A 111,668-nucleotide genomic window follows, 5' to 3' on the forward strand; every position below is an offset into this window, starting at 1 on the left:
TAGACGTGCTCGTACGCCTCCGTCGGGCTGTAGCGGTAGAAGATCCGCTTGCCGACGAGCTCGTCGGACCGGCGCAGCGGTTCGATGGCGCCGGTGCCGGCCACGCGGCCGGTGATCAGCTCGGTGTGCATGCGCACCGCGCCGTCGCGATCGACGAAGGTCGAGTCGGCCACGGTCACGCGTCCGTCGTTCCGGTCGATCACCATGGAGACGTCGCTCGCGTGCACGCCCTCGCCCTTGATGAAATCGACGAAGTAGAGGCCGGGGCGAGCCTCGACGGCGCGGTAGGGGTGGGTGCCGGTCATGCCGGTGCCGTCGCCCTCGGTGATGGTCCAGGTGACCGCGCCGTCGTCGAAGCGGTGCGCGATCGTCCATCCGTTGTCGAAGACGATGTCGAAGGCGGAACCCTCCAGGTGGTCGGTCGCGGGAAGGCTCGGCTCGCCGAAGCCGTCGACCATGGCGGTGACGTCGGGCCATTCCTCGACGGGCACGTAGCCCTGGTAGGTGCGGCTGGTCGTCTGGGTGTCGGTCATGATGAGTCCTTTCGAAGTGGATGACACGGGGCGTGTCGTGGTCAGGCGACGGCCGACGTGACCGTCTCGTAGTCGATGTCCTTCTTGACGGTGGGCAGGAGCGCGCCGAGCGCGAACCCGATCGGGATGAGCCAGAGCAGGAGCTTGGCGGTCGCACCCTCGCTGAAGAGCATCGCGTCGTAGTTCTGGAGCGCGATGACGAGGACGCCGGCGACGAGCACGAACGACACGGCGGGAGCGACCTTCGTCGTCCAGAAGCCGCGTTCGACCTTCTCGCGGAGGAAGAACACGACGATCGCCAGGGAGGCCAGCGCCATCATGACGATGAACCCGACGGTGCCGAGGGCGACGAACCACGCGTAGACGACCTCGATCGCATCGGCCCCGGCGAGCAGGAAGCCGGTCACGATCACCGCGACGACGATGCCGTTCGCGAGGGCGGCGGTGGCAGGAGCCTGCGAGCGCCGGCCCACCCGTGCGAGCGGCTTCGGCAGAACGCCCGCCCGGGCGAGGGCGAACCCGTATCGCGCGAACATGTTCTGCATGCCGATGAGCATCGCGATGAAGCTCGAGACGACGAGCACCTGCATGGTGACGTCGAGCCACGGACCGACGTACGTCGCCGCGAGGCCGAAGATGATGCCGGCCAGGTCGTCGGTGGCCGCCTGCTGGACCATGTCCGGCCCGACGGCGAAGCTGACCGCCCAGGTGGCGACCGTGTAGAAGATCGCGACGAAGAGCACCACCGCGTAGAGCGCCAACGGAATGGTGCGGCGCGGGTCGCGCGCCTCCTCGCTGAAGACCGTCGTGGCCTCGAACGTGGTGAAGCAGGCGAAGACGAAGAGGACCGCCACGCCGAAGCCCGGGTTCGCCAGCGCGGACGGGCTGAAGCTCTCGAGCGACGGCGGATTGCCGGCGGCGCCGACGACGATGCCGACCACGAGGATCGCGACGACCGCGATCTCGAGCACCAGGAGGATCCCGAGGACCTTGAGGTTGAGGTCGACCCCGCGCATGGCGAGCGCAGTCGTGAGCGCGATGAAGGCGAGGGCCCAGACCCAGACCGGAAGGTCGATGCCGAGCCATCCGGCAGCCAACTGCTGGGCGAACACGCCGAACTGCGCCCAGAACCCCACCTGCAGCGCGACGTAGGTCACGATGACGATGCCCGCGGCGCCGGTCGCGGCGTGCCGGCCCAGTCCGCGCGCGATGTAGGCGACGAAGCCGCCCGCGTGGACGATGTGTCGACTCATGCGGAGGTAGCCGACGGCGAAGAGCGCGATGACGACCGCGACCATGATGTAGACCAGCGGAACGCCGGGTCCCATGATCGAGAACAGGACGGGGCCCGCGCCGACGAACGCGGCCATGGGCGCTGCGGCAGCGATGACGAAGAACGCGATGCCGACGAAGCCGAGGCTGTTCGGCTTCAGGCTGGTGCCGTGCGAGACGTCCCTCGCGACCGGCTCGGGACGGGTGGTGGTGGTGCTCATGAGGTCCTCCTTTGGACTTCGAGCGGTACTGGGTGGTGGTGCAGTGGGGTGGGGTCGGCCGCTCAGGCGGTGGCGGCCAGAAGCGGCACGGCGGTCTGGGCTCCGGCGTTCTCGGTGAGGATGCGGCGGGCTTCGATGAGCCCGCCCTCGATCGCGCCGTCGATGAAGCCGCCCCAGCCGTGGGCGTAGTCGGCGCCGGCGAAGCGGAGGCGGCCGTCGCCCGCGTGGAACCCCGCCAGCGCCCCGGTGAGGTAGCCGGGCCGGTGCATCGGCCACGTCTCCCCGGCGAACTCGTCGGCGACCCAGTCGTGGGCCTCCACCGCGGTGACGCGGGCTCCCGGAATGAGCCGACCGATGACCTCCTCGATGGCCCTGACGTCGGTCGGGTCGATCGCGCGGGCGTCGGGTCCGAATCCGATGACGATGATGCCGTCGCCGTCGGGGTACTCGCCCTGGAAGAAGTTGAGCGGCCAGTCCTTCTCGCCGAACGCGACGAACGGCTCGGTCACTCCCTCCAGGCGGAACCACACCTTGGTGCCGAGGCCCGCCTGCCCCTCGTTCGCGGCGGCGTCCATGGCGAGCGGGAGTGGGGGGGTCACGCGGATCCGCGACAGCGCGGCGAGGGGGAAGGTGACGACCGCGTGTCGTGCCGTGTGGACCCGGCCGTCGGCCGTCGTCACCCGCACGGAATCGTCGTCGTGCTCGATCGCCTCGACGACGGCGCCGAAGCGGAGGTCGGCGTCCGAGTCATCCGCGATCGCCTGCGCGAGACGACCGGTGCCGCCCTCGACCTTGTACGAGGCGCACGCCTCGAAGTTGACGGCCCAGTCGCCGTTGGTCAACGCGACCCAGCGCAGGGCCTGGGTGTAGGCGGCCTCGTCGATCGACCCGTTCACGTTGAGGGTCCAGAACGTCTCGAGGAGCTCACGGTCGGCGGCCGGGAGGTCGAGGGTGGCGATCCGATCGGCGATCGTCTCGTGGTCGACGGACTCGACGAGTGCCCGCTCTTCGAGGGGCCGGAACGGCGTCGGGAAGACTCGCCGGGCGTCGGCGGTCAGCCGCCGGTTCGGTTCGTCGAGGCGCGCGAGCAGTTCCTCCGGGTCGCCCGACCTCGCGGCGCCGGCCTCCCACCAGTGGGCGACGGCCGGGGCCGGGCTGGGCACGGTCCCGATCCCGTAGCGGGCGAGCTCGGCCCACACGTACGGCTGGGTCCAGTGCACCCAGGTGCCGCCGAGCTCGAGACCACGGCCGAGGCCGTCGGCGTACCAGGTGCGGCCGCCGATGCGGTCGCGCGCCTCGAGGACGCGCACCGAGAGCCCTCGCTGGGAGAGCTCGCGAGCGGCGGTCAGGCCGGCGAAACCGGCGCCGAGGACGACGACGTCGACCTCGGTCGGGCGCGCCGAGGATGCGCGCGGAGTCGTGTTCAGAGACATCATCGTTTCCTTCACGGGAGCAGCTTCGCCAGTGCCCGGACGAGCAAACTAAGCAAGTGCTGAGGATTGGTGCGGTAAGCTAAGCACATGCTCAGTTTGATGTCAACAGGTCCCCGATCGGTCCGACGCTGATGCCTACACTGGTGCGCATGACGGACCCCCGGCGGCAGCTCAATCACGGCGATGGCAAGGAGGCCCTGCTCGCCGCGACGGTTCGCGTCGTCGCGGCGAAGGGCATGCGCGGCATGACGTTCCGTGCCGTCGCCGACGAAGCCGGGGTCAACAACACGCTGATCGCGCACCACTTCGGCACCCGTGACCGCCTTCTCGCCGCAGCGCTCGAGTGGTCGATGGAGCGGTCCATCGGCCTGGCGAACCTCGCCGAGTACGCGAGCGACGCCGAATCGTTCCGCTCGGCGTTGATCGACAACGTGCTCGCCGAGCCGGCGCTGCAGGTGTTCCAGTTCGAGATGGTCCTCGAGGCGAGTCGTCGTCCCGACCTCCGGCCCGCGGTTCGAAAGCTCTACCAGGGGTATGTCCGCGAACTCGCGCAGGGTAGGGCGCTCCTCGGCGCGCCGAGCAGCGAGGGCCTCGACCTCGCCATGTTCGCAGCGCTGGACGGCCTGGTCCTGCAGTACCTCGGCCAGGCGATCACCGTCGAGCAGCTCTCGGAAGCGGTCGACGCCCTCGGCGCGGCGATCGCCGGCGGTGCGCAGCGCTGAGGTCGGATGCTCGTCCGGCGGAGTGCGGGCGACGACCCGGCTGAGGGAACGGGCTCGATCGAGGGTGCTCCGCGGGCGGCATCCGCTCGCCTGATTCGCACTGGGTCGCGACCGCCGGCACCGTTAGCCTGAGCGGAGGAGCGCACGCCGCCCGGCGTGCCGAGCCGAGGAGGGGGACGACCGATGGGGATCACCGACAACGGGCCGCAGCCGAACGCGTTCGACATCGAGACCGCGACGACCGAGAACACGCATTACCGGGTCGCCGCGTGGAGCGGGAAGTACCTGCAGGTCACGCTCATGGCGATTCCCGTGGGCGAGTCGATCGGCCTCGAGGCCCACCCCGAGACCGACCAGTTCCTGCGACTGGATGCCGGTCGGGGGCGCGTGAAGATGGGCCCCTCGAAGGACGAGCTCACCTTCGAGCGGGACGTCTCCGACGGTTGGAGCATCCAGGTGCCGGCGGGCACCTGGCACGACGTCGAGAACACCGGAGACGTGCCGCTGCGGCTCTACACGATCTACGCGCCGGTGCATCACGCTCCCGGCGTCGTGCAGCCGACGCGCGACGATGCCGAGCGCGACGAGGAGTCGGGCGCCGACGAGCCGCCGTCGTGGAGCGTGCAGCCGCCGAAGACCGAACCCGACGAGCACGCCTGACCCGCACCCCGAGACTGCCGCGCCGCCGGCTGGATCGCTCACGGCGCAGCGCGAGTCAGGGGCGAGCGGATGACGCCTGCAGCTCCTGCGCGATGCTCGACGCCCACGCGTCGATCGCATCCCACTCGCGGAAGTCGCCCTCGGGCATGATGTCGCGGATCGCCGGCATCCACGCGATGATGCGATCGGCGCCGCGGATCTTGTCGTGGTCGTACGCGCCACGGAAGACCTGCGTGCCGCGCGGGTGCACGAGCTCCTCGTACTCCGCGAACTGCTTGGGCTCCGCGCCCTTCAGCACGTCGTTGCCCTCCTTGTCGACCTCCTCGGTGCCGAGCGGGCCGCTCGAGAACAGCCAGGTCGGCTTCGCCGCCAGCTCCTCGGCATTGCCCTCGACGAACTTCCTCGCGGCCTTGCGCCAGTTGAACGCGTACGCGGCCGAACCGACCACGTAGGCGTCGTAGCCGGATGCCGCATCCAGGTCCGTGCACTTGCTCACGTCGACCTCGAGCCCGCTCGCGCGCAATGTCTCGCCGAGACGCTGCGCGATGCCCTCGGTCGCGCCGTACTTGCTCGCGTAGGCCACCAATACCTTCATCGTGTTCCCCCTCGATCGGCCCGCCCCCGGAAGTCCGCACGCTACGCCGGTCCGGCTCGGGCGCCGGTGACCAAGGTCACTCGGGCTCGGCATCCGTCAGGAATCGAGAAGCCCGCCGCGAGTGCCGAGCGTAGCGTCGGGAACATGAACACCGAGACGAAGACCCTCACGACCATCGACTCGATCACGCTCGAGGCGCCCGACCCCGAGGCATCCGCCCGCTTCTACCGCGAGGCGTTCGACCTCGACGACCGGGTGCGCACCGCCGCCACGGATGCCGCGACCGACGGATTCCGTGGCTTCACCATGTCGCTCGTCGCGCCGCAGCCAGCGAACGTCACCGCACTGTTCGACGCGGCCGTCGCCGCAGGCGCCGACATCCTGAAGCCGCTCGCGAAATCGCTGTGGGGCTTCGGCGGCGTGGTGCAGGCACCGGATGGCGCGATCTGGAACCTCGCCACGTCGACGAAGAAGGACACCGCGCCGGCGAGCCGGGCGTTCGACCACATCGTGCTGCTGCTCGGGAGCGACGACGTGTCGGCGAGCAAGAAGTCCTACACCGACCGCGGCCTCGCGGTCGGGAAGAGCTTCGGCAGCTACGTCGACTTCGAGATTCCGGGCAGCCCGATCGGCCTCGGCCTCTACAAGCGACGCGCGCTCGCCAAGTCGGCCGGCATCTCGCCCGAGGGCTCCGGGTCGCACCGGATCCGGATCGCGGGCGACGGCGGCACGTTCGTCGACCCCGACGGGTTCGAGTGGGTTGACGCCGGGCGGTGAACCCGCCGGTCGATCAGCGCGACCTGCGCGCGAGCAGGGTGGAGTCGTGCACGTCGACCGTCTCTCCGTCGCGGGTCATCGTGCGCGGGCGCTGCTCGACCACGAGGGCCTCGAAGTCGTCGGGCAGGGCGGGCAGCAGCTCCTCCGCGAGGAACATCGCGTTCCGATGGCTCGCCGACAGGTGCGTGAACGCCTCCGACGGCGCGTGCCCGACCACGAGGAGGTGCCCGCCCGGCGCGACCGCCTCCGCCAGGCGGCGGGTCACGTCGACCATCCCGTGGTCGGGCGGATGCAGGAAGTGCGTGGTGACCAGGTCGTACGACCGGCCGTCGGCGCTGAACGTGCGGGCGTCGACCTGCCACCAGTCGGTGCGGTCGGCGACCCCGGCCTCCTCGGCGTGCCGGGCGGCGCGGGTGAGGCCGTTGGCAGAGAAGTCGGCGCCCGTCACGCGCCAGCCCTGCTGCGCCAGCCAGATCACGTCGCCGCCCTCGCCGCATCCGACGTCGAGCGCCGTGCCGGGGCTCAGGCGGGACGCCTCGGCGACGAGCTGCGCGTTGGGATTCCCGCTCCACATCTTCTGGTCGCCGGCGTAGCGCTCCTCCCACGCCTGCGGCTCGAAGTACTCCACCGTCGCGGCATCCGCTTCGCCATGGTCGTGCTCGTCTCGACTCATCAGGGCGTCCTTCCGCTGCACCGCCAGCCTACGAGGCGACGTCGGACACCAGTCCGTTGAGCAGCCAGCCGAGACCGCGCTCGAAGACCTCGTCGCCGCTCCAGCGGGAGATCGGCTCGCTGAGCTCCGCGGTCACGCCGCCGAACTCCGCCGCGCGCTCGCGGCCGCGGCGGGTCCGGGCGGCGGGCTCCGGGTCCTGCGCGCGTCCGGTCTCGAACGCCGCCGACCCGATGGTGTGCACGAGCAGCACCTGGAGTCCCGTCACGGCCGCCGGCCCGTCGAGGCCGGCCTCGCGGAGCGCGCCGAGCGTCACCTCTCCGAGTCGCAGCGCATTGGGGCCGACCGACTGGCGCACGAGCGCGAACGGCACGAGGTCGGGGTGCCGGAGCAGTTCGCGCCGGCTGTCGCGCATGACGCGCTCGATGCGTGCGCGCCATCCGTCGCCGGTCGGCGTCGGCACGCCGGCGAGCATCGCGTCGATCAGCTCGTCGACGAGTGCGGCCTTGTCGGCCACGTGCGCGTAGATGCTGTTCGGCGCGACGCCGAGCCGATCGGCGACGCGTCGCATCGACACGGCGTCGAGGCCCTCCTCGCGGAGCAGTGCCATCGCGGCATCCGTGATCTGCTGCCGGGTGAGGCCTGCGCGTTGTCCGGCGGTTCGTCCCATGCGCCTATTGTACGGCGATCAATTGAGTTGTACACTGTCCAATATGAACGAGATCCTCCTCTTCCACCACGGCCAGGGACTCACCGACGGGGTCCTCGCGTTCGCCGAGACGCTGCGCTCCGCGGGCAACATCGTGCACACGCCCGACTACTACGACGGCAGGGTGTTCGCGACGCTCGACGAGGGCGTGGCCTACCGCGACGAGATCGGCATCGCCGAGCTCGCGAATCGCGCGGTCGCGGCGGCCCAGTCGCTGCCGACCGACCTCGTCTACGCCGGCTTCTCGCTTGGCACGGGCCCGGCGCAGCTGCTCGCCCAGACTCGACCGGGCGCCCGCGGAGCCCTGCTCATGTCGGGGTGCCTCCCGACGGCGGCCTTCGAGACCGCGTGGCCGACGGAGGTCGCGCTCGCCGTGCACGCGACCGAGCACGATCCCTGGGTCGATCGCCACGTCGCCGAAGGGTTGGTCTCCGAGGCGGACGGCGCGCTCGAGCGCTACCCGGGCTCGGCGCACCTCTTCGCCGACCCGACGAGCGCCGACCACGACCCCGCGCTCGCCGCGCGGCTCGAGGCCTCGGTGCTCGAGTGGCTGCATGAGCTCGACCGGTCGGCGCGCGTGAGGGCGAGTTCCGCGGCGTAACGCGCCGGCGGAGGGGGCCGCGCCGGCGCCTAGGCCGGAGCGGCCACCGCGACGGGAAGTTCGCCGAAGGCCCGCTCGTCGACGCCCAACCCGCGATAGACCTCGTGCAGTGGCCGAACTCGCCGATCACGCCGTGCGCGCCGGAGGATCCGGCCGTCGATCGCGATCCCGGCGCCGAGGCAGGCGCCGATCGTGATGATCACCGCCGTCGGCGCGTCGCGCGCGGCGCCGAGATGCTGCTCGCCCAAAAGGGCGAGATTCGCGTCGTCGTCGGCGCGAACGGGACGCCCGGACTGCGCGCGCACCAGCTCGAGGAAGCCGGGCTCCTCGACCTGCGGCAGATTGGGCGCGTTCGAGATGGACGAGCCGTCGCGGCGGGCCGGCGGTGCTTCGGCACGCGACCTCGATCGACGCGGCGGCCGACGCGGCGGAGGAGCTCGTGCCCGTGCTCGAGATCCTTCCCCTGCAGGTCCTCGCCGCCGAACTGTCCGTGCGCCGCGGGAGGGACCCCGATCGGCCCGCCGGTCTCAGCAAGGTGACGATGACGCAGTAGCGCGCATCCCCACCACGGGGCGTGCGCCGTGCACGTGCGTCATCGCGTGGTGAGGTCGCGATCGGGCTGTCCGCGCGTACGGCGATCGGCCCCGCCTCATCGCGAGGAGTCGGGCTCGACGCTCACGACGTCGAAACCTCCGACGGTCTGGGGGTACAGCTCCGCATTGAACGCGCTGAGCTCCTCCAGGCACGCCGCGATGCGCGACGACGCGTAGTGCATCTCGTCCCAGACGCCGAAGAGCGTGATGATCAGGTCACCGTTCGGCGTTGAGATCGGGACTGCGGCGAGGTCGAAGTGCGGGTCGTCGGACAGGACGCAGATGCCGCGGCCGGCGGCAGCGAGCGCCTGGGCGAGCGACGGCGATGTCGTCTCGACGGATGCCGTGAACGACAGTCCGACGCGCGCGGCGGCCGAGTCGAACATCTGGCGGACGCCGTGCGCGCGGCTCATCACGATCAACGGCTCTCGCACGAGCTCCGCGATCGGGATGCTCTGCCGCGCGGCGAAGGGATGGCTCGCCGGCACCTGCGCCCAGAGGTACGCGTGCCCCAGCACCATCGAGCGCAACTCGGACGGCGGGATGCGCGTTCCGACGGCGAAATCGGCGTCGCCGCGATCGACGGCGGCGTAGACGTGCTCGGGCATCGCCTCGACGACGTTGCCGATGACGCCCTCGAGCCCGCTCCGAACCACGAACGGGGCGATGACGTCGGTGACCGTCGTCGGCGCGGCGACCACCGTGAGGTCAGAGACGGTGCCACGGGCGATCCCGCGCGCGGTCGAGGTCGCCTGCGTCGCACGGGCGAGCAGATCCTCCGCCACCGGCAGGAACGCGCGCCCGGCTGCGGTCGGCGTGAGTCCGCGTGCCGAGCGCTCGAACAGCTCGAACCCGAGATCGCGCTCGAGCCGCCGGATCTGGCGACTGAGCGACGGTTGCGCGACATGGACGACGGATGATGCGCCGTGCAGCGTCCCACTGGTCACGGCGGCCACGAAATAGCGCAAGAGGCGCAGATCCATCCGATACCTCCCAGGCATCACTCCGACGGAGAACAAGTATTGGCCTGTTATGGCTTCGCGTCCATAGACTGACCGGACTTCGCCGCCCCCTCGGCGAGGATCCATTCCTGGAGGCAGACATGGCACCCACTCGACCGCCCACCTCACGCGCGACCGGCTTCGTCGGTCTCGCCGCCGCCGCGGCCCTCGGCCTGGCCGGATGCACTGCAGCATCCGGTGCCGAGTCCGACTCGACGCCCGACGTCCTCACCGTCGCCGCTTCGGCGGCGATCACCACGTGGGACCCGGTGCGGTCCTTCTCGACCGAGGCGCTCTACCTCGGCAACGTCTACGAGCCGCTGCTCTGGAAGAACGCGGAAGGCGCCGCCGAGCCGTTCACGCCGGCCCTCGCCGAATCGTGGGAGGTCAGCGACGACGGCCTCACGTGGACGTTCGCCATCCGCGAGGGAGCGACCTTCCATGACGGCGAGATCGTCGATGCCGCGGCGGTCAAGGCCAGCATCGAAGCCGCACGGGACCGTGCCGGCGCCTCCTTCATCTGGGCCCCGCTCGAGTCGATCGACACGCCGGACGACTCGACCGTGGTGATGAACCTCTCCTATGCGGCGCCGATGGACCTGATCGCCGCCTCGACCTATGGCGCGTGGATCGTCTCGCCTGCGGCCCTGGCGGCGGCGGCCGACGACGAGCAGTACTTCGAAGCGGGCATCGACGCCGGTAGCGGACCGTACACCGTCGGCGACTACACCCCGGGCGAGCAGGTCGTGCTCGAAGCGTTCGACGACTACTGGAACGCCGACGCGGCCCCCCACTACGACATCGTCGACATCTCGATCACGCCCGACGCGGTCACGGCGCAGCAGATGCTCACCGCGGGCGAGGTCGACCTGGCCACGAACCTGCCGCTCGAGAACGTCGAGACCGTGGCATCCGACCTCGGCGCAGAGGTGCGAGCGACCAATTCTCCGTTCAACTTCCTCGCGTTCTTCAACACCACGCGTCCGCCGCTCGACGACCCGAAGGTGCGGCAGGCGCTGAGCTACGCCATCCCCTACGACGACATCATCGAAGTGGGCGGTCAGGGCTACGGCACGCAGGCTCGGGGCCCGGTGCCGAAGGGCATCTTCCCCTACTCCGACGACGTTCCGCAGTACACCCAGGACCTGGACGCGGCCGCGGCGCTGCTCGAAGAGGCTGGGCACGCCGACGGGTTGGAGCTCACCCTGACCTATGCATCCGAGAACTCCTCCGAAGCGCGGTTCGTCCCGCTCATCAAGGACGCGTTCGCCAAGATCGGCGTCACGGTCGACGTGCGGGCCGAGTTGTTCAACCAGCAGTGGGAGAACGCGAAGTCCGATCCGGCGACGGCGCAGGACATCTTCGTCGTCTACTACTGGCCGACGTACAGCGACGCCGGAGCCGACAACCTGTACTCGCTGTTCCACTCGAGCGAGAGCCCGTTCTTCAACCTCAGCTACTGGAACGACCCGGAGTACGACGCCCTCATCGACGAGGCGGGCACGCTCACCGGCGTGGACCGTGATGCCGCGCAGGCCAAGTACGTCGAGGCGATGACGTTGCTCGTCGATCAGGCGCCCGGCGTGTTCCTCTACGACGCCCAGGCCGTGACCGTGGTGCCGCCGGAGCTGTCGGTCGGGAAGTTCAACGAGAACTACCCGTTCACGACCTTCTTCGCCCCCATCCGCCCGGCCGAGTGATCGCCACGCGGGGGCGGGCGGCCACGTCCGCCCCCGCGCTCACCCCAGGAGTCACCATGTGGCGCTTCATCGCCAGTCGGCTCGGTACCGCTGCCCTCGTGCTGCTCGTCCTGACCGTGATCGTCTTCATCCTCGCGAGGGTGATCCCGTCCGACCCTGCGGTCGTCTACGCCGGACCGAAGGCGCCGCCCGAGGAGCTCGCCCGCATCCGCCAGGAGCTCGGCTTCGACCAACCACTCATCGTGCAGTACTTCGCCTACCTCGGCGGCCTCCTCACGGGTGACTGGGGCGACTCGCTCGCCACGAAGCGTCCGGTCCTCGACGAGCTCGCGATGCGCCTGCCGGCGACCCTGGAACTCCTGTTCGCGGCGATGGCGATCGCGATCCTCGCGGGCATCGCGCTCGGGGTGCTGGCCGCTCGGCGGCCGGGGAGGCTGCTCGACGGCAGCATCCGGTTCCTCTCGATCGGCGGGGTGTCGATGCCCGCGTTCTGGCTGGGGCTCCTGCTGCAGGTGGTCTTCGTCGGCCGGCTCGGCTGGCTGCCCGCGACCGGGCAGTTCAGCAAGGGCATCGAGTACACCGATCCCGTGACGCAGGTCACCGGCTTCGCGCTCCTCGACTGCCTCATCACCGGGAACTGGACCGCGCTCGCGGACGGGCTCGCCCACCTCGTCCTGCCCGCGCTCACGCTCGCCGCCTACCCGCTCGGGCTCGTCGCGCGGATGACCCGCGCCTCGATGCTCGAGGTCCTCGGGCAGGACTACGTCTTCACCGCGAACGCCTACGGACTGCGTGACGGTCTCATCCGGTGGAATCTCGCCCTGAAGAACGCCATGCCGCCGACGCTGACGGTCATCGGCCTCGCTGCAGCGTACGCGCTCACCGGCACCTTCTTCGTCGAAGTCGTGTTCAACTGGCCCGGAATCGGCCAGTTCGCGACCGGTGCGATGCTCGCCGTCGACTACCCCGTGATCATGGCGATCACGCTGCTCGGTGCCGCCGGGTACCTCATCGCCAACTTCGTCGTCGATCTCGTGCACGCTCGCCTCGATCCCCGAGTGCGCATCGACGGGAGGGGGAGCCTCGCATGACCGCCGCATCCACCGTCGACCTGCCGAGGTTCGTCCCGGTCGGCGACCACCCGTTCACGCGCGTCATCCGCGTACTGCGCACCGACCGGTTGGCCGTACTCGGGCTCGCACTGATCGTGCTCGTGCTCCTGCTGGCGGCGTTCGGTCCGTGGATCGCGCCGTACCCGGCCCAGGGGTACGGCGAGACCAGCGTCGGCGACCGCAACCTCGCCCCGAGTGCCGCCCACTGGTTCGGCACCGACCAGCTCGGCCGCGACATCCTCAGCCGGGTCATCATCGGCGCACGTCCGGCCCTGACCATCTCGCTGCTCGTCGTGGCGATCGCCGCCGTCGTCGGCGTGCCCCTGGGGGCGATCGCGGGCTACCGCGGTGGGCGGCTGGACGACGTCCTCATGCGGATCACCGAGGTGTTCCAGGCCTTCCCGCCCCTGCTGCTCGCCATGGTCACCGTCGCGCTCCTCGGGCCGAGCCTCACCAACGCGGCGCTCGCCCTGGCGATCTGCTGGTGGCCCTGGTACGCCCGCCTCGTCCGGGCGGAGGCGCGATCGCTGCGGGACCGGCCGTTCGTGGAGGCCGCGCGCTCGATCGGCGTGCCGATGTGGCGCATCCTGCCGCGGCACATCCTGCGCAACTGCATGACACCCGTGCTCGTGCAGGCCACGGTCGATGTCGGCAGTGTCGTGCTCGCCGCCGGATCCCTCGCCTTCATCGGGCTCGGCGCGCAGCCCCCGGCACCCGACTGGGGACTGATGGTCGCCGAGGGGCGAGGCGCGATCTTCACGGCGTGGTGGATCGCGACGTTCCCGGGCCTCGCGATCTTCGCCACGGTGCTCGGATTCAACCTCCTGGGTGACGCCCTCCGAGACCTCTTCGACCCGAGACAGGTGAAGCGATGAACGAACTGCTCCTGGTCGACGACCTCCGCGTCGACTTCGCCGAGCGCGGAGCGCTCACCAATCGTCCGATACGCGGCGTCTCCCTCGCGCTCGCTCCCGGGGAGGTCCTCGGCATCGTGGGGGAGACCGGCTGCGGCAAGAGCCTCACCGGGCTCGCGGTGCTCGGACTGCTGCCGGAGGGGGCGAAGCCGACCGGACGGATCGTGCTCGACGGCGTCGACCAGCCACTCGGCCACCCGTCGCCGGCGCGCGGCGACGTCGTGTCCATCGTGTTCCAGAACCCCGGCACCGCGTTCAATCCCGTGTTCACCCTCGGCCGCCAGATGCGCGACGTCGTGGCGCGGCACCGGAGCATCGGGCGTCGTGCGGCGATCGAGCACATCATGCACTACCTCGAACAGGTGGGACTGCCGGATCCCGCGCGCGTCTACCGCAGCTACCCGCACGAGCTCTCGGGCGGCATGCTGCAGCGCGCCATGATCGCGATGGCGCTGCTGTGCGAGCCGAAGCTGCTCATCCTCGACGAGCCCACCACCGCGCTCGACGTGACCATCGCCAAGCAGATCCTCGACCTCGTGCTCTCGCTGCGCGACCGGTTCGGCTTCGGGGTGCTGTTGATCACGCACAACCTCGGTGTCGTCCGAGAGGTGTGCGACCGCATCGCCGTGCTGTACGCCGGCCGGGTCGTCGAGAGCGGGCCGACCGAGGCGGTGCTGGCGGCGCCGACCCATCCGTACACGATCGGCCTGCTCGGTGCGCTCCCCGCTCGACGGTCGCCGGGGGAGCCGCTCGACGCGATCCCCGGCGCAGTGCCCGGCAACCTGCTCGGGATCAGCGGATGCGCCTTCGCCGAACGTTGCCCACGTGCGATCGACCGGTGTCGCACGGTCGACCCGTTGCTCGAACCCGTCGCGCCCCTGCACGAGGTCGCCTGCATCCTGGCGGGTGAGCGATGAGCGCCATCCTGAGCCTCGAGGACATCGTGAAGGTGTACCGGTCGCACGGCAGCGAGGTGCGCGCCGTCGACGGCGTGTCGTTCGACATCGAGGAGGGCACGACCTTCGGGCTCGTCGGCGAATCGGGCTCGGGCAAGAGCACGATCGCGCGGTGCGCGCTCCGGTTGATCGAGCCCACCTCTGGCACGAGCCGGATCGACGGCGAGGACATCGGCGGGATGCCCCGCACGGGACTCCGGCGACTGCGTGCCCGGACCGGCATGGTGTTCCAGAATCCCGTGGCGGCGCTCAACCCGCGGATGAGCATCCGCGACTCGATTGCGGAGCCGTTGCGCACGCACACCCGGCTCGGGCGGCGAGCGGTCGGCTCCCGGGTCGACGAGCTTCTCGACGAGGTCGGACTCGCGGCGTCGCATGCAGGACGCCTGCCCCACCAGCTCTCCGGAGGGCAATGCCAGCGGGTCGGCATCGCGCGAGCGCTCGCGACACGGCCCCGCCTGCTCGTACTCGACGAGCCGACGAGCGCCCTCGACGTCTCGGTGCAGGCCCAGGTGCTGAACCTGCTGCAGCAGCTGCGGCGCGAGCATCGCCTGAGCTACCTGCTCATCTCGCACGACCTGGACGTGGTGCGGTACATGAGCGACACCGCCGGAGTCATGCGCGGAGGCGTGCTCGTCGAGGCCGGGCCGGCCACCGAGGTGCTCGTCGAACCGCGTCACGAGTACACGCAGCGGTTGCTCGCGGCGATGCCGCAGGCGCCGGGGGCCGGCCCGCCGGATCCGCCCCGGACCCCCACCCGCGACCCGAACGAAAAGAGCCTCCTCCCGTGACCGATCTGCTCCCCGTGCCCACCGTTGCGCACCTGCCGCGATACGACGGCGCTCGTCTCGGCGAGCCGACTCTCGACACGTGGCAGCTGGCCCCGCACAACCGATGGACCTTCTCGCACGTCGACGAGTTCGTGCCGACGGTCGCGATCGCGCGGCGACCGGCGACGGAGATCGCGAGCGGCACCGTCGGGATCGAGTCGCTCCGCGCGGAGATTCCCGGTCTCGATCGTCGGCTCGCGACCTCGTTCACCGACGCGTTCGTCGTGGTGCAGGGCGATGTCGTGCTCGCCGACCACTACCGCGAGGGCTTCGGGCCGGATGAACGACATCTCCTCATGAGCGTGTCGAAGTCGATCTGCGGCCTCACCGTGGGCACGCTCGTCGACGCAGGGCTGATCGATCCCGCGAAGCGCGTCGACCACTACGTCGAACCGCTCACCGGCACGGCCTACGGCGACGCGACGGTGCAGCAGGTGCTCGACATGACCGTCGACGTCGACTACGACGAGGATTACCGGAACCCCGCGTCGCACGTGCAGGCCCAGGATCGCGTCGCGGGCTGGCGCACCCGCCACGCCGACGACCCCGCCGACACGTACGCCTTCCTCACATCGCTGCGCGGCGGGGGTGCGCACGGACGTATGTTCCGGTACTGCTCCGCCGGTACCGACGTCCTCGCCTGGGTGATCGAGAACGTGTCCGGCCGGCGCTACGCCGACGCCGTCTCGGAGCAGCTGTGGTCGCGACTCGGCTGCGACGACGACGCCACGATCACCGTGGACGCGGGCGGGTTCGGGTTCGCGAACGGCGGCATCTCGTGCACCGCGCGCGACCTCGCTCGGCTCGGACGCCTCATGCTCGGCGGCGGCGAACTCGACGGCAGGCGCGTCGTCTCGGCCGAGTGGGTGCGGCGCACGATGGCCGGCGGCGACCCCGCGGCCGCGGCGGGCTCCGTCTTCCAGCGGGTGCATCCGGGCGGGTCCTACAGGAACCAGTGGTGGGCGACCGGGAACGACCGCGGCAACGTCTACGCGATCGGCATCCACGGTCAGTACGTGTGGGTTGACCCGCCGACGGACACCGTCATCGTGAAGTTCTCGTCGTGGCCCGAACCGGTGACGGAGGAGTGGAACCGTCTGCACGCGGAACTCTTCCGCGACGTCTGCGAGGCCGTGGGCACGGCGGTCGGCTCGTGAGCGGATAGCCTCGGAGCGGCACGTCTCGCCGACGGCGGGGCGGTCGCGAGGGGCGGGGGCGGGGATGACGCAATCCGGGGGTCCCGCCGGTCGGCCCGCGCAGGGTCTCACGATCGGCCGGTTCGGAGAGCACCTGCACTTCGTCCGGACCGAGCACGTCAACTGGGTCGTGTACGTCGGGCCCGATGGGGTCACGCTCGTCGACTCCGGGTACGCCGGACAGCGCGAGCTGCTCGTCTCGTCGCTGGCGGCGGTCGGATGTCGCCCCGAGGACGTCGACGCGGTACTCATCACGCACGGGCACGCCGACCATCTCGGCGGCGCCGCCCGGCTCGCCGACGAGTTCGGCACGCCGGTGTTCGCGGATGCCGCGGAGGTGCCGAACGTGCGCCGCGAGGTCACCCAGCAGGCCGGCGTCGGCGACGTGCTCGGCAACGTGCTCCGCCCCGGCGTCCTTGGCTGGGCGATGGCCATCGCGCCCCTGCTGCGGCTCCGCCCCGACCTGGGCGTGCCCACCGCGGAGCCCTTCCCCGGGGAGGGCGGGCGCATCGCGGTACCGGGCCGGCCGCGCCGCCTGCTCGTCGAGGGGCACACGAGCGGTCACGCCGCGTTCGACTTCGTCGGCGAGGGCGTGCTCGTCGCCGGGGACGCCCTCGTGACCCGCCACCGCACGTCGCACCTCGTCGGGCCGCAGCTGCTGCCGTCGATGTTCCATCACGATCCGGGGCGCGCGCGGGCGTCGCTCGCGGAGCTCTCCGGGTCGTCGGCGCGGGTCCTCCTGCCGGGGCACGGCGAGGCGTGGATCGGCCCGGTCGACTCGGCGGTGGACGCGGCGCTCGCCGCGGGCGCCGCCTTCTGACCGTGGCGGGTCAGCCGAGCAGGCGGGCGACCGCGGTCGTCACGACCTCGCGCACGCGCGCGTCCGGCGCGTCGGAGAGGAGGAGCGGCAGGATCGAGGCGAGCACCGTCACCAGGGCGAGGGACTCGTCGGCGCCGAACCGGGTCGAGGCGGCGCCGGACGCCTGGGCGTCGGCGATGGCGGCGACCTTCGCGGCATCCGTCGCCAGCAGCTCGGGTGAGCGCATGCCGGCGCCGCCTCGCTCGAGACGGTCCCACAAGGCGAGGCGGACGAGCTCGGGGCTGGCGAGGTAGGAGTCGACCAGGGTGCCCGCGTACGCGTCGAGGTGCTCGGCGTCGATGGGGTTCTCGGCGACGATCCGCGCGACGAGCGCGGCGAAGACGGTGTCGAACAACTGCTCCTTGTTGCCGAAGTACGAGTAGAGCAGGGCCTTGTTGCACGAGGCCGCGTCGGCGATGCGATCGACGCGGGCGCCCGCGATGCCGCGCGCCGAGAACTCGGCGGTGGCCGCCTCGAGGATGCGGGCGCGGGTGCGGTCGGCGTTGCGTTGCATCCACTGAGTATATAACCGGTTAGTTGCATTTCGACGGTGATCGTGCTTCACTCGAGGCATCGCATGTAACCAAACGGTTAGGAACTACGTCATGGAACGACAGGTCGCCCTGGTGACCGGTGCCTCATCGGGCATCGGCGAGCAGACCGCGCTCGAACTGCTGCGTCGCGGCTTCGCCGTCTACGGTGCGGCGCGGCGGGCCGACCGCATGTCGGCGATCGTCGACGCCGGCGGGCATGCCATCGCGATGGACGTGACGGATGACGCCTCCGTGCGCGCCGCGATCGATCGGATCACCGCCGAGCAGGGCCGCATCGACGTCCTCGTCAACAACGCCGGCTACGGGTCGTACGGCGCGCTCGAAGACGTGCCGATCGACGAGGCGCGCCGCCAGTTCGAGGTCAACGTCTTCGGCCTCGCCCGCATCACCCAACTCGTGCTTCCCGGCATGCGCGCACGCCGATCCGGCACGATCGTCAACATCTCCTCGATCGGCGGGCGCATCTACGAACCGCTCGGCGGCTGGTACCACGCCACGAAGTTCGCGGTGGAGGGCCTGAGCGACTCGCTCCGCGTCGAACTCGAGCCGCACGGCATCCGAGTGGTCGTCGTCCAGCCGGGCGCCATCCGCACCGAATGGAACGGCATCTCACGTCGCAGCGCCGTCGAGCGCTCGGGAGCGACGGCCTACGCCGCCCAGGCGCGCGCGCTCGTGCGCGCCCTCGAAGCCGCCGACCGATCGTCGGCGGCATCCGAGCCCCACGTCGTCGCCGCGACGATCGCCCGGGCGGCCACCGCGCGACGCCCTCGCACCCGCTACGCGACCCCGTTCAGCGCGAAGTTCATCGTCGGCCTGCGCCGCGTGCTGCCCGACCGGGTCTTCGACCTCGTGATCCGCAGGGTCTTCGCGCCGACGAAGGCGGAGCTCGCCGCGGCCGAGTCGCGCCAGACGGAGGGTCGCTCCGGCGACGGGGAACGCGTCGCCGCATAGTCGACCGAGCGGGTGACGCGGGCGAATCCCCGCGTCACGCCGGCGACGAGATCGCGTCGGCGTGCCGATGCACGACCTTCCATCCGCCGTCCTCGCGGCGGTACACCTGCGTGGCGCGCAGCGTGAAGGTCCGGGGCTTGCCGTCCATCGTCGTCGTGACGCGCTCGTAGCCGACGGTGTACGCCGAGTCGCCGAGCACATCCCACGAGATCAGCTCGATCGCGTAGCCCGTGCAGTTCGCGAAGCTCGACGCGAGCACGTCGAACGCCTCGACCAGCTCGTGCCGGTTCGACGCGGTGCGCCACGCGCCGAGCACGCTCACCGGCTCCTCGCGCGACCAGATCTCGCGTCGTGGGCCGGCGTCGCCGTCGAACATCGCCCGTTCGGCCTGCGCGAGCGACGTGTACACCCAGTTGAGGAACTCCTCGCGGTCGTTCATGGGTACAGCATGCCCGTCTTCGCCGCCGTGCGCCCGCACAATTCAGGAAGAACGGCGCGACGCGCCGGGCAGCTGGCCGCGACGCGCCGCGTGCGGCCGCGTTCGTCCTGAATTGTGAAACCTGCGTCCTGGATCGTGAGACCCGCGTCCTGAATCGTGGAACCCGCGTCGATGAAGCGGATGCCGCGGGCCGGGCGGGCTGGCCGGCCGCATCAGGCGAGGCGCTCGAGCACCCGCAGGGCCTCGCCCGTGCCGTCCTCGTGCGACATCCGCTCGGCGACGGATGCCACGGCGGCCTCGTACTCGGACGCCTCGGCCAATGCCGCCACCAGCAGGTCGGCGGTGAGGCGCCGCTGCGGGATCGCGACCGGACCGAGCCCGCGCCGGTGCAGGTGCGCGCCCCAGAAGGGCTGGTCGGCGATGAACGGCACGATGATCGAGACGGTGCCGGCCGCCATCGCGGCGTGCACGGTGCCTGCGCCGCCGTGGTGCACGGCCGCGACGGCGTGGGGGAGCACGGTCGCGTGATCGACCGTGCGCGTCACGAGCACGTCGTCGCCGCGCACGTCGTCGGGCACGACGATGCCGCCGAGCCCCGTCGCGACGAGCAGGCGGATGCCGCGGGCGCGCGCCGCCTCGACGAGCGCGCGCCCGCGCGCGACCGGGTCGCCCGCCGCCATCGAGCCGAAGCCCGCGTACGCGAACGGGCCACCGGCGACGAACGCGTCGACGGCGGGGTCGGGGGAGGAGCCCGCGGCCGCGGCATCCGCCACCGCAGCCGGCGCACGCCACGGGCCGGTGAGCACGACCGAGTCGGGCCAGTCGGCCGGACGCCCGAGGATCGCGGGGCTGATCGGCATGAGCGTCGCCGCGGGCGCCGACGACCGCCGCGGACGCGACACGCCCAGCACGGATGCCGCCTCGTCGATCTCGCGCCGGAACATCGAACCCGCGGCCGCCCCCGCCCGGTAGCTCAGCCGGTTCAGGACCGGGCCCAGGTCGCGCGCCGTGGTCGTCGCGAACTCGCGCGTCGGGGTCATCGCAGGCACCGGCTCGACGAGCACGTGCGGCACGCCGAGCACGTCGGCTGCGATCGGCGCCGACAGGACCTTCGGGTGCTGCACGATCACGTCGGGCCGGAACTCCTGCGCCGCGCGCGCCGCCTCGACGATGACACCGCGCATGACCGGCCGCACGACCTCGCGGAGGTTGCGCATCGCCGCGAGGGGCGACACCCCCTGCGACTCGATCATCGCGGAGAAGTCCACGCCGAGGCTGCGCACGTCGATCCCGTCGAGGTCGACGCCCGATCGGTCGGGCACCGCGACGAGAACGTCGTGACCGGATGCCGCGGCCCGGCGTGCGAGCGCCGCGAACGGCTCGACGTCGCCGCGCGATCCGGCCGCGGTCAGCAGGATCCTCATCGCGCCTCCTCCTCGGCGGCCAGGCCGGCGGCGGCGAGGAGCCGGTCGTCGGTCGTGAGCCCGTGCGTGTAGAGCTCGGCGAGCGGTACCGCGATGCGCCGCAGCGCCGCCTCGGCGTCGCCGCCCGCCCACGCGGTCAGGCGGTCGAGCATGAAGAACGGCGCGACGCCGAGCAGTACCAGCGCGGCGGCCTGCGCGTCGGGGTCGCGGGAGGGGCGGAGCCATCCGCTCGCCGAACCGTCGGCGATCATCGCGCGCGCGACCTCGAGCAGTCGCTCGAAGAGTCCGTCGGATGCCGCGCCGCCGTCGCCGAGCATGCGCGCGAGGTACGGGCCGAACGTGCCGAGCACCTCGCCGAGCACGTCGGCGGGCGTGCCGGCGGCATCCTGCTTCTCGGCGATGAACCGCACGACCCTGGCGTCGCACTCCTCGCGGAGCGCCTGCTTCGTGCCGAAGTGGTGGGTGACGAGCGCGGTGCTGACACCGGCGTGGGCCGCGATGTCTCGCATGGTCGCGGCCTCGTAGCCGTGCGCGGCGAAGCGGTCGAGCGCGCTCGCGACGATGCGCGCGCGGGCGGTGAGGTCGCTTTCGTCGACGGTGGCTGTACGCATGTCCAGTATTCTGTCACGATGTACAGTTCGCTGGCAAGGACGCGGGCCTGAGCACCTGACATGGTCGGCGGTGCGTGCGATGCTGGCCCCATGCCCGAGTCACCGGAGGTCCAGGCCCTCGCCGAGGAACTCGACGCCGAGCTCACCGGCCGCGCGATCGCCGAGGTCGACGTGGTCGAGTTCCGCGTCGCCAAGACGCGCGCACGGCCCCTCGAGTCCCTCGTCGGCGAGCGTGTGGCCGGGGTCGCACGGCACGGCAAGCTCATCGACCTCGCGGTCGAGAGCGGGGCGCACCTCGTCGTGTCGCTGGGCCGCCACGGCTGGGCGCGATGGGCTGAGGCGGATGCCGATCGCGCCGCCGACCCCGCCGACGGCGCCGACAGCGATGCGGCACCGCCGCCCGCGCTCGCCGCCATCCGCTTCGACGACGACCGCACGCTCGAGCTCACCGACGCCGGCACCTTCGTCTCGCTCGGCGCCTGGGTCGTGGACGACCCGCGCGAGGTGCCCGCCATCGCGAAGCAGGGGCCGGATCCCGCCGACGCCGAATACACCCGGGCCGACTTCGACCGCGTCGTCGCCGGTCGCCGCAAGCAGGTGAAGGCCGTGCTGCAGGAGCAGGAGTCGCTCGCCGGCATCGGCAACGCCTACTCCGACGAGATCCTCTTCGCGGCCCGCGTCTCACCGGTCGTGCACGCGTCGACGCTCGACGCAGACCAGCTCGACCGGCTGTACGAGGCGACGGTGGGCGTCATCCGCTCGGCGATCGACGCACGTCGCGGCATCCCGATCGCCGACCAGAAGGCCGCGAAGGTCGCCGCGATGCGCGTGCACGGCCGCGCCGGCGAACCCTGCCCCGAGTGCGGCGGCGAGATCCGCGACTTCACCTTCGGGAGCACGACCGCGCAGTACTGCCCCGACTGCCAGACCGGCGGCGAGCTGCTGCCGCTGAAGGGCGGAGGGTAGCGCTCAACGCGCCCCAGCCCGCCCCCGCTCGTGCGCCCAGATCGCCAGCTCCACACGATTCCGGGCGCCGATCTTCGCCATGACGCTCGCGATGTGCGTCTTCACGGTACTCAGTGAGATGTGGAGCTCGCGCCCGATCTCGGAGTTGCCGAGCCCGCGCGCGACGGCCGCGAGCACGTCCTCCTCGCGGTCGGTGAGCGGCGTCGCCGGGTCGGCCGGCCGCACCGACGGGGGCACCGAACCGGCGAACGCCTCGATCAACCGCACGGTGACGTTCGGGTCGATGAGTGCGTCGCCCCGGGCCGCCGCGTGCACGGCCTCCGTGAGCAGGGTCGCGCCGGTGTTCTTCAACAGGAACCCGCGCGCGCCCGCACGCAGCGCCGCGTACACGTACTCGTCGAGGTCGAACGTCGTGATCACGACGACCGGGATCGGATCGGCGACCTCCGGCCCCGCCAGCAGCCGCGTCGCCTCGAGCCCGTCCATGACCGGCATCCGGATGTCGATCAGGCACACGTCGGGACGGAGGTCGCGCGCGAGCGCCACGGCCACCGCGCCGTCGCGCGCCTCGCCGACCACCTCGATGCCGGGTTGCGCGGCGAGGATCATCCGCAGGCCGGTGCGCACGAGATCCTGGTCGTCGGCGATGAGTACGCGCACGCTCACGTCGACCATCCCGCCCTCGGCAGCTCCACGGTGACCACCCAGCCGTCTGCGCCCGGCGCCGGGCCCGCCTCGCACCTGCCGCCGAGCAGTGCGGCGCGCTCGACCATGCCCGTGATGCCGTACCCGGGTGCAGCGGATGCCGCGGCCTCGCCGTCGTCGCGCACCTCGAGCCGCACGCCGTCGGCGCCGACCCGCACCAGCACGTCGATGCGAGCGGCGTTCCGCGCGTGCCGGCGCGCGTTCGTGACCGCCTCCTGCGCGATGCGGAACACCGCCGCAGCGACCACCGACGGGAGCTCGTCGACGTCGCCGTCGACGCGCAGCTCCACCGCGGGGCCGCCCGCCTCGGGCCGCGCGAGCCGCCGCAGGTCGGCGATGCCGGGCGTCGGCGCCCGCTCCGCGGCATCCGTTCGCCGGAGCACCCCCACCATCGACCGCATCTCGTCGAGCGTGCGCGACGCCTCACCCTCGATCACCCGGAGCACCTCGGCCGCGGCAGCCGGATCGGTCGGGGCCACGGCGGTGCCCGCCTGCGCCTGGATCGCGATCGCCGACACGTGGTGGGCGACCGTATCGTGCAGGTCGCGCGCCAGCTGCTCGCGCTCGAGGAGCCGGACGCCCTCGAGCTCGCGGGCTCGCGCCCGGGCGCGCCACCGGAACGCGACGCCGAGCGTGCCGGTCGTCACCACCACCGCGAGGCCGCCGATCACGTCGCCGAGCGCCGGGCGCTCGAACGCGACGGGCAGGAGGATCCCGGCGAGCAGGAGCGCCGTGCCGGCCAGCATCGCGCGGCCCGAGCCCCAGCGCATCACCGCGTACACGAGGATCAGGAAGTACGCCGTCGTGAACAGCTGCGGGTCGCCGCCCGTCGCGAGGCCGACCACCGTGCCGACCGCGAACGCCGCCGCGAGCATCGTCAGCGGCCGGATGCGGCGCCAGAGCAGCGTCGGCACCAGCACGACGAGCACGACCGCCCAGACCCACCGCCACGGCACGTCGGGACGGAGCGCCGCCTCGAGTACGACGAGCGGCGGGAGGAGTGCGACGAGCACCCAGTCCCGCCAGACCCGCCGCGGGGGCGGCGGGGTGGCCGCCGGCGCGTCCCACAGCGCGCGGACGGGGCTCGTCATGCCCTCATGATAGGTGCGCACTCGTCGCCGCGGATCGGTCGGAGGCACGGGATCGGCCGGGCATCCGACCCGGCCCACGCCGCGCTGCGCGGCCCGTCCTGCGGCGGATGACGACCTCGGCCACGGCGAGGTTGATCACCCAGCCGGCGCCCATGAGCACCGAGTGCACGACCTGGTCCGGCGCGCCGAACACGAGCGTCCACGGCAGGAACGTGAACACCTGCGTGCCGGCGCCCAGCCCGATCGCGTACGCGCGGGTCATCCATGCGGTGTGCGTCGGCACGTCGCCCCGGCGGATCGCCGCGAACGCGACGACGAGAGCCGCGGCCATCGCCGTGCCGAACCCGAGTCGCATCACGAAGAGCGCCGGCCCGTTGACCGCGGGCATGGCGTAGAACAGCGTCATCCAGACGGCCGACCCCGCGGAGAGCAGGCCCGCGGGTGCGACGATGCGGCCCGCCACCCGGTGCCAGCGTCGACGCCGCAGCGACGGCGCGAACTGCAGCGCGCCGAGCACGAGGAACACGATCGAGGCCACGATGTGCACCGCCACCGGGATCGGCGAGTCGAAGAAGCGGGCGTTCTCGGGCGTGACGGTCGTGCCGACCGCCAGGTCGGTGAGGCGGAACGCGCCCGCCGCGATGGGCACCAGGCTGAGGGCGATGAGGCCGGCGGGGGCGAGCCATTCGGGGCGCCGGCGCGTCGGCCTGCGGGGCACGACGTGCGCGTTCGGGGGTGCGGCCGTCGTCGCGCGCTGTGCGGAGGTCTCGGTCATGCCTCGATGCTCGTCCGGCTTGTCGCGCGCGACATCGGCCGGAAGGCTCGACCTCCTCGGCCGATCGGCCGATGCCCGGGCGGCTTCGCGACGAGCAGGGTTTCCACGGCGCGGAACACGCTGAACGGGTACGACCCGCATTCGCGCCGTTCGCGCGATGTTCGCGCGCTGTCCGTCGGCGGTCCGCGGGCGGCTCACGCCCGCTCGGCTCCACGTGCGATGATCGGCGGATGGCAGGCGAGGCGGCATCCGCTCGATCGGTGACGCTCGTGGTCGATGTCGCCAACGTGATGGGCTCGCGCCCCGATGGCTGGTGGCGCGACCGCGCCGGCGCCGCGACGAAGCTGCTCGAGCTCATGCCGCCACTCGTGGGAACCGCCGTCGGGCTCCCCGACGGCGGCGCCTCGGTCGCCGTCGCCCGCATCGTCGCGGTGGTCGAGGGCCGGGCGACGGATGCCGCGGCGCCCGCCGGTATCGACGTGGTCGCCGCACCCGCCGACGGCGACACCACCATCGCGGAGGTCGCCGCCGCGGCGGCGGATGCGGGGGAGCGGGTGGTCGTCGTCACGGCCGACCGCGGACTCCGCGCCCGCCTTCCGTCCGGTGTGGACGCCGTCGGCTCGGGCTGGTTCAACGAGCTCACCGGCCGCTGAGCCAGGCACCCCGTTCTCACAATTCAGGAAGCGCTGGGCTGACACGCCGGGCACGGCGTCCGACACGCCGGGCACGGCGGTCCGACACGCCGACCGAGTCGGCGATGTTCCTGAATCGTGCATGCCCCCGGGGGCATGATTGGCTCAGCCCGAGCCGACCTCGCCCTCCCAGAAGCCGGGGCCGTCGGTGTCGGGCGAGGTGATCTGCCACGGGATCGCGCCCGCTCCCGGCTCGACCCCCTCGAGCAGGGACGGGTCGGCGAGCCTGGCCGCGATCTCCTCGGCCTGGGCGGTCGTGACCCGCGCGACGTACAGCTTCGGCCACTGCGGCCCCTCGAGCAGCACCTCGGAGTTCGGGTAGTCCTCCGACAACGCCGCGAGCTCCTCGATGAGGGTCGTCGACGTCACCCCGTCGACGTAGGTGAACTTCAACCACGGCGCCTCCGCCCGCAGCGTGAACGTGCCGCCGGCCTCGAACAGGGGCGTCGCACGCAACTCGTCGAAGCGCTCGGCGACGCGATCCGGTTCGAGCAGCGCCGCGTACGGCCAGCCCTCGACGAACGACAGCCCCACGACGCCGTCGACCTCGGCCGCGGCGAGCAGACCCGCGAGCGCGCCGCGGGTCACCGCGACATCCGTCGTCGGGTGCACCGCGAGCGACCACCACGGGTCGGCCGCCGCCGGGGTGTCGGCTGCCGCGGCGGGCGGGTCGGCGCGCATCGTGATCGGATCCTCCCAGTCGAGGTCGTCGGCGAGCACGGCGATGGCGTCGGAAGCCGAGAGCACCGTCTTCGGCCCGGCATCCGCTTCAACGGTGACGGTCGTGTAGCGGGGATTCTCGTCGCGCGGCTCCATGCCGCCGATGTCGACGGATGCCACGCCGTCGAGCTCGGCGATCCGGTCGTGCAACGCCTCCTCGCGCTCGAGATCGGTGAGCGGCGTGGCCGGGCCGGCTCCACCACCGTCGGCGCACGCCGACAGCAGGCCGAGCACGGCGGCGGCGGTCACCGCGGCGCGAGCGGCACGGCCGCGAATGGCACGGCGCTGGGGGGAGGACGCGGTAGGGCGCATCATCCGAGCATGCGGGATCGCCTCGGCATCCTCAACTCGGACCGACGTGACGGATGCGGTGTGCCGCGCCGCGCCCCGCCTCAGCCACGGCCGGTGATCCCGTTGCAGCCGCTCGATCTCCGCCGAGGCCTGCGCCCTGGTGTCGGTGGCGTGCATTCCGAGGCGCTTGCGCGAGCCGCCCGGGCGTCTCAGGGTCGAGCGGAAGTGTGGAGCGACTCGGGGTTGCCCACACGAGTTGAAACGTGCAAAGCTGTCGATCGATCTACTTCGTAGATCGGTCTACACAATCGGCGACTCGGCGGGAGACGACGTCGCACCGCGATCCACCTTCGATGGAGAGGGAGAAACACGATGCACATGAGCCGGATGCACGACGGGGCACGACCCCGCTCACGCAGGCGCCTCGCCGCGCTGATCACCGGCGCCGTCATCCTGTCGAGCGGCGTGCTCGCCGCGACCGCCGTGCCGGCGGCGGCGGAGGACTGCTCGGCGTACCCCTGGATGGACACGTCCCTGAGCTCGGAGGAGCGGGCGAACGCCCTGCTCGACGCGAGCTCGCAGCACCAGAAGTACCGCTGGCTCGTCGAGCAGCCGGCGAACGACCCGCAGCGCACGAACTGGGCGGGCGACGTCGTCTACCCGGTGCAGGTGCCCTGCACCCCGGTCGTGATCTACGCCAACGGCCCCGACGGCGTCTACGGCAAGGCGGGCACCACCGCGTGGCCCGGACCGATCGCCGTGGCATCCACCTGGAACCTCGAACTCGGCGAGCAGAAGGCGACCGCGCACGGCAGCGAGTCGTTCGACAGCCGCAGCGCGGTCGTGCTCGGACCGGGCATCGCGAGCGGTCGGACTCCGCTCTCGGGCCGCGGCTCGGAGTACTTCGGCGAGGACCCGCTGCTGTCGGGTCTCATGGCCGCCGCGAACGTGACGGGCCTCGAGCAGGGCAACCCCGACAAGCCGGTCGTGGCCAACCTGAAGCACTACGTCGCGAACGAGCAGGAGCTCGACCGCGAGGAGAGCTCGTCGAACATGGACGAGCGCACGCTGCGCCAGGTGTACGACCTGCCGTACGAGATCGCCGTGAAGGAGTCCGACCCGGGCAGCGTCATGTGCTCGTACAACCAGGTCAACGGCGTCTACGCGTGCGAGAACCCGATCCTCACCACGAGCCTCGACGAGCAGATGGGCTTCGACGGCTACGTCATGAGCGACTTCGGTTCGGTCCACTCGACGGCCGCGTCGATGGACGCAGGCCTCGACCAGGAGCTCAACCGACCGGTCTGGTACACCCCGGCCCGTCTCGACGCCGCGCTCGCCGCGGGCGAGATCACGCAGGAGCAGATCGAGCAGTCCGCCTTCGACGTCGTGCACACCTACATCGAGAAGGGCCTCTTCGACCACCCGGTGCCCGCCACGGCGATCACCGGCGTGTCGAGCGACGAGCACAAGGCACTCGCCCGCGAGCTCGCCGAGCAGAGCACCGTGCTGCTGAAGAACGACGGCGCACTGCCGCTGGCGGATGACGCGCCGACCGTGGCCGTCATCGGCCAGACCGCCTCGACGACCCCGACGAACGGCGTCAGCGCCAAGACCGGTTGCGCCTGGTACCTCGTGTTCATCCGCGGCACCGCGCTGAACTGCGACGCGATCGTCGACCCGCTCACGAGCATCACCGAGCGAGTCGAGCAGGCCGGCGGCGAGGTCGTCTACGACAACGGTGCCGACCCCGCGCAGGCGGCGTCGGTCGCAGCGGCAGCGGATGCCGCGATCGTCTTCGGCCATTACACGATGGGCGAGACGACCGACCTGGCCGACCTGCGGCTCGACGCGAACGGCGACGCCCTGATCGAGGCGGTGGCCGCGGCATCCGAACGCACCGTCGCCGTGATCAACGCGGGCAGTGCCGTCGAGATGCCGTGGATCGACGACGTCGACGCGGTCCTGCACGCGTGGCACTCGGGCGAGCAGTTCGGCCCGGCGCTCGCGGGCCTGCTCTGGGGTGACGTGAACCCGTCGGCCAAGCTGCCCATGACGTTCCCGGTCTCGCTCGCCGACACCCCCACGGCGCAGTCGGCCGAGCAGTACCCGGGCGTGTTCTCCGACGGCTCGACCACCCGCCCCGCGGGCTCCGACGAGGTCCGCCAGGTGAACTACACCGAGGGCCTGCAGGTCGGCTACAAGTGGTACGACGAGCAGGGCATCGACCCGCTGTTCGCGTTCGGCCACGGCCTCTCGTACACCGAGTTCGACTACTCGGACCTCGAGGTGAAGGTCGACCGCCGCAACGACCGCGCGGCCGCCACGGTGTCGTTCACCGTGACGAACGCGGGCGAGCGCGACGGCGCCGAGATCCCGCAGGTGTACCTGACGCTGCCGGATGCCGCGGACGAGCCCGGCAAGCGCCTCGTCTCGTTCGACCGCGTCGAGCTCGCCGCAGGCGAGAGCACCAGGGTCGAGCTCGTGATCGACTCCGAAGCCAGCAACCGGCCGTTCTCGATCTGGGACGCGGACGCCGACTCGTGGGTCGCGCCGAAGGGTCGCTACGAGATCTCGGTGGGGTCGTCGTCGCGCGACATCCACCTCTCCGACACGCTGCAGCTCAACATCACGATGCCGGCTGCGGCGGCGAACGGCCGCGGCTGACGCGCTGACGCACGGACCACGGCGGGCGTCCGACCTTCTCCCGGGGGTCGGGCGCCCGTCGTCCGTGCGCGAGGGTGTCGGTACGAGCGCTGCGCGTGCTCGTCGACCAGGGGGTGCGACTACTCGGCCGCGGGGGTGCGCGAGGCCACCACGAAGTACGCGCCCGTCGGGTCGGTGAGGGCCGCGCGGCGTCCCGCGGGCAGGTCCCACGGCGGCACGACGAGCGTCCCGCCCGCGGCGACCGCACGCTCGACCGCGGCCTCGACGTCGGCGACGCCGAACGCGACGCTCCACGACGGCGGCAGGTCCTCGCCGAGCAGGTCCTTCGCGTCGAGGATGCCGGCGTGGGTGCGGCCGCCGTGCCGGTACGCCGCGTAGCGGGGCTCGCCGTCGCCGCGCTCGATCTCCCAGTGGAACGCGTGCGCGTAGAACCGCTCGGCCGCGTCGAAGTCGCTCGCCGACAGCTCGAACCAGACCGCGGTGTCGTCGTCGCCGAACGACTCGAACCCGCCCATCTCGCCCGGCTGCCAGTAGCCGACCGCGGCGCCGGTCGCGTCGATCGCGAGGCCCATCACTCCCATCTCGGGGATGTCCATCGGCTCGAACATCACCGTGCCGCCCGCCTCGGCGATCGTGCGGGAGGTCGCGGCGGCGTTGTACGTGAGCAGGTACACCGTCCAATGCGGCGGGGACGGGTCGTCCTCCTGCCGCCGGGCCGCGCCCGCGACGCGCTTGCCGTCGCGCCGGAACGTCACGTATCCGCCGTACCGCTCCTCGTCGCCGCGCTCGGCCTCCCAGCCGAACACCTCGCCGTAGAACGCGATCGTCGCCTCGAGGTCGGTGGTGCTGACGTCCACCCACGCCGGCGAGCCGGCGACGAGGTCTTCGGATCCGGGCATGGTGCCTCCCGTGTCGGTCGGAGCGTACGGCCGGAGGGCCGACTCACGCCCGCCGCGCGGGCGACGGGCGTGCTGCTGGCGAGGCTAGCACCGCGGCATCCGTTGGCCCAGACCCTCGAGCAGGCGTGCCCGCAACACGTTCGCCCGCTCGGCGAATCCGCGCTGCCGGCGCACGTACTCGGCCTTGCCCTCGGGCGTCTCGATGCGCACCGGCTCGCCGCCCCAGGGCGCCATGTCGTACGGCGAGGCCTGCATGTCGAGGTGACGGATGTCGCGTGCGAGCTCGAACGCGTCGAGCAGCACCTCGCCCGGCGCGAGCGGGCCGAGCTTCACGGCCCACTTGTACACGTCCATGTTGGCGTGCAGGCAACCGGGCTGCTCGAGATCGGGCTGGGTCTCGCGGGTCGGGGCGAAGCGGTTGCGGGGCGCGGCATCCGGCGTGAAGAAGCGGTACGCGTCGAAGTGGGTGCAGCGGATGTCATGCGCCTCGACGACCCCGTCGGTGGCCGCCTGCCCGAGCCGCAGCGGCACCGGATGCCGGTGCTCGCCCTGCCGGTACACCATCGCCCACTCGTGCAGGCCGAAGCAGCCGAACTGCGCCGGACGCGCGACGGTCTTCCGCAGGATCCGCTCGACGAGCCCGAGCATCGCGCCCTTCTCGCGGCGCATCGCCTCGACGTCGACGACCAGGCTCCCGGATGCCGCGCCCGGGGCATACCACCGCCACTCGGCGCGCGGCGTGCGCGCGGCATCCGCCAGCTCGATGCCGGCACCCGGATGCCACCGACGCAGCAGGCCGGGGGAGTACGAGTAGTACGTGAAGAGGAAGTCCTCGATCGGGTGCGCCTCGCCGCGGGCGCGTCGCTCGCGGTGCGCGGCCGTGAGCGCGTCGGCGCGCTCGGCATGCGCCTGCTCGCGGGCGCGCCAGTCGTGGGCGGGGAGCACGGCGGTTCGCTGCCCAGCCGCGGCGGGTGCGGCGGTCGTGGCGGTCGTGGCTGGCGCGGTCACCCGACGAGGATAGGCGCGTCGCCTGACGTCCGTTCACAGGAGACCGCGCGGTTCGCAGGACGAATCGGGCCGATCCGTCCTGCGGATCGGCGATCCTCCTGCGATCCGCGGCCCTGCGGCAGCCGGCGGCTCGTCGGCCGGGCGCGGGTCGGCCGGGCGCGGGCGAGCCGGGCCGGCTCAGCCGGCCAGGGCGACGGCGACGCGGATGTCCTCGTCGAGGAGCTCGCCGTTCATCGCGGCACCGGCCGCGTTGCCCGCGGACATCGCCATCGGCACGGTCGCCCTCGCCGAGACGACGTTGCCGGCCGCCCAGAGGCCCGGCACGCTCGTCCGACCGTCGTCGTCGACGAGCACCCAGTCGACGCCGTCGTTGCGCATGCGTCGCGCGCCGAGCTCGCGCAGCACCGCGTCGTTCGGCTGCGGACGCGGCGCGATGAAGATCGCGTCGACCTCGCGCTCGCTGCCGTCCTCGTAGCGGATGCCGCGGAGCGCGCCGTCGTCGTCCGACACGACCTCCGCGACGACCCGCTCGTCCAGCTCGATCCCGCGCGCCGACAGGCCGGTGCGCGCCGCCGGCGGCAGCACGAACCCCGCGGCATGGAACACGACGTGCGGCGAAAGCTGCCGCAGCAGCTGGGCCTGGTGGGCGTTCGCGGCGGACGTCGGGATCACGGCGATGCGGCGGTCGCGCACCTCCCATCCGTCGCAGTACGGGCACGAGACCACGCCCGATCCCCACTGCTCGGCGAGGCCGGGGACCTCCGGCAGCCGGTCGGTGAGGCCCGTGGCGACGAGGATCCTCCGCGTCGTGCGGCGCTCGCCCGATGCGAGCACGACCTCGAAGGCGGGGCCGTCGCCGTCCACGCGTGCCGCCGAGGCGACCTCGTCCGAGACGACGGTCACGTCGTCGTAGCGCGTCAGCTCGGCGCGGCCCGCGGCGAGCAGGTCGAGCGGCGAGGAGTGGTCGCGACCCAGCACGCCGTGCATGTGGCCGGCGACCCGGTTGCGCGGGGCACCCCCGTCGACGACGAGCACGCGACGGCGCGAGCGCCCGAGCATCAGCGCGGCACTGAGGCCCGCGCTTCCGCCGCCGACGATGACGACATCGAGATCCGTCGCGTGCATCCCACCACTCCGTTCGTGCCGTTGCTGCCGAGTGTGGCCACACTATCCGGCCCCGACGACGACGTCAGCGCGCGCGGCCCCCACCGCGGCCGGTCGACCAGCCGAGGATCGCCATCGCCAACGCGAGCACGAACCCGCCCGCGGTGAGCGGTGTCACCTTCGGATCGGGGTCGACGAACGACTCGCGCCAGATGCGCTCGACCGGATAGCCCATGCTCATGAGTGCGCCGAGCACGCCGAGCGTGCGGGCCGCCGCGACCGGCGGTCGCCGACGCACCAGCAGCAGCGTCACCGCGACGGCCTGGACGATCATCATCGCCGTCGGTGCCGAGAGCGCCGTGCCCTCGAGCCAGTGCCGTCGGCGCATCTCGTCGGCCGAGCGCACCGGGTACCCCGGGACCTCGGGCGACAGCCCGTCCGCATACCCCTTCTTCAACCCGAGCGCGTTGAACGCCAGTTGGATGAGGCCGATCGCCCCCACGATCCGCAGCATGCGCACATGCTCGCACCGCCGGATGCCGACGGCAAGGGGGTGCGCGCGGGGCGGGGAGGGGCCGGTCGGCAGTCAGCGCTCGACCGCGTTGACCCCACGCACCATCCACTGTTCGGGGTTCGACAGCGGCTCGAAGCCGAATCGCTCGTACACTCCGTGCGCGTCGCCGGTCGCGAGCGCGATTCGCTTCAACCCGAGCGGGTCGAGGTCGGCCAGCACGAACCCGACGAGCCCCACGCCGACGCCGCGCCCGCGCGCCCCGGGGTCGACGATGACATCGCACAGCCACGCGAACGTGACGGCGTCGGTCACGACGCGCGCGTAGCCGAGCTGTTCGCCGGTCTGCTCGTCATACGCGCCGTAGTTGCGCGAGCCCGCGATCGCGGCATCCTGCGCCTCACGCGTGCGTCCGAGCGCCCAGTACGCGTGCTCCGACAGCCAGCGGTGCACGCGCTCGCGGTCGAGGTCGGCGGGGTCTGACGAGAAGCGGATGCCACGGGTCACCCGCCCATCCTCGCACCGAGCCGCCCGGGCTTCCGGCTCTCCTCGCGAACGGGGGAGGGGGCCGGGGCCCGGGAGGCGGGGAGAGCGAGGCGAACGGGGCGAGCGGGGAGAGCGGGAGCGCCGGCGCCGGGCGCGCGGCATCCGCTCGGCTCAGTGGTACCGGCCCGAGTACGCGTTGAGCGCAGGTTGCCCGCCGAGATGCGCGTAGAGCACGTTCGAGTCCTTCGGGATGTCGCGGCTCGAGACGAGGTCGATGAGCCCGGCCATCGACTTGCCCTCGTAGACGGGGTCGAGGATGACGCCCTCGAGGCGGCCCGTGAGGCGCATGGCCTCGTCGGTCGACTCGACGGGGATGCCGTAGAGGTCGCCGGCCCAGCCCTCGAGGACGGTGATCTCGTCGTCGCGCAGGTCGCGGCCGAGGCCGATGAGCTCCGCGGTATTCCGCGCGATGCGGGCGACCTGGTCGCGGGTCTCGTCGATCTTCGCCGACGCGTCGATGCCGATCACGCGGCGCGGGCGCCCGCCGAAGTCGTGCTCGAGGTCGGCGAAGCCGGCGATCATGCCCGCGTGCGTCGAGCCGGTCACCGAGCACACCACGATCGTGTCGAAGAACACGCCGAGCTCGGCCTCCTGCGCGGCGACCTCGTGCGCCCAGTTCGCGAAGCCGAGCCCGCCCAGCGCATGGTCGGATGCGCCGGCCGGGATCGGGTACGGGGTGCCGCCCGCGGCCTCGACGTCGGCGATCGCCTGCTTCCACGACTCGCGGAAGCCGATGCTGAACCCCGCGGGCGACAGGCGCACGTCGGCGCCCATGAGTCGCGACAGCATGATGTTGCCGACCCGGTCGTTCACCGAGTCGGGCCACTCGACCCAGTGCTCCTGCACGAGCACGGCCTTCATGCCGAGGTGCGCGGCGACTGCGGCGACCTGGCGCGTGTGGTTGGACTGCACGCCGCCGATCGAGACGAGCGTGTCGGCACCCTTGGCGAGCGCGTCGGGCACGAGGTACTCGAGCTTGCGGGTCTTGTTGCCGCCGAACGCCAAGCCGGAGTTCACGTCCTCGCGCTTCATCCAGACGCGTGCGCCGCCGAGGTGGGCGCTCAGGCGGTCGACCGGATGGACCGGGCTCGGCCCGAACGTCAGCCGGTGGCGGGGGAAGTCGGCGAGGGCCATGGTGCTCCTTGGTGCGATGGGATGGGGGTGGCGGCCTCGTCGTCGTCGAGGTGGAGCAAGCCGGCCGAGGGTCGACCGGTTGTCGTGGTGGATCGTGCCGGGTCGGTCAGCGGCATGCAATATATTGCAGCGGATGCCGCGGCATCCGTCAACCCCGGGGGTCGCGGGATGTCGGCGGGCGGGCGTACCGTGTGCGGCATCCGGAGCGTGGCATCCGATCGACCGGGCGCCGACGCTCGACCCGCAACCTGGAGGCATCATGGCCAACCTCGTCGTGCACTTCGAGATCCACGCGTCCGAGCCGCAGAAGCTGATCGACTTCTACGGCGACCTGCTCGGCTGGCGGTTCACGCAGTTCGGCGACATGCCGTACTGGACGATCGAGACCGGCGACGGCGCGATCGGCAACACGACGGAGCAGCCCGGTATGGGCATCAACGGCGGGCTCACCCAGCGCGAGGGCCCTGCTCCCGCACCCGGCGCACCGGTGAACGGCTGCAACATCGTCGTCGGCGTCGACGGCAGCATCGACGACCTCGTGGCCCGCGCCGTCGAGGGCGGCGGCACCGCGATCCAGCCCGCCGAGGACATGGAGGGCGTCGGCCGCGTCGCCTACCTCGCCGACCCCGAGGGCAACCCGTTCGGGCTCATCTCGCCGGTGATGTCCGACGGGCGCACCGCGATGGTGTAGTACCGCACTCGCGGCCCGGTGCGGGTGTCGGCGGGCGGTGCGATGATGAGCCCGTGCTGCTCGAGGAGCTCGTGGCGACCGCCGAACGCGTCGCATCGACGCGGTCGCGTCTGGCCAAGGTCGATGCGCTCGCCGAACTGCTCGCGCGACTCGACGCCGACGAGATCGCGCCCGCGGTCGGATTCCTCGTCGGCAAGGCGCGGCAGGGGCGTGTGGGCGTCGGCTGGCGCGGCCTGTCCGGCGCGATGGGCGAACCGGCGGATGCCGCGTCGCTGACGATCGCCGACCTCGACGTCGCGCTCGACCAGCTCGCCGCGGCATCCGGTGCCGGGTCGACCGCGGCGCGCGCCCGGACGCTGCGCGAGCTCGGGTCGCGCGCCACCGAGCGTGAGCAGGACTTCATCACCCGGGTACTGCTCGGCGAGGTGCGAACCGGCGCCCTCGAGGGTGTCGTGACCGACGCGATCGCGCGCGCCGCCGACCGGCCGGGCGAGGTCGTGCGGCGGGCGGCCATGCTCTCGGGCGACCTCGGCGAGACCGCGCGGCTCGCGCTTGCGGGCGCGCCCGGCGAGCTCGAGGCGGTCGGGCTCGTCGTCGGCCGCCCCGTGCAGCCCATGCTCGCGGCGACGGCCCCGACGGCGGCCGCGGCGATCGCGCAGGTCGGCGAGGCGTCGGTCGAGTACAAGCTCGACGGGGCGCGCATCCAGGTGCACCGCTCCGGTGACGACGTGCGGGTGTTCACCCGCAACCTGGCCGACATCACCCACCGCGTGCCAGAGGTGGTCGAGGTTGCGCGGGGCCTGCCCGTCCGCGAGGTGATCCTCGACGGCGAGACGCTGTCGCTCGACGAAGACGGCGGGCCGCGACCCTTCCAGGACACCATGGCCCGATTCGGGGCCGACGTCGCGCGCGAGGTGCTGCTGCATCCGTGGTTCTTCGACGTGCTGCACGTCGACGGGCGCGACCTGCTCGACGAGCCCCTGTCTGGCCGACTGGCCGAGCTCGAGCGGATCGCCGGGCCGAACCGCATTCCGGGCGAGATCACCGCCGACGCAGAGACCGCCGAGCGCGTGTCGCGCGACGCGCTCGCGGCCGGGCACGAAGGCGTGCTCGTGAAGGGCGTCGACTCGCCCTATGCGGCGGGCCGCCGCGGATCGAGCTGGATCAAGGTCAAGCCCGTGCACACCTACGACCTCGTCGTGCTCGGCGCCGAATGGGGCTCGGGGCGCCGCACCGGCTGGCTGTCCAACCTGCACCTCGGAGCGCTCGATCCGACGGGCGAGTTCGGCGAGGCAGGCGGATTCGTCATGGTCGGCAAGACCTTCAAGGGCCTCACCGACGAACTGCTGCGGTGGCAGACCGAGCGCTTCCCCGAGATCGAGACGCGGCGCACCGCCTCGACGGTGTTCGTCGAGCCGGTGACCGTCGTCGAGATCGCGATCGACGGCGTGCAGCGGTCGACGCGATACCCGGGCGGAGTCGCGCTGCGCTTCGCCCGCGTCAAGCGGTACCGAGACGACAAGCCGGCCGCCGAGGCCGACACGATCCAGACGCTGCGCGGGCTGCTGCGCGGCTGACCGAGGGGAGCACCATGGGCGAGGGTCAGGGACGGGTGCGCCAGCTGCGGCTCGTCGTCGAGGCCGACGACTTCGAGGCGGCGCTGCGGTTCTACCGCGACGTGCTCGGCATGCCCGAGTCGGAGGCGTACAGCGGGCCGAACGGCGCCGAGGTCGTCATCCTCGACGCCGGGCGCGCGACGCTCGAGCTGTCGAACCCGGCGCAGGTGCGCTTCATCGACCGCGTCGAGACCGACGGCGGGCGCAGCGATCACCTTCGCGTCGCGCTCGAGGTCGACGACACGGCGTCCGTCACCGACGAACTCGTCGAAGCCGGCGCCGAACTCGAGGCGTCGGCCCGTGAGACCCCGTGGCGCTCGGTCAACGCGCGGCTGCGAGGCCCGGCCCGGCTGCAGCTCACGCTCTTCCAGGAGCTCGACTGAGCCTCACTCGGTCATCTGGATGCCGGTGACCGGCACGCCCGCGCGCTCGTAGACGAGCGCGATCGCCCCCTTCGGGAACACGATCGGCTGCTGCGCGAGCGTGAAGGCGGCGGGGACCGTTCCCGGACCGAAGAGCCGCTTCCCGGTCCCGAACGCGATCGGGTAGAGGTAGAGGTTGAGCCGGTCCACGAGGTCGGCCGCGAGCAGCGACCGCGCCAGGTCGCCGCTGCCGATGACGTGGATCTCTTCGAAGCGTTCCTTGATCGCCGGCACCTCGGACGCGACATCCGTCACCACCGTCGTGCCGGACCACGACGGATCAGTGAGCGTGCGCGACGCGACGAACTTGGGGACCTGATCGAACTTCGCACCGACCTGCGTGTCGAGGTGCTTCGGCCAGTAGTCGGCGAAGATGTCGTAGGTCCGCCGGCCGAGCAGCAGCGCGTCGAGCCGGTCGATGCCCGCGCCGATGACCGAGCCGGATTCGTCGTCGAGGTACGGTGCCTGCCATCCGCCGTACTCGAAGCCGCCCTCGCGGTCCTCCTCCGGGCCGCCCGGCGCCTGGTAGACGCCGTCGAGCGTGATGAACAGGTCGACTGCGAGGATTCCCACGGGTGCTCCCTTCCGCGCCCCAATCTCGCGCGCCGCCGTCGGGGGTGTCAATGCCTTGCGGATGCGCCGCCGGCGGAGTGGGGTGGACGGGTGGGCAGCGAGACGGGATGATCCGACGCCGCCGGCGGCACGACGACGAGACGGTGGACGTGCGGGTCTCCGGTGGTGTGGTGCGCGGCGTGCGGGAACGCGGGCTGCTCGCCTGGCGAGGCATTCCGTACGCGGCCGCGCCCGTCGGACCACTGCGGTTCGCCGCTCCGGTCGCGGCACGCGTGTGGGCGGGCATCCGGCACGCCGCCGACTTCGGGCCCGTCGCACCGCAGGCCATCCGCAACCCGCTGGTCCACTCGCCGTCCGCCGCGATCCGCGCCGACGAGGACTGCCTGACCGTCAACGTGCATGCACCCGTGTGGGACGACGAGGCCTCGACGCCGTTGCCCGTGATGGTGTTCCTGCACGGCGGCGGATACAGCGTCGGTTCGTCCCGCGACTTCTCCGGGCAGGGCGAGGGGTTCGTTCGCGACGGGCGAATCGTCTACGTGAGCTTCAACTACCGGCTCGGGCCGCTCGGGTACCTCGACTTCACCCGCTACTCCACGCCGGAACGCCCGTTCGAGAGCAACCTGGGGCTCCGCGACCAAGTGGCCCTGCTCCGCTGGGTGCAGGAGAACATCGACGCGTTCGGCGGCGATCCGAACAACGTCACCGTGTTCGGCGCATCCGCAGGCGGCAACGCGGTGACGACGCTCATGGCCACCCCGTCGGCGCGCGGGCTGTTCGCGCGGGCGATCGTCCAGAGCCCGCCGCCGAACGCCGTCTACGCGCCTTCGCTGACCGCGCGGTGGGCGGGGGAATTCGTCGGCATCCTCCGCGGCGTGGTCGCGACGCGTGAGCGGCGTGACGTCCACCGCGGGCCGGATACCGGGACGTCCGCCCGGACGCCGCAGGAGCTGCTCGGTTCGGCCGCGCCCGACGACCTCGTCGCCGCCTGCGCCATCCTGCAGGTGCGCACGCCCGACGCAGACCCCGGGATTTTCTGCCTCGCGCCCGTGGTCGACGGGGCGTTGCTGCCGCGACATCCGATGCGGGCGTTCCGCGACGGCACCGCCCACCGGGTTCCGCTCATCATCGGCACCAACGACCGGGAGGGCGCCATCTTCCGCGGCCGGGTCGACATCCTGCCGCGAACGCCCGCGCGGATCGAGTCGCTGTTCGCCCGAGCGCCCGTCGGCGCTCGGGCGAGCATGCGAGCGGCCTATCCGGGCCTGCCCGCCCGGCGCCCCGCCGCCGACTTCGGCGGTGACTTCGGCTTCTGGTTCCCGAGCACGAGGGTCGCGGACTTCCACTCGCGATACGCCCCCACGTGGTCGTACCGCTTCGACGTGGCACCGCGGCTGCTCGAGGTGCTCGGCCTCGACGCGACGCACGGCGTGGAGATGTTCGCCCTCTTCGGCCGGACCGACCTGGCCCTGGCGAGGCTCATGACCGCGCTGGGCGGCACCGAGGCGTACGCCGCGGCCGGCGAGCGGATGCGGGCGATGTGGGTGCGCTTCGCGCAGGGCGTCGCACCGGATGGCGCATGGCCCCGTTACGGCGAGCATGGCCGTGCGACGCTGGTCATCGACGCCGACGACCGCGTCGCCTTCGATCCGCGTCGCGAACGACGGCGCGCGTGGACGCGGTTCCTCCCGGCGCTGGCCGGGTGACCGGGTCGACCTGCGGGCGAGTGCCGTGCCCACGCCATGGGGCCCGCGGTGCGCGTGCACCGCGGGCCCCGTGGCATCCGTCGACGTCGTCAGCGCGCGGCGACCAGCCGCACGCCCGCGACCAGGAGCGGGGCGTAGCAGGCGAGTGCCGCGAACACGCCGACGGGGCCGAGGCCGAACGCCGGGACGATCCACGGCAGGAAGCCGAGCGGCGCGATCCACCACGAGATCGCCTTGGCGCGGGCGAGGGCGAGCGACAGCAGGCCCATGCCGAGGAGTCCGCCGGCCATGCCGGTGTACTGCCAGATCGCCGACGTCCACTCCTTCGCGGTGGAGTCCATCGCGACGGCGTCCTCGATCGGGAGGGTGTTGCCGGCGCTGATCAGGAACCAGTCCGACAGCAGCAGGCCCGACATCTGGATCGAGCCGAACGCGAGCACGACCGCCGCGATCGACAGGAACACGCGGCCCGGAGCGCCGCGCAGCAGTCCGAGCGACGCGATCGCGCCGAACGCGAGCGCGACCCAGCCGTAGTGCAGCAGGTTCGCCGACCAGAGGCTGAGCGCCGGGTCGGCCGCGAGGGATTCGATGTACCCGGCGGTGCCGGGCCCGGTCTGCTCGGGCGAGGTGAGCATGCCGCCGGTGAACAGCAGCGGTGCGGCGACGAGGCCGAGGCCGCCGAGGCGCTGCAGCCGGTTCGGGCGCATCGGGCCGAGCTCGGTCGAGGTGATCCGGGGGCGCTTCGGGCGAACGGATGCCGCGCCGGGCGCGGGCTCGTGCGGGCCGGACGCGGTTGCGGTTGCGGCGGCGGCCGGCTCGGTGGTGGTGGCGGGTGAGAAGTCCATGTCGGTGCCTTTCGGGAGCGGGATCATTCGGTGATCCCAGATTCCCGGGCGGGCGACCCGGGCCCACAGGGTGCGGCGTCCCGCGGATGTCCCGACTCGCGCCCGGGACATCCGACTGGCCGGAGCGCCGGGTGCGGTCAGGCGCGACCGAGGCCCGCGTCGCGGGCGCGCACGATCGCCTCGGCGCGGTCGGCGACCTGGAGCTTCGCGAAGATGTTCGAGACGTTGTTGCGCACCGTCTTGGGCGACAGGAACAGCGCCTGCGCGATCTGCGGGTTGGAGCGGCCTGCGGCGAGCAGGTCGAGCACCTCGCGCTCGCGCGCCGTGAGCTGCGGGAACACCGCGGCGGCCGGCGCCGTCGCGGGGCCGGCGGCGAAGAACTCCGCGACGCGGCGCGCGATCGCGGCGCCGAAGACGAGCTCGCCGCGCGCGGCGGCGTCGATGGCCGCGCGGATCTCGTGCTGGCTCGCACCCTTGACGAGGTAACCGCGGGCGCCCGCGCGCATGGCCGCGAACACGGTCTCGTCGTCCTCCGACATCGTGAGCACGACCACCGCGAGGTGCGGATGTCGTGCGACGATCTCGCGCGTGGCCGCGATGCCGTCGAGCTTCGGCATCTGCACGTCCATGACGACCACGTCGGACTCGGACGTCTCAGCGGCCGCGAGCGCCTCCTCGCCGTCGGCGGCGGTCGCGACGACGTCGACGCCGTCGAGCGACTCGAGCAGCATCGCGAGGCCGTCGCGGTACACGGGGTGGTCGTCGACGAGGATGACGCGGATCGGGTCGTCAGGCATCGGCGGGTGCCTCCACTGGGGTCTCGGGGGTCTCGGTGGTCTCGGGGGTCGGATCGGGAGATGCGGAGGGGGTGCGGACCTCGACGCTGCGGGGCGCCGCAGCGAGCGGGAGCGTCGCCCGGACGAGCGTGCCGCCGCCGTCCGCCACGGCGAGCTCGAGCGTGCCGCCGAGCTCCACGGCCCGTTCCCGGAGCGACCGGAGCCCCACGCCGCCGACGGCGTCGGCCGGGATGCCGGTGCCGTCGTCGCGGACGGTGAGGCGCAGCATCCGCTCGTCGTGCTCGAGGCGGACGAGCACGTTCGCCGCGCCCGAATGGCGGCGGGCGTTGGTGAGCGCCTCCGAGGCGATGCGGTACGCCGCGACCTCGGCCGCGGGCGGCAGGTCGCGCGGGAGGTCGCCCTCGACGCGGACGACGACCTCGGCGCCCGTGAGGCGTTCCGCCTGCTGCTGCAGCGCACGCACGAGGCCGAGGTCATCGAGCGCGGGCGGCCGCAGGTCGTGCACGATGCGGCGGATCTCGTCGATGACTCCGGACTGGTCCTCGATCGCGGCGTCGACGAGCGCGAGCGAGCGAGCGGGATCACGCGTCGCGAGGTTGCGGGCCGTCTCGAGGCGCAGCTTCACGCCGCCGAGCAGCGGCCCGAGTCCGTCGTGCAGGTCGCGGCGCAGGCGCGAGCGCTCCTCCTCGCGAGCAACGATGAGTCGTTCCCGGATCGCCTGCAGCTCGCGGCCGAGCTCGGCGTTGCGCATCGCCGCGGCGGCGAGCCGCACGAGGTCGCCGAGCAGGCGCCGGTCGCGTTCGGAGACGACGGGACGCCGGCCCGGCTCCATGCGGATGCGGCCGATGACCTGCCCGCCGTGGTCGATGGGGATGTCGACCGGGTGCTCGGTCGGCGCGCCGTGCTCGGCGACGAGCGGCTCGGCTTCCGCCGAGGTGCCGGCCGGACGGTCGAGTTCGACGCGCACGTACGGCGACGCGAACGCCTCGGCGACGGCCTCGGCCAGGTCGCCGAGCTGCGCACGGGTGTCGATCGAGCGGTCGAGCCGGTCCCCGAGCGACGACACGACGGCGTACGGGTCGGTGCGGCGTCCGTTCACGAGACGGCTCGCGAACGCGAACATCCGCCCGCGAAGCGGCGCGTAGGCGACCGTCACCGCGACCACCGCGAGCAGCATGGCCACGCGGTCGTCGATCGCGCTGCCGACGAGCAGCACCACGAGCACGTCGACCACGATGATGGCGGCGATGAGCACCGCGTAGACGAGCGTCCACGACAGCAGCCGGTCGATCTCGTACAGCCGGTACCGGGCGACCGCGACCACGACCGACGCGCTCATGAGCCCGATCGTCACGGCGAGCAGCACGTCGACGACGGCCGTCGGCAGGAGCGGGTAGATCGCGAGCGCGCCCACGAACACGACGCCCGACCAGACGAGCCAGCGCAACTGCGCGCGCTCCTCCGGGCTCGCGCCGAAGCGTCGGCTCACGCTCACGACCAGCGACAGCACGAGGCTCGCGGCCAGGCACGGCAGGGCCGCGGCGAGGATCGCCGCCCACGCGGCATCCGTCAACGGGATCGTGAGGAGCGACCGGTCGAACGCAGCGAGCAGGTCGGTCCGGGCGGCGTCGTCGGCCGCGAGCGCGTCGACCGGGGCGAACAGGAACGCGAACGGCATGACGAGCGCCAGCGCGAGCGCGATGATCGACACGATCCGCCAGCCGCCGGGCCGCAGCCGGCCGTCGGGGAAGAGCAGGAGCAGCAGCACGATCGGCAGGAGCAGCACCGACCCCAGCCGGGTGAAGAACCAGAACGCCGGCACGGCCCACCACGCGTCGCGATCCTCGTACCAGGCGAGGTTCACCGCGGCCGAGGCGAGCCCGTCGACGACCCAGAGCGTGCCGAACCCCGTGAGCACGACGGCGATCGGATGCCACGCCAGCCGCCACATGAGCAGGGCGCCGGGCACGAGCATCGCCACCCCCGGCAGCACCCCCGACCAGCCCGACGACATCGGGGGATCCGGGTGCTCGGGCAGCACGCGCACGTCGATCGCGATCGCCCCGGCCGCAGCGACCGCCGCCACGACGAGTGCGAGGACGGTCGCGATGCGGCTGGAGGCGAGCGTCATCCGCTCATCGTCGCAGCCGCGGTGTCCCGCTGTCACGGGACACGTGTCCCGACTCAGGACGTCGGCCGTACCGCCGAGGACGAGCGCGCGCCGTGTGACCGACCCGGTAACCCCGCGTCGAGTTCCCACGCGGCATCCGCCCAGCCGCCCCCGCCTAGGCTTGGGCCCATGCGCCTCGCCCTCGTCCGCCACGGACAGACCGACTGGAACCTGAACGGGCTCATGCAGGGCCGCACCGACATCCCGCTGAACGACACCGGTCGCGCGCAGGCCGAGGCCGCCGCCGCGCTGCTCGACCGGGCCGACTGGGACGTCGTCGTCAGCTCGACGCTCGGCCGCGCGCGTGAGACGGCCGAGATCCTGGCCCGCGGGATCGGCCTGCCCGTCGCCGGCGCGTACGACGACCTCGTCGAGCAGGACTTCGGCGCCGCCGAGGGCACGCTCGTCGCCGAGATCGACGTGCGGTGGCCCGGCCGCGCGTTCCCGCGCAAGGAACTCGACGAGCACGTCGGCCCCCGCGGCGTCCGCGCCCTCGAGCGCATCGCCGCCGAGCACGCCGGTGCACGCGTGCTCGCCGTCGCGCACGGCACGCTCATCCGCCACGTGCTCGCCGAGCTGAGCGGCCACGACGCCCGCCACTATCCGCGTCTCGACAACCTCGCGATCTCCGAGGTGCGGCGAGCGGATGCCGCGTGGCAGGTGCTCACGGTCGGCGGCGCCCCGTTCGCCGAGGTGCGGGAGGGGCTCGACGCGGCCTCCGACCTCGTGCGGCTCGCGGGCTGACGCCGCCGCGGATCGAGGAGTGCCGTCGAAGGCGACGCGTCTCGAGACCCCCGCCGCACTGACGGTTCCCTCGCTCAGGTTGCGGGGCGATACTGCTCGGGTGTCCACCTCCGACGTGCCTGAGCGGTCGGCGCTCCCGACCGAGCCGGCGCGCCGGGTCTCCGGCCGCGCCGTCCGCCGCGCCGCGGCGGTGCTCGCGGCGGTCGCGGCAGTCGTCGCGATCGCCCTCGGGGTCTGGACGGCGCAGTCCGGGGCCGAGCGTCGCCATGCGACGGCGGTCGCCGCACATGCCGCCGCCGCTGAGGCCGTCACGAGCGCGCAGGACGACCTCGAGGCGGCCGCGGACGACGCATCGGCAGTGGCGGCGCTGGCGAAGGACGTCGGCGACCTCCCGGACGAGTACGTCGGCGCGGACGCCGGGTCCGGGTTCGCCGACGCCGCGGCCGAGGTCGCCGAGGAGCTCGACGAAGCCGAGGCGATCCCGGAGATCGCACCCGAGGTCGAACCGGGCGAACCCGGCGCCGACGGACCCCGCGCCCTCGACGACGCGGCCGAGCGCCTCGACGCCGACGCGGAGCGGCTGCAGCGGCACGCGAGCGAGTTGGACTCCGCCACAAATGAACTCCAGGCCGCCGCGGCCGACACGGACGAGGCCGCCGACGAGGTGCTCGCGGCGATCCCGCTCGCGGCCGAGGACCTCGAGGCGGAGTACGAGTCCGCTCGGAACCTCGAGCGTCTGGCGCTCCGGGAGGCGACCGCGCTCGTGGGCGCCGCGGACGACTGGAACGCCGACGCGGTCGACGCGGTCGTGCGCTACCTCGCGGCCGCGGATGCGCTCGTCGCCACGCACGCGGCGGAGGAGGCGGAGAAGGCCGGTCCGCTCTACGACCGCCGGAAGGAGGTCGAGGCGTTCGCGAGGGAGCTCGCGAACGGCGTGCTGCTCGAGTTCGACTGGGCGCCGACCGTGTCGGGCTTCGGCATGGGCGGGACCTACGGGGGCAGTGCCGTCTGGGACGTCACCGGCGGCGGGATCGCGACGATCGGATTCAGCGACAGCGTCGCCGAGCTCTGGGACGCGCCCGGCGTGCGCGCCCTCGTCGCGCACGAGGTCGGCCACGCCATGACCGGCAGGTGCCACGGGGAGATCGTGTCGGACCAGCTCGCCTACGTCGACAACGAGGCGTGGGCGACGGCCTGGGCGATCAGCATGGGTTACACGGGCGACGGCAGCGGCGAGTGGCTGTACGGGCGTCCCTCCGACGAGCTCATCGACCTCGCCGCGCGCTGCCGCTGACCCCGGTCGCCGACGCGCTGGGCCCATCCCAGCCGGACCGCGTCGGAACGGACGTAGAATCCGAAAATGGAGGCACCGGGAAGCACCACCCTGGTCGTCGTCGGCGAGGAGGCGACGACCGCGATCACGTCCCTCGCAGGTCTGCCGAACGTCGAGACCGCGACGTTCGCCGCGATGACGGATGCCACCGACGCCGAGGTCGTCACGTGGACCACCACGTCGCAGGCGCCGTACGTCGTGCACGACCGCGACCCGCTCGGCCACGTCGCATCCGCGTGGGTCGAGTTCTACGACGAGCGCTCGACGCTCGGCGTGCTGCAGCTCGAGATCGAGCAGCTGGTCGACGCGGTCGACCGGCGCGAGATCCGCGTCCCCGACTACTACGTCGTGCTCGAGCCGGAGACCATCCGCGGCACCTGGCTGCACTGGTGGCTCGGCGTGCTCGCCTCGGCGTCGCCGAACCGCGTCATCCCGTGGGCGCCGGGCGACGCGTCGCTCGCGGCGCTCATCCGGGGGCTGCCGACGGCGCGCGCCTGGCCTGACGTGCACGACTGGCTGCCGAACGTCGTGACCGCCGTGCCGGACCGCGTCGGGCTCGGACCGGCCTGACCGACGAGCGGCCGGCTCAGGCCGCCCCGGGCGTCGCCGGCGCGAGGTCGAGCGCCTGCTCCCGCAGCAGGTCGAGCGCGTGCTCGATCGCCCCGGTCGTGACGCACTCGGCGCCGAGTCGCGAGGTGCGCAGTTCGGGCACGGCGGGATCGTCGCTGGCGTCGAGGATCGCCGCGGCGCGCTGGATCACCAGCGGGAGCGAGGTCGCTGCCGCCCCACCGGCGATGACGCGGTCGACGTCGAGCAGGTCGCCGAGCACGAGGCAGATCCGCGCGAGCCGCGCCGCGAGCCGGTCGACGATGTCGACCGCGGCCGGGTCGCCCGCCGACGCGGCGCCGTGGACGTCGGACTCGTCGAGCGACTGGGGATCGAGCCGGCCCAGTGCGCTGTCGGCCGGAAGGCCCGATCGGATGGCGTCGACCGCCCAGCGGCGTGCGAGCAGGGCGAGGCCGTCCGCGGAGCCGACGCCCTCGACGTAGTCGAGAAAGCGGAGCTCGCCCGCGCATCCGCGACGGCCGCGCACGAGGCGCCCGTCGATCATGAGGCCGGCGCCGATGCCTTCGCCGAGGATGAGCGAGATGTGCGAGTCGACGTCGCGACCCTCGCCGTCGGCCGCCGATCGCTCCGCGATCGCGGCGAGGTTGGCGTCGTTCTCGACGGCGACGAGCGGCGCGGTGCCCCGGAACAGCCCGGCGTAGCCCGGGTTGACCGTACTCCAGAACCAGTCGTCGGCGGGGGAGTCGCCGTGACGGTCGACGGGTGCGGGCACGGCGACGGTGATCGCGAGCACCGTCGACGGGTCGGCGCCGGCATCGGCGAGCGCGCCGCGGACGACGTCGCGGGCGAGCGACCGACGTTGCTCGGCGTCCGCTCGCGGCTCGATGCGCTCGGGCCCGGACGCCGGAATGGCGACGCCCCGCCGGGCGAGCGGGGTTCCGCGGAGGTCGGCGACGGTGGCGGACACGTGGTCGAATCCCGCGTCGACGCCGATGACGAGGGCCGCGCGGTCGCGGAGCGCATACCGGCGCGCGGGGCGGCCCTTGGTGTAGGACCCGAAGGCGCGCGCATCGTCGAGCTCGGTGAGCCAACCCTGCGCCACCAGCTCGTCGCACACGCCGATCACGGTGGACCGCGTGAGGCCGGTCGCTGCCATGGCGTCGGTCGCGGTGAACGCGTCGCATCGCCACGCGTGCTCGAGCACGCGCCGTGCGTTCAGCCGACGCAGCACCTGCGGCGAGGTCGCCGCGCCTTTCCCATCCAACTCTTGACACCTCCGTGGTCCTCGGTCATTATTTACGACAACAAGTAAATCTACATCCTATATTTACTTCCGTCACCGTCGACACTCCGGATCGATGGCGACGGTACGGACCAGAGGAGACGAGGACGTGCCTCACCGAACCAGTACCACCGGCCCACGCCCCCGACGGCGGCCGGCACGATCCGCGCTCGCGGTCACCGGCATCCTCGGCGCCGCGCTCGCCATGTCGGGCTGCGCGAGCATCGCGGGTAGCGGCCCGGCCGAGATCACCTTCCACATGTCCAAGCCCGAGGCGATCCCCTTCTTCCGCGACCTCGTCCGCGAGTTCAACAGCGAGCAGTCCGACGTCCGCGTGACGCTCGACACCGCGTCGAACCTCTCGGCGGGCTTCCTGCGCGGCAACCCGCCCGACGTCGGCCTGCTCAACTACAACTACGAGATGGCGCGGTTCATGGAGCGCGGCGCGCTCTCCGACCTCTCCGACATGCCCGAGGCCGACCGCATCCGGCCCGAGGTGCAGGACCTCGTCGACCAGTACTCGACCTACCCCGGTCGCACGAGCGTGCTGCCGTACTCGGTCGCTGCGGCATCCGTCATCTACAACGTCGAGATCTTCGAGGAGCACGGCATCGAGGTGCCGACCACCTGGGACGAGCTCATCGCCATCTGCGACGAGCTCGAGGCCGCCGGCGTCACCCCGATCTACAGCACCTTCAAGGACCCGTGGACGCTCGGCCAGGGGCTCTTCGACTACAGCGCGGGCGGGCAGATGGATGTCGCCGACTTCGTCGACCAGCTCGACGAGCTCGGCACCGAGGTCGGCCCCGACTCCCCGGCGTCGTTCCAGAAGGACGTCCTCCGACCGAGCGAGCAGATGAAGCAGCTCGCCGACTACTCCAACGACGATGCCGCGAGCCGGGGCTACGGCGACGGCAACGTCGCCTTCGCGAACGGCGAGGGCGCGATGTACATGCAGGGGCCGTGGGCGCTCGGCGAGATCGCGAAGACCGCCCCCGACCTCGAGCTCGCGACCTTCCCGCTGCCGGTGACCGACGACCCCGACGACCTCAAGGTGCGCGTCAACCTCGACCTCGCCCTCTGGATCCCCGAGGCGAGCGACGACAAGGAGGCCGCGCGCACCTTCGTGTCCTACCTCATGCAGCAGGAGGTCATGGACGAGTACAACGCGGCGTTCCTCGGCTTCGGCACGACGACCGAGGCAGCGGATGTCACGGACGAGCGCATCCTGCCGATGCAGGAGTACTACGACGACGGCGCCTTCTACCAGGGACTGTCCCGGTCGATCCCGCTCACCATCCCGATCGACAACTACATCCAGACCATGGCGACGGGCGGCGACATCCCCGCGACCCTCGCCACGATCGACGCCGACTGGGCCCGGCTCGCCCTTCGCGGCTGACCGGCGACGAGAGGATTCGACATGACCACGCCCATCACCCCCGCCGCGGCATCCGCCGGCTCGCTCGTCGACGAGGCCGAGCACGGACGGGTCGACCACCTCGCGGGCAGCGCCCACGACACGCGCGGCCGAACCCGCGTCGAGCCGATCTACTACTGGTTCCTCGTGCCGACGCTCGTGCTGTTCACGCTCGCCATCACGGTGCCCGCCGTGCTCGGCATCTTCTACTCGTTCACGAACTTCATCGGGTTCGGCGAGTGGGAGTTCATCGGGTTCACGAACTACATCGCGGTGTTCTCCGACCCGGCGATCCTCGCCGGGTACACGTTCACGTTCGGCTTCGCGATCGTAACGGTGCTGCTCGTCAACGTCATCGCGTTCCTGCTCGCCGTCGGCCTGACCTCGCGGATCCGGTTGAAGACCGGCCTCCGGGCCGTGTTCGTGATCCCGATGGTGATCTCGGGCATCGTGATCGCCTACGTCTTCAACTTCCTGTTCTCGAACTCGCTGCCGGCGCTCGGCGCCTCGCTCGGCATCCCGTGGCTGTCGGAGTCGATCCTCGCCAACCCCGACCTCGCCTGGCTCTCGATCGTCATCGTCTCCGCATGGCAGTCGATCCCGGCGACGCTGCTCATCTACATCGCCGGACTCCTGTCCATCCCGGGCGAGGTGTACGAGGCCGCCGACATCGACGGCGCCAACGCCTGGAACCGGCTCTGGTCCGTCACGCTGCCGCTCGTCGCCGGCTACGTCGTGATCAACATGATCCTCGGCTTCAAGAACTACCTGAACGTGTACGACGTCATCGTCGGCCTCACCCAGGGCGGGCCCGGCACGTCGACCCGCAGCATCGCGATGACGATCTTCACGGGCTTCACGGGCGGCGACTACGCCTACCAGATGGCCAACGCGACGATCTTCTTCATCATCGCCGTCGCGATCTCCGTACTGCAGCTCCGAATCACCCGCGGAAAGGCGGCGATCTCATGACCCAGGCAGCAGCCAAGCCCGTCGCAACGACGGCCCCGCGCGCGGTCGAGCGCGACGAGGCGCCCGCCACCACCGCCCGCCGCCGTCGCGGCCGGGTGGGGCAGGAGCGGACGAACTGGTCGACCATGGTCATCCTGTTCCTCTGCGCACTGACCGTGATCCTCCCGCTCTACGTCACGATCTCGATGTCGCTGAAGTCGACGTCGCAGGCGGTGGACGGCAACGCCTTCTCGCTGCCGAACCCGATCGACTTCTCCGGGTTCGCGGCGGCGTGGGAGCTCACCAACTTCCCGGTCGCGTTCACGATCTCGCTCCTCGTCACCCTCGGCACGGTCGTCGGCACGGTGCTGCTCGCGTCGCTCGCGTCGTACGCGATCGTCCGCAACTGGGACCGCAGGTTCTTCCGCTGGTCGTTCTTCTACCTGCTCGCGGCGATGTTCCTGCCATTCCCCGTCGTGGCACTCCCGCAGATCCAGCTCACGGGTCTGACCGGGCTGGCGAACCCGGTCGGCGTCACGATCCTGCACGTCATGTTCCAGCTGTCGTTCAGCATCCTGCTGTTCACGGCGTTCCTCCGCTCGATCCCGCTCGAGCTCGAGGAGAGCGCCCGGATCGACGGAGCGACGACCTGGCAGACGTTCCGCCAGCTGATCTTCCCGCTGCTCGCGCCCATGAGCGCGACCGTGGCGATCTTCGCGTTCCTCGCCTCGTGGAACGACTTCATGATGCCGTCGCTCATCATCGCCGACTCGGCGCAGCAGACCCTCCCGGTGGTGCAATCCATCTTCCAGACCCAGTTCAGCAACAACTACAACGTGTCGTTCGCCTCGTACCTCATGGCGATGGCGCCCGCGATCATCGTCTACCTGTTCACGCAGCGCTGGGTGATGGAGGGCGTGACGCAGGGCGCGGTCAAGGGCTGACCGCCCGCGAGTCCCGCGCCGTCCCGTGCCCGCCCACCGATATCCCGAATTCCGGACCCCTCTCGAAAGGAACCCGACTCATATGACCACCATTCGCCCGACGACGATCGATGCCGGGACCGTGCTGGCCGCCGATCCGGACTGGTGGCGGCAGGCCGCGGTGTACCAGGTCTATCCGCGCAGTTTCGCCGACGCGAACGGTGACGGGATCGGCGACCTGCGCGGGATCACCGCCCGGATCCCGTACCTGGTGGAGCTCGGCGTGGATGCGGTGTGGCTCTCTCCGTTCTACCCGTCGGCGCTGGCCGATGGCGGGTACGACGTCGACGACTACCGGGATGTGGACCCGAAGCTGGGCACACTGGCCGACTTCGACGAGATGATCGCCGCGTTGCACGGCGCGGGGATCCGGTTGATCGCCGATATCGTGCCGAATCACTCCTCGGACCGGCACGAGTGGTTCCGCGAGGCGCTGGCGTCACCGCCCGGGTCCGCAGCCCGGGACCGGTACATCTTCCGTGACGGTGAGGGCCCGGACCGCAGCGAGCCGCCGAGCGATTGGGAGTCGATCTTCGGCGGGTCGGCGTGGCAGCCGGTCGGTGACGGGCAGTTCTACCTGCACCTGTTCGCGCCGGAGCAGCCCGACCTGAACTGGGCCAACCGGCAGGTGCGCGATGACTTCCTGGCCACCATCCGGTTCTGGTCGGACCGTGGTGTGGACGGGTTCCGGGTCGATGTCGCGCACGCGCTGGCGAAGGACCTGACCTACCCGTTGCGCTCGCACGCCGAACTGGAGCAGACCAGGCTCGCCGGCGACGGGTCGCACCCGCTCTGGGACCGGGAGGAACTCGACGAGATCTACGCCGAGTGGCGTGCCGTGTTCGACGAGTACGACCCGCCCCGCACCGCGGTCGCCGAGGCGTGGGTCGCACCCACCCGCCGGCACCGGTACGCCGCCCCGACCAGCCTGGGCCAGGCGTTCAACTTCGACCTGCTCCGGGCGAACTTCGACGCGGCCGAGTTCCACGAGATCGTCGACCGCAACATGGCCTTCGCCGCCGAGACCGGCTCGTCGAACACGTGGGTGTTCTCCAACCACGACGTGATCCGGCACGCCACCCGGTACGGGCTGCCCGACGACGACACCGCCGGCTACGACATCGGCAAGCAGTGGCTGTTCTCCGGCGGGGTCTCGCCGGCCGTCGACGCCGCGCGGGGGCTGCGGCGGGCGCGGGCCGCGACGCTGTTCCTGCTCGGCCTACCCGGGTCGGCCTACCTGTACCAGGGCGAGGAACTCGGCCTGCCCGAGGTCGCCGACATCCCCGACACCGCCCGGCAGGACCCGAGCTTCTTCCGCAACGCCGGCGTCGAGATCGGCCGCGACGGATGCCGCGTCCCGCTGCCCTGGGCCGCCGACGCCCCCTCCTACGGGTTCGGGCCCACGGACGCCGCCCACCTGCCCCAACCGGAATGGTTCGCCCAGTACGCCGTCGACCTGCAGGCCGCCGACCCGAACTCCACCCTGACCATGTACCGGCGTGCGCTCGCCCTCCGCCACGAACTCCAGGGCCCCGAGAACCTCGCCTGGATCGCACTCGACCACCCCGACCTGCTCGCCTACCAACGCCCCGGCGGCTGGACCATCCTCACCAACTTCGGCGATGCCCCCGTCCCGCTGCCGTCGGCCTTCGCCGACCGCGAGCAGGTGCTGTCCAGCGGTCCGATCGACGACGCCGCGCTGCTGCCCGCCGAGACCACCATCTGGTACCGCTGACCAGATCGAGACGCACCGTTCCGACCGCGACGGCCCGGTACTCCGGTACCGGGCCGCCGCGAAGGTGCATCGATCGCCGAAGGCCCGCGATCGATGGCGACCCGGTTCCCGTCAGCCGCGCATATGCACCTCGGTCGTCAGAGGTGCACCGGCGTCGTCGCGAGCGCCGTCGCCATGGTGGCGTCACCCTCGACCCGGAAGCGGTCGTGCGCCGCGAGGTCGGCCCGCTCCCAGAGCAGCAGTGCGAGGTCGCCGACCTCGCCGGTGATCGTCGTGGCCGCCGCCGCAGCGTCTGCGCGGGCGCCGTCGGTCGGGGCCTCGGGTCCCACGCGGCGCATCACCCACTCCGGCGACACGAGCCACGAGTCGCCCGAGTCGGCCGCGACGAGGGCGACCTCGCCCGCCAGGGGCAGGATGCCGCGCCGCCGCGCCTCGGCCATGAACACCTCGCCGAACTCGTCGATCGCGTCGGCCCGGCCGGCGTGCCCCACCTCGAACGGGAATCGCGGATCCGGGTCGATCGCCGAGCGCAGGTCCCACAGGTGCTTGGCGGCCTCGTGCGCCATCCGCCGCTGCCAGAAGCGAACGGTGCCGTCGGCGCCGTAGAGGACCGGGACCGGACGGTCGGGGTCGGATCCGTCGAGCACGCGCATGAGCTCGCGTGCGCCCTCCCGGAACCAGGCAACCCGATCCGCCCCGTCGGGCCTGCGGAACTCGCGCCGATCGGCGCGTACCCCGGTGCGCACCTGCTCCGCCGCCCACCGCTGGATGTTCCCGAGGTGGTCGACGACGGCCCCGGCGGTCGGCCAGATCGCCGACCGCACCGAGGCAGCGGGATCCGTACCCGCCGATTCGCGGGCGAACGCGTCCGCGACGGCACGGAGGTCAGCGAGCGAACCCATGCGCCCATCATGCCGTGACGAGACCGGCCGGGCGTGTCCGGATCGTCGGGCAGCAGCGCGCCCGGCATGCCCGCTTGACGGCCGCCGGCGACCGTGGTCGCATGACGGCATGGACGACGCGCGGCCCGAGCTCATCACCGACGACGCCCTCGACGACCTCGAACGCGAGGCGATCGGGCGCGTCCGCGGGCGCGTGCTCGAGATCGGCGCGGGCGAGGGCGAGAACTTCGGCGCCTTCCACCACGACGTCGAATGGGTCGGCCTCGAGCCCGACGCGGAACGCCGCGGCGAGCTTGCGACCCGCGCGCGCGAATGGGGCCACCGCACCGAGGTGCTCGATGCGGTCGCCGAGCGAATCCCGCTTCCCGACGCCTCCGTCGACGCGGTGGTCGGCACCTACGTGCTGTGCTCCGTCGACGACCAGGCCGCCGCGCTCGCCGAGGTGCGCCGCGTGCTGAGGCCCGGCGGCCGGGTCGTCTTCGTCGACCACGTCGTCGCCCCGCCGCGCACGTTCAAGCGTGCGGTGCAGCGCGCGGTCACGCCGTTCAGCTCCCGGTTCTGCCACAACTGCCACTGGGACCGCGACACCGGCAGCGCGCTCGCCGACGCGGGGTTCGACGGCGATGACGTGCAGCTCGTGCGGGTGCCGTCGTTCCCGTTCGGTCCGACCCGGGTGCTGGTGTTCGGCGGGCATGCGACGGATGCCACGGCGCCCTGACCCCGACCGACCCGGGCATGGAACACGGCAGGCACCCTCCATCGGGTGCCTGCCGTGCGCGGTCGGGGACCGGACCGCTACTTGCGGTGCGTGACGTCGGTGACGTCGTTGCCGGAGCGGCCGGCGACCTTGGCCTTCTTGTCGGCGCGCTTCTCCTTGAGCGTGCGCGAGGCGGCGGTCTTGCTGGACGATTTCTTCGGTGACTTGTCTGACACGGTGGCGTCCTCTGTTCGGGAGCCTGGATGGCCCCGCGATCGTCACTTTAGCGCCGTCGGCTGGGAGCCGTCGCGGGAGAATCGAGGGGTGGACTCGTTCAACGGCATCCGGCTCGTCGTGCTCACCGGCGCGGGCATCTCCGCGGAGAGCGGGGTGCCCACCTTCCGCGACGCCGGCGGGCTCTGGGAGGGCCACCGCGTCGAGGACGTCGCGACGCCCGAGGCGTTCGAGCTCGACCCGGTCACGGTGCAGCGGTTCTACGACGCCAGGCGCCGCGCCGTGGCATCCGTCGCCCCCAACCCGGCGCATCATGCGCTCGCGCGGCTCGAGGCGGAGCTCGGCGACGACCTGCTCGTCGTCACCCAGAACATCGACGACCTGCACGAGCGAGCCGGGTCGACCCGCGTGCTGCACATGCATGGCGAGATCGGCCGTGCGCGATGCCTCGCGTGCGAGCAGCGGTCGGAGGCCCCGAGCGACCTCGTCGACGAGCCGCCGTGCCCGGCATGCGGCGAGCGGATGCTGCGCCCCGATGTCGTCTGGTTCGGCGAGATGCCGTACGGGCTCGACGAGATCGACGCGGCGCTCGTCGGGTGCGAGCGCTTCGTCGCGATCGGCACGTCCGGAGCGGTGCACCCCGCGGCCGGGTTCGTGCTCACCGCCGGAGCGTTCGGCGCGGCGACGCTCGAGCTGAACCTCGCCGCGAGCGAGATCACCGAGTTCTTCGACGAGAGCCGACTCGGACTCGCGAGCGACCTGGTGCCGCGCTGGGTCGACGAGGTGCTCAGCGGCCGGGACTCGCCGCCCGCCGGTCGCGCCACGCCACCGCCACCACGAGCGTGACGATCGCGAGCCCGGCCGTGATCGCCGCGAGCAGCGACCACTCCGCGGGGTCGGTGCCGCCGGTGAACGACAGCGCCACGACGACGCCCGCGGCCGTGCTGCCGAGCGAACGCGCGGTCTGGAACAGGCCCGCGGCCTGGCCGGCGTGCCCGGGCGGCGACGCCGCCGTGAGCGACTGCGTGATCGACACGAGCACGAGCACGTAGGGGATGCCGATCGCCGCGGTCGCCGCGAGCACCGCAACCGGCGAGGTCGTCGCCGCGAGCAGCGGCAGGAGCATCGTTCCCGCCGCGAGCGCCGCCGTGCCGACGACGAGGGTCGTGCGGAGCCCGCGACGGTCGATCAGCCGTTCGGCCAGCGGGGCCATGGCGACGTTGAACGCCGCGAGCGGGAGCAGCAGCAGCCCCACGACGTCGGTGCGGTATCCCGCGTGCTCCTCGAGGTACTGGGGCAGCCCGAACAGCGCGGAGTAGAACACGAGGTTCGCGAGCACGAACAGCGCGTACACCCGCAGCAGGGGCACGTCGCGTGCGAGGAGGCGGAGGTCGATGAACGGGGTCGCCGTGCGCAGCTCCCGCCACGCGAAGAGCGCGCCGGCGACGATCGCGGCGGCGAGCAGCGGCCACGACGGCCCGTCGGGCAGTTCGAGCACGAACAGCAGCACCCCGACGACGGTCGCGACGAACAGCAGCACGCCGGGGATGTCGGACTCCCGCAGCGTGGCCCGGAGCGGGACCCGCTGCCGCGGCGGGTCCGCGGGAGCGAGGAGCCACGTACTGGCGAGCGCCAGCGCGGCGAGCGGGACGTTGATCCAGAAGATCGCCTCCCAGCCGAATCCGACGATCAGCAGGCCGCCGAACACGGGCCCGACCGCGGCGGCGCTGGTGTCGATCAGTTGCACGCGCGCGATGAGGCGGCGGCCGTCGCCGCCTTCGGTCGCCGAGATGGCGCGCAGCATGGCCGCGGCCGACGGGAACGCCGCGGCGGTGCCGACGGCGAGCAGCACCCGGACCGCGCACAGCAGGACGAGGTTCGGCGCGAACGGTCCGAGGGCGCCCGCGACGATGATCGTGACCATGCCGAAGGCGAACACGCGCCGCGGGCCGTACCGGTCGGCGAGTCGCCCCATCAGCGGCTGCAGCACCGCCGACGTGAGGTAGAACGCCGAGATCACCCAGGTCACCGTCGCGACGTCGACGGCGAACGCGCGCCGCAGGGTGCTGAGCGCGACCGCGACCATCCCGGAGTTCAGCGCGCTGAGGATCGTGCCCGTGCACAGGGCGGCGACGATCCACCGGGTCTCGTGGCGCCGGCTCCCCGCGCTCGGACGGCGGTCGCGTCCGGCACGCTCGCTGCCCCGCATCCCGGCCCCCTGCCCGCGCGTTCGTCGACGGATGGCTCGTTCGGAGCCTTCCGCGCGCGATCGCGGCTGTCAAGCCGGCGGCCGACCCGAGACGGGCGGATGCCGCGGGCCGCTCGTCTCGGCCCGCGGCATCCGCGGTTCGCGTACCGTCACCCCGGTTGCGAGGAGGGTGCGTTGACGGGTGATGGGGGTTCCCGGTCCGATCCCCCGAAGGGACCGGGACCCCCGTCACCATGTACTTCCGTCCGAACACCCGGATCGGATGCACACGCGCGAGGAATTCCTCGTGGGTCGCCCGGATCAGGTCTCGGCGAGCATCGTCCGAGCCAGCATGGTGGCGCCCGCGACCGCGGCGGGCATGGCCACGACCGCGCCGAGCGGGATGAGGAAGCACAGCTGCGTCGCGATGCCGAACCCGAGCAGCCGCCACCGATGGCGCCGGTACAGCGCGCGTCGATCCGCGTACGTGAGTCCGCGGGAGTCGAGTGCGCGCGCCGCGAGCTCCCGGGCGAGGATGCGGCCGGTGAGCACCGCGCCGAGCACCGCCGCGAGCACCGTCCCGAGGACCGGGACGAACCCGACGGCCGCGACGACGACGGCCGAGAGCAGGCCCTGCAGGAGCAGCACGAGCCCGCCGCGCACGCCGCTCCAGAAGCTCGGACCCTCGGCGGGGACGTCGCCGCCGAGGTGGGCCTCGACCGCCTTCCAGATGCGCTCGTAGAAGGGGTCGCCGACGATGAGGGTGAGTGCCGTGAACGTGACGAAACCGAGCACGGCCGCCCCGGCGAACACGACCACGGCGACGAGGGCGCGGAACGCGTTGCGCCAGAACTCCTGCCACCCCTCCGCGAACGGCGTCGCCCAGTCGACGAGCCCGGGCAGGCCGATGCCGAGCGCGACGAGTCCCCACACGAGCCCGGCGAACACGATGGCGGCGGGCACGAGCCCGAGCAGCATGACGCCCGGGTCGACCCTCCAGAACCCGAAGCCCCGGAACAGGGTCCGTGCCCCGGCGGCGAGATCCCTCAGCATCGGCCCAGCATAGGTCGGCCATCGGGCGGGCACCGCGTGACGCGGCGCGACACGTCGTGTCCTCGGTATCCAGCCGACGGCGATATCGTCGTTGTCCGTGACCCAGACGAAGCCCTCCCGTGCCGCCGAGTGGTGGCGTGCGCAGCGCACGCGCGTGCTGTGGGGCACCGCGATCGCCCTGGTCGTCTTCGTGATCGCCGTCGTCGTTGCGCGGATGCTGCGGGGCATCCCGGCGGTCGAGGACTTCATCGCCGAGTATCCCGGTGTCGTTCCGCCCCCCGAGGGCACGCCGGTCGGCATCCCGGCGTGGCTGGGCTGGCAGCACTTCCTCAACGCGTTCTTCCTCGTGCTGCTCGTGAAGACGGGCCTCGAGCTGCGCTCGAAGCGTCGGCCCCCCGGGTTCTGGACGCGCGACAACTCCCGCTGGCCGCGCACGAAGCGACCGCCGCGTCGCCTCGGCATCTGGCTGTGGTTCCACCTCTGGGTCGACGCGCTCTGGGTGCTCACGGGCGTCAGCTACGTCGTGCTGCTGTTCGCCACCGGCCAGTGGCTGCGCATCGTGCCGACCGACTGGGCGGTCGTGCCGAACGCGATCTCGGCCGCGCTGCAGTACGCGTCGCTCGACTGGCCCACCGAGGACTCCTGGATCGTCTACAACGCGCTGCAGCAGCTGGCGTACTTCGCGATCGTGTTCATCGCCTCGCCGCTCGCGATCCTCACCGGCCTGCGCCTGTCGTCGGTGTGGCCCGTCGAGGGGCGCCTCGCGAACCCGGCGACCGAGAAGTCGGCGCGTGCCCTGCACTACCCCGTGATGCTGTTCTTCGTCGCATTCACCTTCGTCCACGTCGTGCTCGTGCTGACGACGGGGGCGCTCCGCAAGCTCAACCAGATGTACACCTCGCGCGACACCGACGACTGGCTCGGCTTCATCGTCTTCGCGCTGTCGGTCGTCGTCATGGCGGCCGGCTGGCTGCTCGCGAAGCCGCCGCTGTTGAAGCGCATCGCCGCGACCTCAGGGCGAGTGCAGGGCTGACGGATGTCGCGGGCCGGCCGACGGATGTCGCGGGCCGGCCCGGTCAGCGCCCGGCCGGCGGGCTTCGATAGGCTCGGATGATGAGCCGCACCGTCTGGATCGTCCTCGGCGTCATCGCCTCCGTCGTCATCGCCTGGTTCGTCGTCGACCTCGTCTTCAGCGTCGTCTGGTTCATCGTGAAGCTGGCCATCGTCGCCGTCGTCGCGGTCGTGGTGTTCTTCCTGCTGCGCTCGTGGCTCGGCCGGGCGGGCGACCGCAAGCAGGTCGAGAGCTAGCCGCGCCGCGACCGGCCTCGCATGATCCGAACCCTCGACGCCGATCTGCCCGGCGCGTCGACGTCGGCCTGACACGCGCTCGGTCCTCGAGACGCTTCGGGAGAGGTCGATGCCGTACGCGGCGGAACCCCGCGTACCGAGGGCGTGACGAAGCGCTGGGGGCGCTTCGTCACGCCGTCCAACATCCGACGGGACCTTCGGCTCGCACGAGCTCCCGGTTGCGCGGTCAGGATGTGTCCGCTCGAACACATTCAGCGACCTCGCCCGAGCGGGACCTTGGCCCCTGCGGCCCGAACACCGCCATGAAAGCCTCGAAGGTCACCTGGGGGGATATGCACATGCGAGACGACTATCCGGACATCAGCGACCACGGCCTGATCGGCGACCTGCAGACCGCGGCGCTCGTCGCCTCGGACGGCACGATCGACTGGTTCTGCGTTCCACGGTTCGATTCGCCGAGCGTGTTCGCGTCGCTGCTCGATGGCGAGAAGGGCGGCTACTTCCGCGTGCGGCCCGATGCCGACGACTACGTCACGAGACAGCTGTACCTGCCGAACACCGCCATCCTCGTCACCCGGTTCCTCACGGAGGCGGGCGTCGGCGAGGTGATCGACTTCATGCCGATCGCCGGGCGGGAGGCGACCGACCGGCATGAGCTGGTGCGGATGATCCGCGTCGTCCGGGGGTCGATGCGCTTCATCTCCGAGGTCCAGCCGCGATTCGACTACGGCCGGGCGCCGCACACCGTCGAGCTGAGCGACGCGGGCGCCGTCTTCGCCTCCGACGAGCTGACGCTCACGATGCACCGTGTGGGCGACCCCGTCGTGCACGGAACGGAACGCGCCGGCCGCGTCGAGGTCCTCGAGCAGGGCGTGCGCGTGACCATCTCGCTCGACGCGGGTGAGATGACCGGCGTGGTGCTCGAATCGCAAGCGTCCGCGCCGCAGCAGATCTCGTTCGACCGGCTCCGCGAGATGTTCGAGGACACGCGACGCTACTGGCGCGACTGGAACGCACGCTCGACCTACACCGGACGCTGGCGCGAGATGGTGTCGCGTGCCGCGATGACCCTCAAGCTCATGACCTACGCCCCGTCGGGCGCCCTCGTCGCCGCCCCCACCGCGGCGCTGCCCGAGCAGGTGGGCGGGGAGCGCAACTGGGACTACCGGTACACCTGGGTGCGCGACGCGTCGTTCTCCGTGTACGCCCTGCTCGGCCTCGGCTACACCGAGGAGGCCGAGGCGTTCGTGGGGTGGCTGATGGACCGCATCCGGGAGAGCGTCGGCACCGGCTCGGGACCGCTCAAGATCATGTACCGGGTCGACGGCTCATCGGACCTCGTGGAGGAGTCCCTCGACCATTGGGAGGGATACCGAGGCTCGAGCCCGGTGCACGTCGGCAACGGCGCCGCCGACCAGCTGCAGCTCGACATCTACGGCGAGGCGATGGACGCGATTCACCTGGCCGACACGCACGGGCTCCAGCTGCCCCACCGAGGATGGGCGCAGATCCGCGACATGCTGGACTGGGTCTGCGAGAACTGGGACCAGCCCGAGGAGGGCATCTGGGAGACCCGGGGCGGGCGCCAGGACTTCACCTACGGCCGGTTCATGTGCTGGATCGCGCTCGACCGCGGCATCCGTCTCGCCCGACGGCACGGCCGACCGGCGCCGCTCGCCACGTGGATCGAGCAGCGCGATCGGATCTACGAGCAGGTCATGGCGAAGGGATGGCACCCGGAGCGCGGGGCGTTCGTCCAGCACTACGACACCGACGTGCTCGACGCGTCACTGCTGCTGATGCCGCTCATGGGGTTCGTCGCGCCGCGCGACCCGATGTGGCTCTCGACGCTCGACGAGATGGACGAGGAGCTCGTCTCGGACAGCCTCGTGTATCGATACGACCCGGCTGCCTCACCTGACGGACTCCGCGGATCGGAGGGCACGTTCACGCTGTGCTCGTTCTTCTACGTCGATGCCCTTGCGCGCGCGGGCCGGCTCGATGAGGCGCAGCTCGTGTTCGAGAAGATGCTCACCTACGCCAACCACCTCGGCCTCTACTCCGAGGAGATCGGCCTCACGGGCGAGCAGCTCGGCAACTTCCCGCAGGCGTTCAGCCACCTCGCCCTCATCAACGCCGCGGTGAACCTCGACTACCAGCTCGACCACGGCTCGGGCGACGTCGAAGCCGTGCTGATGAAGGCGAGGCGGGCGACATGAACGAGTCGCCGTCCGGGCCGGACCAGGCCCTCGCGCGAGCCGACGTGCTCGTGATCTTCGGGATCACGGGCGACTTGGCGAGGGTGATGACCTTCCATTCGCTGTACCGGCTCGAGCAGCGCGGGCTGCTCGAGTGCCGCATCGTGGGCGTGGCGTTCGACGACTGGACGATGGACCAGCTGTTCGATCGCGCCCGCGACTCCATCGCCGGAACCGGCGAGGCCATCGATCCCGTCGTGTTCGAGCGGCTCTGCCATCGGCTGAGCTACGTGCACGGCGACTTCGCCGACGAGGGAACCTACGGCCGTGTCGCTGCGGAGATCGGCGAGGCGAGCACGCCGGTGTACTACCTCGAGACTCCGCCGAGCCTGTTCGCGATGGTCGTGAAGGGCCTGGCGAGCGTCGGCCTGACGGCCGGCGGACGGTTCGTCATCGAGAAGCCGTTCGGCCATGACCTGGCGTCGGCCCGCGCGCTCGCCGCCGAGCTGCACGAGCACGTCGACGAGTCGCAGCTGTACCGCATCGACCACTACCTCGGGAAGATGGGCCTCGAGGAGATCCTCTACCTGCGGTTCGCGAACACGATGCTCGAACCGGTCTGGAACCGCAACTACGTCGACTGCGTGCAGATCACCATGGCCGAGGACTTCGGCATCGCCGGGCGCGGCAGCTTCTACGAACCGGTCGGCGCACTGCGCGACGTCGTCGTGAACCACCTCATGCAGCTGCTCGCTGCCGTCGCGATGGAGGCGCCGTCGCATGGCGACGTCGAGACGATCAAGGACATGCAGACGTCGCTGTTCCGATCGATGGCCGAGGCCGATCCCGCGCGGTACGTGCGCGGGCAGTTCGACGGCTATCGCGAGGTCGACGGGGTCGCCGCCGACTCCACCACCGAGACCTTCTGCGCGCTGGAGCTCCAGATCGAGAACTGGCGGTGGTCGGGCGTGCCGTTCTTCATCCGCACCGGCAAGCTGCTGCCCGTCACCCAGACCGAGGTGCGGCTGGTGTTCACGCATCCGCCGAAGCTCGGCTTCGGCCTGCGTCGCGCCGACAGCGAACCCGACCAGCTCGTCATCCGGCTCGACCCCTCGACGGGCGTGCGCATCGTGCTGAACGCGCAGCGAGCGGATGCCGCGACGCCGAGCGCCGTCGAGTTCGACATGGAGTTCGCGGCCGAGGGCGGCGAGGGGCCGACCCCGTACGAGGTCCTCCTGCTGGCCGCGATCGAGGGCCGCAGCGCTCGGTTCGGGCGGCAGGACACGGTCGAGGAGGCGTGGCGGGTCATGCAGCCGCTCATCGACGCTCCGCCGCCGGTGCATCCGTACGCGCCCGGGACCTGGGGCCCGGCCGAAGCCGACGCGCTCGTCGCCGACCACGGCGGCTGGCGCGAGCCGTGGCTCTGAGCGCGCGAAGGCACCGCGGAACCCGACAGACGAGACAGTTGAGCACGCAGGGAGTGAACCGATGAAGGAGGGCGCGGCCGGCCCATCGCGATGAAGCTCATCTTCCGCAAGTCCGACGGGCGGGTGCTCCTGGCGGTGCCCGAGGAGGTCGGATCGCCCGAGGGTATAACGGTCGACGCATCCGGCGACCTCTGGGTGGCGATCTACGGCGGCGGGCGCGCCGGGCCTGGAGCGGGCGTCGTGCACCGGTTCGAGACGGATGCCACGGGCGCGCCCGCCGCACCGTTCCGCCCTGATCCCGGGTGGTGGGCAGCGCCCTCGCGATGACGCCGCGGCACGTCAGCGCCGATCCGGCGCGTGCGCCGCGAGGAACACCCGGACGGCGTGCTCGGCGTGTCGTCGCTGCGCCGCGGCATCCGGCACCGCCTCGTCGCCGAGCAGCATGGCGTCGTTCAGCGGGCCGCCCATGACGAGCCAGTTGAAGGTGCTCGCCGCGGTCGTCGTGTCGTCGAACTCGACGAGCCCGCGGGACCGGAGGTCGTCGAGCACGCGCGCGATCCGGTCGACGGCCCGCTTCGGACCTGCCTCGTGCAGTGCGCGGCCCAGGTCGGGGAAGCGGGTCGACTCGCCGATCACGAGTCGTCGGAGCTGCAGCACGTCGGGCCGCAGCACGGTCGCGAGCTGCTCGACGGCGAATGCGGTGAGGAGTGCCGCCGCTCCGGCGGAGACGCCGTCGGCGTCGTGGGCGCGCACGCGGTCGCCGGCCTCGCGCGTCATGTCGGTGACGAGCTCGACGAAGAGCGCCTCCTTGCTGCCGAAGTGCGAGTAGACGGTCTGCTTCGAGACGGCGGCGCGCGCGGCGACGGCATCCATGTTCGCGCCGAGGTACCCCTGTGCGAGGAAGAGCTCGCGCGCGGCGTCGAGGATGGTGCGCCGCTTGCGATCGGCTCGCGGGCTCCGTGAGGTGTGGGTCACGCGGTCCTCCATCGACGGTTGACGCCTAGTACTGGACAGTCTAGTCTCGCGAACAGTACTGAACCGTCCAGTTTGATTCGGGAGCAACGATGTCTCGCACCATCACGACCGCACGAGGCGACGTGATCGCCTACGACCACCACCTCGCGGCGCACCCCCGGGGGGCCGACGTCGCCACCGTCTTCATCGCGGGCGCAGGCCCCTTCCGGGCCGTCGACCCACTGACCACCGAGACGGGCGAGCGGCTCGCGCGGGCGGGCATCGACGCGCTCGTGTTCGACCGCACCGGGCGCGGCGAGAGCGTCGCGGCATCCGGTGACCCCCTGCTCGACCTCGACCGCGAGCTCGAGGTCATCCGCGCCGTCGTCGACGTCGCCGACGCACCTGCGGTGCTCTGCGGCCACTCATCGGGAGCGACCCTCGCCCTTGCGGCTGCCTCCGCCGGCGTGCCCGTCGCAGGCGTCGTCACCTGGGAGGCGCCGCTGCACGGCTTCACCGGGGGCGCGACGGCATGGGCCGCGGAGTTCACGCGCCTGCTCGACGCCGGCGAACGCGAGCGCGCCCTCGAGCAGTACATGGTCGACATGCCGGCCGAGTGGCTCGAGTCCGTGCGGCAGTCGCCCGAGTTCCCGATGACGGTCGCGCAGACGCCCACCCTGCGAGCGGATGCCGCGTCGCTGGCCTGGGCCGACTCCGCGCCGCTGCCCGAACTCCTGGGCGGCATCCGCGCGCCCGTGCTCGCGCTCGCCGGAACCGAGACCTTCCCCGGCATGGTCGACGCCGCCGAGGAGATCGCCGCGGCCGCTCCCGACGGGCGCGCCGATCGGGTCGCCGGCGCCGACCATGCGTGGGAGCCCGCCGCCATGGCGGAGCGGCTCGCGACCTTCGCGCGCGAGGCCGTGCGCGTGCGGGCCTGACGTCCGGCGGCGTCGCCCCGCGGTAGATCAGCGCCGCTTCGCCGCCGCCCACTCGACGAGCCGGTCGGCGTCCCACGTCGTGACGATCCGTTCCGGCGGGATCCCGGCCGCCTCCGCGCGCGCGGCGCCGAGCGCGAGGAACCCGAAGTGGCCGGGCGCATGCCCGTCGCTGTCGATCGAGAAGCGGCATCCGGCGGCCAGGGCCTTCGCGATGAGGTCGTCCGGCGGGTCCTCCCGCTCGGGGCGCGAGTTGATCTCGACGGCGACGTCGTGCTCGGCGCACGCGGCGAACACCGCCTCGGCGTCGAACTCCGACTGCGGGCGCGTGCCGCGCGATCCCGTCACGAGTCGGCCGGTGCAGTGGCCGAGCACGTTCGTGTGCGGGTCGCGGACGGCACGCAGCATCCGCTTCGTCATCTGGTCGCGCGGCGCACGCAGCTTCGAGTGCACGCTCGCGACGACCACGTCGAGCCGCTCGAGCAGGTCGGGTCGTTGGTCGAGCGTGCCGTCCTCGAGGATGTCGACCTCGATGCCCGTGAGGATCCGCACGCCGAGGTCGCCGCGCGAGCGCGCGTCGGGCTCGTCGTCGTCGCCGCGTCCGGCCTCGCCGAGGCCCGAGTTCAGGGCGGCGACGATCTCGAGCTGCGACTCGAGCCGCTCGGGCGACAGGCCGTTCGCGACGCGCAGGCTCGGGGAGTGGTCGGTGAGCGCGAAGTACGAAAGTCCGGCGGATGCCGCGGCGCGCGCCATCGCGGCGATGCTCGTCGTGCCGTCCGACCAGTCGGAGTGCGCGTGCAGGTCGCCCTTCAGCTGTGCGCGCAGGCCCGTCGCGGACTGGGCGCCGACCTTCTCGCGCAGGTCGGCCAGGTAGCCGGGCACCTCGCCCGCGAGCGCCTGCTGGATCACGCCGAAGCTCGAGTCGCCGATGCCGGGAGTGCGCTTGAGCCGGCCGTCTGCGGCACGTGCGCGGAGTTCCTCGCCCGACAGCGGACCGATCACGCCGGCCGCGCGACGGAACGCCTTCGCCTTGAACGGCGACGCGAGCTGCACCTCGAGCAGCGTCGCGATCTCCTCGAGCGCCTGTACCGGGTCCATCGCCCCAGCCTGCCCGTCAGCGGTGCTGGTCGACGAGCACCGGGTTGCCGTCGGGGTCGACGACGACGAAGCTGCCCGGTCCCGACCCGGCCTCGTCGACCTCCGACGCGAACTCGACGCCGGCGTCGCGGAGTCGGCGCTGCAGCTCGCGCACGTCGGTGAAGGGGTCGACCTCGGCGGCCGTCTGGTCCCATCCGGGGTTGAAGGTGAGGAGGTTCCGCTCGAACATGCCCTGGAAGAGTCCGATCACGTGCGTGCCGTTGCGCAGCATCAGCCAGCCCTCGGCCGGGTCGCCGCCGAACGCCTCGAACCCGAGTCGCTCGTAGAACGCCCGTGACGCGGCGAGGTCGCTGACGGCGAGGCTGACGGAGAAGGCGCCGAGGTCCATCGTTCCAGTCTGCCCGAGCCGCCCCCGGCGGTCGAGGGGCCCGGCGGTGGATCGCCGAAGGCGGGCCGGGTCTCGAGACGGAGCCGGCGCGCGCCTCCTCGACCCGCAGGATCAGTCGAAGGCGACCGCGCGGACGGGCGCGCCGTCGACGCCGAGGCGGAGGGGGAAGAACCCGATCCGCACGCGCGACGGCACGTCCTCGAGCGCGGCGACGTTCTCGACGATCAGCCCGTCGCCGCCGAGCACGACCTCGTGCACGGGGAACGACGTCGTGCCCGCGGCATCCGTCGGGTCGGGGCTCAGCGTGTCGACCGCGAGCACCCGCATGCCGCGCGCGACGAGCTCGTGCGCGGCATCCGGAGCCATCGACGGATGCCGCAGCGCCCGCTCGGTGCCGAAGAACCGCCACCACCCCGTGTCGACCACGACGATCGCCGGCACGCGGTCGGGCAGCTCGCCGAGCGCCTCGAGCCCGTACGTCTCGCCGTCGCCGACGCCGGAGAGGTGCAGCACGAGCGCGTCGCCGACGAGTTCCTCGAGCGAGACCTCGGCCATCGTGCGTCCGCCCGCGACGGTGTGCGACGGCGCGTCGACGTGCGTGCCCGTGTGCGACCCGAGCTCGAGCGCGGTGACGGCGGCGCCGTCGCGCTCGAGCTCGAGCGCCGGCGCGAGGTGCACCCCGGGGTCGCCGGGGTACACCATCATGCCGTCCGCGATGGGGTGGCTGAGGTCGCGCATGGCGCCGGCCGTCAGGCGTCCGTCGCGGTGCCGCTGCGGCTCAGGTGCCGGCTCGGTTCGGCCGCGTGCGCCGACCGCTCGCGCAGCGACAGCACCAGGTAGAGCACGAACGTGAGCGCGAAGCCCGGGATGGTCGCGCCGATCGGCGTCGGCCACACATACGTCCACAGGTACACGGCGACCGCACCGATCGCCCACGCCGCGACGGCGAACCAGTTCACGCCCGCGAGGTACCAGTACCGACCGCCCTTCGCGTTCAGGATGTCGGGCGTGTACGCCCCGCGCTTGACGATGTAGTAGTCGGCGATCATGATCGCGAACACGGGGGCGAACAGCGCGCCGATCGTCACGAGGAACGTCGTGAACTGGTCGAGCAGTCCGAAGAACGTCGCGCCGATGATCGAGATGAGGCCGAGGATCAGCGCGGTCGGCAGGAACTTCACGCGCGAGCCGGGGATCGCGTTCACGACCGAGGTGACCATGCCGTAGACGACCATCGTGTTGGTCGCCATGACCGACGTGAAGATCACGATCGCGAGCGGCCAGCCGAACGGCTCGATGATGGTCACGGGGTCGAACGGGGCGGCCTCGCCGCCGGAGATGATCACGTACGAGATCGCGGTCGCACCGAGCGACATGGCGATGATCGTCGAGAGGCTGTAGCCGACGCCCGAGCCGATGATCCCGGCCTTGCTCGTCTTCGCGAAGCGGTTGAAGTCGGCCGAGAGCACCGTCCACGAGATGGCCGTGGCGATGACGACGTCGAGCACGATGAGCGGCGTGAACCCGATGGACTCGTCGACCGGGATCGACTGGAACTCGGCGGGCGTGAACGTCGTGAACGCCGTGATGAAGATGAACGTCATGATCGCGAGCATGATCGCGGCGAGCCAGGGCTCGATGCGCGCGATGCCCTCGTGGCCGAAGATCGCCAGGATCACGACGATCGTCTGGCAGACGACCGCCCAGACGACGGGCATCGAGATGCCGGTGACGGATGCCACGATGAAGTCGAGGGCGATGCCGGCGAGCATCGCCTGCACCCAGCTCCAGCCCATGAGGATCACGACGTTCGCCGTGACGGGCAGGAGGCTGCCGCGCGTGCCGAACGGCCCGCGCGTGAGCGCCATGGTCGGCAGGCCCGTGCGGGTGCCGATGTTGCCCACGGTGACGAGCACGACCGCGCCGACCAGGGTGCCGACGATGATGAGCAGGATCGCCAGGCCGTAGTCGATGCCGGGCACGAAGAGCGTGCCGGTCAGCAGCGTGGTGACGACGAGGTTCGCGGCGAGCCAGATCAGTCCGATGCGGACGAGCGAGAACTCGCCTTGCACCGGTCCGGCGTCGTCCGAGTTGCGCTCGAGGCGCTGTTCGAGGCGGGTGTAGAGCGACATTGCTGTGTCTCCTCGGGGTGTGCGGGTCGAGGAGCCGCGATGCGGCGTCTCGAGACCGGGTGTGGGGTTGGGACGGGGTCAGGCGTCGCCGTCGGCGGAGGCCGCGTCGGCGGGGTCGGGGGAGAGGTGCTCGTGCACGGCGATGAGGCCGCCCGTGGCATCCGCTCGGAACACGATGGTCTCGCGCTCCCGGTACGACTCGCGGCCCTCGCCGGTCTCGACGGTGGTCGCGACGGAGTGGGTGAAGACGGCGCCGCCGGGCAGCAGCTGCACGCGGCGACGGCTCGACTCGCACGACACGACGCGCCAGCCGGCCGCGACCCACTCGTCCCACAGCCGCTCGTACGCCGCACGGTCGTCGAGCCGCGCCGGCTCGGTGTGGAACACGAACGTGGCCTCGGGGTCGAAGCACGCGAAGTAGCGGTCGCGGTCGGTCGCGGCGAAGGCGTCGACGACGGCGGATGCCGCGGCCTCGACCTCCTCGCGCAGTGGCGCCTCGCGTTCGTTCATCTCATCGACTCCTTCGCCGTCGTCGGTGGTGGGTGCGGTCAGTCGCGGGGCGCCATGGCGCTCAGCAGCTCGTACGCGACGTGGCTCGCCGCGACGCCCGTGAGCTGGGCGTGGTCGTAGGCGGGAGCGACCTCGACGAGGTCGGCACCGACGATGTTCCGGTCGGCGAGCGCGCGGAGCATGCGGAGCAGCTCGCGGCTCGTGAGCCCGCCGGCCTCGGGGGTGCCGGTGCCGGGCGCGTGGGCGGGGTCGAGCACGTCGATGTCGATCGAGATGTAGAGCGGCGCGTCGCCGATGCGGGAGCGCATGCGGTGGATGGCGCTCGCGAGGCCGTGCTCCTCGAGGTACTCGCTCGTGACGATCGAGAAGCCGAGCCGTTCGTCGTCCTCGAGGTCGCTCTTGGCGTAGAGCGGGCCGCGGATGCCGACGTGCATGCTCGCGGTCAGGTCGATGAGTCCCTCCTCGCTCGCGCGGCGGAACGGGGTGCCGTGCGTGGTGGGAGCGCCGAAGTAGGTGTCCCACGTGTCGAGGTGCGCATCGAAGTGCAGGACGGCCACGGGACCGTGCTGCGCGTGGACTGCGCGCAGCAGCGGCAGCGCGATGGTGTGGTCGCCGCCGATCGCGAGCAGCCTCGTCGCGCTCGCCTGCAGCTCGCGCGCGCCGGCCTCGACCTGGCGGACGGCCTCGGCGATGTCGAAGGGGTTCACGGCGATGTCGCCGGCGTCGGCGACCTGCTGCGCGCCGAACGGGAAGACGTCCTGTGCGGGGTTGTACGGCCGCAGCAGCCGCGAGGCCTCGCGCACGTGCGCCGGGCCGAAACGCGCGCCCGGCCGGTAGCTCACGCCCGAGTCGAACGGCACGCCGACGATCGCGACATCCGCCCGCTCGACCTCGTCGAGGCGGGGGAGGCGGGCGAACGTCGCGATGCCGGCGAACCGGGGCACGACGCTCGCGTCGACGGGGCCGACGGGCGAGGAGCTCGGAGTGGGTTGCATATTACGAAACTTCCAGTACTGTTGAGGAAACCTGCTGACACGGTACGCCGCGACGCCCGCACGCGTCAAGAGGGTCGGACGGATGCCGCGACGGCGCGCCGCACGAGAGGAGCCGCTGTGCGACCCATCCACCCCTCCGCCACAGGCGGACCGCCGATCGGTGCGAAGCTCCGCAGCACGCGCATGGCGCAGGGACTCACGCTCGCGCAGGTCGCCGAGTCCAGCGGCCTCAGCAAGGGGTTCCTCAGCCGGCTCGAGCGCGACGAGACCTCGCCGAGCGTCGCCACGCTCGTGCAGCTCTGCCAGGTGCTGTCGCTGCCCGTCGGCGCGCTGTTCGCCGAGCCCGAGATCCAGAAGGTCACGCGCGCCGACGCCCCTCGCATCAACCTCGGCGGCGTCCACGTCGAGGAGCACCTCATGTCGCCCCGCGGGGAGGAGCGCGTGCAGCTGCTCCGGTCGTCGCTCGCGCCCGGCGCGCACGGCGGGCACGAGCTCTACACCGTCAACTGCGACGTCGAGGTCATGCACGTCGTCTCGGGCGCTGTCGAGGTGCGATTCGCCGACCGCACCGTCCGGCTCGAGGAGGGCGACGCCCTCACGTTCCCGGGCCGCGAGCCGCACACCTGGGTCGCCGACGACGCGCCCGCCGAGGTCGTGTGGGTGCTGGTGCCCGCGCCGTGGAGCGGGTCGGCGTAGCCTGCGGCATCCGTTCGCGCACCCTAGGCGCATCGTCGTTCGACCGCGAGGGGGCTGCGCCACGGCGCCGCCGCGGCCTAGGGTCGAGCCATGATCTTCGGGAGTGGACGGGGTCGGTCGGCCGATTCCGAGACGGACGACGCCGTCGACGACGCCGCCCGCCGCGGCGCAGGCGGGCCCATCTGGAACGACCGGCTCGGGCGGTGGGCGGTCCGCAGCGTGCAGATCCTGCTGGTCGTCGCGGTCGGCGCGCTGGCGATCTGGGGGCTGCTGCAGGTGCGGCTGCTCGTCATCGCGGTGCTCATCGCGCTCATCCTCGCCGCGTCCGCCGCGCCGCTGATCAGCTGGCTGCGTCGCAAGGGGTGGTCGCCCATGCTCGCGGCGTGGACCGCGCTCCTCGGCGGCATCATCGTGCTCGGCGGCATCATCACGGCCATCGTGTTCGCCGTCCGCAACCAGTGGGACGCACTCGCCGAGTCGGCCACCGAGGGCTTCGACGACCTGCTCGGCTGGGTGCAGGAGCTCCCCATCCCGATCGACCAGGCGCAGATCGACGACGCGCGCGACTCGATCATCGACTTCGTCACGAGCGCCGAGTTCGGCCAGACGGCCCTCACGGGCGTCGGGCGGGCGACCGAGTTCCTCACCGGGCTCATCCTCATGCTCGTGGTGCTGTTCTTCTTCCTGAAGGACGGCGACCGGATCTGGGCGTTCTTCATGCGGCCCTACTCCGGCGAACGGCTCGAGCGGGGTCGGCGAGTCGGACGCACGAGCGTCAAGGTGCTCGGCGGCTACGTGCGCGGCACCGCCATCGTCGCGTTCGTCGACGCGGTCTTCATCGGCATCGGCCTCGCCATCCTGCAGGTGCCGCTCGCGCTGCCGCTCGCGGTCATCGTGTTCCTGACCGCGTTCATCCCGCTCGTCGGCGCCACCGTCGCCGGCATCCTCGCGGCGCTCGTCGCGCTCGTCGCCAACGGACCGGTCGTCGCGCTCATCGTCATCGCGATCGTGATCGTCGTGAACCAGCTCGAGGGCGACCTCCTGCAGCCCGTCGTCATGGCGCAGTCGCTGAAGCTCCACCCGCTCGTCATCCTCATCGCCCTGACCGCCGGCACGATCCTCGGCGGCATCGCCGGCGCGGTGCTCGCCGTGCCGCTGACGGCGGTCGGCTGGGCGATCATCAAGGTCTGGGACGGCGAGGATCCGTCGATCGACGAGCGCAAGGAACTCCGGCTGAGGCGGAGGCGGATCAAGGAGCTCAAGGCCGATTCCGCGGGAGGGGCCACGGTCGCGTGAGCCGACGACTGCCACGTCGCGGCGGGGGCGGCCGCCGCCCCAGCCGACGACTGCCACGTCGCGGCGGGGGCGGCCGCCGCCCCGGTCTGTCGGACGCCGCACCGGCCCTGTTCACGGCCGCCGCCGCGAGCTACACCGCCAACAGCGCGCTCGGCGCGTCGGTCGCACTGCGGCTCGTCGACACGCGTGACTTCCGCTGGGTGCACCACGCGCTCTACATCGCGACCTTCGCGCTGTCGGCCGCCGCGTTCTCCTCAGCGTGGTGGGGGCGTCCGCGCGAGGCGATGGGCGCAGCCGCCGCGACCCTCGCGCCCGCGTTCGTGCCGCTCGCGATCATCCCGTACGCGGGGACGCACACGAGGCGGCATCCGCTCATCGCACTCACCGCGGCGCCGTTCGTGTTCGCCGCCGCGATCCGATCCAGGAGGTAGCCCGCATGGAACTGCTCGACGCCATCCGCCGGCGCAAGACCACGAACGGGCCGTTCCTGCCCGACCCCGTGTCGGAGGAGCACCAGCGCACGCTCATCGAGGCCGCGGGGCGCGCGCCGTCGCAGCTGAACAGCCAGCCGTGGCGGTTCGTGCTCATCGAGGACCGGTCGACCATCGAGACGATCGCCCGCATCTCCGGCGAGAGCATGACCGAGGCGATGTCGAACGGCACGTTCTTCGAGCGCTACAAGCCGTACTTCCGCTTCAGCCAGGCCGAGATGGAGGAGAAGCGCTCCGGGATGCTGTTCGACAAGCTGCCCTCGGCCCTGCGCCCGTTCACCTCGCAGGTGTTCACGAAGCGCGGGCAGAAGCTCATGAACACGTTCGGCGTGCCGAAGACGCTGGGGGAGGAGAACCGCAAGCTCGTCGCCGGGTCGCCGCTGCTGCTCGGCGTCATGCTCGACCGCTCGGAGTACCGGCCCGGGCAGCTGTCGTCGTTCTACTCGGTGTTCAGCATGGGCGCCGCGATGGAGAACATCTGGCTCACGACGGTCGAGCTCGGCATGGGCATCCAGTTCATCTCGTTCCCCATGGAGGTGCCAGGCCGTTGGGAGGAGATCGTGCGGCTGCTGCGCGTGCCCGACGAGCTCGAGCTCATGGCCGTGTACCGGCTCGGCTACGTGCCCGTCGAGCAGCGCCGGCCCGCGATCGACTGGGTGAGCCATGAGCGCAAGCTGCCGTCGCAGGTGGTGTTCCGCGAGACGTGCGAGACGCCGCAGGGCGGGTGGGACGAGCCGCTGCTCGAGCCCGGCCGCGACTAGCGGCGCCGCCTGACCGGGCCGCGCTGCTGCGGGCCGTGCTCGGCCCGGCCCGGGCTCGCCCTGGCCGGGATTGCAGGAGTTCCCACGGTCTGCAGGACCGGATCCCGGAACTCGTCCTGTAGATCGCGGCGACTCCTGTAGACCCGAGGGAGCCGGGTGGGAGATGGCCGGAGGAAGTGGCGCGGGCGGCCAGCGCGTCAGGCGCGCGCGGCCAGGTGCTGCTCGAGGCGGTCGAGGGCCGCGAGCTGGCCCTTCACGAGCAGCGTGCGCGCCTCCGCGGCATCCGCCCACCGGGCCTCGTCGACCTCGGGGAACTCGGCCGTGCGACCGGACCGCGGCGGCCACTCCATCTCGAACATGCCCGGCCGCAGCTCGCCGACCTCGAACCCGGGGGCCTCGCCCGCGAACACGTGCAGCACCTTGCTCGACGACGCGCGCACCGTGCCGAGCTCGGTGTAGTCGACGGATGGCGCGGGCACGCCGATCTCCTCGGCGAACTCGCGCAGCGCCGCGGGAAGGGGCGCCTCGCCGGGCTCGAGGAGCCCCTTCGGCATCGACCAGGCGTGCTCGTGCCGCTTCGCCCAGAACGGCCCGCCCATGTGCGCGACGAAGACCTGCAGCGCCGGCGTGCGACGGAACAGCAGCACGCCCGCGCTCGTCACCGGCACGAGCGCTCCGGGCTCACTTCGGCTTGACGAACGACCACAACGCGGCGGCGCCGAGGATGCCGCCCACCACCACGATCCCCCCGATCGCGAGCCAGAGCACCGTCTCGATGTCGATGTCCATCCGCACCTCCATGTGTGATGCGCCCATTCTGCCGGGGTCGCTGGGCGACGCGCCAGACGCCGTCCCGCTTCAGGATCTCGGCGGCGCGAGGTTGCCGCCGCGGCATCCGTCACTACGCTCGTAGCAACCGACGAAGGGGGCGAAGCATGTCGAAGGTGCTGGTCATCGGAGGGCACGGCCGGGTGGCGCTGGAGCTCGAACGGCTGCTGGCGGAGCGCGGCGACGAGGTCGACGCTGTGATCCGCAATCCCGAGCATGCGACCGACATCGAGGCGACCGGGGCGAAGGCGGTGGTGGCGGATGTCGAGACCCTCGACGTCGACGGACTCGCCGGCCTCCTCGCGGGGCATGACGCGGTCGTGTGGTCGGCGGGCGCCGGCGGGGGCAACCCCGAGCGCACGCGAGCGGTCGACCACGACGCCGCGGTGCGCTCCATGGACGCCGCTGAGCGCGCGGGCGTGCGCCGGTACGTGATGGTGTCGTACTTCGGGTCCCGCGTCGACCACCGCGTGCCCGCCGACAGCGCGTTCCGGCACTACGCCGACGCCAAGGCCGACGCCGACGAGCACCTGCGTGCGTCGGCGCTCGAGTACACCATCCTCGGGCCGTCGACACTGGCGGACGGGCCGGGCACGGGCCGCATCGACACGACCGGCGAGGAGAGCAGGGACGTCGACCGAGCGGATGTCGCGGCGGTCGCCGCCCAGGCGCTCGTCGAGCCCGCGACGATCGGGCGCACCATCCGCTTCAACCGGGGCGACACCCCGATCGCCGACGCACTGCGCGCCTGATCGACCCGGACACACCCCACCCGAGCGCGCAACGCGGTGAGTCGGCGGCTGATCAGGCCGACTCGCGCCACACGATCTCGCAGTCGAGGCGCTGTTCGGCCGGCGTGTCCTCGCCTCGGAGTCGCGCGAGCACGAGCGCGGCCGCGCCCGCGCCGAGGCCCGCGGCGGGCTGCCGCACGGTCGACAGCGGCGGGGTGGTGCGGCGGGCCCACGCGCTGTCGTCGAAGCCGACGACGCCGACGTCGTCGGGCACGCGGCGACCGGCCTCCTTGAGCGCCTCGATGGCGCCCGCGGCGACGGCGTCGGACGCCGCGAAGATCCCGTCGAGGTCGGGAGCGCGGTCGAGGAGACGGCGCATGCCGTCGCGGCCTGCCGAGTACGAGTACAGCGGCACGGGCTCGACGAGGGCCTCGTCGAACCGGTCGCCGAGCGCCTCGGTGAACCCGGCGAGCCGGTCGGCGCCCGAGTCGCGGTCGAGCGCGGCGGCGATCATGCCGATGCGGCGGCGCCCCGTGGCGGCGAGGCGCTCGGTGATCGCGCGGGCGGCGCCGCGGTTGTCGATGACGACGAACGACGCGGTGCTCGCGGCGCCGGGCGGGTGGCCGACGTACGCGGCGGGCAGTTGCAGGCGTTCGACCACGCGCGTGATGGGGTCGTCGGCGCGCGCCGAGACGATGATGACGCCGTCGACGAGCCCGCCGGAGAGGTACCGGGCGACGCGGTCGGTGTCGCGCTCGGTGTCGACGATGAGCACGGCCATCTGGTGGTCGGCCTCGGAGAGGCGGGAGTTGGCGCCGAGCAGGATCTCGCCGATGTTCGGGTCCTCGACGAACAGCGAGTGCGGTTCGTGCACGATGAACCCGACGGCCTGCGTGCGCTGCATGACGAGATTGCGCGCGGCCGTGTTGGGCACGTAGCCCACCTTCGCGATCGCGGCCTCGATCGCGTCGCGCGCGGTCGCGGAGACGTAGCGCTCGCCGTTCACGTACCGGCTCACGGTGCCGCGCGACACGCCGGCCTCGAGCGCCACGTCGTGCACGGTGGCGCGCTTGGAGCGGGCCGGCCTGGTCGTCATGCGACTCACTGTACTGCCGGTCGGGTGTTGACACGGATGGCACGCGGTGGCATTCTGTGTACGTTCACAGAAACCGACGAGGCGAATGGCTCACGCGAATCTGTGCACGTTCACAGAATCAATGACGATCACCGGGAGCACCGTGGACCACCACGCGACGACGCTGGCGCCGATCCCGCCGCTGCAGGCCGAGCCTGCGCCCGCCGCCGCCCGCCCGCGCTTCCAGCATCAGGGCATCGCCTTCGGCTGCGACTACAACCCCGAGCAGTGGACGCCCGCCGTCTGGCGCGAGGACGTCGCCCTCATGCGCGAGGCCGGCGTCGACCTCGTCGCGATCAACGTCTTCGGCTGGGCCTCGCTCCAGGGGCCGGACGGCGCATTCGAGTTCGCCGCGCTCGACGAGGTGATCGAACTGCTCCACGCCGCCGGCATCCGGATCAACCTCGGCACCGGCACGGCATCGCCGCCCCCGTGGCTCACCACCCGCCACCCCGAGATCCTGCCGGTCGTCGAGGACGGCACGACGCGCTATCCCGGCGGTCGCCAGGCATGGTGCCCGAGCTCGCCGACCTTCCGGCGGCACGCGCTCGCGCTCGTCGACGCCGTGGCCGAGCGCTACGGCGAACACCCCGCCGTCGAGCTCTGGCACGTGTCGAACGAGCTCGGCTGCCACAACGCCCACTGCCACTGCGACGAGAGCACGCGCGCCTTCCGCCGCTGGCTCCGGGAGCGCCACGGCACGATCGACGAGCTCAACCGCGCGTGGGGCACGAGCTTCTGGAGCCAGCGCTACACCGACTGGGACGAGATCCTCACGCCGAAGCTCACCCTCTCGAGCCGCAACCCGGGCCAGGTGCTCGACTTCCACCGGTTCTCCTCCGAGGAGCTGCGCTCGTACTACCGGGCCGAGGTCGAGGCGATCCGCCGGCACAGCGCGCTGCCGATCACGACGAACTTCATGGTCACCGCGCACATCCAAGACCTCGACTACTGGTCCTGGGCCCCCGATATGGACGTCATCGCCAACGACCACTACCTCGACCACCGCCTCGGCGAGCCGCGCACCGAGCTCGCATTCGCCGCCGACCTCACCCGCGGCCTCGCGGGCGGCGAGCCGTGGCTGCTCATGGAGCACTCGACGGGCTCGGTCAACTGGCAGCCCGTGAACCTCGCCAAGGAGCCCGGCCAACTGCTCCGCAACTCGCTCGCCCACGTCGCGCGCGGCGCCGACGCGCTCTGCTTCTTCCAGTGGCGGGCGTCGTTGCAGGGCTCCGAGAAGTTCCATTCGGCACTCGTGCCGCACGCCGGCACCGACTCCGAGCTGTGGCGCGAGGTCGTCGAGCTCGGCCGCATCGTCGGCGCGCTCGACGAGGTGGCCGGCAGCCGCGTGCACGCCGACGTCGCGCTGCTGTTCTCCTGGGAGGCGTGGTGGGCGTCCGACGCCGAGAACCGCCCCACGCACGCCATCGAGTACCTCGACCAGGTGCACGCGCTGTACGGCGCACTCCATGACGTCGGCGTCACCGTCGACGTGGTCCGTCCCGGCGCCGACCTCACCGGGTACCGGCTCGTCGTGGTTCCGGGCCTGTACCTGGTCTCCGACGAGGACGCCGCCGCGCTCGACGCGGCCGTGGCATCCGGCGCCCACGCCCTCGTCACCTTCTACAGCGGCATCGTCGACGAGCACGACCGCGTGCGGCCCGGCGGCTACCCCGGCGCGTGGCGCGACCTGCTCGGCGTCCGCGTCGAGGAGTTCGCTCCCGTCCTGCCCGGCACGCCGATCGCACTCGAGTCGGGTGCGGCCGCGTCGCTGTGGGCCGATCGACTCGAGGCGACGGATGCCGCGGTGCTCGACCGCTTCGCCGACGGACCCGCCGCCGGACGCCCCGCCGTGACCCGCCGCGACGGCGCCGACGGCGCGGGGGACGCGTGGTACCTCGGCACCCTGCTCGAGCGCGACGACCTGCTGGATCTCGTCGGCCGGATCGTCGAGGGCGCCGGCGCGGCATCCGAGCCCGCGGCGTCGGCCGACGTCGAGATCACGCGCCGCACCGACGGCGGGCGCGTCTGGCGCTTCGTCGTCAACCATGGCGCCGACGCCGTCGAGATCGACGCGCGCGGCACCGAACTCGTGACCGGATCCGTCGTCGACGGGCGCCTCGCGGTGCCCGCCGGCGCGGTTCGGGTGATCAGAGAGGAAGGCGCGGCATGAGCGCATCCGCGACCACACCGACCGCTGCGCGTCTCGCGACGCAGGAGGAGGCCGGGCGACCCCGACCGCCGCGGCGGCGGCGCGTGCAGCATCCATGGGCCATCGTCGCGTTCGTCGCCCCGTTCGCGGTCATGTTCACGGCGTTCTACCTCGTGCCGATCGCCGTGGCCGTGTGGCAGTCGATGCTCGTCGTCGAGCGCGAGGGCACGTACGGCGCGGCCACCGAGGTGTTCGGCGGCTTCCAGCAGTACGCCCTCGTGTTCCAGAACGAGGCGTTCTGGACGTCGGTCGGCCGCGTGCTCCTCTTCGGCGTCGTGCAGGTGCCCGTCATGCTGGCGCTGGCACTGCTGTTCGCGCTGCTGCTCGACTCGCCGCTCGTCCGCGGCAAGAAGTTCTTCCGCCTCGCCTTCTTCGCCCCGTACGCGGTGCCGGGCGTGATCGCCGCGATCATGTGGGGCTTCCTGTACTCGCCGAACCTGTCGCCGTTCGAGGCGCTGACGAGCCAGGTGAACCTGCTGTCGGCCGACTTCGTGCTGTGGGCGATCGCGAACGTCGTGACCTGGGTGTTCGTGGGCTACAACATGCTCATCATCTACTCGACGCTGCTGGCGATCCCGCAGGAGGTCTACGAGGCCGCCCGCATCGACGGGGCCGGCCAGGCCCGCATCGCCTGGTCGATCAAGATCCCGCTCGTGCGGCCCGCGCTCGTGCTGACCGCGGTGCTGTCGATCATCGGCACCCTGCAGCTGCTCGCCGAGCCGCAGACCTTCCGCTCCTTCAGTTCCGCGGTCACGAGCACGTACACCCCGAACATGACCATCTACGCGACCAGCGCGGTCCCGAACGTGTCGCTCGCCGCCGCGTTCTCGGTGGTGCTGGCCCTGGCCACGTTCATCCTCTCCTTCACGTTCCTCCGCCTCACCCGCCGGAAGGGGGCCGACGCATGAGCACCGCGATCGGACCTGACGCCACCACGGCCTCACCCGCCGTCAACCCTCGCGGCATCAGCCGAGGGGGAGCCGCCCCCGCCGGCCGCGGCCCGCGCGAGAGCATCCTGTCGCGCACGGGCGCCATGCTCGTCATGGCGGTCTTCACGCTGTACTTCCTCGTGCCGATCTGGTGGCTCGTGGTGGCCTCGACGAAGAGCCGCGGCGACCTGTTCAGCACGAACCCGCTGTGGTTCTCCGACTTCCAGCTCTTCGAGAACATCGGCGCGCTGCTCACGTACCGCGAGGGCGTGTACTTCCGGTGGATCCTCAACAGCCTGCTCTACGCGGGCCTCGGCGCGGTCGTCGCGACGGTCCTCGCCGCCATGTGCGGGTACGCGCTCGCGAAGTACCGCTTCCCCGGCCGCGAGACGATCTTCAACGTCGTGCTCGGCGGCGTGCTCGTGCCGGCCACGGCGCTCGCCCTGCCGCTGTTCCTGCTGTTCAGCCGCGTGCAACTCACCGACACGTTCTGGGCGGTGTTCCTGCCGAGCGTCGTGAGCCCGTTCGGCGTGTACCTCTCGCGCGTCTTCGCGGAGGCATCCGTGCCCGACGAACTGCTCGAGGCGAGCCGGCTGGACGGCGCAGGCGAGCTGCGCACGTTCTTCACCGTCTCGATCCGGCTCATGTTCCCTGCGCTCATCACGGTCTTCCTGTTCCAGTTCGTGACCATCTGGAACAACTTCTTCCTGCCGCTCATCATGCTGCGCAGCGAGGAGCTGTTCCCGGTCACCTACGGCCTCTACGCCTGGAACTCGACGATCAACCAGTTCCCCGAGCTGCGCACCTACGTGCTCGTCGGCTCGATGCTGTCGATCATCCCGCTGATCATCACGTTCCTGCTGCTTCAGCGCTACTGGCGCACGGGCCTCGGCACCGGAGCCCTGAAGTAGACACCCCGCCCGGGGGCATCCGGGCGACCACCCCACCGAGAAGAGGAAACCATGCGTCACACGAAACGAGCGGTCACCGCAGCCCTGCTCACCTCCGCCGCGCTCGCCCTGACCGGGTGCGCCGCCGGCGACGCCGCGTCCGACGGCGGCGACGCCGCGGCATCCTGCGAGCCGGCCGGCGAGGACGTCACGCTCGAGTTCACCAGCTGGATCCCCGGCATCGAGGACGCCGTCGCGGTCTGGAACGAGCAGAACCCCGAGATCCAGGTCGAGGTGCAGACCGGCCCCAACGGCAACTCGGGCACGTACCAGAACTTCTTCAACCAGCTCGAGGCGGGCAACGCCCCCGACCTCGGCCAGATCGAGTACGACGCGCTGCCGAACTTCCGCGTGCAGGACGGCCTCGAGAACCTCGCCGCGTGCGAGGAGGTCGTCGCCGCCGAGGACCAGTTCCTCGACTGGACGTGGGGCCAGGTCTCGCTCGGCACCGAGGACGAGGTCTACGGCATCCCGCAGGACCAGGGCCCGATGGCGCTGTTCTACCGCAGCGACCTGTTCGAGCAGAACGGCATCGAGGTGCCGACCACGTGGGAGGAGTACCGCGAGGCGGCCGTGCAGGTGCGCGAGGCCGGCGGCTACATCACGAACTTCTCGCAGACGGACATCAACCAGTTCGCGGGCTTCGTGTGGCAGGCCGGCGGTCAGTGGTTCGGCAACGACGGCGACGCGTGGAGCGTCGAGCTGACCGGCGACGAGTCGATGGCGGTCGCCGAGTACTGGCAGGACCTCATCGAGAACGACCTGGTCTCGACGTACCCGGCGTGGACCGACGAGTGGAACAACGCCTACAACTCGGGCGAGGTCTGGACGTGGAACTCGGCCGTCTGGGGTGCCAACTCGATCGCGTCGGGTGCGCCCGACACGGCCGGCAACTGGTCGGTGGCGCTCGCGCCGCAGTGGGAGTCCGGCGGCGCCGCCGCGGGCAACTGGGGCGGCTCGTCGATCGCGGTCTTCAAGGGGACCGACCACCTCTACGAGGCGGCGAAGTTCGCGCTGTGGCTGAACACCTCCGATGAGGCGCTCACCATCCTCAACGAGCAGGCGGCGATCTACCCGGCCACCGAGGCCGGTCTCGAGCTGCCCACGCTCACCGAGGGCGTCGAGTTCTACGGCGGCCAGGCGATCTACGACGTGTTCGCCGAGGCTTCGGCGCAGGTCAACCCCGACTTCGTGTGGGGCCCGACCATGACGCAGACGTACGCCGACGTGTCCGATGGATTCAAGGCCGCCGCCTCGGGCAGCAGCACCCTCATGGAGGCGCTCGAGAAGGGCCAGTCGTCGACCGTCGACGCGCTCGAGGCCCAGTCCATCCCGGTCGCGGAGTAGCCTCACCCCGTGATCCATCACCTCCGTGCCGCGGGCGTCAGCCTCATCGTCGACGCCCGCGGCACGGGCGTGCCCGCCGTGCTCCACTGGGGGAGCGACCTCGGAGACCTCGGACCGGCGGCCCTCGACGCACTCGCCGCGGCATCCGTGCCGGCCGTGCCGCCGTCGTCGATCGACGTGCCGTTGCGGCTCAGCCTCGTGCCGACGCTCGGCGAGGGCTGGTCGGGTCGTCCGGGCGTTCAGGCGTTCCGCGACCCGGCGGGCGCCGACGGGGCGGCCGCGGCGCGCGCTCTGCAGGCGCTCCACCTCGAGCTCGTGCCCGGTTCGGTGCGCGGCTCGGGGGCGACGGATGCCGCGGGCGGGGCCCTCGCGTTCGAGCTCGCCGACCCCGAGGCATCCGTCGCGGTCGCGACCCGCCTCGAGCTGACTCCCGAGGGCGTGCTGAGGGTGCGCCACCGCGTGTCGAACCGCGGAGGCTCGCCGCTCGGCGTGGGCCGGCTCGCCGTGGTGCTGCCCGTGCCTGCGCGTGCGACCGAACTGCTCGACTTCAGCGGGCTCTGGAGCCACGAGCGGCGACCGATCCGCCGTGCCCTCGAGCACGGCGTGCACGCGCGCGAGTCGCGACACGGGCGCGGCGGGCACGACGACGCGTTCCTGCTCGTCGCCGGCGTGCCCGGGCTCGGGTTCCGGCACGGCGAGGCGTGGGCCGTGCACGCCGCCTGGTCGGGCGACACCGACGCGTGGGCGGAGCGCTCGCCGCTCGGCCCCGCGACCCTCGGCGCCGGCGAGCTGCTCGCGCCCGGCGAGGTCTCGCTCGGGCCGGGCGAGGCGTACGAGACGCCGTGGACGGTCGCCGCGTACTCCCACGCGGGCCTCGACGGGCTTTCCGATCGGCTGCACGCCTGGGTTCGCTCGTGGTCGACGATCGCGGGCCGGCCGCGGCCCGTCGTGCTGAACACGTGGGAGGCCGTCTACTTCGACCAGTCGCTCGAGAAGCTCGAGCCGCTCATCGCGGCGGCCGAACGCGTCGGCGTCGAGCGGTTCGTGCTCGACGACGGCTGGTTCCACGGGCGGCGCGACGACCGGCGGGCGCTCGGCGACTGGTCGGTCGACGCCGCGGTCTGGCCCGACGGACTCGGGCCGCTCATCGACCGCGTGCGGGCGGCGGGGATGGAGTTCGGCCTGTGGGTCGAACCGGAGATGGTGAGCGCCGACTCCGACCTCGCCCGGGCCCACCCCGACTGGGTGCTGGGCCGCCCCGCGGACCCCGAGTGGCGGCACCAGCGCGTGCTCGACCTGACCGCCCCGGGCGCCGCGGACCACGTCTTCGGGCGGCTCGACGCGCTGCTCGGCGAGTACGACATCGCCTTCCTCAAGTGGGACCACAACCGCGACCTGCTCGGGGGCTCGTCGCACGCCCAGGCGCATGCCGTGTACGCCCTCATCGACCGCCTCCGCGCCGCGCACCCGGGCGTCGAGATCGAGTCGTGCGCCTCCGGCGGGGCGCGCATCGACCTCGGCATCCTCGAGCGCACCGACCGGGTCTGGCCGAGCGACACGAACGACCCGCTCGAACGCCAGGGCATCCACCGATGGACGAGCCTGGTCGTGCCGCCCGAGTACCTCGGCGCGCACCTCGGCGCTGCCCGCGCGCACACCACCGGGCGCAGGTCCGAGCTGTCGTTCCGGCTCGCGACGGCCCTCTTCGGCAGCGCCGGCATCGAGTGGAACCTCGCGAGGGCCTCCGACGCCGACCTCGACGCGGTCGCGCGCTGGGCGGCGGAGTACCGGCGGCTGCGAGCCCTGCTGCATTCGGGCCGGGTGGTGCGAGCGGATGCCGCCGACCCCGCTCAGAACGTCCAGGGCGTCGTGGCATCCGATCGCCGCCACGCCGTGTTCTCGGTCGCCATGCTCGGCACCGCCCACGCGGCGATGCCGCCCGCCGTGCGGTTGCCGGGGCTCGACCCCGACGCGACGTACGAGGTGCGCGTGCTCGACCTCGGGCACGTGCGCACGGTGCAGGACGCGAACCCGCCCTGGTTCGACGGGCGATCCGTCCGGCTGCCCGGACGCGTGCTCGGCGAGGTCGGCCTCCCGATGCCGCTGCTCGCGCCCGAGAACGCGATCGTGCTGGAGCTCGTCGCGGGCTGAGCGGCCCACTCCGACGGCTGTGCCGGATGCGGCATCCGTGCCACGATCGGGGCATGCCCGACGCCAGCCCGCTGTCGCCGACGCTCGCCGAGCGGATCGGACCGGTCGCAGCGCCCACCCTGCCCGCGCACCCCGACGTCGCGTCCTGGCGGCCCGCGACGCCGGCCGACGTCGACGCGCTGCTGGAGTACTTCGCCGACGTCGCGCGAGAGGACCACCCGCACTGGACGGAGAGCCGCGACGAGATCGCCGAGCTCTTCGAGCTTCCGCACATCGACCCCGCCCGCGACACGCTCACCGCCATCGACCGCGACGGTCGCGTGATCGCGCACGGCACCGCGATCTGCCCGCCGGGCAGGGAGACCATGGTGCGGTCGATCGTCGCCGGTGCCGTCCGGCCGTCGGCTCGAGGTCGCGGCGTCGGCCGCCTGCTGCTCGACTGGCAGCTCGCACGGGCGCGCGAACAGCTCGCCGAGAGCGGCGAGCGGCTGCCGGGCTGGATCATGGCCTACGTCGAAGACGGGGTGACGGATGCCGCGGCGCTCCTCGAGTCCCGGGGCCTGCAGGTCGCGCGCCACTTCTCCACCCTGCAACGCGACCTGGGCGCGGCGGTCCCGCACATCGAAGCGCCCCCGGGCGTGCGCGTCGTCCCGTGGTCGGCGGAGTGGTCGGAGTCGGCGAGGCACGCCCGGAACGCCGCATTCGCGGACCACTGGGGAAGCCAGTCGACCGACGCCGAGAGCTGGCGGACGATGGCGGCGGGCAGCTGGTTCGCAGCCGACCTGTCGTTCCTCGCGACCGCGCCCGACGCCGGCACGGGCGAGGGCGTGCGCGTCGTCGCGTTCGCGATCGCGCTGCGCAACGAGGAGGACTGGCCGGGCCAGGGGTTCACGTCGTCGTACGTGCGGCTGGTCGGCGTCGTGCGCGAGCACCGCGGGCGGGGCCTCGCGAAGGTGCTGCTCGCACGTCACCTCGAGGCGGCCGGATCCGCCGGTCTCGACCGCTCGACGCTCGACGTCGACGCCGAGAACCCGACCGGGGCCCTCGCGCTCTACGCCGGGCTCGGATACGAGGTCGCCCACCGCCACTCGAGCCACGTGCTCCACTACTGAGGAGGATGCCGTGACCTATGCGATCCCGGGCAGCACGCCAGAGGGCGGCGGCCCCATCGGCGAGACCTACGGCGCCGTCATCACGCGGGCCGACGACGCCGCGCGCGTGGTCGAGGCGCTCCGCGGCATCCGCCTCACCGGATGGATCGCGCCGCCGGAAGCGGGCTGGGTCGTCGCCCTCGGCGACCCGGGCGACGGCACCGTTGCGACCGACCGCAGCGGGGTGCTCGAGGTCGGGGCCGCGCTCGCCGCGGCGCTCGACACCGTGGTCGTCGTCGCCCGCGTCGTGCTCGACCGGCAGCTGGTGCTCGCAGCCTGGCGCGGCGCGGAGGAGCTCGGGCGCTACTCGAGCGACCCGTCGCGCGAGCGGGGCGCCGAGGAGGAGGTGCTCGCCGAGCCGTACGGCGTCGAGCACGCCGGTGCGTTCGCCGAGGCGGTCGGGCGAGCGGATGCCGCAGAGGAGCTCGCCGACGTGCTCGGCGAGGAGCTCGACCCCGACAGCGTGTACGAGTCGGAGCGGCTCGCGCGCGTGCTCGGACTGCTCGGCCTGCCGCGGTGGATCATCGCGGCGGGGGCGCTGCCGCGCGACATCCTCACCGGGCCCCGCACCCGCGACCTCGTACGCCTGCGCGCCGGCGCGGTCGGGGCCGCAGGCGTCGTGCCGGGGCGGGCGGTGGCCGCCGCGCGCAAGCGGATGCCACCGCCGCCGGCGATCGCGGACCCGCCGCGGGCGGACGACCTCGGCATCGACCCGTGGCTGCTCTGATCCGCGCCCGCCGGAGCCGTGGCGAGCGACGCGCGTTCTGCTGTGAGCGGATCGCCCTGTCGACTGAGCGCTCCCCTGCGTAGCCTCCCGATATGGGCAGGTTGATCGAGTTCCCGCAGGCGGACCGTCCGCGTTCCGGCAGGCCGCTCTGGCGGCACGTGCTCGGCGAGGTGCTCCGCGGCGAGCGCCTCGATCAGGAGCGGATCCTCACGGAGGTCGCGCAGGCCGCCGGAGTGTCTCCGCAGTACCTCTCCGAGGTGGAGCGCGGCCGGAAGGAGGCGTCGTCGGAGGTGCTCGGCGCGGTCGCCGGGGCGCTCGGGCTCGAGCTCGCCGACGTCGTCGGCCGCGTCGCCGGGCGCCTGGGCGCCGTCGTTCCCGGACGGGTGGTCCCCGACCGGCTCGAGCGCGAACGGGTGCTCGCCGAGCGGATCGTGCACGACGGGATCGCGCACGAGCGGCGTGAGCCGCTGCCGCCGAGCGCGCCGACGGACGCCCCGTCCTTCTCCGACGTCTTCCTCCTCGCCGCCTGACCGCCCGGGCGGCGTGCCGGCGAGACGGCGGGTCTAGCGTCCGGCGCGGATCGGGATGGCCGAGTGCGCCGCGAGGACGTGGTCGGCGAGGCCGTAGTCGACGGCAGCGTGCGCGGGCAGGATCAGGTCGCGGTCGGTGTCGGCCCGGATCGCCTCGACCGACCGGCCCGTGTCGGCCGCGAGCGCCGCTTCGAGCTCGGCGCGCACGCGCAGCACCTCGTCGGCGTGCAGGATCAGGTCGGGCACGGTGCCGCGTCCCTGCGTCGACGGCTGGTGCAGCGTGACGGTGCTGTGCGGCAGCATCGACCGCTGTCCGCGCGCGCCGCCCGCGAGGAGCACCGCCGCGGGGCCGCCCGCCCGGCCGACGCACGTCGTCGCGACATCCGGTCGGATGTGCTGCATGGTGTCGTACACCGCGAGCGCCGCGCTCGGCGAGCCGCCCGGGGAGTTCACGTAGAGGCTGATCGGCGTCTCGCTCGAGTCCGACGCGAGGTGGAGGAACTGCGCGATGAGCACGTTCGCCACGCCGTCGTCGATCTCGGTGCCGAGGTAGACGATGCGCTCCGAGAGCAGGCGGCTGTAGACGTCGAGCGAGCGCTCGACGCCGCCTCGCTTCTCGACGACGTAGGGGATCGTGTAGGACGTCATGCGGACACCCCCAGGCCGGCGACGGCGCGCGGCTCGAGGGGGAACAGCTCGTCGAACCGCTCGGTCACGTGGTCGATGAAGCCGTAGTCGACGGCCGCGTCCGCCGTGTACCAGCGGTCGCGGAGCGAATCCTCGCGCACGCGCTCGACGGACTGGCCCGTGTAGCGTGCGATGAGCCCCAGCACGGTGTCGCGCGTGTACCGCAGGTCGTCGGCCTGCAGTTCCACGTCCACTGCGGTGCCGCCGATGCCGGCCGAGCCCTGGTGCAGCAGGATCCGCGAGTGCGGCAGCGCCGCGCGCTTGCCCTTCGTGCCCGCGGTGAGCAGGAACTGCCCGGCGCTCGCGGCCATGCCGACGGCGATCGTCGCGACGTCGTTCGGGATGGCGCGCATGACGTCGTGGATCGCCAGCATGGCGGGCACCGACCCGCCGGGCGAGTTGATCCAGAAGCGGATGTCGCGGCGCGGGTCGTCGGCGGCGAGCGCGACGAGCTGCGCGCAGATGCGGTTGCCGCCGGACTGGTCGAGCTCGTCGCCGAGCACGATGATCCGCTCGTGGTAGAGCCGCCGGGTCAGTTCGACGTCGATGGGCTGGACGGGTGGGGTCTCTCGATCGCTCATGGTCCCAGCCTGCGCCGCGAGCGGATGCCACGGGACGGATGCCGCCGACGGCAGATCTGCCGTCGGCAGCGCCTGCTCGGTGCGGACCATGCGGTGGGGCCGCGGGTCGTCGCCGGGGCTCGGGGGCGCGCGGCCGGGTATCACGCGGTGTCCCGGGCCGTGTGGGTTAGATTGGCTGCAACGGGAGGTCCCCCACCCAGGGAGGCATCGTGTTCCTCGACTTCCACGGCATCGGCGGCGGCCGGTCTCACCCACCGGTCCGCCTCTCCATGGCGGCATGATGACCACCGCCGGCGCCCTGGCTCCCGTCGACGGGATTGAACTGCTCCAGCCCTACCTGCCCCGACTGGTGCGCTACTGGGACGAGGAGACGCCCGATCGCCTGCATCGGCAGGTCGAGGGCAGCATGGCCCTGGTCGACATCTCCGGCTTCACGCGGATGTCCGAGCGGCTGGCGCGGTACGGCAACGTCGGCGCCGAGGAGGTCACGGAGGTGATCGACGGCACCTTCGGCCGTCTGCTCCCGGCAGCGTACGCGTTCGGTGCCAACCTGCTGAAGTTCGGCGGTGACGCCCAGCTCCTGCTGTTCACCGGCGAGGACCACCACCTGCGGGCGGCCGCCGCCTCCCACGCGATGCGGACCGAGCTTCGCCGGATCGACGGCTTCAGGACGTCCGCCGGTACGGTCAGCCTGCGGATGTCCGTCGGGGTCCACAGCGGCACCTTCGACTTCTTCCTCGTGGGTCGATCGCATCGCGAACTGATCGTCGCCGGCCCGGCGGCCACGCGCACCGTGGAGATGGAGGCCGCGGCCTCGGCCGGGCAGATCCTGCTCTCCGCGGCGACGGCGCGGCTGCTGCCGCGGTCCGGCGTCGGCGCGGTGCACGGTCCCGGCCGGCTGCTGAGCCGGGCTCCGCACGTCGAGCAGTCCGGCTTCCGCCCCGCCCGGACTCCGGATGTCGACCTCCAGCAGTTCATCCCCGTCGGACTGCGGCGAACCCTGCTCGACGGAACCATCGATCCCGAGCACCGGCCGGCCGCGATCGCGTTCCTCCACTACGTCGGCTTCGACCGGCTGGTCGAGGACGACCCGGCGCGGGCCGCCTCGGCCCTCGACGAGCTGGTCGCAGCCGTCCAGCGGCATGCGGAGGCCCACGGCGTCACCTTCCTGGCCACCGACATCGCGCCGGACGGAGGGAAGATCATCCTCACCGCCGGCGTACCGGACACCGCCGGCAACAACGAGGAGCAGATGCTGCTTGCGGCCCGCGACATCCGGGCCGACGCACCACGCGACGTTCCGCTCCGGATCGGCATCAACTCCGGCCACGTGTTCACGGGTGCGGTCGGTCCCGGCTATCGGCGGACGTACACGATCATGGGCGACGCGGTGAACCTCGCCGCCCGCGTGATGGACAAGGCTCCGCCGGGCGAGGTGTTCGCCACCCGGGACGTGCTGGACGGATCGCGGACGACGTTCCAGGTCTCCGCACTGGAGCCGTTCCTCGTGAAGGGCAAGCAGCAGCCGGTCCACGCCTTCTCGGTGGGCGAGCCCGGAGGCAGCCGCGCCCCGGAGCAGGTCTCCACCACGCCCCTGATCGGCCGGGACGAGGAACTGTCGATCCTCACGCGCGCGTGGGCCGACGCCCGGGCCGGTCGAGGCGGCGTCGTGGACCTCGTGGCCGGGGTCGGACTGGGCAAGTCACGACTCCTCGACGAGCTGCTCGCCACGGAGCAGCCCGAGCGCGTGGTCGCGGCGGAGTGCCGGCTCTACCAGACCGCGACGCCGTACTTCCCGTTCCGAACGCTCCTGCGCACGGCGTGGGGGCTGGACGATCCGGATCCCGAGGCGACCGAGGCCGCACTCACCGAACTGGTCCGCACACGGGCGCCCGACCTCGAGCCCTGGCTCGCCCTGATCGGCACGCCGCTCGGGCTCGCGCTGCCCGAGTCGCCCGAGGTGGCCCAGCTCGACGACCAGTTCCGGCCACCGCGCACGCGCTCGGCCGTGGCGAAGCTGCTCCAGGCGGCGTGCGACCAGCCGACCCTGTTCCTCATCGAGGGCGGACAGTGGATGGACGAGGCGTCGCGCGACCTGCTGGCCGCCCTCATCTCCGGCATCGAGGACCTGCCGTGGCTGATCATCGTCAGTCGCCAACCGAGTGACGCGGGCTTCATCGCCGCCGACGGCCCCGCGGTGACGCGCATCGAGCTGTCGCCGCTCGACCTCGATCACGCCAGGGAGCTCATCCTGGGCGCCACCGCAGACAACCCGTTGGTCTCCAGCGAGGTCGACACGCTCGCCGAGCGGGCGGAGGGCAGCCCGCTGTTCCTGCTGGAACTGCTGCACGCCCTGCGCGGCGGTGCGGCGGTCGACTACCTCCCGCAGTCCGTCGAGGGCCTCATCGCGGCCCGCATCGACCGCCTGCCGCCGGGCGACCGGAACCTCCTCCGCCGGCTCGCCGTGCTGGGGGCGGGATTCCGGCCCGAGCACATCCCGGCCGTCCTGGGCAGCGTCGCCGACGACCCCGGCTGGAGGCTGAAGATGTTGCGGCGGCTCAGCGGCTTCGTCTCCGTCGACTCGAGCGGCTGGGTCCGGTTCCAGCACAGCCTGATCCGCGACGTCGCCTATCGCGGCCTTCCCTTCAAGACCCGTCGCGAGCTGCACGCGCAGGTGGGCGACGCGATCTCCGCGGCGTCCCCCGATCGCACCGTGGGCCGTGCGGAGCTCCTCTCCGTCCACTATTCGGAGGCGCATCGGTGGCCGGAGGCGTGGGCGTCCTCGAGGGAGGCCGGAGCGCACGCCAAGGAGATCTACGCCAACCTCGAGGCGGCGACCTTCTACCGGCGCGCCCTGGTGGCTTCACGCAACGTCCCCGACCTGCCTCCCACCGCGGTCGCGGACGTCTCCGAGTCGCTCGGCGACGTGCTCGAACAGGCCGGCCTCTTCGAGGAGTCCGTCGCTGCGTTCCGGCAGGCAACCCGCCTGGTCCGGGACGACCCCATCCGGTCCGCGGACATCCTGCTCAAGCGGGCCCGGGCCCGGGCCCGCACCGGGGCGTATTCCACGGCCTACCGGGAGCTGTCGATCGGGCGGAGCCTCGTGTCGGATGTCGGGAGCACGCAGGCACTCGGCGCGACCGCACGACTCAACGCCCTCAACGCCCAGATCCGGCAGTTGCAGGAGCACCCCCGCGCGGCGCTCCGCCTCGCCCAGCAGGCCATGGCCGAGGCGGAGGCATCCGGTCAGCGGGAGGCGCTCGCGCGGTCGTACCAGGTGCTCGACGCGGCGTACATGATGCTGGGCCAGTCCGCGAAGGCCGTCTACGGTGCGCGCGCCCTCGCCATCTACGAAGAGCTCGGAAACCTGCCCGGCACGGCGATCGTGACGAACAACCTCGGGGCGCAGGCCTACTGGGAGGGCGACTGGGCGGATGCGGTCAGCTTCTACGCCCGCGCCCGGGACGCTTTCGTCCGCGCAGGGAACGAGGCGGAGGCGGCGACCTGCGGCGCCAACATCGGCGAGGTGCTGGTCAGCCAGGGGCGGCTGGACGAGGCGGAGGAGGTCCTCGTTCCCTCGGTGCGCGTGCTGCGCGCACACGGTCTCGTGGACGCGGCGATCTTCGCGGAGATCCAGTTGGCGCGGCTCCGGCTGTTCCGCGACGACGACGGGGCCATGGATTCCATGGTCGCGCTGCATGCCGAGGCGGCCCGGACCGGTCAGGTGCAGTCGGCGATCGAGGCGGCGATCCTCATCGCAGGCGCGCTCGTCGCCGGGGGCAGGCCTCTGGAGGCGCTCGACCGGCTGGTCGAGACGGAACAGGGTTCGGGGGGCGAGGCGGAGCTCTTTGCAAGCTCCATCGCCCGGACGAGGGCGCGCGCGCTCGCGGCGCTGGGCCGCGCCGACGAGGCTCGTGCCGTCGTCACGTCCGGGCTGGCCCAGGCGCAGGAGCAGGGCCTGGTCTTCGAGGTGGCGCAACTGCGCCTGGTCGAGGCGGAGCTCACGGAGGAGCCGGTCTCTCGGCGGCGGCTGCTCGCCGAGGCGGAGGACCTCCTGCGGGCGCTCGGCGTGGTGGATGTCGCGGTGGCGAATCTCACGCCGAGCCCCGCGGAGGAGTGACCGGTCAGCGCAGCTTCGGGTCCCCGATCCCGACGATGTTCCACGTGGTCCGCGTCTCCGTCGCCGACGCGATCGTCGTGCCCTCCGAGACGATGCACCAGGTGTCGCCGGCCGGGATCACCGAGGTGTCGATCGAGCCGGGCACATCCGGAGTCGCGAACGGGTCACCGGCGCACCAGGGCATGAACTCGAAGCCCAGCGGACCGTCGTCGTCCTGGTCGTACTCGAGCTGGCTCGTGAACGGGTTGGACGAGCTCTGCGGGGCGAACGCCACCGTCGCCTGGTAGGCCGCCAGCTGCGGCGGATCGATGTCGACCGGCACGAAGCTGAGGGTCTCGGCTTCGACGTCGACCGTGAGCGTGTACGGCTTCAGCACGCAGTCGGAGCCGTCCGGGTTCTCGAGGCGCGTGATGCTGCCGTAGACGGAGCCCTGCTCGATCGTCGCGGTGCGGTTGGCCTCGGTGCAGCCGAGTTCGCCGCTGTAGCCCTCGAGGAAGAAGATCGTGTCGAAGGCGGCGTCGTTTCCGAAGTCCCCGCTGCCCTCGAGCGAGACCTCGCCGCTCAGCGGCCGGAAGGTGACCGCGTCGAACGAGGCGTCAGGCTCGATGGTGACATAGCAGTTGTCGTTCGGTCCGGAATCCGGTCCGGAGTCCGAGGCGTTGCGACAGTTGACGACCGGCTCGGCCGCGGTGGCGGTCGCGGTGTAGGGCGACCCCGAACTTCCGTCGACGCCCTCGCCGGGGACGATGCTGCCGCCGGTGCGGACCTGGAAGGCGTCGACCTCTGTGCCGCCGCGCGACACGATGATGTCCACCGCGGCGCCGCCCTTGAACTCGAGGTCGAGGCTCGCCCGAACCGCGTCCGGTACGCCGTCGAGGCTGACGGTCAACTCCTCGGTGCCGTCCACCCGGGCGCACGGCACGCCCGTGGAGCCACCGGTCTTGATGCCGATGGAGCCGTCCTTCAGGCCGGGTCCCTGGTTGTTGCCGTCGATGCCCGCCAGCGGGCCGTCGACCGTGATCCGGCAGTTCTTCTGTGCTTCGATCGCCTGCGTGACGGGATCACCCGCGTTGCTGTAGACGAACTGGTTTCCGTCGCTGCCGAGATGCAACCGAAGCGTCTCGTCACCCGACCCGGTGGCGCTCAACGCGGTCGCGCCGACGCCGATCATAAGTGCGGCGGAGACCGCCGCGAATGTTCCGAGGGATCGAGCCACGTTCATCCTGGCCTCCAGGAGTACCGGTGATCCGGGCAGGCTGGATGCCGGCCCGCAGGTCACGAATGGGCTCATGCTAGCGACGCCGGCTCGCGGCCACGACCCACATAGGGGGGTGGCGCCTTCGGCTCAGCCGGCGCGGGCGATCGCGGGGCCCTCGCTGAACTGGCACGCCGTCGCGGTGAGGCGCGCGTCGGGGTCGAGCCGGGAGAGCATTGCGCCGGCGATCTCGTAGAGCTGCCGGAGCTGATCGGGCGAGAGCGCGTCGAGCACGTACCGGCGCACGGTCTCGACGTGTCCGGGGGCGGCGTCGTCGATGAGCTGCATTCCCGCGTCGGTGATCGTGGCGTTGGTCGCGCGCCGGTCCTCCGGGCAGGGGAACCGCCGGATGAGCCCGCGGTCCTCGAGGCGGCGGGCCACGTGCGAGAGGCGGGGGAGCGTCGCGTTGGTGCGCGAGGCGAGCGCGGTCATGCGCATGGTGCGCTCAGGGGCTGCGGCGAGCGCCATGAGCGTCCCGTACTCGAAGTGCGTGAGCTGCACGTCGTTCAGCAGCTGTTGGTCGAGCACGCCCGGCAGGAGCTCCGTGAGTGCGACGAGGCGCACCCAGGCGGCCGATTCCTCGGTGTCGAGCCAGCGGGTGTCATCCGTCATGCCTCCATTCTCGCACACATGGTTGACGCGACAACTGAAATGCCGTACCGTGTTGGTTGTCAAGACAAGTAATCGCGTCGAACGACGCGGAGAGGACGACATGACGACGGTCAGCATCATCGGAAACGGCAACATGGGCACCGCCATCGGCGGCATCGTGGCGGCGGGCGGCAACACCGTCGAGTACGCCGGTCGCGACGCGTCGGAGCAGGTCACCGGAGACATCGTGATCCTGGCGGTGCCGTACCCCTCGGTCGCCGAGATTGTCGAGACTCGCCGCGAGCAGCTCGCGGGCAAGGTCGTCGTCGACATCACCAACCCGCTGGACTTCGCGACGTTCGACTCGCTCGTCGTGCCCGCCGACGCCTCGGCCGCCGCCGAACTCGCCGCGAAGCTTCCCGAGTCGCGCGTGCTCAAGGCGTTCAACACCAACTTCGCCGCGACCCTCGCCGCGAAGACCGTCGGCGGCGCACACCCGACGACCGTGCTCGTCGCCGGTGACGACGACCTCGCCAAGCAGGCGCTCATCGACGTCGTGCGCGCCGGGGGCCTGAACGCCGTCGACGCCGGCAGGCTCGCGCGTGCCCGCGAGCTCGAGTCGGTCGGCTTCCTCCAGCTCACCCTCGCCGTCCAGGAGAAGGTCGGCTGGAACGCCGGCGTCGCGCTCGTCGCCTGAGTCGTACCGAACGCCACCGAAGCGCCCCGAGCCGCCCGGCCCGGGGCGCTCCGGCGTGCGGGGTCAACCCGTTGACGCGCCCTGCACCGCGGAGGAACGTGGAGGCATACGGACGGCGGCATCCCATGACGCGGCTGCCGGAGTCCGACGGAGGAGGCACACGCAGATGAGCGACCCGCTCAACCCCTGGGAGGACCAGGACCGACTGGGTCCCGCGGGGGACCTCAACGAGAGGACCCCGGACCTGACGGGGACCATCAACACGATTAGCAGGCCGACGATGGGTGGAGGAAGCATGATCGACTCGGGCGGAACGATGGGCGGCGGCGCGAGCGGCGGCAGCCACGGCGACGCGATGCTCGACCCCGACACGGCCCAGCGCGAGGCGCAGGACGCGAAGCAGACCGCCGCGGGCGGCGTGGGCGATACGGGCCCCGAGCCCACGCCCCGCGACCGCGACCGCGACACCGATCCGGATGACGACGCCAACGACCTCGAGGCCGACAACGCCGTCGAGCAGGAGACGATCGAGACGGTCGACCCCGAGAATCCGCCGGCCTGAGCCGCGGAGACGGACGGCGCCCGCGGGCGCGGGCCCAACGGCCCGCGCCCACCCTCGTCACGCGACTAGCCTGACGCCGTGGACTGGGGCGCCTGGTTCTCGTGGTTCGACGCTCGCGACGCGGATCTCGCGCGCGAGGTGCTCCAGCGCGGCATCGCGGCGCTCTTCCTCGTCGCATTCCTCTCGTCACTGAACCAGTTCCGTCCGCTCCTCGGGGATCGCGGCCTGCTCCCGGTTCCCGAGCTGCTCGACGCGGTCGAGGCCGCCGAGCGACGCGCCCGCGAGCGCGAGGCGCGCGCCGGCGTGAAGGTCGGCGCGCTCCGCCGCACCCGCCGGCGCGGGTACCTCGGCCCGACGGTCTTCCGCCGCTGGGGCTACACCGACGTGAAGCTCGTCGGAGTCTGCGCGACGGGCATCGCGCTCGCGGCATCCGTCGTCGTCGGCCTGCCCCAGCTGGGGCCGCCGTGGGTGCCGATGCTCGTGTTCCTCGCGCTCTGGGCGCTGTACCTGTCGATCGTGAGCGTCGGGCAGACGTTCTACGGCTTCGGGTGGGAGATGCTGCTGTGCGAGGCCGGGTTCCTCGTCGCGTTCCTCGGCTCGCGCCAGGTGCCGCCGCCGCTGCCGACCCTCGTGCTCGTGTGGTGGCTCGTCTTCCGGCTCGAGTTCGGCGCGGGCATGATCAAGATCCGCGGCGGGCGCGAGTGGCGCGACCTCACCGCGCTGTACTACCACCACGAGACCCAGCCCATGCCCGGCCCGCTCAGCCGGCAGGCGCACCTGCTGCCGAAGTGGTTCCACCGCGCCGAAGTCGTCGGCAACCACGTCGCCCAGCTCGTCGTGCCGTTCCTGCTCTTCGCGCCGCAGCCGGTGCGCACGATCGCGGCCGCGATCATCATCGCGACGCAGCTCTGGCTGGTGATCACCGGCAACTTCGCGTGGCTGAACTGGATCACGATCGTGCTCGCGTTCGGTGCGGTCGGTGACTCGGCGGTCCAGTGGCTGCTCCCGTGGCTGCCGCTCGACGCGATCCAGACGCCGGCGGATGCCACGAGCCCGCCGTGGTGGATCGCGATCGTGCTCGTCGTCGCGGCGCTCATCCTCTGGCTCAGCCGGCATCCGCTCATGAACCTGTTCTCGAAGCGGCAGCTCATGAACGCGTCGTTCGACCGGTTCATGCTCGTCAACGCCTACGGCGCGTTCGGCACGGTCACGAAGGAGCGCGTCGAGGTGATCGTCGAGGGCACGCTCGACGACCCGCGCGACCGCGGCGCCGAGTGGCGCGAGTACGGCTTCAAGGGCAAGCCCGGCGACGCCCGGCGCATCCCGCGGCAGTACGCGCCGTACCACCTGCGGCTCGACTGGCTCATGTGGTTCCTTCCGCTCGGACGCATCCACGAGGAGTGGTTCCTGCGGTTCCTCGAGCGGCTGCTCGAAGCGGATGCCGCGACGCTGCGGCTGCTCGCCCGCGATCCCTTCCACGGCGAACCACCGCGGTCCGTGCGCGCCCGCACCGAGCTGTACACGTTCGCCACGCGCGAGGAGCACCGCCGGACCGGGCAGGTGTGGATGCGGCATCCGCTCGACACGGCCATACCACCGATCATGCTCGGGCGCACCGATACGCGGTGACGGCCCCGCGTGGGCGAGAATGTCCGCCATGGACTTCTCACTCGAGTTCACGCCCGACCTGTTGGCCGTGTTCCTCACCCTGTTCGTGCTCGAGGTCGTGCTCGGCGTCGACAACGTCATCTTCATCTCGATCCTCGCGGCCAAGCTGCCCGTCGAGCAGCAGGCGAAGGCCCGCAACCTGGGCCTCACGCTCGCGATGCTCATGCGCGTCGGCCTCGTGTTCGCGGCGGGATGGGTCATCAGCCTGAAGACGGACCTGTTCGAGCTGTTCGGCATGGGCTTCTCCGGCCGCGACCTGATCCTCATCGCCGGCGGCCTCTTCCTCGTCTACAAGGCCGTCACCGAGATCCACCACAAGCTCGAGGGCGACGAGGAGCACACGACCGGCGCCGGCACCGCCACGTTCGGCGCGGTGATCGCGCAGATCCTCGTGCTCGACATCGTGTTCTCGCTCGACTCGGTCATCACCGCGGTCGGCATGACCGAGAACATGATCGTCATCATCACGGTCGTCGTGCTCTCGTTCGGCATCATGCTCTTCGCGGCGCGCTACATCTTCTCGTTCGTGAACAAGCACCCCACGGTGAAGATGCTCGCGCTGTCGTTCCTGCTGCTCATCGGCGTGTTCCTGATCGCCGACGGCTTCGGGTTCAAGATCGACAAGGCGCTGATCTACATGCCGATGGCGTTCGCGATCTTCGTCGAGGCGCTGAACCTCGCCGCCGCGGCGCGCAAGCGCAAGCGCAAGAAGGCCGAGCTGACGCCCGTCGAGCCGGTGCACCTGCACCAGCAGTATGTCGACGACACCGGCACCGTCAAGGAGGTCCAACCGGTCGACTGACGACACGGCCCGGCGAGGGGCGGATGCCGCGCGGCATCCGCTCCTCGTTCATCGCCCGCGCAGGTAGGCCAGTTGCGCGCGAACGGATGCCTCGGCGGCGAACCGCACGCCCGCGTCGACGTCGCCGTACACGTCGTCGGTCACGGCCTCGGCCGACGCGTCGTCGCCGAGTCGAGCGAGCGCGTCGCGGATCTGGTCGAGCCGTTCGGCGCGATGCGCGAGGTAGGCGTCGCAGATCGCGGCGAGATCGCCGAGCACCGGGCCGTGGCCGGGCAGGACGGTGACGGGCTCGCCGCGGCTGCCGAGCTCGCGCAAGCGGTCGAGCGCCTCGAGGTACGGGCCGAGAGCGCCGTCGGGGTGCGCGATGATCGTCGTGCCGCGGCCGAGCACGGTGTCGCCCGTGAGTACGGCGATCGGCGCCGCCCGACCCGGCTCCCGCAGCGCGAAGCACGCGGAGTCCGACGTGTGCCCGGGCGTCGCGAGCACCTCGAGCTCGACGCCGCCCGCGGCGATGCGCTCCCCGTCGACCAGCGGCTCCGCCCCGCGGCACCAGGCCGGGTCGACCGCACGGACGGGCGCGCCGGTGAGCTCGGCGAACGCGTCGACCGCCTCGGTGTGATCCGGATGACGGTGGGTGATGAGCACCAGCTCGACCCCGCCCTCGGCGAGCCGGCGCAGGTGCGCGGCATCCGTCGGACCCGGGTCGACCACGACCGACCCGCGTGCGCCGGGCGCCCGCAGCACCCACGAATCCGTGCCGTCCAGCGTCATCGGCCCCGGATTCGGCGCCCGGACGAGGGTCGCCGCGGCCGGGGGTCGCGCGTCGTTCGGGCGGGGAGCATCGTCGGTCTCGGACACGTTCGGCAGTGTACCCGCGGCGATAGGCTGGCCGGCATGGATGCCTCCGCCGCCACCGTCGTGCTGCTGCGAGACGGCGTCGCCGGCGTCGAGGTGCTGCTCGGCGAGCGGCCGAGCGACCGCGGGTCGTTCGCGGGCGCGTGGGTGTTCCCGGGCGGCGCGGTCGACGAGGCGGATGCCGCGGGCGACCCCATCGACTCCGAGGCCGCCGCGCGGCGTGCCGCCGTCCGCGAGACGCTCGAGGAGGTCGGGCTCGCCGTGCACCCGTCGGAGCTCGTGGGCATCTCGCACTGGACCCCGCCCGTGGGCGTGCCGAAGCGCATGCGCACCCGGTTCTTCGCCGCTCCCGCGCCGAGCGGAGAGTTCGCGCTCGCCGCCGACGAGCTCGTCTCGGCCGAGTGGCTGCGGGCGGAGCACGCGCTCGAACGGCACGCGTCGGGTGCGATGACGCTGTTCCCGCCGACGTGGGTCACGTTGCACGGGCTGCTCGGTGCGGCATCCGTCGACTCGGTGCTGTCGGAGTATCGCGCGAACCGCCTGCGGACGTACGAGGGCCGGTTCGGCGAGGGGCGACGCATCCTGTACTGGCGCGAGGACATCGCATTCTCCGACGACCGCTCCTCGGACGCACCGGGGCCGCGTCATCGTCTCGTGATGGAGCGCCTGCCCTGGGTCTACGAGCGGGCGTTCTGAGCCGTCGTGCCCTCCCAGCCGATCCCTAGATTGTCTAGTAACGAGGTCGTGTAGGGTTGAAGAATGGCTGACCAGCGATCTTCGGGGTACTGGTATTCCGACGATCGGACCCGCCGGGGTGTCGCCGTCCTCAACGCATTGCGCGACTACCGCGCCGCTGAGGCCGCCATGCGCCGCCGCACCCGATCCGCGATGCGGATGGGGGAGACCGACCTGCTGGCCATCCGCTTCCTCCTCAAGCGGGAGGGCGAGGGGCGCACCGTGAGCCCGAAGGACCTGGCGGCGCACCTCGGCATCTCCTCCGCATCGACGACGGTGCTGATCGACCGGCTCGTCCGGTCCGGGCATGTCGAACGTCGCCCGCACCCGACCGACCGTCGGGCGCTCGTGATCGCGCCGACCATCTCGAGCGACGACGAGGTCCGTGCGACGCTCGGCGACATGCACCGCCGCATGATCCAGGTCGCCGAGGGGCTCGATGCCGCCGAGGCGGGCACGGTGCTGTACTTCCTCGAGAACATGCGCGACGCCGTCGACAGCGTGTCCGAGCATGCCGCCGACGAGGTCGAGCGCGAGCCCGAGCCGAGGGCGACCGTGTCGCCGATCGAGTCCGCGCGCTCCATCTCCTGACTCCCTCTCGACACACACAGCCGAGCGCGGATGTCAATCCCTCCGGCGCGACATTGCCGACGGTATCCGAATTCGGAAGACTCCTCTTCCAGTGTCGTTCCACAAAAAACTAGTTAGATAAACTAGGAACACGCCTCGACCTCATCGGGCGTGGAATCGGTCCATAGGCCGAAGAGAAGAGGCCGTACATGAGCGAGGCGCCATCACGGGACCAGCCGCGCCGCCCGGGACCGTCCGGGATCCAGGGCGTCGGTGTGCGCACCGACCCCACCGCCCGCGGCGATGCCGCGTCCCGGACCGACCCGTCGCTCCAGGTGGACCCCGCCCGGCGGACCGACCCGCGCGCCATGCCGTACGTGCCGTCCCCCACCCAGACGCCCATCCCGACGGCGGCCGAGGAGTACGCCGCGCTGGCGGGTCCCGCCGGCGCCGGCGAAGAGCAGGCCGCGCCGCGTTACGAGTTCCTCGAGCACATCGGCTCGGGAGGCATGGCCGACGTCTACCGCGCCCGTGACAACGAGCTCGGCCGTCATGTCGCCATCAAGCTGTTCCGCGAGAGCGAGGAGACCGTCGCCGACCGCCAGCGTCGCGAGCGCGAGATCAACCTGCTGAGCGGACTCACGCACATCGGCCTCGTCCCGGTTCACGACGCCGGCACGCTCATCCACGCCGGCGTCGAGCGCCGCTACATCGTCATGGAGCTCGTCGAGGGACTCTCGCTCGCGCACCAGCTCGCCGACGGCCCGCTGAAGCCGCGCCAGGTCGCCGACGTCGGCGCACAGGTCGCCGACGTGCTGAGCTACGTGCACGGGCAGGGCGTCATCCACCGCGACATCAAGCCCGAGAACATCCTCATCAGCGAGGTGCCCACGTTCGGGTACACGCTCCTCACACGGCTCGCCGACTTCGGCGTCGCGCAGTTTGTCGACGGCACGCGGCTCACCGGTCACGGCACCATCATGGGGACCGCCGCGTACATCTCGCCCGAGCAGGCGCGCGGCGAGGAGGTCACCCCCGCGACCGACATCTACTCGCTCGGACTGGTGCTGCTCGAGGCGCTGAAGGGCGAGCGCGAGTACACCGGCACCCCGATCGAGGCGGCGCTCGCGAGGCTGCACCGGGCGCCGGAGGTGCCCGAGACCCTCTCCGCCGAGTGGCGCGCGCTGCTCGGCGCGATGACCGCCGACGAGCCCGCCGTGCGCCCCACGGCGCACGACGTGGCGAGCACCATGCGCGACATCATCCGGATCATGCTCGCCGAGAGCGCCCTGCGCAAGGGCCGAGCGCCGTCGTGGACGCGGGTCGGCGCGGACGCCGACCGAGCCTCGCGCCGCCGGCGCCTGATGCTCGCTATCGGCGGCCTCGCGGTCGGCGTGATCGGCCTCCTCGTCGCGATCGTGGTCGGCGTCGCCGCCGCGACCGGGGCACTCGGCTGACCGGTCGCGTGGGACCGACGGCGGCGCGCCGATCGGTCCCGCCGGGTTGGCGAGCGTAGGTTCACTGGCATGTGGAGACGTGTCGCCGGCGCGGTCCGGCAGCCCGAGGCGCCCGTGCACGCCGAGCTCACCGCCGAGGCGCCCCCGGGTACCCCCGAGGTCCGCGTCCGCGCGTTCCGGATGGGCTTCGTCGGCGCGCTCGGGGTGCTCCTGGCGCTGTTCCTCGGCGGCATCCTCACGCAGCTCAGCACCGTCATCCTCTACATCGCGCTCGCGCTCTTCCTGGCGCTCGGCCTCGACCCGATGGTCAGCTGGCTGCAGCGTCGCGGGATGCCGCGGTGGCTCTCCATCCTCCTCGTGTTCGTGGTGGTGATCGGCCTCTTCGTCGCCATCATCGCGACCGCGGTCCCGCTCGTCGTCGCCCAGGTGACCGAGATCGTGGAGAACTGGGACCAGATCGTCGACGACGTCACGAACAGCGACCTCGTCGCGTGGATCGGCGGGCTCGTGGGCGGCACGACGATCGTCGAGGACGGCATCGCGGCGATCGGCGACTTCTTCGGCGACCCGACGAACATCGGCAGCCTCACGGGCGGCATCCTCGCCGTCGGCGCCGGCATCCTCGGCGGGTTCACGGGCGCGACGATCGTGCTCATCCTCACGCTGTTCTTCCTCGCCTCGCTCGACTCCATGAAGCGGTACTCGGCGCGATTCGTGCCGGCGTCCTCGCGCAACGGGTTCACCGAGGTGTCGGGGGAGATCACCGGCTCGGTCGGGCGGTACGTCATCGGGCAGATCAGCCTCGCCTCGGTCAACGGCTTCCTGAGCCTGATCTTCCTGACGATCATCGGCGCCCCTGCGCCGATCCTGCTCGCCTTCGTCGCGTTCCTGTGTTCGCTGGTCCCCCTCGTGGGCACGCTCACGGGCGCGATCATCATCACGATCGTGAGCCTCACCGCGTCGCCCGAGACGGGCATCGCCGCGGCGATCTACTACCTCGTCTACATGCAGGTCGAGGCGTACGTGCTGAGCCCGCGCATCATGAGCCGGGCCGTGTCGGTGCCCGGCGCGCTCGTCGTGATCGCGGCGGTCGCGGGCGGCACGCTCGGCGGCGTGCTCGGGGCGCTCGTCGCGATCCCCGTGGCGGCGTCGCTCATCATCGTCGTCGAGAAGGTCGTCTTCCCGCGGCAGGACGCCGCCTGAGCGGATGCCGCCTCAGAACCAGATGCTGAGGTGCGGCGTGCGCGCCGACGCGAACATCCGGTCGGCCAGCTCGATCGCCCCCTTCGACGCCTCGGTGATCCGGCCGGCGCGCGCGAGGACCGACGGGCGGACTCCGCCGAGGTAGATCGAGGCGAGGTCGCGCACGTCGAGCTTCAGCGATCGGGGCTCGGCCGCCCGCGCGGCGCGCCCGCCGGACTCGCCGGATGCGCGGGACCGGGCCCGCACGCGCTGCGGCGCGGGCGCATCGGTCGCCTGGCCGTCGCGCGGCACGTGGACGACCGCCTTCCCGTCGGCCGACGCCAGGAGGGTGTATCGCCCGGCTGCGTAACCGAGCGGGTCGTCGACGTCGAGCACGAGTTCGCCGGGCGTGCCGTACCGGCGTGCGCCGAGCGCGGCGGCGGGATCGATGATGCGCACCCACAGGTGGTCGGCGACGTCTCGCACGGTCACCGCGCGCGAGTCCTCGAGCATCCACTCGAGCGGCTCGTCGATCGAGCGGAGCAGCCCCCGCACGCCGGAGACGAAGTCCTGCTCGACCAGCACGCGCCAGAGGGCCCGCTCGGCGTCGTCGGTGGCGGCGGCGAGCACGTCGAACTCGGCCCACCCGGGCTGGTTCGGCTCGCGCGTCACGCGGAAGGTCGCGAAGCCCTGCGGCTGTCCGTGTTCGTCGTCGTAGCGGATGGCGCGCAGGGCCCGGGACGAGTCCGAGTCGGGATCGACGAGCCCGAGCATCCGATCGAGCGCCCCCGACCAGCGGTCGATCTCGCCGGGGGTGCGTGCCACGGCGCGGCGCGAGATCGCGGGGGCCTGCTTGCGGAGGCTCGCCGGCTCGACGAAGTGCACGCGCCCGGGTGCGTCCGGTCCGACCCAGTGCGCGCGGCGGCGGTCGACCTCGACCGTGGCGGACTTCGCGGCCGGGGCGTAGCCGTAGCGGCCGTAGATTGTCGCCTCGGTGACGGTGAGCATGGCCACCGCGGCGCCGGCCCGCTTCGCGGTCGCGAGCTCCGCCTCCATGAGGGCGCGGGCGATGCCGCGACGGCGGTGCGTCGGCGAGACGGTCACCGAGCTCACGGCCCAGCCGTCGACGCTGCGACCGCCGGGGACGCTGAGCCCGGCCGGCCAGCTCGAGACGGTCGCGACGGGCACGGCGGGCTCGGCGATGGTCGAGTCGTACACGCCGTGCACGCGGCGCTCGGACATGACGGCGCGGTCGTACTCGCGGCCGACGTCGCGGGGACGCGCATGGTGGAACCCGCGGTGGTCGGCGTCGATCCATGCGTCGAGCGCGGCTCGATCGCCGGGGTCGATGAGGCGGTAGTCGAGGTTGCGCTTCGCGAGGGCCGCCTTCGCGTCGGGGTCGATCGGGATCGAGCGGGGTTCGAACGCCATCGATCCAGCCTAGCGATCCGCGGCGCGGGGCGGCACAATGGACTGGTGACTGGGCAAGCGCTTTCCCAAATGGAGCGAGCCGTCGACGCGAGACGACCGACGCGGTCCGTGCTGCGGCTGCTGGGCCTGCATCGCGGCCGGGTCGCGGCATCCGTCGCCTTCTTCGCCCTCAAGGACACGCCGCTGTGGCTCATGCCCGTCGTGACCGCCGCCATCATCGACGTCGTCGTCGCAGGCGGCCCGCCCGCGGAGCTCGCACTGTGGGCCGCGATCGCGGTGATCGCGCTCCTGCAGAACTACCCGAACCACGTCATGTACACGCGCCTGTTCATGGGCACCGTGCGCGACCTCGGCCGCGACCTGCGCAACGCGCTCGCCGCACGACTCCAGGCGCTGTCGATCGGCTACCACACGCGGGCGAACTCCGCGATCGTGCAGACCAAGGTCGTGCGCGACGTCGAGAACGTCGAGGTCATGCTGCAGCAGGCCGCCCACCCGCTGCTGTCCGCCACGATGGTGCTCATCGGCGCCGTCGTGATGACCGCGATCAACGTGCCGCAGTTCCTGCCCGTGTACGCGCTCGCGATCCCGCTCGCGGTCGTGCTCCGAGCGGTGCTGAACCGCCGCAGCCGGCAGCGCAACGAACGGTTCCGTCGCGAGGTCGAGCACTTCTCCGCGCGCGTGGGCGAGATGGCGACCCTGCTGCCGATCACCCGCGCGCACGGCCTCGAGCACGTCGCCGTGAGCCGGGTCGCCTCGGGCGCCGACGGCGTGCGGGACGCCGGCTACCGGCTCGACCTGCTCAACGGGCGGTTCGCGTCGATGTCGTGGGTCAGCCTGCAGTTGCTCGGCGTCGGCTGCCTCGTGCTCGCCGCATGGATCTCGATCAGCGGCTGGCTTCCCATCACGGCCGGCCAGGTCGTGCTGCTGAGCTCGTACTTCGCGCTGCTCATGTCGGCCGCGACGGGCATGCTCATGCTGCTGCCGATCATCGCGCGCGGCACCGAGTCGATCCGCTCGATCGCCGAGGTGCTGCAGGAGCCCGACCTCGAGCTCAACGAGGGCAAGCGGCCCGTCTCGCAGGTGGCCGGGAGCATCCGCCTCGACCGCGCCGAGGTGCGCTACGAGTTCGGCGAGGCGCCCGCGCTCGCCGACGTCGACCTCGACATCCGGCCCGGCGAGACGATCGCCTTCGTCGGGTCGTCGGGCTCCGGGAAGTCCACGCTGCTGAACCTCGTGCTCGGGTTCATCCGCCCCACGCGCGGACGGGTGCTGCTCGACGGCGTCGACATGGAGGAGCTCGACCTGCGGACCTTCCGCCGGTTCGTGTCGGTCGTCCCGCAGGACTCGGTGCTGTTCGAGGCCACCATCCGCGACAACATCGTCTACGGGCTCGGCGAGGTGAGCGACGAGCGGGTGCTCGCGGCCCTGCGCGACGCCAACGCGCTCGAGATCGTCGAGGCGCAGCCGCAGGGGTGGGGCACCGTCGTGGGGGAGCGCGGCGCCCGCCTGTCGGGCGGGCAGCGGCAGCGCCTCTCGATCGCGCGCGCGCTCGTGCGCGATCCGCGCGTGCTCCTCCTCGATGAGGCGACGAGCGCGCTCGATCCGGCCTCCGAGGCGAAGGTGAAGGAGGCGCTCGGCCGGCTCATGCGCGGGCGCACGACGCTCGTCGTCGCGCACCGGCTCTCGACGATCCGCTCGGCCGACCGCATCGTCGTGCTCGAACGCGGGCGCATCGTCGAGGTGGGCTCGCACGACGAGCTCGTCGCGCGCGGTGGTCGCTACGCCGAGCTGCACCGCGTGCAGTCGGCGTAGCGCCCGGGCGGGAGGAGACTCGCGCCACCGGACGGCGCGTCGCGGGCGCCGAACGGCGTGTCGCGCGGAACCTCCTCCGCCGACCCGCGGGCGACGGACACGGGCCTACGCCACGCGGGCCGTGAACCGCACGAGCGACCACGACTCCGCGGGGAGCGTGACCGTCGAGACGTCGCCGTCGGTCGCGACGCCGTCGAGGGTCTTCGGCGCGGCGGAGGCGCCGCGGGCGGCGAGCTCGGCTGCGGCATCCGTCGACACCGCACCTCGCACGTTGTCGTCGGCGACGATGACGGATGCCTCGGCGAGGGCGACGTCCGCGAACCCGAGGTGCTCGAGCCGGGCCTCGACCGGCTCGGCCGTGCGGTTCACGAGCAGCGCGACGAGCGAGCCCGACTCGGAATCCCACGTGACCGTGCCCGAGACCCCGGCGACCTCGCCGTGCTTCACCGTCGCGAGCGCGGGCCCGTCGATGCGCGCGTCGAGCGCGACGCCGCGCGCGTGCGCGGCCGTGAGCGCGATCGGGTGGAACGTGGCCTGCTTCCACGCGTCGCCGCCCGGCTCGGTGAGCATGGGCGCGATGACGTTCACGAGCTGTGCGAGGCACGCGACCGCGACGCGGTCGGCGTTGCGGACGAGCGTCGCGAGCAGGTCGCCCGCGACCACCGCGTCGAGCGCGGAGTAGACGTCCTCGATGAGGCGCGGCTGCTCGAGCAGCTCGAGGTTGTCCTCGCCCGGGAAGTCCGAGATGTACCAGACGTTCCACTCGTCGACCGAGAGCCGGATCCGCTTGTCGGAGTGGCGGCGCGCTGCGACCGCGTCCGCCGTCGCGACGACCTCGTGCATGAAGGCCTCGAACGATGCCGCGCTCGCCAGGAACGACCGGCGGTCGCCGTCGCGCTCCTGGTAGTAGGCGTGTACCGAGATGTAGTCGACGTCGTCGAACGTGTGCTCGAGCACGACGCGCTCCCACTCGCCGAACGTCGGCATCTCGCGGCTCGACGACCCGCACACCACGAACTCGAGGGTCGGATCGACGCGGCGCATCGCCTGCGCGGCCTGGCTCGCGAGCTTGCCGTAGTCCTCGGCGGTCTTGTGGCCGATCTGCCACGGGCCATCCATCTCGTTGCCGAGGCACCACAGCTTCACGCCGTAGGGCTCCTCGGCGCCGTTGGCGCGCCGGCGGTCGCTCCAGGCGGTGCCGCCGGGCACGTTGCAGTACTCGACTAGGCTCGCCGCGGCATCCGCCCCCCTCGTGCCGAGGTTCACGGCCATCATCGGCTCGACCCCCGCCGTGCGCGCCCATCGCATGAACTCGTCGGTGCCGAACGTGTTCGGCTCGATCGTGCGCCACGCGAGGTCGATGCGCGCGGGCCGCTCGTCGACGGGGCCGACGCCGTCCTCCCAGTGGTAGTTCGAGACGAAGTTGCCGCCGGGGTAGCGCACCAGGCTCGTGCCGAGCTCCTTCGTGAGCCCGATGACGTCCTCGCGGAAGCCGTCGGCGTCGGCCGTCGGGTGGCCCGGCTCGAAGATCCCGGTGTACACCGCTCGGCCGAGGTGCTCGACGAACGATCCGAAGATGCGGCGGTCGATCTCGCCGACGACGAACGAGGGGTGGACGGTGATGCGGGCGGTCTGCGTCATTGCGGTGCTCCTGATCGGCGTCGTGTCTGGACCGTGTGCGGACATTCCCACCGACTCACGCGAAATCGCCCGCTCGGGTCGCGGCAGCGGGCCGTTTCGCGTGAGTCATGTCGTGGTGTCGGTCGGACCATTGTCTCGACTCACGCGAAAACGCCCGCTTTGGTCGCGGCGGCGGGCGTTTTCGCGTGAGTCGGTGGTGCGGGGCGGGGGCGAGTGGACCCAGGGGGTCAGCTCGACGGCGACGGCACCGGCGCGGGCGCGGGCGCGAGGTGCGGGGCGACGACGGCGTCGAAGGATGCCGCGGTGCGGGCCACCACGTCGGCGAAGGGCGCCGCCCAGATGTCGGCGTTGAAGAGCTCGACCTCGATGTCGCGGTCGTACCCCGTCGCCTCGACGGCGCGCGTGAACGCCGCGAAGTCGATCACGCCGTCGCCCGGGTAGTGGCGGCCGAGCAGCACGTCGGCGGGCAGCGGCGTGGCCCAGTCGCACACCTGGTAGCTCGCGATGCGGCCCTCGCGGCCGGCGCGGGCGACCTGGTCGAGCACCTCCGGATCCCACCACACGTGGAACGTGTCGACCTCGACGCCGACGACCTCGGGCGCGAACGGCGCGGCCAGGTCGAGCGCCTGCTTCAGCGTCGACACGACCGCGCGGTCGGAGACGTACATCGGGTGCAGCGGCTCGATCGACAGCTGCACCCCGGCCGCCTCGGCGTCGGGCGCGAGCTCGGCGAGCGCGTCGGCCACACGCGAGCGCGCGCCGGCCAGGTCGTTCGACCCCCCGGGGATGCCGCCCGCGACGAGCACGAGCACGGCCGTCGAGCGGTCCGCGCCGGCCGCGGCGAGCGTGGCGGTCTCCTCGATCGCGCGACGGTTGTCGTCGATCGACGCGCGCCGCTCCGGACCCTCCGGCATCGTGAAGAAGCCGCCGCGGCAGAGGCTCGTGAAGCGCAGCCCCGAGTCGGTGAGTCGAGCGGATGCCTCGGCGAGCCCGACCGCGTGCACCGGCTCGCGCCACAGGCCGATCGCCTGGTATCCGCCCGCGGCCGTGACGTCGAGCGCGTCCTGCAGCGAGGCGTGCTTGATGGTGGCCTGGTTCAGCGACAACCGGGGGTGCGCGTTCATGCGGGCACCGCCTCGGAGGCGCGGCCGACCCGGGCCGGGTCGGTGGGCGCGGCGGGTGCGGCATCCGACGCCGACGTCCCGACGCCGTTGATCGTGAGCAGTTCGTGCCAGCGGGCGGCCGCGAGCTCGGGCCGCTCGAGCGCACCCGAGCCGTTGGCGAGCTCGACGATGCGCGAGAGGTGCGGGAGGCTGCGCGCGGCGTGCAGGCCGCCGACCATCTGGAAGGCGGGCTGGTGGCCGTTCAGCCACGACAGGAACGCCACCCCCGTCTTGTAGTAGTACGTCGGCGCCGCGAACACCTGGCGCGAGAGCTCCTCGGTCGGCCCGAGGATGCGGCGGTACTCGGCGACGTCGCCCGCGTCGAGCGCCTGGATGGCGGCCGATGCATTCGGGGCGAGCGCCGCGAACGCGCCGAGCAGCGCGTCGGAGTGCCCCTGCTCGTCGCCCTCGATGAGGCCGACGTAGTGGAAGTCGTCGCCCGTGAACATACGAGCGGTGTCCGGCAGGCGGCGGCGCACCGAGACCTCGGCGTCGGCGTCGAGCAGGCTCATCTTGACGCCCTGCACCTTGTCGCGGTTCGCCTCGATGACCTGCAGGAGCGTCGCGGATGCGGCATCCGTATCGGTCGAGCCGAAGTAGCCCTCGAGCGCCGGGTCGAACGCGGTGCCGAGCCAGTGCAGCACGACCGGCGCACCGGCGGCGGCGAGCACCTCGCGGTAGACGCGGCGGTAGTCGTCGGCGCTCCGGGCCGCCTTCGCCAGGTGCCGGCTCGCCATGAGCACGGCGCCGGCACCCGCGTCCTCGGCGTGGTGCAGCTGCTCCTTGTAGGCGTCGATCACCTGCTCGAGGGAGAGGGGCTCGTCGCCGACGTGGTCCGTATTCACGCCGACGACGAGGCTTCCGCCCGCCGACGCCGCTTCGGCGGCGCTGCGGGAGATGAGTTCGCGCGTCGCGGCCGCATCGAGGCCCATGTTGCGCTGCGCGGTGTCCATGGCGTCGGCGACGCCGAGGCCCCACGACCAGACGTGGTGGCGGAAGGCGAGGGTCGCATCCCAGTCGATCTCGGCCGGCTGCCCCGGCGTGTTGTCGGCGTGCGCCTTCGGCACGACGTGCGCGGCGGCGTAGGCGACGCGCGCCTCGAGCGGGCGGCGCGGCTTCGCGAACGCCGGCGCCGGGGCGAGTGCGACGGCGCGCGTCGTGCCGTCGGCGTCGAGGAGGGTGAGCGCGGTCATCGGTCAGCGCACCGTCCCGGCGACCGCCGACTCCGCGGTGACGGATGCCGCGGCATCCGTCGTCTCGTCGGCGCCGAGCGACACCTCGGGCACGTCGATGCGTCGGCCCGTCTTCGACGACTCGAGGCCGAGCTCGGCGAGGAGCATGCCGCGTGCCCCGGCGAGGAAGTCGTAGTGGTTCGGGGCGTCCTCGACGACATGGCGGATGAAGTCCTCCCACTGCGTCTTGAAGCCGTTCTCGAACTCGACGGTCGTCGGCACCTCGATCCAGTCCTGCGCGTAGTCGTGGTCGTCGGCCAGGTCGGGGTTCCACACGGGCTTCGGGGTCGCGTTGCGCGGCTGGATCTTGCAGCCGAAGAGGCCCACGACGGCCGAGCCGAGCGTGCCGTCGACCTGGAACTCGACGAGCTCGTCGCGGTTCACGCGCGTGGTCCAGCTCGAGTTGAGCTGCGCGGTGATGCCGCCGGCGAGCTCGAAGACGGCGTAGGCCGCGTCATCCGCCGTCGCCTGGTAGCGCTGCCCCTTCTCGTCGACGCGCTCGGGGATCTCGGTGACCGCCTTCGCGTAGACCGACTCGACGCGGCCGAACAGGTTCTCGAGCACGTAGTTCCAGTGCGGGAACATGTCGACGACGATGCCGCCGCCGTCCTCGGCGCGGTAGTTCCAGCTCGGGCGCTGCGACGGGTGCCAGTCGCCCTCGAACACCCAGTAGCCGAACTCGCCCCGCACGCTCAGGATGCGGCCGAAGAAGCCGGAGTCGACCAGGCGCTTGAGCTTCTGCAGGCCCGGGAGGTAGAGCTTGTCGTGCACGACGCCGTTCTTGATGCCGGCGGCCTCGGCCAGCTCGGCCAGCTCGAGCGCGTCGGCGTAGGACTCGGCCGTCGGCTTCTCGGTGTAGATCGCCTTGCCGGCCGCGATCGCCTTCTTGATCGCGGCGGCGCGGGCCTTGGTGACGAGGAAGTCGGCGTAGACCTGCCAGCGGTCGTCGGCGAGCGCGGCGTCGAGGTCGGTCGTGTAGTGCTCGATGCCGTGCTTGGCGGCGAGCTCGGCGAGCTTCTTCTCGCTCCGGCCGACGAGGATGGGCTCGACCTGCACGCGCGTCTCGCCGTCGGCGAGGAGCACGCCGCCCTGCTCGCGGATGGCGAGGATCGAGCGCACGAGGTGCTGGCGGTATCCCATGCGGCCGGACACGCCGTTCATGATGATGCCGATGGTCTTCGGGGTCGTCGTGTCTGCCACGGTGGTGTTCCTCTTCGAGCCGGGAGCGGGTGACGAGCCGAGCCGTGGTGCCGGCCGCCGCGCCGCTGCGGGAAAGCGTTTACCCGAGTGTAGATCACGCTGCGGGGATCGCGCAACACCACGTTCGCGTCATCCGCTCGCCCTCGTGCCCAGGGGACGCGACACGCCGCCGGCGCCTGGCGACTGACGGCGTGTTGCGTCCCTGGGGAGGCGATCCTCTTGCGGGGGCGGGATGCGGCGTGTCAGGATGGCGCCCACGATCCGGAATGCGCTTTCCGATTCCGGATCGGTGCCGGGGGCGAGTCCGTACGAGCCCGGTTCAGCGCGTGAACGGATGCCGCGACGCCGCGGCGCACGTCACGCGCATCCTTTGCCAGTGCTGTCCGAGGAGGAACCGTGCCCTACCCATCCGCGCGCGCACATCGCGCCGATGACCTGAATCCGACGCCGCGTGCGGCGAACCCGCCCGGAGCACCGCGCCGGCGAGCCGCACGAGCGATCGCGGCCGGCGCCGCGTTCGCCGTGGTCGGCTCGCTGCTGTCCGCCACCCCGGCCATGGCCGCCGGCCTCGAGCCGGGCGAGGACGGCGCGTACCGCTTCGACTTCGGCACCGCGACGAGCCCCGTGGCCGAGGGCGCCGTGCAGGTCACCGAGGCCACTCGCTACGCTGCGGAGGCCGGGTTCGGTCCGGTCCCGGCCGACGGCGCCGGGCTGATCTCGCGGTGGCGCCAGACCGACGGCACCACGGTGGCCGTCGACGCCATGAACAACGACTTCGTCGCGGGCGCGGCCTGGGAGTTCCTCGCCGACGTGCCCGACGGCGAGTACGACGTCACGGTGCTCTCGGGCGACGAGCTCGCGGGCACCTCGAGCACCGCGACCTCCGTGCAGCTCGAGGGCGTGGACGCCGGCCGCATCACGAGCCGCCAGGCCGTCGCGTCGCAGACCTTCCGCACCGTCGTCGCCGACGGACAGCTCACCGTCGGGCTCTCCGGCTCGGGCGTCGGGGCATACGTGAACGGCATCGTCGTCCAGCCCGTCGTGCCCGAGGCCCCGGCGACGCCGGCCGATGTCGCCGTGACGCGCATCGCCCACGACGGCGTCGAGCTGACGTGGACGCCCGTCGACGCGGCATCCGCCTACCGCGTGCACCGCGCCGACGTCGCGCTCGACGAGCAGGGACAGCCCGTGATCGGCACCCCGACGCTGCTCGCCGAGGTGACGGATGCGGCCTACGCCGACGTCTCGGTCGAGGTGGGCGGGTCGTACGCGTACTCGATCAGCGCGGTCGGCGCCGACGGCCTCGAGTCGCCGCGCAGCGAGCCGCCGGCGCTGTCGGGCGAGATCCCGCCGCTGCAGCCGCCGACCGCGCCCGCCGACGTCGCGGTCGCCCAGGTGGCGCGCGACGGCGTCACCCTGACCTGGAGCGCCGTCCCGAACGCCGCCGAGTACGTCGTCGAGCGAGCGGATGCCGCGGACGGTGCGTTCACCGAACTCGCGGTCGTCACCGAGCCCGGGTACCTCGACGCCGGCGCCGACACCGAGCTGCCGTGGTTCTACCGCGTGACGGCTCGGAACGAGGCCGGCGCCTCCGAGGCATCCGTCGTCGTCGAGTCGCCCGTGTACGACGCACCCGACCCGCTGCCCGCGGGCGACACGGTCACGTTCGACTTCGGTCCCGGCGCGGTCGCCGACGGCGCCCTGCCCGTGACCTCCGGCACCGCCTTCGACGCCGAGTGGGGCTACGGCTTCACGGTCGCGCCGACCGCGGCGCCGGCCGACGTCGACCGCGGCGGCGACGACGCGGTGCGCAGCGACTTCGTGCTCGCCCAGGGCGGCACGTTCGAGGTCGACCTCGGCGCCGGCGACTACTCGGTCGCGCTGGTCGCGGGCGACGCCGAGGCCGCGAGCTCGATCGCGATCACGGCCGAGTCGATGGCGAAGGTGCAGGTCGCGCCGAAGGCGGCGGGGGAGTACCTCGCGATGTCCTTCCCGATCGCGCTCGTCGACGGCCGCCTCACGCTCCAGGTGACGGGCGACGCCGCCGCGCTCAACTCGCTCACGATCACCCGCCAGGCGCCGCGCCTCGCGGGCGCCGAGCCGACCGTGTACCTCGCGGGCGACTCGACCGTGCAGACGTACGACCCGATCGCGTGGGCGCCGCAGGCCGGCTGGGGCCAGATGTTCGACCGC

The 111,668-nt window shown here is 72.1% G+C and carries 109 protein-coding genes (2 of these 109 cut by a window edge); 59 read left to right on the forward strand and 50 right to left on the reverse strand.

Features of this window, described 5'->3' with window-relative positions:
- The 3 genes from ACULK4_RS04245 to ACULK4_RS04255 all read right to left on the reverse strand — a co-directional run.
- Positions 1-533: the 5' portion of a MoaF C-terminal domain-containing protein gene (locus ACULK4_RS04245; RefSeq protein WP_445965897.1), read on the reverse strand. Its footprint begins 280 nt before the window's first position; 533 of the gene's 813 nt are visible here — the first part of the coding sequence; the start codon lies at positions 531-533; its stop codon lies beyond the left edge, outside the window.
- A 41-nt stretch (positions 534-574) separates the two neighbouring features.
- The gene (locus ACULK4_RS04250) at positions 575-2,026 is read right to left on the reverse strand and encodes an APC family permease (RefSeq protein ID WP_445965896.1); all 1,452 of its coding nucleotides are present in this window, start codon (positions 2,024-2,026) and stop codon (positions 575-577) included.
- A 62-nt stretch (positions 2,027-2,088) separates the two neighbouring features.
- A complete protein-coding gene (locus ACULK4_RS04255; RefSeq protein ID WP_445965895.1) occupies positions 2,089-3,459 on the reverse strand; it encodes a flavin monoamine oxidase family protein in 1,371 nt (456 codons plus the stop codon).
- A gap of 149 nt (positions 3,460-3,608) precedes the next feature.
- Between ACULK4_RS04255 and ACULK4_RS04260 the strand changes: the two genes are divergently transcribed.
- Together ACULK4_RS04260 and ACULK4_RS04265 are read left to right on the forward strand one after the other, a co-directional pair.
- A complete protein-coding gene (locus ACULK4_RS04260) occupies positions 3,609-4,181 on the forward strand; it encodes a TetR/AcrR family transcriptional regulator (protein WP_445965894.1) in 573 nt (190 codons plus the stop codon).
- A gap of 183 nt (positions 4,182-4,364) precedes the next feature.
- The gene (locus ACULK4_RS04265; protein WP_445965893.1) at positions 4,365-4,841 is read left to right on the forward strand and encodes a cupin domain-containing protein; all 477 of its coding nucleotides are present in this window, start codon (positions 4,365-4,367) and stop codon (positions 4,839-4,841) included.
- A gap of 55 nt (positions 4,842-4,896) precedes the next feature.
- On the opposite strand, the gene ACULK4_RS04270 is transcribed toward ACULK4_RS04265, so the two are convergent.
- On the reverse strand, positions 4,897-5,436 hold the full coding sequence (locus ACULK4_RS04270; protein WP_445965892.1) for a flavodoxin domain-containing protein: 540 nt from the start codon (positions 5,434-5,436) through the stop codon (positions 4,897-4,899).
- Between the two features lie 144 nt (positions 5,437-5,580).
- Here ACULK4_RS04270 and ACULK4_RS04275 point away from each other — a divergent pair, with 144 nt between their 5' ends.
- A complete protein-coding gene (locus ACULK4_RS04275) occupies positions 5,581-6,213 on the forward strand; it encodes a VOC family protein (protein WP_445965891.1) in 633 nt (210 codons plus the stop codon).
- Positions 6,214-6,226: 13 nt separating this feature from the next.
- On the opposite strand, the gene ACULK4_RS04280 is transcribed toward ACULK4_RS04275, so the two are convergent.
- Both ACULK4_RS04280 and ACULK4_RS04285 read right to left on the reverse strand, forming a co-directional pair.
- Positions 6,227-6,886 (reverse strand): class I SAM-dependent methyltransferase, encoded by a 660-nt coding sequence (locus ACULK4_RS04280; RefSeq protein ID WP_445965890.1) that lies wholly within the window; start codon positions 6,884-6,886, stop codon positions 6,227-6,229.
- 28 nt (positions 6,887-6,914) lie between these two features.
- Positions 6,915-7,553, reverse strand: a complete 639-nt coding sequence (locus tag ACULK4_RS04285; RefSeq protein ID WP_445965889.1) for a TetR/AcrR family transcriptional regulator — start codon at positions 7,551-7,553, stop codon at positions 6,915-6,917.
- A gap of 43 nt (positions 7,554-7,596) precedes the next feature.
- On the opposite strand from ACULK4_RS04285, the gene ACULK4_RS04290 reads away from it, so the two are divergent.
- Complete coding sequence (locus tag ACULK4_RS04290) at positions 7,597-8,193, forward strand: dienelactone hydrolase family protein (RefSeq protein ID WP_445965888.1); 597 nt, start codon at positions 7,597-7,599, stop codon at positions 8,191-8,193.
- A gap of 29 nt (positions 8,194-8,222) precedes the next feature.
- Here ACULK4_RS04290 and ACULK4_RS04295 read toward each other — a convergent pair whose 3' ends face one another.
- Positions 8,223-8,552, reverse strand: a complete 330-nt coding sequence (locus tag ACULK4_RS04295) for an ROK family protein (protein ID WP_445965943.1) — start codon at positions 8,550-8,552, stop codon at positions 8,223-8,225.
- 26 nt (positions 8,553-8,578) lie between these two features.
- Here ACULK4_RS04295 and ACULK4_RS04300 point away from each other — a divergent pair, with 26 nt between their 5' ends.
- A complete protein-coding gene (locus tag ACULK4_RS04300) occupies positions 8,579-8,746 on the forward strand; it encodes a phosphoheptose isomerase family protein (protein ID WP_445965887.1) in 168 nt (55 codons plus the stop codon).
- A 96-nt stretch (positions 8,747-8,842) separates the two neighbouring features.
- On the opposite strand, the gene ACULK4_RS04305 is transcribed toward ACULK4_RS04300, so the two are convergent.
- Positions 8,843-9,769 carry a LysR family transcriptional regulator gene (locus ACULK4_RS04305; RefSeq protein WP_445965886.1) on the reverse strand — a complete coding sequence of 309 codons (927 nt, stop codon included), beginning with the start codon at positions 9,767-9,769 and terminating at the stop codon, positions 8,843-8,845.
- A gap of 119 nt (positions 9,770-9,888) precedes the next feature.
- Between ACULK4_RS04305 and ACULK4_RS04310 the strand changes: the two genes are divergently transcribed.
- The 7 genes from ACULK4_RS04310 to ACULK4_RS04340 all read left to right on the forward strand — a co-directional run bounded on the left by ACULK4_RS04310 (position 9,889) and on the right by ACULK4_RS04340 (position 17,315).
- Positions 9,889-11,487 (forward strand): ABC transporter substrate-binding protein, encoded by a 1,599-nt coding sequence (locus ACULK4_RS04310; RefSeq protein ID WP_445965885.1) that lies wholly within the window; start codon positions 9,889-9,891, stop codon positions 11,485-11,487.
- Between the two features lie 56 nt (positions 11,488-11,543).
- Positions 11,544-12,578 (forward strand): ABC transporter permease, encoded by a 1,035-nt coding sequence (locus ACULK4_RS04315; RefSeq protein ID WP_445965884.1) that lies wholly within the window; start codon positions 11,544-11,546, stop codon positions 12,576-12,578.
- Positions 12,575-13,474, forward strand: a complete 900-nt coding sequence (locus ACULK4_RS04320; protein ID WP_445965883.1) for an ABC transporter permease — start codon at positions 12,575-12,577, stop codon at positions 13,472-13,474. The genes ACULK4_RS04315 and ACULK4_RS04320 overlap by 4 nt, the downstream gene beginning before the upstream one ends.
- Positions 13,471-14,430 (forward strand): ABC transporter ATP-binding protein, encoded by a 960-nt coding sequence (locus ACULK4_RS04325; protein ID WP_445965882.1) that lies wholly within the window; start codon positions 13,471-13,473, stop codon positions 14,428-14,430. The genes ACULK4_RS04320 and ACULK4_RS04325 overlap by 4 nt, the downstream gene beginning before the upstream one ends.
- Entirely contained in the window at positions 14,427-15,260 is an 834-nt protein-coding gene (locus tag ACULK4_RS04330) for an ATP-binding cassette domain-containing protein (RefSeq protein ID WP_445965881.1), read from the forward strand. The genes ACULK4_RS04325 and ACULK4_RS04330 overlap by 4 nt, the downstream gene beginning before the upstream one ends.
- Positions 15,257-16,456: a serine hydrolase domain-containing protein gene (locus ACULK4_RS04335; protein WP_445965880.1), complete on the forward strand. Its 1,200-nt coding sequence runs from the start codon at positions 15,257-15,259 to the stop codon at positions 16,454-16,456. The genes ACULK4_RS04330 and ACULK4_RS04335 overlap by 4 nt, the downstream gene beginning before the upstream one ends.
- A 64-nt stretch (positions 16,457-16,520) precedes the next feature.
- The gene (locus tag ACULK4_RS04340; RefSeq protein WP_445965879.1) at positions 16,521-17,315 is read left to right on the forward strand and encodes an MBL fold metallo-hydrolase; all 795 of its coding nucleotides are present in this window, start codon (positions 16,521-16,523) and stop codon (positions 17,313-17,315) included.
- 10 nt (positions 17,316-17,325) lie between these two features.
- Here the strand turns inward: ACULK4_RS04340 and ACULK4_RS04345 are convergent, their stop codons facing one another.
- Positions 17,326-17,868 (reverse strand): TetR/AcrR family transcriptional regulator, encoded by a 543-nt coding sequence (locus tag ACULK4_RS04345; protein ID WP_445965878.1) that lies wholly within the window; start codon positions 17,866-17,868, stop codon positions 17,326-17,328.
- Positions 17,869-17,959: 91 nt separating this feature from the next.
- Here ACULK4_RS04345 and ACULK4_RS04350 point away from each other — a divergent pair, with 91 nt between their 5' ends.
- Positions 17,960-18,859, forward strand: coding sequence for an oxidoreductase (locus ACULK4_RS04350; protein WP_445965877.1), 900 nt, complete (start codon positions 17,960-17,962; stop codon positions 18,857-18,859).
- A gap of 34 nt (positions 18,860-18,893) precedes the next feature.
- On the opposite strand, the gene ACULK4_RS04355 is transcribed toward ACULK4_RS04350, so the two are convergent.
- From ACULK4_RS04355 to ACULK4_RS04365, 3 genes are all read right to left on the reverse strand, one after another.
- Positions 18,894-19,298, reverse strand: coding sequence for a nuclear transport factor 2 family protein (locus tag ACULK4_RS04355; protein WP_445965876.1), 405 nt, complete (start codon positions 19,296-19,298; stop codon positions 18,894-18,896).
- Between the two features lie 212 nt (positions 19,299-19,510).
- A complete protein-coding gene (locus ACULK4_RS04360) occupies positions 19,511-20,722 on the reverse strand; it encodes a glycosyltransferase (protein ID WP_445965875.1) in 1,212 nt (403 codons plus the stop codon).
- Complete coding sequence (locus ACULK4_RS04365; protein ID WP_445965874.1) at positions 20,719-21,333, reverse strand: TetR/AcrR family transcriptional regulator; 615 nt, start codon at positions 21,331-21,333, stop codon at positions 20,719-20,721. The genes ACULK4_RS04360 and ACULK4_RS04365 overlap by 4 nt, the downstream gene beginning before the upstream one ends.
- A 90-nt stretch (positions 21,334-21,423) precedes the next feature.
- Here ACULK4_RS04365 and ACULK4_RS04370 point away from each other — a divergent pair, with 90 nt between their 5' ends.
- On the forward strand, positions 21,424-22,299 hold the full coding sequence (locus ACULK4_RS04370; protein WP_445965873.1) for a DNA-formamidopyrimidine glycosylase family protein: 876 nt from the start codon (positions 21,424-21,426) through the stop codon (positions 22,297-22,299).
- A gap of 3 nt (positions 22,300-22,302) precedes the next feature.
- Here ACULK4_RS04370 and ACULK4_RS04375 read toward each other — a convergent pair whose 3' ends face one another.
- The 3 genes from ACULK4_RS04375 to ACULK4_RS04385 are packed head-to-tail and all read right to left on the reverse strand — an operon-like array spanning position 22,303 to position 24,870.
- Entirely contained in the window at positions 22,303-22,965 is a 663-nt protein-coding gene (locus ACULK4_RS04375; RefSeq protein ID WP_445965872.1) for a response regulator, read from the reverse strand.
- On the reverse strand, positions 22,962-24,095 hold the full coding sequence (locus ACULK4_RS04380; protein WP_445965871.1) for a sensor histidine kinase: 1,134 nt from the start codon (positions 24,093-24,095) through the stop codon (positions 22,962-22,964). The genes ACULK4_RS04375 and ACULK4_RS04380 overlap by 4 nt, the downstream gene beginning before the upstream one ends.
- Before the next feature lie 4 nt (positions 24,096-24,099).
- Entirely contained in the window at positions 24,100-24,870 is a 771-nt protein-coding gene (locus tag ACULK4_RS04385) for a DUF2306 domain-containing protein (RefSeq protein WP_445965870.1), read from the reverse strand.
- Between the two features lie 230 nt (positions 24,871-25,100).
- Between ACULK4_RS04385 and ACULK4_RS04390 the strand changes: the two genes are divergently transcribed.
- Entirely contained in the window at positions 25,101-25,523 is a 423-nt protein-coding gene (locus ACULK4_RS04390; protein WP_445965869.1) for a hypothetical protein, read from the forward strand.
- A gap of 144 nt (positions 25,524-25,667) precedes the next feature.
- Here ACULK4_RS04390 and ACULK4_RS04395 read toward each other — a convergent pair whose 3' ends face one another.
- Complete coding sequence (locus ACULK4_RS04395) at positions 25,668-26,531, reverse strand: hypothetical protein (RefSeq protein ID WP_445965868.1); 864 nt, start codon at positions 26,529-26,531, stop codon at positions 25,668-25,670.
- Positions 26,532-26,951: 420 nt separating this feature from the next.
- On the opposite strand from ACULK4_RS04395, the gene ACULK4_RS04400 reads away from it, so the two are divergent.
- A complete protein-coding gene (locus ACULK4_RS04400) occupies positions 26,952-29,240 on the forward strand; it encodes a beta-glucosidase (RefSeq protein WP_445965867.1) in 2,289 nt (762 codons plus the stop codon).
- A 119-nt stretch (positions 29,241-29,359) separates the two neighbouring features.
- Here ACULK4_RS04400 and ACULK4_RS04405 read toward each other — a convergent pair whose 3' ends face one another.
- From ACULK4_RS04405 to ACULK4_RS04430, 6 genes are all read right to left on the reverse strand, one after another.
- On the reverse strand, positions 29,360-30,139 hold the full coding sequence (locus tag ACULK4_RS04405; RefSeq protein WP_445965866.1) for a VOC family protein: 780 nt from the start codon (positions 30,137-30,139) through the stop codon (positions 29,360-29,362).
- An 84-nt stretch (positions 30,140-30,223) separates the two neighbouring features.
- A complete protein-coding gene (locus ACULK4_RS04410) occupies positions 30,224-31,084 on the reverse strand; it encodes a 3-methyladenine DNA glycosylase (RefSeq protein ID WP_445965942.1) in 861 nt (286 codons plus the stop codon).
- 240 nt (positions 31,085-31,324) lie between these two features.
- Entirely contained in the window at positions 31,325-32,272 is a 948-nt protein-coding gene (locus tag ACULK4_RS04415; RefSeq protein ID WP_445965865.1) for an NAD(P)/FAD-dependent oxidoreductase, read from the reverse strand.
- Positions 32,273-32,336: 64 nt separating this feature from the next.
- Entirely contained in the window at positions 32,337-32,765 is a 429-nt protein-coding gene (locus ACULK4_RS04420) for a hypothetical protein (RefSeq protein WP_445965864.1), read from the reverse strand.
- A gap of 72 nt (positions 32,766-32,837) precedes the next feature.
- Positions 32,838-33,269, reverse strand: a complete 432-nt coding sequence (locus tag ACULK4_RS04425) for a GNAT family N-acetyltransferase (RefSeq protein ID WP_445965863.1) — start codon at positions 33,267-33,269, stop codon at positions 32,838-32,840.
- Between the two features lie 150 nt (positions 33,270-33,419).
- Positions 33,420-34,442 (reverse strand): 1-aminocyclopropane-1-carboxylate deaminase, encoded by a 1,023-nt coding sequence (locus tag ACULK4_RS04430; RefSeq protein WP_445965862.1) that lies wholly within the window; start codon positions 34,440-34,442, stop codon positions 33,420-33,422.
- A 259-nt stretch (positions 34,443-34,701) separates the two neighbouring features.
- On the opposite strand from ACULK4_RS04430, the gene ACULK4_RS04435 reads away from it, so the two are divergent.
- Genes ACULK4_RS04435 through ACULK4_RS04445 form a run of 3 tightly spaced genes read left to right on the forward strand, consistent with a single transcriptional unit; the run spans position 34,702 to position 37,132 of the window.
- Positions 34,702-35,133, forward strand: a complete 432-nt coding sequence (locus ACULK4_RS04435) for a VOC family protein (RefSeq protein WP_445965861.1) — start codon at positions 34,702-34,704, stop codon at positions 35,131-35,133.
- Positions 35,134-35,186: 53 nt separating this feature from the next.
- Entirely contained in the window at positions 35,187-36,710 is a 1,524-nt protein-coding gene (locus ACULK4_RS04440; protein ID WP_445965860.1) for an ATP-dependent DNA ligase, read from the forward strand.
- 14 nt (positions 36,711-36,724) lie between these two features.
- Positions 36,725-37,132: a VOC family protein gene (locus ACULK4_RS04445; protein ID WP_445965859.1), complete on the forward strand. Its 408-nt coding sequence runs from the start codon at positions 36,725-36,727 to the stop codon at positions 37,130-37,132.
- Positions 37,133-37,135: 3 nt separating this feature from the next.
- Here the strand turns inward: ACULK4_RS04445 and ACULK4_RS04450 are convergent, their stop codons facing one another.
- On the reverse strand, positions 37,136-37,744 hold the full coding sequence (locus ACULK4_RS04450; protein WP_445965858.1) for a dihydrofolate reductase family protein: 609 nt from the start codon (positions 37,742-37,744) through the stop codon (positions 37,136-37,138).
- A gap of 107 nt (positions 37,745-37,851) precedes the next feature.
- Between ACULK4_RS04450 and ACULK4_RS04455 the strand changes: the two genes are divergently transcribed.
- A complete protein-coding gene (locus ACULK4_RS04455) occupies positions 37,852-39,450 on the forward strand; it encodes a carboxylesterase/lipase family protein (RefSeq protein WP_445965857.1) in 1,599 nt (532 codons plus the stop codon).
- Positions 39,451-39,539: 89 nt separating this feature from the next.
- Here ACULK4_RS04455 and ACULK4_RS04460 read toward each other — a convergent pair whose 3' ends face one another.
- The 3 genes from ACULK4_RS04460 to ACULK4_RS04470 form a co-directional block, all read right to left on the reverse strand.
- Positions 39,540-40,295 (reverse strand): hypothetical protein, encoded by a 756-nt coding sequence (locus tag ACULK4_RS04460; RefSeq protein ID WP_445965856.1) that lies wholly within the window; start codon positions 40,293-40,295, stop codon positions 39,540-39,542.
- 137 nt (positions 40,296-40,432) lie between these two features.
- Positions 40,433-41,092, reverse strand: coding sequence for a response regulator transcription factor (locus tag ACULK4_RS04465; protein WP_445965855.1), 660 nt, complete (start codon positions 41,090-41,092; stop codon positions 40,433-40,435).
- Positions 41,085-43,223, reverse strand: coding sequence for a sensor histidine kinase (locus ACULK4_RS04470; protein ID WP_445965854.1), 2,139 nt, complete (start codon positions 43,221-43,223; stop codon positions 41,085-41,087). The genes ACULK4_RS04465 and ACULK4_RS04470 overlap by 8 nt, the downstream gene beginning before the upstream one ends.
- A gap of 168 nt (positions 43,224-43,391) precedes the next feature.
- Between ACULK4_RS04470 and ACULK4_RS04475 the strand changes: the two genes are divergently transcribed.
- The 3 genes from ACULK4_RS04475 to ACULK4_RS04485 all read left to right on the forward strand — a co-directional run bounded on the left by ACULK4_RS04475 (position 43,392) and on the right by ACULK4_RS04485 (position 45,909).
- Positions 43,392-44,006, forward strand: a complete 615-nt coding sequence (locus ACULK4_RS04475; RefSeq protein ID WP_445965853.1) for a histidine phosphatase family protein — start codon at positions 43,392-43,394, stop codon at positions 44,004-44,006.
- 100 nt (positions 44,007-44,106) lie between these two features.
- Positions 44,107-45,300, forward strand: coding sequence for a hypothetical protein (locus ACULK4_RS04480; RefSeq protein ID WP_445965852.1), 1,194 nt, complete (start codon positions 44,107-44,109; stop codon positions 45,298-45,300).
- 66 nt (positions 45,301-45,366) lie between these two features.
- A complete protein-coding gene (locus tag ACULK4_RS04485; RefSeq protein WP_445965851.1) occupies positions 45,367-45,909 on the forward strand; it encodes a hypothetical protein in 543 nt (180 codons plus the stop codon).
- A gap of 16 nt (positions 45,910-45,925) precedes the next feature.
- Here ACULK4_RS04485 and ACULK4_RS04490 read toward each other — a convergent pair whose 3' ends face one another.
- Positions 45,926-47,170 carry an ROK family protein gene (locus tag ACULK4_RS04490; protein ID WP_445965850.1) on the reverse strand — a complete coding sequence of 415 codons (1,245 nt, stop codon included), beginning with the start codon at positions 47,168-47,170 and terminating at the stop codon, positions 45,926-45,928.
- A 127-nt stretch (positions 47,171-47,297) separates the two neighbouring features.
- Between ACULK4_RS04490 and ACULK4_RS04495 the strand changes: the two genes are divergently transcribed.
- The 4 genes from ACULK4_RS04495 to ACULK4_RS04510 all read left to right on the forward strand — a co-directional run bounded on the left by ACULK4_RS04495 (position 47,298) and on the right by ACULK4_RS04510 (position 52,277).
- On the forward strand, positions 47,298-48,590 hold the full coding sequence (locus tag ACULK4_RS04495) for an ABC transporter substrate-binding protein (protein WP_445965849.1): 1,293 nt from the start codon (positions 47,298-47,300) through the stop codon (positions 48,588-48,590).
- 21 nt (positions 48,591-48,611) lie between these two features.
- Positions 48,612-49,580 (forward strand): carbohydrate ABC transporter permease, encoded by a 969-nt coding sequence (locus tag ACULK4_RS04500; protein ID WP_445965848.1) that lies wholly within the window; start codon positions 48,612-48,614, stop codon positions 49,578-49,580.
- Positions 49,577-50,503, forward strand: a complete 927-nt coding sequence (locus ACULK4_RS04505) for a carbohydrate ABC transporter permease (protein ID WP_445965847.1) — start codon at positions 49,577-49,579, stop codon at positions 50,501-50,503. Before ACULK4_RS04500 ends, ACULK4_RS04505 begins: the two co-directional genes overlap by 4 nt.
- Before the next feature lie 82 nt (positions 50,504-50,585).
- A complete protein-coding gene (locus ACULK4_RS04510) occupies positions 50,586-52,277 on the forward strand; it encodes a glycoside hydrolase family 13 protein (RefSeq protein ID WP_445965846.1) in 1,692 nt (563 codons plus the stop codon).
- Positions 52,278-52,414: 137 nt separating this feature from the next.
- Here the strand turns inward: ACULK4_RS04510 and ACULK4_RS04515 are convergent, their stop codons facing one another.
- Positions 52,415-53,179 carry a maleylpyruvate isomerase N-terminal domain-containing protein gene (locus ACULK4_RS04515; RefSeq protein WP_445965845.1) on the reverse strand — a complete coding sequence of 255 codons (765 nt, stop codon included), beginning with the start codon at positions 53,177-53,179 and terminating at the stop codon, positions 52,415-52,417.
- Positions 53,180-53,288: 109 nt separating this feature from the next.
- On the opposite strand from ACULK4_RS04515, the gene ACULK4_RS04520 reads away from it, so the two are divergent.
- Positions 53,289-53,897, forward strand: a complete 609-nt coding sequence (locus ACULK4_RS04520) for a class I SAM-dependent methyltransferase (RefSeq protein ID WP_445965844.1) — start codon at positions 53,289-53,291, stop codon at positions 53,895-53,897.
- Positions 53,898-53,974: 77 nt separating this feature from the next.
- On the opposite strand, the gene ACULK4_RS04525 is transcribed toward ACULK4_RS04520, so the two are convergent.
- Positions 53,975-54,112: a hypothetical protein gene (locus ACULK4_RS04525; RefSeq protein ID WP_445965843.1), complete on the reverse strand. Its 138-nt coding sequence runs from the start codon at positions 54,110-54,112 to the stop codon at positions 53,975-53,977.
- Positions 54,113-54,200: 88 nt separating this feature from the next.
- Here ACULK4_RS04525 and ACULK4_RS04530 point away from each other — a divergent pair, with 88 nt between their 5' ends.
- Entirely contained in the window at positions 54,201-54,956 is a 756-nt protein-coding gene (locus tag ACULK4_RS04530; RefSeq protein ID WP_445965842.1) for an NAD-dependent deacylase, read from the forward strand.
- On the opposite strand, the gene ACULK4_RS04535 is transcribed toward ACULK4_RS04530, so the two are convergent.
- Both ACULK4_RS04535 and ACULK4_RS04540 read right to left on the reverse strand, forming a co-directional pair.
- Positions 54,898-56,319, reverse strand: coding sequence for an MFS transporter (locus ACULK4_RS04535; RefSeq protein ID WP_445965841.1), 1,422 nt, complete (start codon positions 56,317-56,319; stop codon positions 54,898-54,900). The two genes, ACULK4_RS04530 and ACULK4_RS04535, sit on opposite strands and share 59 nt — an antisense overlap.
- A 300-nt stretch (positions 56,320-56,619) precedes the next feature.
- Entirely contained in the window at positions 56,620-57,351 is a 732-nt protein-coding gene (locus ACULK4_RS04540; RefSeq protein ID WP_445965840.1) for an EI24 domain-containing protein, read from the reverse strand.
- 97 nt (positions 57,352-57,448) lie between these two features.
- On the opposite strand from ACULK4_RS04540, the gene ACULK4_RS04545 reads away from it, so the two are divergent.
- The 5 genes from ACULK4_RS04545 to ACULK4_RS04565 all read left to right on the forward strand — a co-directional run bounded on the left by ACULK4_RS04545 (position 57,449) and on the right by ACULK4_RS04565 (position 62,611).
- Positions 57,449-58,384, forward strand: a complete 936-nt coding sequence (locus ACULK4_RS04545) for a cytochrome b/b6 domain-containing protein (RefSeq protein ID WP_445965839.1) — start codon at positions 57,449-57,451, stop codon at positions 58,382-58,384.
- Positions 58,385-58,464: 80 nt separating this feature from the next.
- Positions 58,465-58,659, forward strand: a complete 195-nt coding sequence (locus tag ACULK4_RS04550) for a hypothetical protein (protein ID WP_445965838.1) — start codon at positions 58,465-58,467, stop codon at positions 58,657-58,659.
- A gap of 338 nt (positions 58,660-58,997) precedes the next feature.
- On the forward strand, positions 58,998-60,878 hold the full coding sequence (locus ACULK4_RS04555; protein ID WP_445965837.1) for a glycoside hydrolase family 15 protein: 1,881 nt from the start codon (positions 58,998-59,000) through the stop codon (positions 60,876-60,878).
- Positions 60,875-62,284 carry a glucose-6-phosphate dehydrogenase gene (zwf, locus tag ACULK4_RS04560; RefSeq protein WP_445965836.1) on the forward strand — a complete coding sequence of 470 codons (1,410 nt, stop codon included), beginning with the start codon at positions 60,875-60,877 and terminating at the stop codon, positions 62,282-62,284. Before ACULK4_RS04555 ends, zwf begins: the two co-directional genes overlap by 4 nt.
- A 90-nt stretch (positions 62,285-62,374) precedes the next feature.
- Positions 62,375-62,611 carry a hypothetical protein gene (locus ACULK4_RS04565; protein ID WP_445965835.1) on the forward strand — a complete coding sequence of 79 codons (237 nt, stop codon included), beginning with the start codon at positions 62,375-62,377 and terminating at the stop codon, positions 62,609-62,611.
- A gap of 12 nt (positions 62,612-62,623) precedes the next feature.
- Here ACULK4_RS04565 and ACULK4_RS04570 read toward each other — a convergent pair whose 3' ends face one another.
- Positions 62,624-63,259, reverse strand: coding sequence for a TetR/AcrR family transcriptional regulator (locus ACULK4_RS04570; RefSeq protein WP_445965834.1), 636 nt, complete (start codon positions 63,257-63,259; stop codon positions 62,624-62,626).
- Positions 63,260-63,348: 89 nt separating this feature from the next.
- On the opposite strand from ACULK4_RS04570, the gene ACULK4_RS04575 reads away from it, so the two are divergent.
- Entirely contained in the window at positions 63,349-64,176 is an 828-nt protein-coding gene (locus ACULK4_RS04575; protein ID WP_445965833.1) for an alpha/beta hydrolase, read from the forward strand.
- A 27-nt stretch (positions 64,177-64,203) separates the two neighbouring features.
- Here ACULK4_RS04575 and ACULK4_RS04580 read toward each other — a convergent pair whose 3' ends face one another.
- The 6 genes from ACULK4_RS04580 to speB form a co-directional block, all read right to left on the reverse strand.
- Positions 64,204-65,271, reverse strand: a complete 1,068-nt coding sequence (locus ACULK4_RS04580; protein WP_445965832.1) for a PHP domain-containing protein — start codon at positions 65,269-65,271, stop codon at positions 64,204-64,206.
- A 16-nt stretch (positions 65,272-65,287) separates the two neighbouring features.
- Positions 65,288-65,659 (reverse strand): VOC family protein, encoded by a 372-nt coding sequence (locus ACULK4_RS04585; protein ID WP_445965831.1) that lies wholly within the window; start codon positions 65,657-65,659, stop codon positions 65,288-65,290.
- A gap of 111 nt (positions 65,660-65,770) precedes the next feature.
- Positions 65,771-66,397 carry a cyclase family protein gene (locus ACULK4_RS04590; protein WP_445965830.1) on the reverse strand — a complete coding sequence of 209 codons (627 nt, stop codon included), beginning with the start codon at positions 66,395-66,397 and terminating at the stop codon, positions 65,771-65,773.
- An 11-nt stretch (positions 66,398-66,408) separates the two neighbouring features.
- Positions 66,409-67,791 (reverse strand): purine-cytosine permease family protein, encoded by a 1,383-nt coding sequence (locus tag ACULK4_RS04595; protein WP_445965829.1) that lies wholly within the window; start codon positions 67,789-67,791, stop codon positions 66,409-66,411.
- A gap of 78 nt (positions 67,792-67,869) precedes the next feature.
- Entirely contained in the window at positions 67,870-68,301 is a 432-nt protein-coding gene (locus tag ACULK4_RS04600; RefSeq protein WP_445965828.1) for a YybH family protein, read from the reverse strand.
- A 38-nt stretch (positions 68,302-68,339) separates the two neighbouring features.
- Positions 68,340-69,296: an agmatinase gene (gene speB / locus ACULK4_RS04605; protein ID WP_445965827.1), complete on the reverse strand. Its 957-nt coding sequence runs from the start codon at positions 69,294-69,296 to the stop codon at positions 68,340-68,342.
- 117 nt (positions 69,297-69,413) lie between these two features.
- Between speB and ACULK4_RS04610 the strand changes: the two genes are divergently transcribed.
- The 4 genes from ACULK4_RS04610 to ACULK4_RS04625 all read left to right on the forward strand — a co-directional run bounded on the left by ACULK4_RS04610 (position 69,414) and on the right by ACULK4_RS04625 (position 72,540).
- Positions 69,414-69,992: a helix-turn-helix domain-containing protein gene (locus ACULK4_RS04610; RefSeq protein WP_445965826.1), complete on the forward strand. Its 579-nt coding sequence runs from the start codon at positions 69,414-69,416 to the stop codon at positions 69,990-69,992.
- 90 nt (positions 69,993-70,082) lie between these two features.
- On the forward strand, positions 70,083-71,288 hold the full coding sequence (locus ACULK4_RS04615; RefSeq protein ID WP_445965825.1) for an AI-2E family transporter: 1,206 nt from the start codon (positions 70,083-70,085) through the stop codon (positions 71,286-71,288).
- Entirely contained in the window at positions 71,285-71,719 is a 435-nt protein-coding gene (locus tag ACULK4_RS04620) for a hypothetical protein (protein WP_445965824.1), read from the forward strand. The genes ACULK4_RS04615 and ACULK4_RS04620 overlap by 4 nt, the downstream gene beginning before the upstream one ends.
- Before the next feature lie 5 nt (positions 71,720-71,724).
- Positions 71,725-72,540, forward strand: coding sequence for a nitroreductase family protein (locus ACULK4_RS04625; protein ID WP_445965823.1), 816 nt, complete (start codon positions 71,725-71,727; stop codon positions 72,538-72,540).
- Positions 72,541-72,737: 197 nt separating this feature from the next.
- Here ACULK4_RS04625 and ACULK4_RS04630 read toward each other — a convergent pair whose 3' ends face one another.
- On the reverse strand, positions 72,738-73,208 hold the full coding sequence (locus ACULK4_RS04630) for an NUDIX hydrolase (RefSeq protein WP_445965822.1): 471 nt from the start codon (positions 73,206-73,208) through the stop codon (positions 72,738-72,740).
- Between the two features lie 267 nt (positions 73,209-73,475).
- Between ACULK4_RS04630 and ACULK4_RS04635 the strand changes: the two genes are divergently transcribed.
- A complete protein-coding gene (locus ACULK4_RS04635; RefSeq protein ID WP_445965821.1) occupies positions 73,476-74,120 on the forward strand; it encodes an SDR family oxidoreductase in 645 nt (214 codons plus the stop codon).
- A gap of 52 nt (positions 74,121-74,172) precedes the next feature.
- Here the strand turns inward: ACULK4_RS04635 and ACULK4_RS04640 are convergent, their stop codons facing one another.
- On the reverse strand, positions 74,173-75,195 hold the full coding sequence (locus ACULK4_RS04640) for a LacI family DNA-binding transcriptional regulator (protein WP_445965820.1): 1,023 nt from the start codon (positions 75,193-75,195) through the stop codon (positions 74,173-74,175).
- A gap of 121 nt (positions 75,196-75,316) precedes the next feature.
- Between ACULK4_RS04640 and ACULK4_RS04645 the strand changes: the two genes are divergently transcribed.
- From ACULK4_RS04645 to ACULK4_RS04680, 8 genes are all read left to right on the forward strand, one after another.
- Positions 75,317-77,407: a beta-galactosidase gene (locus ACULK4_RS04645; RefSeq protein ID WP_445965819.1), complete on the forward strand. Its 2,091-nt coding sequence runs from the start codon at positions 75,317-75,319 to the stop codon at positions 77,405-77,407.
- Positions 77,404-78,354, forward strand: a complete 951-nt coding sequence (locus tag ACULK4_RS04650) for a carbohydrate ABC transporter permease (protein WP_445965818.1) — start codon at positions 77,404-77,406, stop codon at positions 78,352-78,354. Before ACULK4_RS04645 ends, ACULK4_RS04650 begins: the two co-directional genes overlap by 4 nt.
- Positions 78,351-79,286, forward strand: a complete 936-nt coding sequence (locus ACULK4_RS04655; RefSeq protein WP_445965817.1) for a carbohydrate ABC transporter permease — start codon at positions 78,351-78,353, stop codon at positions 79,284-79,286. The genes ACULK4_RS04650 and ACULK4_RS04655 overlap by 4 nt, the downstream gene beginning before the upstream one ends.
- A gap of 51 nt (positions 79,287-79,337) precedes the next feature.
- Complete coding sequence (locus tag ACULK4_RS04660; RefSeq protein WP_445965816.1) at positions 79,338-80,672, forward strand: ABC transporter substrate-binding protein; 1,335 nt, start codon at positions 79,338-79,340, stop codon at positions 80,670-80,672.
- 9 nt (positions 80,673-80,681) lie between these two features.
- The gene (locus tag ACULK4_RS04665; protein ID WP_445965815.1) at positions 80,682-82,823 is read left to right on the forward strand and encodes an alpha-galactosidase; all 2,142 of its coding nucleotides are present in this window, start codon (positions 80,682-80,684) and stop codon (positions 82,821-82,823) included.
- 53 nt (positions 82,824-82,876) lie between these two features.
- Positions 82,877-83,935: a GNAT family N-acetyltransferase gene (locus ACULK4_RS04670; RefSeq protein ID WP_445965814.1), complete on the forward strand. Its 1,059-nt coding sequence runs from the start codon at positions 82,877-82,879 to the stop codon at positions 83,933-83,935.
- 10 nt (positions 83,936-83,945) lie between these two features.
- Positions 83,946-84,701: a hypothetical protein gene (locus tag ACULK4_RS04675; RefSeq protein ID WP_445965813.1), complete on the forward strand. Its 756-nt coding sequence runs from the start codon at positions 83,946-83,948 to the stop codon at positions 84,699-84,701.
- 92 nt (positions 84,702-84,793) lie between these two features.
- Positions 84,794-85,231, forward strand: a complete 438-nt coding sequence (locus ACULK4_RS04680) for a helix-turn-helix domain-containing protein (RefSeq protein ID WP_445965812.1) — start codon at positions 84,794-84,796, stop codon at positions 85,229-85,231.
- A 33-nt stretch (positions 85,232-85,264) separates the two neighbouring features.
- Here the strand turns inward: ACULK4_RS04680 and ACULK4_RS04685 are convergent, their stop codons facing one another.
- Together ACULK4_RS04685 and ACULK4_RS04690 are read right to left on the reverse strand one after the other, a co-directional pair.
- Positions 85,265-85,879 carry a ClpP family protease gene (locus ACULK4_RS04685; protein WP_445965811.1) on the reverse strand — a complete coding sequence of 205 codons (615 nt, stop codon included), beginning with the start codon at positions 85,877-85,879 and terminating at the stop codon, positions 85,265-85,267.
- A complete protein-coding gene (locus ACULK4_RS04690; RefSeq protein WP_445965941.1) occupies positions 85,876-86,499 on the reverse strand; it encodes a ClpP family protease in 624 nt (207 codons plus the stop codon). Before ACULK4_RS04690 ends, ACULK4_RS04685 begins: the two co-directional genes overlap by 4 nt.
- Positions 86,500-86,776: 277 nt before the next feature.
- On the opposite strand from ACULK4_RS04690, the gene ACULK4_RS04695 reads away from it, so the two are divergent.
- Positions 86,777-90,619, forward strand: coding sequence for an adenylate/guanylate cyclase domain-containing protein (locus tag ACULK4_RS04695; RefSeq protein ID WP_445965810.1), 3,843 nt, complete (start codon positions 86,777-86,779; stop codon positions 90,617-90,619).
- Positions 90,620-90,623: 4 nt separating this feature from the next.
- Here ACULK4_RS04695 and ACULK4_RS04700 read toward each other — a convergent pair whose 3' ends face one another.
- Together ACULK4_RS04700 and ACULK4_RS04705 are read right to left on the reverse strand one after the other, a co-directional pair.
- Positions 90,624-91,835 (reverse strand): hypothetical protein, encoded by a 1,212-nt coding sequence (locus tag ACULK4_RS04700; protein ID WP_445965809.1) that lies wholly within the window; start codon positions 91,833-91,835, stop codon positions 90,624-90,626.
- 129 nt (positions 91,836-91,964) lie between these two features.
- Positions 91,965-92,486, reverse strand: a complete 522-nt coding sequence (locus tag ACULK4_RS04705) for a MarR family winged helix-turn-helix transcriptional regulator (RefSeq protein ID WP_445965808.1) — start codon at positions 92,484-92,486, stop codon at positions 91,965-91,967.
- A 100-nt stretch (positions 92,487-92,586) separates the two neighbouring features.
- On the opposite strand from ACULK4_RS04705, the gene ACULK4_RS04710 reads away from it, so the two are divergent.
- The 4 genes from ACULK4_RS04710 (at position 92,587) to ACULK4_RS04725 (ending at position 96,194) form a co-directional block, all read left to right on the forward strand.
- Positions 92,587-93,162 (forward strand): NADPH-dependent F420 reductase, encoded by a 576-nt coding sequence (locus ACULK4_RS04710; protein ID WP_445965807.1) that lies wholly within the window; start codon positions 92,587-92,589, stop codon positions 93,160-93,162.
- A 166-nt stretch (positions 93,163-93,328) separates the two neighbouring features.
- Positions 93,329-93,724, forward strand: a complete 396-nt coding sequence (locus ACULK4_RS04715; protein WP_445965806.1) for a hypothetical protein — start codon at positions 93,329-93,331, stop codon at positions 93,722-93,724.
- A gap of 78 nt (positions 93,725-93,802) precedes the next feature.
- The gene (locus ACULK4_RS04720; RefSeq protein ID WP_445965805.1) at positions 93,803-95,353 is read left to right on the forward strand and encodes a lipase maturation factor family protein; all 1,551 of its coding nucleotides are present in this window, start codon (positions 93,803-93,805) and stop codon (positions 95,351-95,353) included.
- Between the two features lie 28 nt (positions 95,354-95,381).
- Positions 95,382-96,194: a TerC family protein gene (locus ACULK4_RS04725; RefSeq protein ID WP_445965804.1), complete on the forward strand. Its 813-nt coding sequence runs from the start codon at positions 95,382-95,384 to the stop codon at positions 96,192-96,194.
- A 48-nt stretch (positions 96,195-96,242) separates the two neighbouring features.
- On the opposite strand, the gene ACULK4_RS04730 is transcribed toward ACULK4_RS04725, so the two are convergent.
- Complete coding sequence (locus ACULK4_RS04730; protein ID WP_445965803.1) at positions 96,243-97,052, reverse strand: MBL fold metallo-hydrolase; 810 nt, start codon at positions 97,050-97,052, stop codon at positions 96,243-96,245.
- A 36-nt stretch (positions 97,053-97,088) separates the two neighbouring features.
- On the opposite strand from ACULK4_RS04730, the gene ACULK4_RS04735 reads away from it, so the two are divergent.
- From ACULK4_RS04735 to ACULK4_RS04750, 4 genes are all read left to right on the forward strand, one after another.
- Positions 97,089-97,745, forward strand: a complete 657-nt coding sequence (locus tag ACULK4_RS04735) for an NUDIX hydrolase (RefSeq protein ID WP_445965802.1) — start codon at positions 97,089-97,091, stop codon at positions 97,743-97,745.
- A 63-nt stretch (positions 97,746-97,808) separates the two neighbouring features.
- Positions 97,809-98,375 (forward strand): MarR family winged helix-turn-helix transcriptional regulator, encoded by a 567-nt coding sequence (locus ACULK4_RS04740; RefSeq protein ID WP_445965801.1) that lies wholly within the window; start codon positions 97,809-97,811, stop codon positions 98,373-98,375.
- Positions 98,376-98,563: 188 nt separating this feature from the next.
- Positions 98,564-99,811, forward strand: coding sequence for a serine/threonine-protein kinase (locus tag ACULK4_RS04745; protein WP_445965800.1), 1,248 nt, complete (start codon positions 98,564-98,566; stop codon positions 99,809-99,811).
- Positions 99,812-99,880: 69 nt separating this feature from the next.
- Entirely contained in the window at positions 99,881-101,014 is a 1,134-nt protein-coding gene (locus ACULK4_RS04750; RefSeq protein ID WP_445965799.1) for an AI-2E family transporter, read from the forward strand.
- A gap of 12 nt (positions 101,015-101,026) precedes the next feature.
- Here the strand turns inward: ACULK4_RS04750 and ACULK4_RS04755 are convergent, their stop codons facing one another.
- The gene (locus ACULK4_RS04755) at positions 101,027-102,424 is read right to left on the reverse strand and encodes a GNAT family N-acetyltransferase (RefSeq protein ID WP_445965798.1); all 1,398 of its coding nucleotides are present in this window, start codon (positions 102,422-102,424) and stop codon (positions 101,027-101,029) included.
- 69 nt (positions 102,425-102,493) lie between these two features.
- Here ACULK4_RS04755 and ACULK4_RS04760 point away from each other — a divergent pair, with 69 nt between their 5' ends.
- On the forward strand, positions 102,494-104,239 hold the full coding sequence (locus ACULK4_RS04760) for an ABC transporter ATP-binding protein (RefSeq protein WP_445965940.1): 1,746 nt from the start codon (positions 102,494-102,496) through the stop codon (positions 104,237-104,239).
- A gap of 105 nt (positions 104,240-104,344) precedes the next feature.
- Here the strand turns inward: ACULK4_RS04760 and arfA are convergent, their stop codons facing one another.
- From arfA to ACULK4_RS04780, 4 genes are all read right to left on the reverse strand, one after another.
- Entirely contained in the window at positions 104,345-105,880 is a 1,536-nt protein-coding gene (gene arfA / locus ACULK4_RS04765; protein ID WP_445965797.1) for an arabinosylfuranosidase ArfA, read from the reverse strand.
- Between the two features lie 227 nt (positions 105,881-106,107).
- Positions 106,108-107,004 (reverse strand): sugar phosphate isomerase/epimerase family protein, encoded by an 897-nt coding sequence (locus ACULK4_RS04770; RefSeq protein WP_445965796.1) that lies wholly within the window; start codon positions 107,002-107,004, stop codon positions 106,108-106,110.
- The gene (locus ACULK4_RS04775) at positions 107,001-108,236 is read right to left on the reverse strand and encodes a DUF993 family protein (protein ID WP_445965795.1); all 1,236 of its coding nucleotides are present in this window, start codon (positions 108,234-108,236) and stop codon (positions 107,001-107,003) included. Before ACULK4_RS04775 ends, ACULK4_RS04770 begins: the two co-directional genes overlap by 4 nt.
- A 3-nt stretch (positions 108,237-108,239) precedes the next feature.
- Positions 108,240-109,436: a Gfo/Idh/MocA family protein gene (locus ACULK4_RS04780; RefSeq protein ID WP_445965939.1), complete on the reverse strand. Its 1,197-nt coding sequence runs from the start codon at positions 109,434-109,436 to the stop codon at positions 108,240-108,242.
- A gap of 435 nt (positions 109,437-109,871) precedes the next feature.
- On the opposite strand from ACULK4_RS04780, the gene ACULK4_RS04785 reads away from it, so the two are divergent.
- Positions 109,872-111,668 carry the 5' portion of a rhamnogalacturonan lyase family protein gene (locus tag ACULK4_RS04785; RefSeq protein ID WP_445965794.1) on the forward strand. The gene runs 4,572 nt beyond the window's last position, so only the first 1,797 of its 6,369 coding nucleotides appear in the window; its start codon is at positions 109,872-109,874; its stop codon lies off the right edge, out of view.

This window comes from Agromyces selenitireducens (assembly GCF_052748465.2).

Coding starts and splice junctions, on each gene's coding strand:
- ACULK4_RS04250 (WP_445965896.1), bottom strand. CDS start 2,026: ATGAGCACCACCACCACCCGTCCCGAGCCGGTCGCGAGGGACGTCTCG.
- ACULK4_RS04255 (WP_445965895.1), bottom strand. CDS start 3,459: ATGTCTCTGAACACGACTCCGCGCGCATCCTCGGCGCGCCCGACCGAG.
- ACULK4_RS04260 (WP_445965894.1), top strand. CDS start 3,609: ATGACGGACCCCCGGCGGCAGCTCAATCACGGCGATGGCAAGGAGGCC.
- ACULK4_RS04265 (WP_445965893.1), top strand. CDS start 4,365: ATGGGGATCACCGACAACGGGCCGCAGCCGAACGCGTTCGACATCGAG.
- ACULK4_RS04270 (WP_445965892.1), bottom strand. CDS start 5,436: ATGAAGGTATTGGTGGCCTACGCGAGCAAGTACGGCGCGACCGAGGGC.
- ACULK4_RS04275 (WP_445965891.1), top strand. CDS start 5,581: ATGAACACCGAGACGAAGACCCTCACGACCATCGACTCGATCACGCTC.
- ACULK4_RS04280 (WP_445965890.1), bottom strand. CDS start 6,886: ATGAGTCGAGACGAGCACGACCATGGCGAAGCGGATGCCGCGACGGTG.
- ACULK4_RS04285 (WP_445965889.1), bottom strand. CDS start 7,553: ATGGGACGAACCGCCGGACAACGCGCAGGCCTCACCCGGCAGCAGATC.
- ACULK4_RS04290 (WP_445965888.1), top strand. CDS start 7,597: ATGAACGAGATCCTCCTCTTCCACCACGGCCAGGGACTCACCGACGGG.
- ACULK4_RS04305 (WP_445965886.1), bottom strand. CDS start 9,769: ATGGATCTGCGCCTCTTGCGCTATTTCGTGGCCGCCGTGACCAGTGGG.
- ACULK4_RS04310 (WP_445965885.1), top strand. CDS start 9,889: ATGGCACCCACTCGACCGCCCACCTCACGCGCGACCGGCTTCGTCGGT.
- ACULK4_RS04315 (WP_445965884.1), top strand. CDS start 11,544: ATGTGGCGCTTCATCGCCAGTCGGCTCGGTACCGCTGCCCTCGTGCTG.
- ACULK4_RS04320 (WP_445965883.1), top strand. CDS start 12,575: ATGACCGCCGCATCCACCGTCGACCTGCCGAGGTTCGTCCCGGTCGGC.
- ACULK4_RS04325 (WP_445965882.1), top strand. CDS start 13,471: ATGAACGAACTGCTCCTGGTCGACGACCTCCGCGTCGACTTCGCCGAG.
- ACULK4_RS04330 (WP_445965881.1), top strand. CDS start 14,427: ATGAGCGCCATCCTGAGCCTCGAGGACATCGTGAAGGTGTACCGGTCG.
- ACULK4_RS04340 (WP_445965879.1), top strand. CDS start 16,521: ATGACGCAATCCGGGGGTCCCGCCGGTCGGCCCGCGCAGGGTCTCACG.
- ACULK4_RS04345 (WP_445965878.1), bottom strand. CDS start 17,868: ATGCAACGCAACGCCGACCGCACCCGCGCCCGCATCCTCGAGGCGGCC.
- ACULK4_RS04350 (WP_445965877.1), top strand. CDS start 17,960: ATGGAACGACAGGTCGCCCTGGTGACCGGTGCCTCATCGGGCATCGGC.
- ACULK4_RS04355 (WP_445965876.1), bottom strand. CDS start 19,298: ATGAACGACCGCGAGGAGTTCCTCAACTGGGTGTACACGTCGCTCGCG.
- ACULK4_RS04360 (WP_445965875.1), bottom strand. CDS start 20,722: ATGAGGATCCTGCTGACCGCGGCCGGATCGCGCGGCGACGTCGAGCCG.
- ACULK4_RS04365 (WP_445965874.1), bottom strand. CDS start 21,333: ATGCGTACAGCCACCGTCGACGAAAGCGACCTCACCGCCCGCGCGCGC.
- ACULK4_RS04370 (WP_445965873.1), top strand. CDS start 21,424: ATGCCCGAGTCACCGGAGGTCCAGGCCCTCGCCGAGGAACTCGACGCC.
- ACULK4_RS04380 (WP_445965871.1), bottom strand. CDS start 24,095: ATGACGAGCCCCGTCCGCGCGCTGTGGGACGCGCCGGCGGCCACCCCG.
- ACULK4_RS04385 (WP_445965870.1), bottom strand. CDS start 24,870: ATGACCGAGACCTCCGCACAGCGCGCGACGACGGCCGCACCCCCGAAC.
- ACULK4_RS04390 (WP_445965869.1), top strand. CDS start 25,101: ATGGCAGGCGAGGCGGCATCCGCTCGATCGGTGACGCTCGTGGTCGAT.
- ACULK4_RS04400 (WP_445965867.1), top strand. CDS start 26,952: ATGAGCCGGATGCACGACGGGGCACGACCCCGCTCACGCAGGCGCCTC.
- ACULK4_RS04405 (WP_445965866.1), bottom strand. CDS start 30,139: ATGCCCGGATCCGAAGACCTCGTCGCCGGCTCGCCGGCGTGGGTGGAC.
- ACULK4_RS04415 (WP_445965865.1), bottom strand. CDS start 32,272: ATGCACGCGACGGATCTCGATGTCGTCATCGTCGGCGGCGGAAGCGCG.
- ACULK4_RS04420 (WP_445965864.1), bottom strand. CDS start 32,765: ATGCTGCGGATCGTGGGGGCGATCGGCCTCATCCAACTGGCGTTCAAC.
- ACULK4_RS04430 (WP_445965862.1), bottom strand. CDS start 34,442: ATGGCCCTCGCCGACTTCCCCCGCCACCGGCTGACGTTCGGGCCGAGC.
- ACULK4_RS04435 (WP_445965861.1), top strand. CDS start 34,702: ATGGCCAACCTCGTCGTGCACTTCGAGATCCACGCGTCCGAGCCGCAG.
- ACULK4_RS04445 (WP_445965859.1), top strand. CDS start 36,725: ATGGGCGAGGGTCAGGGACGGGTGCGCCAGCTGCGGCTCGTCGTCGAG.
- ACULK4_RS04455 (WP_445965857.1), top strand. CDS start 37,852: ATGATCCGACGCCGCCGGCGGCACGACGACGAGACGGTGGACGTGCGG.
- ACULK4_RS04460 (WP_445965856.1), bottom strand. CDS start 40,295: ATGGACTTCTCACCCGCCACCACCACCGAGCCGGCCGCCGCCGCAACC.
- ACULK4_RS04465 (WP_445965855.1), bottom strand. CDS start 41,092: ATGCCTGACGACCCGATCCGCGTCATCCTCGTCGACGACCACCCCGTG.
- ACULK4_RS04470 (WP_445965854.1), bottom strand. CDS start 43,223: ATGACGCTCGCCTCCAGCCGCATCGCGACCGTCCTCGCACTCGTCGTG.
- ACULK4_RS04475 (WP_445965853.1), top strand. CDS start 43,392: ATGCGCCTCGCCCTCGTCCGCCACGGACAGACCGACTGGAACCTGAAC.
- ACULK4_RS04485 (WP_445965851.1), top strand. CDS start 45,367: ATGGAGGCACCGGGAAGCACCACCCTGGTCGTCGTCGGCGAGGAGGCG.
- ACULK4_RS04500 (WP_445965848.1), top strand. CDS start 48,612: ATGACCACGCCCATCACCCCCGCCGCGGCATCCGCCGGCTCGCTCGTC.
- ACULK4_RS04505 (WP_445965847.1), top strand. CDS start 49,577: ATGACCCAGGCAGCAGCCAAGCCCGTCGCAACGACGGCCCCGCGCGCG.
- ACULK4_RS04510 (WP_445965846.1), top strand. CDS start 50,586: ATGACCACCATTCGCCCGACGACGATCGATGCCGGGACCGTGCTGGCC.
- ACULK4_RS04515 (WP_445965845.1), bottom strand. CDS start 53,179: ATGGGTTCGCTCGCTGACCTCCGTGCCGTCGCGGACGCGTTCGCCCGC.
- ACULK4_RS04520 (WP_445965844.1), top strand. CDS start 53,289: ATGGACGACGCGCGGCCCGAGCTCATCACCGACGACGCCCTCGACGAC.
- ACULK4_RS04535 (WP_445965841.1), bottom strand. CDS start 56,319: ATGCGGGGCAGCGAGCGTGCCGGACGCGACCGCCGTCCGAGCGCGGGG.
- ACULK4_RS04540 (WP_445965840.1), bottom strand. CDS start 57,351: ATGCTGAGGGATCTCGCCGCCGGGGCACGGACCCTGTTCCGGGGCTTC.
- ACULK4_RS04550 (WP_445965838.1), top strand. CDS start 58,465: ATGAGCCGCACCGTCTGGATCGTCCTCGGCGTCATCGCCTCCGTCGTC.
- ACULK4_RS04555 (WP_445965837.1), top strand. CDS start 58,998: ATGCGAGACGACTATCCGGACATCAGCGACCACGGCCTGATCGGCGAC.
- zwf (WP_445965836.1), top strand. CDS start 60,875: ATGAACGAGTCGCCGTCCGGGCCGGACCAGGCCCTCGCGCGAGCCGAC.
- ACULK4_RS04565 (WP_445965835.1), top strand. CDS start 62,375: ATGAAGCTCATCTTCCGCAAGTCCGACGGGCGGGTGCTCCTGGCGGTG.
- ACULK4_RS04575 (WP_445965833.1), top strand. CDS start 63,349: ATGTCTCGCACCATCACGACCGCACGAGGCGACGTGATCGCCTACGAC.
- ACULK4_RS04580 (WP_445965832.1), bottom strand. CDS start 65,271: ATGGACCCGGTACAGGCGCTCGAGGAGATCGCGACGCTGCTCGAGGTG.
- ACULK4_RS04585 (WP_445965831.1), bottom strand. CDS start 65,659: ATGGACCTCGGCGCCTTCTCCGTCAGCCTCGCCGTCAGCGACCTCGCC.
- ACULK4_RS04590 (WP_445965830.1), bottom strand. CDS start 66,397: ATGCGCGACCTCAGCCACCCCATCGCGGACGGCATGATGGTGTACCCC.
- ACULK4_RS04595 (WP_445965829.1), bottom strand. CDS start 67,791: ATGTCGCTCTACACCCGCCTCGAACAGCGCCTCGAGCGCAACTCGGAC.
- ACULK4_RS04600 (WP_445965828.1), bottom strand. CDS start 68,301: ATGAACGAACGCGAGGCGCCACTGCGCGAGGAGGTCGAGGCCGCGGCA.
- speB (WP_445965827.1), bottom strand. CDS start 69,296: ATGCAACCCACTCCGAGCTCCTCGCCCGTCGGCCCCGTCGACGCGAGC.
- ACULK4_RS04615 (WP_445965825.1), top strand. CDS start 70,083: ATGATCTTCGGGAGTGGACGGGGTCGGTCGGCCGATTCCGAGACGGAC.
- ACULK4_RS04625 (WP_445965823.1), top strand. CDS start 71,725: ATGGAACTGCTCGACGCCATCCGCCGGCGCAAGACCACGAACGGGCCG.
- ACULK4_RS04635 (WP_445965821.1), top strand. CDS start 73,476: ATGTCGAAGGTGCTGGTCATCGGAGGGCACGGCCGGGTGGCGCTGGAG.
- ACULK4_RS04640 (WP_445965820.1), bottom strand. CDS start 75,195: ATGACGACCAGGCCGGCCCGCTCCAAGCGCGCCACCGTGCACGACGTG.
- ACULK4_RS04645 (WP_445965819.1), top strand. CDS start 75,317: ATGACGATCACCGGGAGCACCGTGGACCACCACGCGACGACGCTGGCG.
- ACULK4_RS04650 (WP_445965818.1), top strand. CDS start 77,404: ATGAGCGCATCCGCGACCACACCGACCGCTGCGCGTCTCGCGACGCAG.
- ACULK4_RS04655 (WP_445965817.1), top strand. CDS start 78,351: ATGAGCACCGCGATCGGACCTGACGCCACCACGGCCTCACCCGCCGTC.
- ACULK4_RS04660 (WP_445965816.1), top strand. CDS start 79,338: ATGCGTCACACGAAACGAGCGGTCACCGCAGCCCTGCTCACCTCCGCC.
- ACULK4_RS04670 (WP_445965814.1), top strand. CDS start 82,877: ATGCCCGACGCCAGCCCGCTGTCGCCGACGCTCGCCGAGCGGATCGGA.
- ACULK4_RS04680 (WP_445965812.1), top strand. CDS start 84,794: ATGGGCAGGTTGATCGAGTTCCCGCAGGCGGACCGTCCGCGTTCCGGC.
- ACULK4_RS04685 (WP_445965811.1), bottom strand. CDS start 85,879: ATGACGTCCTACACGATCCCCTACGTCGTCGAGAAGCGAGGCGGCGTC.
- ACULK4_RS04690 (WP_445965941.1), bottom strand. CDS start 86,499: ATGAGCGATCGAGAGACCCCACCCGTCCAGCCCATCGACGTCGAACTG.
- ACULK4_RS04695 (WP_445965810.1), top strand. CDS start 86,777: ATGATGACCACCGCCGGCGCCCTGGCTCCCGTCGACGGGATTGAACTG.
- ACULK4_RS04705 (WP_445965808.1), bottom strand. CDS start 92,486: ATGACGGATGACACCCGCTGGCTCGACACCGAGGAATCGGCCGCCTGG.
- ACULK4_RS04710 (WP_445965807.1), top strand. CDS start 92,587: ATGACGACGGTCAGCATCATCGGAAACGGCAACATGGGCACCGCCATC.
- ACULK4_RS04715 (WP_445965806.1), top strand. CDS start 93,329: ATGAGCGACCCGCTCAACCCCTGGGAGGACCAGGACCGACTGGGTCCC.
- ACULK4_RS04725 (WP_445965804.1), top strand. CDS start 95,382: ATGGACTTCTCACTCGAGTTCACGCCCGACCTGTTGGCCGTGTTCCTC.
- ACULK4_RS04735 (WP_445965802.1), top strand. CDS start 97,089: ATGGATGCCTCCGCCGCCACCGTCGTGCTGCTGCGAGACGGCGTCGCC.
- ACULK4_RS04740 (WP_445965801.1), top strand. CDS start 97,809: ATGGCTGACCAGCGATCTTCGGGGTACTGGTATTCCGACGATCGGACC.
- ACULK4_RS04745 (WP_445965800.1), top strand. CDS start 98,564: ATGAGCGAGGCGCCATCACGGGACCAGCCGCGCCGCCCGGGACCGTCC.
- ACULK4_RS04750 (WP_445965799.1), top strand. CDS start 99,881: ATGTGGAGACGTGTCGCCGGCGCGGTCCGGCAGCCCGAGGCGCCCGTG.
- ACULK4_RS04755 (WP_445965798.1), bottom strand. CDS start 102,424: ATGGCGTTCGAACCCCGCTCGATCCCGATCGACCCCGACGCGAAGGCG.
- ACULK4_RS04760 (WP_445965940.1), top strand. CDS start 102,494: ATGGAGCGAGCCGTCGACGCGAGACGACCGACGCGGTCCGTGCTGCGG.
- arfA (WP_445965797.1), bottom strand. CDS start 105,880: ATGACGCAGACCGCCCGCATCACCGTCCACCCCTCGTTCGTCGTCGGC.
- ACULK4_RS04770 (WP_445965796.1), bottom strand. CDS start 107,004: ATGAACGCGCACCCCCGGTTGTCGCTGAACCAGGCCACCATCAAGCAC.
- ACULK4_RS04775 (WP_445965795.1), bottom strand. CDS start 108,236: ATGACCGCGCTCACCCTCCTCGACGCCGACGGCACGACGCGCGCCGTC.
- ACULK4_RS04780 (WP_445965939.1), bottom strand. CDS start 109,436: ATGAACGGCGTGTCCGGCCGCATGGGATACCGCCAGCACCTCGTGCGC.